At 56.9% G+C, this 113602-nt stretch carries 109 protein-coding genes, 4 tRNA genes, 1 pseudogene and 3 riboswitches (1 of these 117 running past the window's edge); of the genes and pseudogenes, 70 read left to right on the top strand and 44 right to left on the bottom strand.

Annotated features, from left to right (window positions below):
- The first annotated feature begins 65 nt into the window (after positions 1 to 65).
- The 7 genes from H9X81_RS00855 to H9X81_RS00825 all read left to right on the top strand — a co-directional run bounded on the left by H9X81_RS00855 (position 66) and on the right by H9X81_RS00825 (position 4671).
- Positions 66 to 575, top strand: coding sequence for a hypothetical protein (locus H9X81_RS00855; protein ID WP_204719243.1), 510 nt, complete (start codon positions 66 to 68; stop codon positions 573 to 575).
- Positions 562 to 1035, top strand: coding sequence for a sigma-70 family RNA polymerase sigma factor (locus tag H9X81_RS00850; RefSeq protein WP_204719242.1), 474 nt, complete (start codon positions 562 to 564; stop codon positions 1033 to 1035). Before H9X81_RS00855 ends, H9X81_RS00850 begins: the two co-directional genes overlap by 14 nt.
- Complete coding sequence (locus H9X81_RS00845; protein WP_204719241.1) at positions 1032 to 1700, top strand: zf-HC2 domain-containing protein; 669 nt, start codon at positions 1032 to 1034, stop codon at positions 1698 to 1700. Before H9X81_RS00850 ends, H9X81_RS00845 begins: the two co-directional genes overlap by 4 nt.
- 110 nt (positions 1701 to 1810) lie before the next feature.
- Positions 1811 to 2341, top strand: a complete 531-nt coding sequence (locus H9X81_RS00840) for an FtsX-like permease family protein (RefSeq protein WP_204719240.1) — start codon at positions 1811 to 1813, stop codon at positions 2339 to 2341.
- Positions 2342 to 3604 carry an ABC transporter permease gene (locus H9X81_RS00835; protein ID WP_204719239.1) on the top strand — a complete coding sequence of 421 codons (1263 nt, stop codon included), beginning with the start codon at positions 2342 to 2344 and terminating at the stop codon, positions 3602 to 3604.
- Entirely contained in the window at positions 3597 to 4271 is a 675-nt protein-coding gene (locus tag H9X81_RS00830; RefSeq protein WP_204719238.1) for an ATP-binding cassette domain-containing protein, read from the top strand. Before H9X81_RS00835 ends, H9X81_RS00830 begins: the two co-directional genes overlap by 8 nt.
- The gene (locus H9X81_RS00825; RefSeq protein WP_204719237.1) at positions 4255 to 4671 is read left to right on the top strand and encodes a hypothetical protein; all 417 of its coding nucleotides are present in this window, start codon (positions 4255 to 4257) and stop codon (positions 4669 to 4671) included. The genes H9X81_RS00830 and H9X81_RS00825 overlap by 17 nt, the downstream gene beginning before the upstream one ends.
- A gap of 95 nt (positions 4672 to 4766) precedes the next feature.
- Here the strand turns inward: H9X81_RS00825 and H9X81_RS00820 are convergent.
- Positions 4767 to 4841 (bottom strand) — tRNA-Arg (locus H9X81_RS00820).
- Between the two features lie 264 nt (positions 4842 to 5105).
- On the opposite strand from H9X81_RS00820, the gene H9X81_RS00815 reads away from it, so the two are divergent.
- On the top strand, positions 5106 to 5591 hold the full coding sequence (locus H9X81_RS00815) for a bis(5'-nucleosyl)-tetraphosphatase (RefSeq protein WP_345941510.1): 486 nt from the start codon (positions 5106 to 5108) through the stop codon (positions 5589 to 5591).
- 6 nt (positions 5592 to 5597) lie between these two features.
- Positions 5598 to 6980, top strand: a complete 1383-nt coding sequence (locus H9X81_RS00810) for a potassium transporter TrkG (protein ID WP_191391742.1) — start codon at positions 5598 to 5600, stop codon at positions 6978 to 6980.
- A gap of 72 nt (positions 6981 to 7052) precedes the next feature.
- Here the strand turns inward: H9X81_RS00810 and H9X81_RS00805 are convergent, their stop codons facing one another.
- Positions 7053 to 7304, bottom strand: a complete 252-nt coding sequence (locus tag H9X81_RS00805; RefSeq protein ID WP_224762400.1) for a hypothetical protein — start codon at positions 7302 to 7304, stop codon at positions 7053 to 7055.
- 311 nt (positions 7305 to 7615) lie between these two features.
- On the opposite strand from H9X81_RS00805, the gene H9X81_RS00800 reads away from it, so the two are divergent.
- From H9X81_RS00800 to H9X81_RS00790, 3 genes are read left to right on the top strand one after another with little or no spacing between them, the layout of a single operon-like run.
- Positions 7616 to 8476 (top strand): pyridoxamine kinase, encoded by an 861-nt coding sequence (locus H9X81_RS00800; RefSeq protein ID WP_177503647.1) that lies wholly within the window; start codon positions 7616 to 7618, stop codon positions 8474 to 8476.
- 27 nt (positions 8477 to 8503) lie between these two features.
- Entirely contained in the window at positions 8504 to 9100 is a 597-nt protein-coding gene (locus H9X81_RS00795) for an ECF transporter S component (RefSeq protein ID WP_204719236.1), read from the top strand.
- Positions 9101 to 9139: 39 nt separating this feature from the next.
- Positions 9140 to 9781, top strand: coding sequence for a sugar O-acetyltransferase (locus H9X81_RS00790; RefSeq protein ID WP_177503651.1), 642 nt, complete (start codon positions 9140 to 9142; stop codon positions 9779 to 9781).
- 57 nt (positions 9782 to 9838) lie between these two features.
- Here the strand turns inward: H9X81_RS00790 and H9X81_RS00785 are convergent, their stop codons facing one another.
- From H9X81_RS00785 to H9X81_RS00775, 4 genes are all read right to left on the bottom strand, one after another.
- Positions 9839 to 10174: a DUF6054 family protein gene (locus tag H9X81_RS00785; protein WP_204719235.1), complete on the bottom strand. Its 336-nt coding sequence runs from the start codon at positions 10172 to 10174 to the stop codon at positions 9839 to 9841.
- A 61-nt stretch (positions 10175 to 10235) separates the two neighbouring features.
- Positions 10236 to 10370: a hypothetical protein gene (locus H9X81_RS11930; protein WP_275951239.1), complete on the bottom strand. Its 135-nt coding sequence runs from the start codon at positions 10368 to 10370 to the stop codon at positions 10236 to 10238.
- Between the two features lie 138 nt (positions 10371 to 10508).
- On the bottom strand, positions 10509 to 10865 hold the full coding sequence (locus tag H9X81_RS00780; protein WP_177503655.1) for a sigma factor-like helix-turn-helix DNA-binding protein: 357 nt from the start codon (positions 10863 to 10865) through the stop codon (positions 10509 to 10511).
- Between the two features lie 14 nt (positions 10866 to 10879).
- On the bottom strand, positions 10880 to 11068 hold the full coding sequence (locus H9X81_RS00775; protein ID WP_177503657.1) for a hypothetical protein: 189 nt from the start codon (positions 11066 to 11068) through the stop codon (positions 10880 to 10882).
- Between the two features lie 285 nt (positions 11069 to 11353).
- Between H9X81_RS00775 and H9X81_RS00770 the strand changes: the two genes are divergently transcribed.
- From H9X81_RS00770 to H9X81_RS00760, 3 genes are all read left to right on the top strand, one after another.
- Positions 11354 to 12361, top strand: a complete 1008-nt coding sequence (locus H9X81_RS00770; protein ID WP_204719234.1) for a M15 family metallopeptidase — start codon at positions 11354 to 11356, stop codon at positions 12359 to 12361.
- Between the two features lie 71 nt (positions 12362 to 12432).
- Positions 12433 to 13791, top strand: a complete 1359-nt coding sequence (locus H9X81_RS00765; RefSeq protein ID WP_243423902.1) for a patatin-like phospholipase family protein — start codon at positions 12433 to 12435, stop codon at positions 13789 to 13791.
- Positions 13792 to 13806: 15 nt separating this feature from the next.
- Positions 13807 to 14271, top strand: coding sequence for a flavodoxin domain-containing protein (locus H9X81_RS00760; RefSeq protein ID WP_204719233.1), 465 nt, complete (start codon positions 13807 to 13809; stop codon positions 14269 to 14271).
- A 50-nt stretch (positions 14272 to 14321) separates the two neighbouring features.
- Here H9X81_RS00760 and H9X81_RS00755 read toward each other — a convergent pair whose 3' ends face one another.
- Positions 14322 to 15542 (bottom strand): GNAT family N-acetyltransferase, encoded by a 1221-nt coding sequence (locus tag H9X81_RS00755; RefSeq protein WP_191391735.1) that lies wholly within the window; start codon positions 15540 to 15542, stop codon positions 14322 to 14324.
- Between the two features lie 286 nt (positions 15543 to 15828).
- Between H9X81_RS00755 and H9X81_RS00750 the strand changes: the two genes are divergently transcribed.
- From H9X81_RS00750 to H9X81_RS00675, 16 genes are all read left to right on the top strand, one after another.
- The gene (locus H9X81_RS00750; protein ID WP_204719231.1) at positions 15829 to 16236 is read left to right on the top strand and encodes a pyridoxamine 5'-phosphate oxidase family protein; all 408 of its coding nucleotides are present in this window, start codon (positions 15829 to 15831) and stop codon (positions 16234 to 16236) included.
- Between the two features lie 60 nt (positions 16237 to 16296).
- Complete coding sequence (locus H9X81_RS00745; protein WP_243423877.1) at positions 16297 to 16905, top strand: TrkA C-terminal domain-containing protein; 609 nt, start codon at positions 16297 to 16299, stop codon at positions 16903 to 16905.
- A gap of 220 nt (positions 16906 to 17125) precedes the next feature.
- Positions 17126 to 17371 carry a DUF951 domain-containing protein gene (locus H9X81_RS00740; protein ID WP_177503671.1) on the top strand — a complete coding sequence of 82 codons (246 nt, stop codon included), beginning with the start codon at positions 17126 to 17128 and terminating at the stop codon, positions 17369 to 17371.
- Between the two features lie 3 nt (positions 17372 to 17374).
- On the top strand, positions 17375 to 18451 hold the full coding sequence (gene prfA / locus H9X81_RS00735; RefSeq protein WP_204719230.1) for a peptide chain release factor 1: 1077 nt from the start codon (positions 17375 to 17377) through the stop codon (positions 18449 to 18451).
- An 11-nt stretch (positions 18452 to 18462) separates the two neighbouring features.
- Positions 18463 to 19488: an L-threonylcarbamoyladenylate synthase gene (locus H9X81_RS00730; RefSeq protein ID WP_177502180.1), complete on the top strand. Its 1026-nt coding sequence runs from the start codon at positions 18463 to 18465 to the stop codon at positions 19486 to 19488.
- 18 nt (positions 19489 to 19506) lie between these two features.
- The gene (gene coaE / locus H9X81_RS00725) at positions 19507 to 20169 is read left to right on the top strand and encodes a dephospho-CoA kinase (RefSeq protein ID WP_191391732.1); all 663 of its coding nucleotides are present in this window, start codon (positions 19507 to 19509) and stop codon (positions 20167 to 20169) included.
- Positions 20170 to 20198: 29 nt separating this feature from the next.
- Entirely contained in the window at positions 20199 to 20771 is a 573-nt protein-coding gene (locus H9X81_RS00720) for a lytic transglycosylase domain-containing protein (RefSeq protein WP_204719229.1), read from the top strand.
- A gap of 122 nt (positions 20772 to 20893) precedes the next feature.
- Positions 20894 to 22297, top strand: a complete 1404-nt coding sequence (locus H9X81_RS00715; RefSeq protein WP_204719228.1) for an aminopeptidase — start codon at positions 20894 to 20896, stop codon at positions 22295 to 22297.
- Between the two features lie 59 nt (positions 22298 to 22356).
- Positions 22357 to 22650 (top strand): hypothetical protein, encoded by a 294-nt coding sequence (locus H9X81_RS00710; RefSeq protein WP_204719227.1) that lies wholly within the window; start codon positions 22357 to 22359, stop codon positions 22648 to 22650.
- 347 nt (positions 22651 to 22997) lie between these two features.
- The gene (gene rpoB / locus H9X81_RS00705; RefSeq protein WP_204719226.1) at positions 22998 to 26714 is read left to right on the top strand and encodes a DNA-directed RNA polymerase subunit beta; all 3717 of its coding nucleotides are present in this window, start codon (positions 22998 to 23000) and stop codon (positions 26712 to 26714) included.
- A gap of 12 nt (positions 26715 to 26726) precedes the next feature.
- The gene (gene rpoC, locus H9X81_RS00700; RefSeq protein WP_204719225.1) at positions 26727 to 30296 is read left to right on the top strand and encodes a DNA-directed RNA polymerase subunit beta'; all 3570 of its coding nucleotides are present in this window, start codon (positions 26727 to 26729) and stop codon (positions 30294 to 30296) included.
- Positions 30297 to 30575: 279 nt separating this feature from the next.
- The gene (rpsL, locus tag H9X81_RS00695; protein ID WP_191391726.1) at positions 30576 to 31004 is read left to right on the top strand and encodes a 30S ribosomal protein S12; all 429 of its coding nucleotides are present in this window, start codon (positions 30576 to 30578) and stop codon (positions 31002 to 31004) included.
- A 138-nt stretch (positions 31005 to 31142) separates the two neighbouring features.
- The gene (gene rpsG, locus H9X81_RS00690; RefSeq protein ID WP_191391725.1) at positions 31143 to 31613 is read left to right on the top strand and encodes a 30S ribosomal protein S7; all 471 of its coding nucleotides are present in this window, start codon (positions 31143 to 31145) and stop codon (positions 31611 to 31613) included.
- Positions 31614 to 31697: 84 nt separating this feature from the next.
- The gene (gene fusA / locus H9X81_RS00685) at positions 31698 to 33779 is read left to right on the top strand and encodes an elongation factor G (RefSeq protein WP_204719224.1); all 2082 of its coding nucleotides are present in this window, start codon (positions 31698 to 31700) and stop codon (positions 33777 to 33779) included.
- Between the two features lie 110 nt (positions 33780 to 33889).
- Positions 33890 to 35089, top strand: coding sequence for an elongation factor Tu (gene tuf, locus H9X81_RS00680; RefSeq protein ID WP_204719223.1), 1200 nt, complete (start codon positions 33890 to 33892; stop codon positions 35087 to 35089).
- A 90-nt stretch (positions 35090 to 35179) separates the two neighbouring features.
- Complete coding sequence (locus H9X81_RS00675; protein WP_204719222.1) at positions 35180 to 35557, top strand: hypothetical protein; 378 nt, start codon at positions 35180 to 35182, stop codon at positions 35555 to 35557.
- Between the two features lie 94 nt (positions 35558 to 35651).
- Here H9X81_RS00675 and metK read toward each other — a convergent pair whose 3' ends face one another.
- Both metK and H9X81_RS00665 read right to left on the bottom strand, forming a co-directional pair.
- On the bottom strand, positions 35652 to 36842 hold the full coding sequence (gene metK, locus H9X81_RS00670) for a methionine adenosyltransferase (protein ID WP_191391721.1): 1191 nt from the start codon (positions 36840 to 36842) through the stop codon (positions 35652 to 35654).
- A gap of 95 nt (positions 36843 to 36937) precedes the next feature.
- Positions 36938 to 37036: riboswitch (SAM riboswitch) on the bottom strand.
- Positions 37037 to 37199: 163 nt separating this feature from the next.
- Complete coding sequence (locus H9X81_RS00665) at positions 37200 to 37817, bottom strand: ECF transporter S component (RefSeq protein WP_177502543.1); 618 nt, start codon at positions 37815 to 37817, stop codon at positions 37200 to 37202.
- Positions 37818 to 37945: 128 nt separating this feature from the next.
- Positions 37946 to 38083, bottom strand: a riboswitch (FMN riboswitch).
- A 139-nt stretch (positions 38084 to 38222) separates the two neighbouring features.
- Here H9X81_RS00665 and H9X81_RS00660 point away from each other — a divergent pair.
- The 6 genes from H9X81_RS00660 to H9X81_RS00635 all read left to right on the top strand — a co-directional run bounded on the left by H9X81_RS00660 (position 38223) and on the right by H9X81_RS00635 (position 45513).
- Positions 38223 to 38525 carry a hypothetical protein gene (locus H9X81_RS00660; RefSeq protein ID WP_204719221.1) on the top strand — a complete coding sequence of 101 codons (303 nt, stop codon included), beginning with the start codon at positions 38223 to 38225 and terminating at the stop codon, positions 38523 to 38525.
- Between the two features lie 36 nt (positions 38526 to 38561).
- Positions 38562 to 40775, top strand: coding sequence for an SF1B family DNA helicase RecD2 (gene recD2, locus H9X81_RS00655; RefSeq protein WP_204719220.1), 2214 nt, complete (start codon positions 38562 to 38564; stop codon positions 40773 to 40775).
- The gene (locus tag H9X81_RS00650) at positions 40775 to 41446 is read left to right on the top strand and encodes a ComF family protein (protein WP_243423900.1); all 672 of its coding nucleotides are present in this window, start codon (positions 40775 to 40777) and stop codon (positions 41444 to 41446) included. The genes recD2 and H9X81_RS00650 overlap by 1 nt, the downstream gene beginning before the upstream one ends.
- A 125-nt stretch (positions 41447 to 41571) precedes the next feature.
- Positions 41572 to 42579, top strand: coding sequence for a rod shape-determining protein (locus H9X81_RS00645; RefSeq protein WP_177502547.1), 1008 nt, complete (start codon positions 41572 to 41574; stop codon positions 42577 to 42579).
- A gap of 245 nt (positions 42580 to 42824) precedes the next feature.
- Positions 42825 to 44687: an FAD-dependent oxidoreductase gene (locus H9X81_RS00640; RefSeq protein WP_191391716.1), complete on the top strand. Its 1863-nt coding sequence runs from the start codon at positions 42825 to 42827 to the stop codon at positions 44685 to 44687.
- Positions 44688 to 44844: 157 nt separating this feature from the next.
- Positions 44845 to 45513: an MBL fold metallo-hydrolase gene (locus H9X81_RS00635; RefSeq protein WP_204719218.1), complete on the top strand. Its 669-nt coding sequence runs from the start codon at positions 44845 to 44847 to the stop codon at positions 45511 to 45513.
- A gap of 59 nt (positions 45514 to 45572) precedes the next feature.
- On the opposite strand, the gene H9X81_RS00630 is transcribed toward H9X81_RS00635, so the two are convergent.
- Positions 45573 to 46382 (bottom strand): mechanosensitive ion channel family protein, encoded by an 810-nt coding sequence (locus H9X81_RS00630; RefSeq protein ID WP_177502550.1) that lies wholly within the window; start codon positions 46380 to 46382, stop codon positions 45573 to 45575.
- Between the two features lie 245 nt (positions 46383 to 46627).
- Between H9X81_RS00630 and H9X81_RS00625 the strand changes: the two genes are divergently transcribed.
- The 24 genes from H9X81_RS00625 to H9X81_RS00510 all read left to right on the top strand — a co-directional run bounded on the left by H9X81_RS00625 (position 46628) and on the right by H9X81_RS00510 (position 72957).
- A complete protein-coding gene (locus H9X81_RS00625; RefSeq protein WP_204719217.1) occupies positions 46628 to 48997 on the top strand; it encodes an ATP-dependent helicase in 2370 nt (789 codons plus the stop codon).
- A 24-nt stretch (positions 48998 to 49021) separates the two neighbouring features.
- Positions 49022 to 49207: a hypothetical protein gene (locus tag H9X81_RS00620; protein ID WP_191391714.1), complete on the top strand. Its 186-nt coding sequence runs from the start codon at positions 49022 to 49024 to the stop codon at positions 49205 to 49207.
- A gap of 160 nt (positions 49208 to 49367) precedes the next feature.
- A complete protein-coding gene (locus H9X81_RS00615; RefSeq protein WP_243423875.1) occupies positions 49368 to 50261 on the top strand; it encodes a hypothetical protein in 894 nt (297 codons plus the stop codon).
- A gap of 92 nt (positions 50262 to 50353) precedes the next feature.
- Positions 50354 to 51145 carry an FAD-dependent thymidylate synthase gene (gene thyX / locus H9X81_RS00610; RefSeq protein WP_177504052.1) on the top strand — a complete coding sequence of 264 codons (792 nt, stop codon included), beginning with the start codon at positions 50354 to 50356 and terminating at the stop codon, positions 51143 to 51145.
- The gene (locus tag H9X81_RS00605; protein WP_204719216.1) at positions 51129 to 51839 is read left to right on the top strand and encodes a dTMP kinase; all 711 of its coding nucleotides are present in this window, start codon (positions 51129 to 51131) and stop codon (positions 51837 to 51839) included. Before thyX ends, H9X81_RS00605 begins: the two co-directional genes overlap by 17 nt.
- Positions 51840 to 51934: 95 nt before the next feature.
- Positions 51935 to 52543, top strand: coding sequence for a 5-formyltetrahydrofolate cyclo-ligase (locus H9X81_RS00600; RefSeq protein WP_191391711.1), 609 nt, complete (start codon positions 51935 to 51937; stop codon positions 52541 to 52543).
- Positions 52544 to 52583: 40 nt separating this feature from the next.
- On the top strand, positions 52584 to 53669 hold the full coding sequence (gene mltG / locus H9X81_RS00595) for an endolytic transglycosylase MltG (protein ID WP_204719215.1): 1086 nt from the start codon (positions 52584 to 52586) through the stop codon (positions 53667 to 53669).
- Positions 53670 to 53695: 26 nt separating this feature from the next.
- A complete protein-coding gene (locus H9X81_RS00590; protein WP_204719214.1) occupies positions 53696 to 54922 on the top strand; it encodes a peptidase U32 family protein in 1227 nt (408 codons plus the stop codon).
- A gap of 351 nt (positions 54923 to 55273) precedes the next feature.
- Complete coding sequence (locus tag H9X81_RS00585) at positions 55274 to 56086, top strand: YitT family protein (protein WP_345941509.1); 813 nt, start codon at positions 55274 to 55276, stop codon at positions 56084 to 56086.
- Between the two features lie 468 nt (positions 56087 to 56554).
- Positions 56555 to 56974, top strand: coding sequence for a division/cell wall cluster transcriptional repressor MraZ (gene mraZ / locus H9X81_RS00580; RefSeq protein WP_191391707.1), 420 nt, complete (start codon positions 56555 to 56557; stop codon positions 56972 to 56974).
- Positions 56975 to 56992: 18 nt separating this feature from the next.
- Entirely contained in the window at positions 56993 to 57919 is a 927-nt protein-coding gene (gene rsmH / locus H9X81_RS00575; protein ID WP_204719213.1) for a 16S rRNA (cytosine(1402)-N(4))-methyltransferase RsmH, read from the top strand.
- Between the two features lie 53 nt (positions 57920 to 57972).
- Positions 57973 to 58473, top strand: a complete 501-nt coding sequence (locus tag H9X81_RS00570; protein ID WP_177504037.1) for a hypothetical protein — start codon at positions 57973 to 57975, stop codon at positions 58471 to 58473.
- A gap of 223 nt (positions 58474 to 58696) precedes the next feature.
- A complete protein-coding gene (locus H9X81_RS00565) occupies positions 58697 to 60820 on the top strand; it encodes a penicillin-binding transpeptidase domain-containing protein (RefSeq protein WP_204719212.1) in 2124 nt (707 codons plus the stop codon).
- A gap of 30 nt (positions 60821 to 60850) precedes the next feature.
- Positions 60851 to 62314: a UDP-N-acetylmuramoyl-L-alanyl-D-glutamate--2,6-diaminopimelate ligase gene (locus tag H9X81_RS00560; RefSeq protein WP_191391705.1), complete on the top strand. Its 1464-nt coding sequence runs from the start codon at positions 60851 to 60853 to the stop codon at positions 62312 to 62314.
- 7 nt (positions 62315 to 62321) lie between these two features.
- Entirely contained in the window at positions 62322 to 63695 is a 1374-nt protein-coding gene (locus H9X81_RS00555) for a UDP-N-acetylmuramoyl-tripeptide--D-alanyl-D-alanine ligase (protein ID WP_204719211.1), read from the top strand.
- Positions 63696 to 63740: 45 nt separating this feature from the next.
- Positions 63741 to 64748: a phospho-N-acetylmuramoyl-pentapeptide-transferase gene (gene mraY / locus H9X81_RS00550; RefSeq protein ID WP_204719210.1), complete on the top strand. Its 1008-nt coding sequence runs from the start codon at positions 63741 to 63743 to the stop codon at positions 64746 to 64748.
- Positions 64749 to 64835: 87 nt separating this feature from the next.
- Positions 64836 to 65924, top strand: coding sequence for an FtsW/RodA/SpoVE family cell cycle protein (locus H9X81_RS00545; RefSeq protein ID WP_243423872.1), 1089 nt, complete (start codon positions 64836 to 64838; stop codon positions 65922 to 65924).
- 3 nt (positions 65925 to 65927) lie between these two features.
- The gene (gene murG, locus H9X81_RS00540) at positions 65928 to 67061 is read left to right on the top strand and encodes an undecaprenyldiphospho-muramoylpentapeptide beta-N-acetylglucosaminyltransferase (RefSeq protein WP_204719209.1); all 1134 of its coding nucleotides are present in this window, start codon (positions 65928 to 65930) and stop codon (positions 67059 to 67061) included.
- A gap of 94 nt (positions 67062 to 67155) precedes the next feature.
- Positions 67156 to 68481: a UDP-N-acetylglucosamine 1-carboxyvinyltransferase gene (murA, locus tag H9X81_RS00535; protein ID WP_204719208.1), complete on the top strand. Its 1326-nt coding sequence runs from the start codon at positions 67156 to 67158 to the stop codon at positions 68479 to 68481.
- Entirely contained in the window at positions 68474 to 69427 is a 954-nt protein-coding gene (locus H9X81_RS00530) for an FtsQ-type POTRA domain-containing protein (RefSeq protein ID WP_204719207.1), read from the top strand. The genes murA and H9X81_RS00530 overlap by 8 nt, the downstream gene beginning before the upstream one ends.
- A gap of 274 nt (positions 69428 to 69701) precedes the next feature.
- Positions 69702 to 70856, top strand: coding sequence for a cell division protein FtsZ (gene ftsZ / locus H9X81_RS00525; RefSeq protein ID WP_177504055.1), 1155 nt, complete (start codon positions 69702 to 69704; stop codon positions 70854 to 70856).
- An 85-nt stretch (positions 70857 to 70941) separates the two neighbouring features.
- Positions 70942 to 71898, top strand: a complete 957-nt coding sequence (locus tag H9X81_RS00520) for a 1-phosphofructokinase family hexose kinase (RefSeq protein ID WP_204719206.1) — start codon at positions 70942 to 70944, stop codon at positions 71896 to 71898.
- Between the two features lie 74 nt (positions 71899 to 71972).
- Entirely contained in the window at positions 71973 to 72605 is a 633-nt protein-coding gene (locus H9X81_RS00515; protein ID WP_204719205.1) for a hypothetical protein, read from the top strand.
- A 70-nt stretch (positions 72606 to 72675) separates the two neighbouring features.
- On the top strand, positions 72676 to 72957 hold the full coding sequence (locus tag H9X81_RS00510; protein WP_204719204.1) for an ArsR/SmtB family transcription factor: 282 nt from the start codon (positions 72676 to 72678) through the stop codon (positions 72955 to 72957).
- A gap of 59 nt (positions 72958 to 73016) precedes the next feature.
- Here H9X81_RS00510 and H9X81_RS00505 read toward each other — a convergent pair whose 3' ends face one another.
- The 4 genes from H9X81_RS00505 to H9X81_RS00490 form a co-directional block, all read right to left on the bottom strand.
- Positions 73017 to 73619, bottom strand: coding sequence for an ATP-binding cassette domain-containing protein (locus tag H9X81_RS00505; RefSeq protein ID WP_204719203.1), 603 nt, complete (start codon positions 73617 to 73619; stop codon positions 73017 to 73019).
- Positions 73612 to 74286, bottom strand: coding sequence for an ABC transporter permease (locus H9X81_RS00500; protein WP_204719202.1), 675 nt, complete (start codon positions 74284 to 74286; stop codon positions 73612 to 73614). Before H9X81_RS00500 ends, H9X81_RS00505 begins: the two co-directional genes overlap by 8 nt.
- An 85-nt stretch (positions 74287 to 74371) precedes the next feature.
- Complete coding sequence (locus H9X81_RS00495; RefSeq protein ID WP_204719201.1) at positions 74372 to 75394, bottom strand: ABC transporter substrate-binding protein; 1023 nt, start codon at positions 75392 to 75394, stop codon at positions 74372 to 74374.
- An 80-nt stretch (positions 75395 to 75474) separates the two neighbouring features.
- Positions 75475 to 76149, bottom strand: coding sequence for a Crp/Fnr family transcriptional regulator (locus H9X81_RS00490; protein ID WP_204719200.1), 675 nt, complete (start codon positions 76147 to 76149; stop codon positions 75475 to 75477).
- A 127-nt stretch (positions 76150 to 76276) separates the two neighbouring features.
- On the opposite strand from H9X81_RS00490, the gene H9X81_RS00485 reads away from it, so the two are divergent.
- Both H9X81_RS00485 and H9X81_RS00480 read left to right on the top strand, forming a co-directional pair.
- Positions 76277 to 76543 carry a YdeI/OmpD-associated family protein gene (locus H9X81_RS00485; RefSeq protein WP_177504231.1) on the top strand — a complete coding sequence of 89 codons (267 nt, stop codon included), beginning with the start codon at positions 76277 to 76279 and terminating at the stop codon, positions 76541 to 76543.
- 211 nt (positions 76544 to 76754) lie between these two features.
- Positions 76755 to 78587 (top strand): DEAD/DEAH box helicase, encoded by a 1833-nt coding sequence (locus H9X81_RS00480; protein WP_204719199.1) that lies wholly within the window; start codon positions 76755 to 76757, stop codon positions 78585 to 78587.
- A gap of 46 nt (positions 78588 to 78633) precedes the next feature.
- Here the strand turns inward: H9X81_RS00480 and H9X81_RS00475 are convergent, their stop codons facing one another.
- The 8 genes from H9X81_RS00475 to H9X81_RS00440 all read right to left on the bottom strand — a co-directional run bounded on the left by H9X81_RS00475 (position 78634) and on the right by H9X81_RS00440 (position 85611).
- Positions 78634 to 79083 (bottom strand): hypothetical protein, encoded by a 450-nt coding sequence (locus H9X81_RS00475; RefSeq protein WP_204719198.1) that lies wholly within the window; start codon positions 79081 to 79083, stop codon positions 78634 to 78636.
- Positions 79035 to 79184, bottom strand: coding sequence for a helix-turn-helix domain-containing protein (locus H9X81_RS12060; RefSeq protein ID WP_204719197.1), 150 nt, complete (start codon positions 79182 to 79184; stop codon positions 79035 to 79037). Before H9X81_RS12060 ends, H9X81_RS00475 begins: the two co-directional genes overlap by 49 nt.
- A gap of 210 nt (positions 79185 to 79394) precedes the next feature.
- A complete protein-coding gene (locus H9X81_RS00465) occupies positions 79395 to 80999 on the bottom strand; it encodes an amidohydrolase (protein ID WP_177502662.1) in 1605 nt (534 codons plus the stop codon).
- A 54-nt stretch (positions 81000 to 81053) separates the two neighbouring features.
- Positions 81054 to 82427: an APC family permease gene (locus tag H9X81_RS00460; protein ID WP_204719196.1), complete on the bottom strand. Its 1374-nt coding sequence runs from the start codon at positions 82425 to 82427 to the stop codon at positions 81054 to 81056.
- Between the two features lie 78 nt (positions 82428 to 82505).
- Positions 82506 to 82679, bottom strand: a riboswitch (Lysine riboswitch).
- 93 nt (positions 82680 to 82772) lie between these two features.
- On the bottom strand, positions 82773 to 83513 hold the full coding sequence (locus tag H9X81_RS00455; RefSeq protein ID WP_204719195.1) for an ABC transporter ATP-binding protein: 741 nt from the start codon (positions 83511 to 83513) through the stop codon (positions 82773 to 82775).
- A 15-nt stretch (positions 83514 to 83528) separates the two neighbouring features.
- Positions 83529 to 84542, bottom strand: a complete 1014-nt coding sequence (locus tag H9X81_RS00450; RefSeq protein WP_177502665.1) for an ABC transporter substrate-binding protein — start codon at positions 84540 to 84542, stop codon at positions 83529 to 83531.
- 27 nt (positions 84543 to 84569) lie between these two features.
- Positions 84570 to 85346: an ABC transporter permease gene (locus H9X81_RS00445; RefSeq protein ID WP_204719194.1), complete on the bottom strand. Its 777-nt coding sequence runs from the start codon at positions 85344 to 85346 to the stop codon at positions 84570 to 84572.
- Positions 85315 to 85611 (bottom strand): thiamine-binding protein, encoded by a 297-nt coding sequence (locus tag H9X81_RS00440; RefSeq protein ID WP_177502667.1) that lies wholly within the window; start codon positions 85609 to 85611, stop codon positions 85315 to 85317. The genes H9X81_RS00445 and H9X81_RS00440 overlap by 32 nt, the downstream gene beginning before the upstream one ends.
- A gap of 469 nt (positions 85612 to 86080) precedes the next feature.
- Here H9X81_RS00440 and H9X81_RS00435 point away from each other — a divergent pair, with 469 nt between their 5' ends.
- Positions 86081 to 87778, top strand: coding sequence for a hypothetical protein (locus tag H9X81_RS00435; RefSeq protein WP_204719193.1), 1698 nt, complete (start codon positions 86081 to 86083; stop codon positions 87776 to 87778).
- A gap of 55 nt (positions 87779 to 87833) precedes the next feature.
- Here H9X81_RS00435 and H9X81_RS00430 read toward each other — a convergent pair whose 3' ends face one another.
- The 9 genes from H9X81_RS00430 to H9X81_RS00390 are packed head-to-tail and all read right to left on the bottom strand — an operon-like array spanning position 87834 to position 96808.
- On the bottom strand, positions 87834 to 88505 hold the full coding sequence (locus H9X81_RS00430) for a V-type ATP synthase subunit D (RefSeq protein WP_204719192.1): 672 nt from the start codon (positions 88503 to 88505) through the stop codon (positions 87834 to 87836).
- On the bottom strand, positions 88505 to 89920 hold the full coding sequence (locus tag H9X81_RS00425) for a V-type ATP synthase subunit B (protein WP_204719191.1): 1416 nt from the start codon (positions 89918 to 89920) through the stop codon (positions 88505 to 88507). The genes H9X81_RS00430 and H9X81_RS00425 overlap by 1 nt, the downstream gene beginning before the upstream one ends.
- A gap of 21 nt (positions 89921 to 89941) precedes the next feature.
- Positions 89942 to 91693: a V-type ATP synthase subunit A gene (locus H9X81_RS00420; protein WP_204719190.1), complete on the bottom strand. Its 1752-nt coding sequence runs from the start codon at positions 91691 to 91693 to the stop codon at positions 89942 to 89944.
- A 22-nt stretch (positions 91694 to 91715) separates the two neighbouring features.
- A complete protein-coding gene (locus H9X81_RS00415; RefSeq protein WP_204719189.1) occupies positions 91716 to 92321 on the bottom strand; it encodes a V-type ATP synthase subunit E in 606 nt (201 codons plus the stop codon).
- A 10-nt stretch (positions 92322 to 92331) separates the two neighbouring features.
- Entirely contained in the window at positions 92332 to 92637 is a 306-nt protein-coding gene (locus H9X81_RS00410; RefSeq protein ID WP_177504151.1) for a V-type ATP synthase subunit F, read from the bottom strand.
- A gap of 34 nt (positions 92638 to 92671) precedes the next feature.
- Positions 92672 to 93112 carry an ATP synthase subunit C gene (locus H9X81_RS00405; protein ID WP_177504149.1) on the bottom strand — a complete coding sequence of 147 codons (441 nt, stop codon included), beginning with the start codon at positions 93110 to 93112 and terminating at the stop codon, positions 92672 to 92674.
- Positions 93113 to 93171: 59 nt separating this feature from the next.
- Positions 93172 to 95364: a V-type ATP synthase subunit I gene (locus H9X81_RS00400; protein ID WP_204719188.1), complete on the bottom strand. Its 2193-nt coding sequence runs from the start codon at positions 95362 to 95364 to the stop codon at positions 93172 to 93174.
- A 33-nt stretch (positions 95365 to 95397) separates the two neighbouring features.
- Entirely contained in the window at positions 95398 to 96453 is a 1056-nt protein-coding gene (locus H9X81_RS00395; protein WP_204719187.1) for a V-type ATPase subunit, read from the bottom strand.
- Between the two features lie 40 nt (positions 96454 to 96493).
- The gene (locus tag H9X81_RS00390; RefSeq protein WP_177504143.1) at positions 96494 to 96808 is read right to left on the bottom strand and encodes a hypothetical protein; all 315 of its coding nucleotides are present in this window, start codon (positions 96806 to 96808) and stop codon (positions 96494 to 96496) included.
- A 191-nt stretch (positions 96809 to 96999) separates the two neighbouring features.
- Between H9X81_RS00390 and H9X81_RS00385 the strand changes: the two genes are divergently transcribed.
- The 4 genes and pseudogenes from H9X81_RS00385 to H9X81_RS00370 all read left to right on the top strand — a co-directional run bounded on the left by H9X81_RS00385 (position 97000) and on the right by H9X81_RS00370 (position 98532).
- Positions 97000 to 97194, top strand: a complete 195-nt coding sequence (locus H9X81_RS00385; RefSeq protein WP_204719186.1) for a hypothetical protein — start codon at positions 97000 to 97002, stop codon at positions 97192 to 97194.
- Positions 97195 to 97223: 29 nt separating this feature from the next.
- A tRNA-Ala gene (locus H9X81_RS00380) sits at positions 97224 to 97299 on the top strand.
- Positions 97300 to 97355: 56 nt separating this feature from the next.
- Positions 97356 to 97592, top strand: a pseudogene (locus H9X81_RS00375) (hypothetical protein); the annotation flags it as partial.
- Positions 97593 to 97824: 232 nt separating this feature from the next.
- On the top strand, positions 97825 to 98532 hold the full coding sequence (locus H9X81_RS00370; protein ID WP_204719185.1) for a hypothetical protein: 708 nt from the start codon (positions 97825 to 97827) through the stop codon (positions 98530 to 98532).
- Positions 98533 to 98594: 62 nt separating this feature from the next.
- Here H9X81_RS00370 and H9X81_RS00365 read toward each other — a convergent pair whose 3' ends face one another.
- Together H9X81_RS00365 and H9X81_RS00360 are read right to left on the bottom strand one after the other, a co-directional pair.
- Complete coding sequence (locus H9X81_RS00365; RefSeq protein ID WP_204719184.1) at positions 98595 to 99056, bottom strand: GNAT family N-acetyltransferase; 462 nt, start codon at positions 99054 to 99056, stop codon at positions 98595 to 98597.
- Between the two features lie 16 nt (positions 99057 to 99072).
- Positions 99073 to 100287 carry a M20/M25/M40 family metallo-hydrolase gene (locus H9X81_RS00360; RefSeq protein WP_204719183.1) on the bottom strand — a complete coding sequence of 405 codons (1215 nt, stop codon included), beginning with the start codon at positions 100285 to 100287 and terminating at the stop codon, positions 99073 to 99075.
- 218 nt (positions 100288 to 100505) lie between these two features.
- On the opposite strand from H9X81_RS00360, the gene H9X81_RS00355 reads away from it, so the two are divergent.
- A tRNA-Ala gene (locus tag H9X81_RS00355) sits at positions 100506 to 100581 on the top strand.
- A 39-nt stretch (positions 100582 to 100620) separates the two neighbouring features.
- Here the strand turns inward: H9X81_RS00355 and H9X81_RS11715 are convergent.
- The 11 genes from H9X81_RS11715 to H9X81_RS00300 all read right to left on the bottom strand — a co-directional run bounded on the left by H9X81_RS11715 (position 100621) and on the right by H9X81_RS00300 (position 113009).
- Positions 100621 to 101046, bottom strand: a complete 426-nt coding sequence (locus tag H9X81_RS11715) for a hypothetical protein (protein WP_243423870.1) — start codon at positions 101044 to 101046, stop codon at positions 100621 to 100623.
- Positions 101047 to 101795: 749 nt separating this feature from the next.
- Positions 101796 to 103154 (bottom strand): APC family permease, encoded by a 1359-nt coding sequence (locus H9X81_RS00345; protein WP_204719181.1) that lies wholly within the window; start codon positions 103152 to 103154, stop codon positions 101796 to 101798.
- Between the two features lie 350 nt (positions 103155 to 103504).
- Entirely contained in the window at positions 103505 to 104716 is a 1212-nt protein-coding gene (locus H9X81_RS00340; RefSeq protein WP_204719180.1) for a metal-dependent hydrolase family protein, read from the bottom strand.
- Between the two features lie 72 nt (positions 104717 to 104788).
- Positions 104789 to 105823: a hypothetical protein gene (locus tag H9X81_RS00335; RefSeq protein WP_177502456.1), complete on the bottom strand. Its 1035-nt coding sequence runs from the start codon at positions 105821 to 105823 to the stop codon at positions 104789 to 104791.
- A 622-nt stretch (positions 105824 to 106445) separates the two neighbouring features.
- Positions 106446 to 107399, bottom strand: a complete 954-nt coding sequence (locus tag H9X81_RS00330) for a hypothetical protein (RefSeq protein ID WP_204719179.1) — start codon at positions 107397 to 107399, stop codon at positions 106446 to 106448.
- Positions 107392 to 108789: a preprotein translocase subunit SecD gene (locus H9X81_RS00325; protein ID WP_204719178.1), complete on the bottom strand. Its 1398-nt coding sequence runs from the start codon at positions 108787 to 108789 to the stop codon at positions 107392 to 107394. The genes H9X81_RS00330 and H9X81_RS00325 overlap by 8 nt, the downstream gene beginning before the upstream one ends.
- A gap of 183 nt (positions 108790 to 108972) precedes the next feature.
- Positions 108973 to 109224, bottom strand: a complete 252-nt coding sequence (locus tag H9X81_RS00320; protein ID WP_177502459.1) for a kinase to dihydroxyacetone kinase — start codon at positions 109222 to 109224, stop codon at positions 108973 to 108975.
- A 127-nt stretch (positions 109225 to 109351) separates the two neighbouring features.
- Positions 109352 to 110299, bottom strand: a complete 948-nt coding sequence (locus H9X81_RS00315) for a 2-hydroxyacid dehydrogenase (RefSeq protein ID WP_204719177.1) — start codon at positions 110297 to 110299, stop codon at positions 109352 to 109354.
- Positions 110300 to 110425: 126 nt separating this feature from the next.
- On the bottom strand, positions 110426 to 111898 hold the full coding sequence (gene abc-f / locus H9X81_RS00310) for a ribosomal protection-like ABC-F family protein (protein WP_204719176.1): 1473 nt from the start codon (positions 111896 to 111898) through the stop codon (positions 110426 to 110428).
- Positions 111899 to 112163: 265 nt separating this feature from the next.
- Positions 112164 to 112379 carry a hypothetical protein gene (locus H9X81_RS00305; protein ID WP_177504326.1) on the bottom strand — a complete coding sequence of 72 codons (216 nt, stop codon included), beginning with the start codon at positions 112377 to 112379 and terminating at the stop codon, positions 112164 to 112166.
- Between the two features lie 543 nt (positions 112380 to 112922).
- Positions 112923 to 113009 (bottom strand) — tRNA-Leu (locus H9X81_RS00300).
- Between the two features lie 225 nt (positions 113010 to 113234).
- Between H9X81_RS00300 and H9X81_RS00295 the strand changes: the two genes are divergently transcribed.
- Positions 113235 to 113602 carry the beginning of an aminotransferase class I/II-fold pyridoxal phosphate-dependent enzyme gene (locus H9X81_RS00295; protein WP_204719175.1) on the top strand. 916 nt of this gene lie beyond the right edge of the window, so the window shows 368 of its 1284 coding nt (coding positions 1–368); the start codon lies at positions 113235 to 113237; its stop codon lies off the right edge, out of view.

Below are 113602 nucleotides of genomic sequence, written 5' to 3'. Positions count from 1 at the left end.
CCGGGAAGGAGGGGACAGGAATGGGCGCCGAAAGGACAGAAAAACCGGCTTTCCGGATCAGGGGCATGGTCAGGGCGGCTGTCATGCTCGGGGCCGGACTGGCTGTGGGGGTCATCATCCGGTTTTTCGATCTTTATACCACCAATCTGGGGAATATGTTCTCCGAACTGTCGGTCTGGGTCTTTCTCGGTACAGTCATTGCGGTTCGCAGCCGGACACCGTTCCAGGCTGCTGGAACAGTATTTGGCTTCTGCTTCGGAATGCTTGCCGCCTATTACACCACTGCCCGGCTGACCCATAGCGTCTATTCCCCTGTTATGGCGCGGGGGTGGTGGATATTCAGCCTCCTGACACCGCTGCTCGGGTACTGTGCCTGGCATGCGGGAGGCAGGGGACGCACCGCAAGGCTCCTGGCCATCGGGATTATTGCGGTCACACCGGCGGCAGCGGTTCTGCTCTTTGACCGGCTGCGGGGCCGGGATCTGCTGCTGATGGCGCTTACCGGCGCAGTGCTGTACCGGGAGCAGAGGCGCAGAATCAGAGGGAAAGCGAGGTGCTGGCGTGGAGGAGTTTGAAAAGATATATTCAGAATACTATGATTCTGTATACCGGTACCTGCTCGCTCTCTGCAGGGACGAAGCCTGGGCAGAGGAGATCACCCAGGAGGCATTCTTCAAGGCGCTGAAGAATATCGGCTCCTTCCGGGGGGAGTGCAAGCTGAGTGTATGGCTCTGCCAGATTGCCAAAAACTGCTTCTACACCGCAGGCAGGCGCCGGAACCGGCAGGCAGATGCTCCGCTGGAAATGATCCCGGACCCGGGGGACATGGAACAGAAGCTCCTGGACCGGGAAACGGCAATGGAACTGCACCGGCTATTGCACCAGCTGGACGAGCCCTATAAGGAGGTTTTCTGGATGCGCACATTCGGGGAGCTCTCCTTTGCGGAGATCGGGCGCTTCTGGGGAAAATCCGACAGCTGGGCGCGTGTGACCTACCATCGGGCCAAGCTGAAGATCAGGGAGGGAATGCAATGAAATATCCATGTGATTTAATCCGGGACTTGCTGCCGCTGTATCAGGACGGGGTCTGCAGTGAGGAGAGCAGGGCTGCTGTTGAGGAGCACCTGCGGGAGTGTCCCTCCTGCCGGGCATACCAGACGGCGCTGTGTGAGGCGGACGGGCTGTTCCCTGTGCCCGGTGAGGAGCCGGAACAGACAGCGGATCAGGAGTTCAGGAAGGCGGCTTCGCTTCGTGCCGTCCGGAAAACGCTGCTTCAAAGGCAGGTGCTGGCTGCGGTGCTGGCATTGGCGGTGCTGGCTGTTCTGGTGCTTTCCGCCATCGGATTCCTCAGGAGCGCCGAGCAGGTGATCCCCTATGAGGACAATATTTCTGTATCCATGGTGGACGGAAATCTGATGGGACGATTGCAGGGCAACGAGGCCACGCATCTGACTATCAAACGGGTGGAATCCGAAGAGGGGGAAACCTATCTGTTCTTCTGCCTGTCCGGCAACCGGTGGGACGACCTTGTGACAAGCGATGAGGTCTACTCGGAATACATGCTGTGCGCCGCTGAGAAGGACGCAGCAGGGATCGATGGTGTATACTACTACACCGGAGACTATACCGGAATCGAAACATTGGGGAGCGGGGAACTGGAACAGCTTATCGGCAGTTCCACACTGCTCTGGAACCCGTAACAGTGCCAGCTGAAAAAAGACCGACACACTATACCGGTGTGCCGGTCTTTTTTTGTAACAAAATCTCTGCTGCCCGGTCATAGGGAAAACAGAAAAGGAGTGATTTTTCCATGCTGCGGAAAGTAAAGCGGAGATGCCGCCCCACCACCCTGATGCTGATCCTGGGCTTTGCCATCTCCATGACAGCGGTACTGATCGGCATCAGCGTCATCCATGGTCTTCTGGAGTCCCTGTCGTCAGCCGGTCAGGAGGCCCCGATCCTGCAGACCATACAGAACAGCGGGCTTTCCCTGGCGCTCAGGATCTACCTGTTTTCCATGGTGAACTGTATGACAGCGGCGAATTTCTGGGTAATCACCCGGCGTCGGGATCTGGCGGTGTGCAAGGCATTCGGCTGGTCCGGTGCCCGGATCATCGGCGCTGTGGTCGGCGACCTGGCGGGAATCCTGTTGATCAGCCTGGGGCTGGGGCTTCTGCTCACCGCGGGGCTTTCCCGTCTCACCAGCGGGGTGCTGTCCATTCACATTACCCCCTTTTTCCTGGGAAGCACCCTGCTGCTCCTGCTCTTTACCCTGGCGGTCTCCGCGGCAGTCCCGGTTGTCCGTATTCTGGGAATCCATCCGGCGGAGGTGATCGGCTGAATGAATATTCTCCGGCTTGCCCTCACCGGGCTTTTCAGGAAGAGGTTTTACTCGCTGCTGCTCTTGGCTGTGTGTTTTTCCGCCATGCAGACCGTCCTGTCCGGCATCACAGGGGCAGCGGGATTCTTCTATCAGCAGAAGATTTTTGAAGCCAGCGTGAGCGTGGAACTGGACCGGGTATTGCATCTGGATTATCAGTATACCGAGGAGTCCCCGGAATTTGCCGGGGTGATCCGGCAGTACCTTGACTATATCGGGACACGCCCCGGCGTGGCGGCAGTGGGGCAGTTTGACGCCGAAGGGGTGTATTTTTCTGAGCTGAAAGACCTGGAGGCCTACAAATCGGTGAACGGGGCGCTGCTCAAAGGGCAGAAATATGAGGACTATCCCGGTATTTCCCGGCTGCTTCACGCGGACGCGGCAATGCTGCCATTTGTCGAGGGTGGGGTCACCGGGTACGCTGACCCGGGGAACGGTTCCCTGCCGCTCTATGTGAGTGAGGTGTTCCGGGAGATTCTTCCCATCGGACAGACTCTGACTGAGGAACGCACCGGGGAGCGGTATGAGGTCATGGGCTATATCCCAAAAGGGGCGGTCTGGGTGGAGGAAGACGACCTGATCCGTTTCCCGGTGGTTTCGCTGGATGGCTGGTTCCTGGCGCCCTTTTCGGGACAGAGCCGCAGTGACATCATGACCCAGCTCTCCTGCCTCCACAATACCTATGCCTTTCTGGCAGACGGGGCGGACACCGGTCTGATCCGGGAACAGATTGCCGCCTATCCCCGACAGCATGGCTTTGCGGCCTCTGCCCGGCTGCTGTCCGAGGAATACGGGGATTATCAGGCGGAAACCGGGGCTTTCACCACCCGCCAGGTACTGCTTGCTGGCTTCATTACGGTGATGGCGGGCAGCTCGGTGACAGCGGTGTTTGCCGTGAGCGCCCTGCTCAAAAGGCAGCAGTATGGCATCTGGATGGCCTGCGGATTTTCCCGCTCAGCGGTCGCCGCGGAGATTCTTCTGGAGCTGTTCATGGTGCTTCTGGGGGCAGGACTGCTTGCCTGGGGAGTCCAGTGGCTCGGTCTGATGCGCAGCACCGACCTGTTCCGGGGTGTGCTTCTGGGGGCCCATACCGGCTGCACGCTGCCGGCCTGTATTCTGCTGGCGGTGCTCATAACAGGAATGGGAGCCCTGATCCCGCTGAACAGGCTGTTCCGCACCAGTCCCGGGGAACTGATCAAAGGAGGTACAGATACCAGTGATTGAACTGAAAGGAATTGTCAGGGAATACCGCAATGGCGATGTTGTGACGCCGGCGCTGACCGGAATCGACCTATGCATCGGGAAAGGAGAGTTTGCGGCGGTGATGGGCGCTTCCGGTTCCGGCAAGACGACGCTGCTGCACATCATAGGCTGCATGGACGCCCCCACCAGCGGAATCTACCGGCTGGACGGGGAGCATCTGGAGCGGGCGTCAGAGAAGCGTCTCTCAGCAATCCGGGGACAGAAGATCTCCTTTGTCTTTCAGCATTTTGCGCTGCTGGAGGACTGCACCGCTGCCGAGAATGTGGCGCTGCCTCTGCTCCGGCAGCGGATGTCAGGGGCAGAACGCAGGGCGAAGGTTCTTGCGGCGCTGGAACAGGTGGGCATTGCAGGCCTGGCTCGCCGGAAGCCGTCCCAGCTCTCTGGCGGACAGAAGCAGCGCACCGCCATTGCCCGGGCGATAGTGTGCGGGGCGGATATTCTGCTGGCAGATGAGCCCACCGGCGCGCTGGACAGCCGGACCGGGGCGGAGATTATGGGTGTATTCCAGGAGCTGAACCGCATGGGGAAAACCATTGTAATCATCACCCATGACAGACAGGTGGCATCCTGTGCGAACCGGCTGATTGAAATGCAGGACGGGAGGATTATTCATGATGAAGCGATCTGAAAAAGCCATAGCCGGGCTGATTTCCCTGGGGCTGGTGCTGGGGCTTTCCGCATGTGGCAGAGCTCCGGAGGAGGCAGAGGAATTTGTTTCCCGACAGGCGTTTGAGTATCATTTTTATCCGGAGGAATATGAGGAGAAGTACAGCAGCGTCGGCAGGACGCTTCCGCTGGAGGGGGAGACTGACTACCAGTTCCGGATTGAGGCAGAGTGCGCAAGCGGCACTATGGAGATCCGGGTCACCTGCGGCACAGAGGAACAGATCTATGCGGTCAGCCCTTCTGAACCCTGCCGGGAAACGGTCTCTGTCGAGTCGGGAGCTGCCGAAGAGGCACAGTTTGATATTGAAATCCAGCCCGATACCGAAGGCGGGGTCAGGGTGGAAGTGCTGACCTGTCCCTGATGGAGGTGGCCCGGGACACCGGAGCGCTGGGGGCTGCAATAAAAAAAGCCCGGACAGTACCCGGGCTTTTTATATGGAACAGAGATGTTCCTGTATGGCACCCCCGACGAGAATCGAACTCATAACTAACCCTTAGGAGGGGTTTGTTATATCCATTTAACTACGGGGGCAGAATATAATATAGTGTACCGCAATTATGGCAAAAATGCAAGAGAGAAGCCGCAAACAGAAAGGCAGAGCAGGAAGGCTGGCCCGAAGTTGTACAATATTGCCAATGTGGTCCGCAGCGGTCAAAAAAATCTGATCAATCTGGAAATATCCTCGGAAAGTAACATATTCTTCTTTTAATATAGATGAAATAGTGATATATTAATGATAGATTGGCGCGAATAGCAGGGAATCGCCCTGCCCAAAAACAGTGCCGGAAAGATGGTGTGAATCCATTGCGCAAGGAGAAGTCCTGCGGCGCCCTGGTGTATCGGACAAAAAACGGCGAAGTGGAACTGCTGCTGCTCAAACATCGGTTTGGCGGGCATTGGTCATTTCCGAAAGGACATGTAGAAGAGGGAGAAACCGAGGTGGAAACCGCTTTGCGGGAAGTCCACGAGGAAACCGGATTGACCATTCAGCTGGAAGAGGGATTCCGTCAGAGCGTGGAATACTATCCCAGACCGAATATCCGCAAACAAGTGGTGTATTTTCTTGGATATGCCGATGATGACCGCACCCGGCGTCAGGAAGAAGAAATCAGTGAGATCCGATGGGTGCCGCTGAAAAGCGCACATCGGGAAGTTATCTTCCGGAATGATAAAAATCTGATCAATCATGCGAAAAAGTTTCTGCGGCGTAAGTTCTTCCGGCGCAATGAGCGGAAGAATCCGGCTCCCGCACAGACCGATTCGCGGACGATAGGAGAGTAAAAAGCTGTGAATCCTGAAATTATTATAAAAGGCAGTCGGGGAGAGAACCGTAAAAAACGCTCCTTCTTTTCCCAGCCGCTGCGTGTAATCTGTTTGAGTTTTGCCCTGGTGATCCTGGTGGGCACCATTCTTCTCTGCTTGCCCATCTCCTCCAAGTCCCGGGAGGTTACACCATTGGTGAACAGCTTGTTTACTGCTACTTCCGCTACCTGTGTAACCGGACTCATCACCTATGATACCTTTACGCACTGGAGCCGGTTTGGGCAGATCGTCATTATCCTGCTGATCCAGGTGGGCGGTCTGGGCCTGGTGACCTTCTCCACCTTCTTTACTGTCATCGCCGGCAAAAAGCTTGGCCTGCGGGAAATGCAGCTGGCACAGGAATCCATCAACTTCGGCTCCATGGCAAACATCAACAAGATGCTCATGGGCATTGTCGGAACAGTGCTGGCCTGTGAAGGCATCGGCGCTCTGCTCATGTCCACCGCCTTTATCCCCAGATACGGTGTCGGGGAGGGCATCTACATCTCCTGCTTCCTGGCAGTGTCCGCCTTCTGCAACGCCGGCTTCGATGTACTGGGCCGGGAGAGCGAATACATCTCCCTGTGCAACTACAACGGCGTCCCCATTGTGATGTATACCATCATGGCGCTCATCGTCGTGGGCGGTCTGGGATTTGTGGTGTGGAAGGACATCGCTTCGTACAAAAGCTCCAAAAAGCTGACCCTGCAGTCCCGGGTGGTACTGTCCATGACCGCTCTGCTGATCCTGTCCGGCGCCCTGTTCTTCTGGGCCTATGAGTGGAACAACACCATGTCTGGCCTGAGCTTCGGTGAGAAGATCACCGCTGGTTTCTTCCAGTCGGTAACCTGCCGTACAGCCGGCTTCAACTCCATTGACCAGGCTACCCTCAATCCCATCAGCAAGGGCATTTCCACTATGCTGATGTTCATCGGTGCGGCGCCTGGCTCCACCGGCGGCGGTGTGAAGATCACCACCTTCTCGGTTCTGATCATGACGGTGGCTTCGGTGCTCCGGGGCCGGGAGGAAGTTGTAATGTGGAACCGCCGGGTGGACAAGAGTGTTGTCTACAAGGCTGTGACCATTGTGGTCTGTGCCGCGGCTCTGGTTTTGGTGGCAAGCTTTATCATCTCCTTCCTGCTGCCCCAGTGCGCGTTCCTGGACATCATCTTTGAATGCACCTCCGCCTTCGCAACCGTTGGCCTCTCCTCGGGCGTGACCGGTGAGGCCGATACCATCAGCAAGCTGATCCTGACGCTGCTGATGTATCTGGGACGGGTAGGCCCGGTTTCCTTTGCGCTGTCCCTGGTAGCGGGAAGCAGCAGCCGCAAGGAGATCATGCCGGAAGGCAAGATCGTGGTGGGCTGAGTTCCCCAAAAGAATATGTTATAAAAAGAACTGTCCGATCCTGCGACCGGACAGTTCTTTTTTTGTGCAGTGCTAAGGCTTCATGATATAGGCCATATCACTGACAATGCCTTCCACATTCTTCATGGCACGGTTGGCGGCTTTCTTCATCTTGCGGCGCTGACGGGCTGTGGTCATGTTGGTTGCGGCATACATGGCAGTGCCGGCAGCCAGCCCCACAGCCAGTCCGGTCATAACGCCGGTGGCGGAACGGTTCATGCTTTTCACCTCGTTTTCCTGTGCCGCGGCAGATGACGGCACAACCATAGCATGGCTCTTTTTCATCAAAACTTGCATGGTTCCCTGCCAGATCGCCGCAGGAAAGTTTCTGATGTTTTTCCGGAAATTTCTTTCTACATATTGCACTTATTCTGTGATTATAGTATACTTTCATTTAGTTAATATTACCTTAATATTTCTGGACTTTCAAAAATGCGGATTTTTATATGTAATTATACACAAATACAGGATTTTTGATTTACTTATAATTGTGTTTATTGCATAAACCGATCTGAACGGATTCCTGCATTGGGAAACTTTGTCACCCGGGAAAAAGCCGCCTATAATGGAAGTACAGAGTGAACGGAGGAAAATGTATGAACAGACCCTTGCGTGTCGCAGCCATTCAGGATATGTCCGGATTTGGCCGCTGTTCTCTGACCGTGATTTTGCCGGTGCTGTCGGTGATGGGAGTACAGGTCAGCCCGATTCCAACGGCAATCCTGTCCACTCACACAGGCGGATTCGGCGATGTGGTAATGCGGGATCTCACCGATTATCTCGCCCCCTGCCTGGAGCATTACAAGAGTCAGGGAATCGAATTTGAATGCGTATACAGCGGATTCCTGGCATCGGAAAATCAGGTGGATCACTGCCTGGAGTTCTTCCGGAGCTATCCTGAGGCATTCAAAGTTGTCGATCCTGTCATGGGCGACCATGGCAAGCCCTACAAGACCTATACCAAGGCCATGCAGAAGCGGATGGCAGAACTGGTGCGTGTGGCAGATCTGATTACGCCCAATGTCACCGAAGCCTGCATCCTGCTCGGGGAGGAGTACGATCACAATCCCATCACCCGGCAGCAGGCCAAGAGTATGCTGGTCCGGCTCTCTGAAATGGGGCCGAGGTATGTGGTGATCACCGGCATGCAGCTGGCATCCGGCACCATGACCAATGTGGGCTATGACCGGGAACGCAACGCGTTCTGGATGGTACCCTGTGAGTATGTACCGGTAAGCTATCCCGGAACCGGCGATATGTATGCCAGCGTACTCATTGGCGGATTCCTGTCCGGCGACAGCCTTCCCATCGCCATGGACCGTGCAACCCGGTTCACCGAGCTTGCAATCCAGACCACCTTCAGCTATGGCACCGATACCCGGTGCGGCGTACAGCTGGAGCGTGTCCTGGGCTGGCTCACACAGCAGACTGTACTCAAAGGATATCAGATCCTCTGAAAATAATTGTTTGAAGGTGTGGTAATTATGGCAGCAAAGAAATCGAAGCTCAGCGTTTATACCCTGTCCGCCATCGGCGTTATGACAGCGGTATCCTTTATCAGCAACTTTATCTCCATCCCCATCGGCACCCTGACCCGGATTCACATGGGCAATGTGTTCTGTTCCCTGTCCGGTATCCTGCTCGGGCCGGTCTATGGCGGTGTGGCCGGCGGCCTTGGCGCGTTCTTCTATGACTTCACCAACCCGCTCTATGTTGCGGAAGCTCCCATTACGCTGTTCAATAAGTTCTTCATCGGCTTCTTTGCCGGCCTGATCTCGCACAAGGGCGGTCACTATGGAGAAAAGGCTTCGCTGAACTTTGTAGGCGCACTGGTGGGCAACCTGGCTTACACCCTGCTGTTCTACGGCAAGAACTTCATCAGCGAATACTTCCTGCTCCGCCTGGAGATGAACACCATTATCGCCAATATGCTGGTTCGCCTGAGCGCATCGGCCCTGCAGATCCCGCTGACCCTGATTGTCACCATGATCCTGGCGCCCTTCTTCCTCAAGGCAATCCAGAAGGCAGGCATTCACAGAAAACTGTTCCCGGAGCATACAGAGGGCCATTCCGCTGCATAAGGCTCCTTTGGGACTGAATGAAATCGAGGCGTTGGAATAATGACTGAAGAAGAAAAGATCTTTGCGGGAAAGATGTTTGACCCCCGCAGTGAAGAACTGCGGCAGATCAAGCACAAGGCCCATGAGGCCTGCCGCCGCTACAATACACTGGACGAATATGACCCGGAACGCCAGGAACTGATGCGCAGTATCCTGGGCAGCACAGGCAAAACCTTCTACTTCCAGGGGCCTGTCCAGATCAACTATGGCAGCCATACCTTTATCGGCGAGAACTTCTTTGCCAACTTCGGGCTCACCATCATGGATGACGCCCGGGTCTATATCGGCAACAATGTCTGCTTCGGGCCCAATGTATCGCTGATGGCAACCACCCATCCGCTCATTGCACAGGAGCGCATGGGCATGGATGCCGAAGGCCGTACCACCATGGCAGAATATGCGGATGAGATCCACATCGGAAACAATGTCTGGATCGCCTGCAACGCAGTGGTGCTGGGCGGCGTGCATATCGGCAACAATGTCGTGATCGGCGCCGGCAGCGTTGTCACCAAGGATATTCCCGATGGCTATCTGGCCTTCGGCAATCCCTGCAAGCCGGTGCGTCCCATTACCGAGGCGGATTCCAAGAAGGATCTGATTCTCCCTGAGGACCGCAAGCACTTTGAATACAACCTCATGTAACCCCATACCGACCTATTGTAAAAAGGAGCCTGCAGAAATGCAGGCTCCTTTTTGGCGTTATTGATACCGGGCGACGGCTTCGGAGATGGACTCCAGAAATGCCTCCTCGCCGAAGGTGTTGAGCTTGAGGAACATGGCCTGGCTGCCGCCGGAGGCAATGGCGGAAAGGCGCACGCCATGGGCCGTTTCCAAGAGCAGGACACTCAGGCTCACCCGGTTGCCGCCCAGGGCGCTGTACCGCTCATAGACCCGCAGTACGCACCGGCCCGAGCTGCTCTGGAAGTGGCTTTCGTCCTCCAGCGAGGCGGTGAAGCTGCCCTCCAGCACAGCGGTGTCAATGGCGTTCAGTATGGCGGAAAAGTTCCCGTGCAGGGTTGCTTCCAGTTTTGCCATGGTCTTTCCTCCTGAGTCAGACTATAAAAAGAGGAGAGGGAAAGTCCCCCCTTTTTGCGGATCAGTAATCGAAGTGCTCTCCCACCAGACGGCAGGCCTGCATGACCGCAGCCGTACTGAGGACTACTACCGCCGATACCGAAACCACGGCGAGCAGCAGGAGCTTGGATTTATTGTGAGTAAGCCAGCATTTCATGACAGAATCCTCCTTGGTTGTGGAATGGAAAACAGGCTCCGGAATAGTCTCACCGGTGCCGGGAGTGTTGGTACACCGGGGCATTTTGACGCTTTGGTGTGCTGATAGCTTCATTGTAGCACAGTACTCCGGGAAAACTCAACAGCATTTTGTAAACAAATTATCTCCATTTCCCACAGCCAGCATACAGCCCCGGGCAAATTGCTGCAATCGCAGCAGAGCCCTGTTGAGCCGGCGGTTGGCAGTGGAACGGTCAATGCCCAGCAGACGGGAGGCTTCCGCCGCCGGAATCCCCCTGCGGTAGCGCAGCTCGATGATCTGCTGTTCGGTGGGGGTGAGCTGGGTTTCGATCCCGGCTTCAATCACCCGGCGGTAAAAGGAAAGGCTGTCCTGGTTGTCCCCGAAGCCCTCCTCCCGGAACAGCCCGGTCAGACAGCGGTCCATATCCGCATAGAGCAGATTGCGGCGGTTATAGGTGGGATAGGGTTGACGCAAACGGCATTTCCTCCTTATGAATGGCGCAGCAGGTAGAGTCCCACTGCCCGGGTTTCGTAGTATTCCTGGCGGAGCAGATCGATCCGGCGCAGCGCATGGAGATATTCTTTTCCGTACAACTGATCCAGGCTGCCCCGGAGCTGCCGGATGCGCTGATCCAGAAGTTCCGCAGAATGAAGGTATTCTTCGGCAAGCTGTTGCATACAGGTTCCTCCTCAAAAAGAACAAATGTTCGTAATTTTGCACTGAAAAAAGCGGAGTGTTCTCCGCAGATTTTTTCTTCCGGGCCAGCCAGCCTGAGTGGTGTGCCGACGATACCCTACATGTTCTATTGTACTGTGGGAATTAGACTTTGTCAATAGAACATAATCTAATTTAGCCATACAGAACCCGGTCGAAAAAGTTTGGTAACCAAAAAAACATGGAAAACCGGGTCGGACTGTGTTACAATGGCTGATAGAAATTTCTACTGCGGGAGGAAGCCTCGAATGGGGAATGAACGACGCCGGAAAAAGAAAAAACGCCTGAACTGGCCGGCAGTTCTGGCCTTGATGATTCTGCTGGGCGGAGGCGGCCTGGCAGCGGTCTGGCAGCTGAAGCCGGAACTGCTGGAGGTGTTCAGCGCTGTGGGACAGAGCAACGCCCAGGAGCCGGGTTCCGCCGATGAGAACCCGGCGCCGGAGGAGGGCAGCGATGCCGCGCCCCAGAATCAGTACCCGGTGATCACCCTGGGGGCTGATACCGTCTGGGTGCAGGCGGGCAGTGACTTTGATCCCACCGCCAACCTGACTGTGGTCGATCCGGAGGATGGGGAGCTGAGCTATATGCAGGATTCCATCACACCGGTGCCGGGCACCTATACCATCATTTCCACAGTGGACCTCACCACACCGGGCGCCTATGTGGTGACCGTTTCGGCAAAGGATCTCTCCGGCGCCATGTCCGAGACCGGCTATTCGGTGCGGGTGCTGGCAGAGGGCGAACAGCCCGGCAGTGCTGACGCCACCTATATTGACGGAATTCTGCTGGTGAGCCGGGATTATCCGCTGCCCCGGAACCAGGGCGGTTCCAATGCCGAGGCCAATGCGGCACTGCAGCGGCTTCAGGCGGCTGCGGCGGCAGAGGGACATGACCTGCCGCTGCTGTCGGGGTACCGTTCCTTTGATGAGCAGGTGGTGCTTTTCAACCGCTATGTGCGCAAGGACGGCCTGGAGCTGGCGATCCGGTACTCGGCGCCTCCCGGACAGTCGGAGCACCAGACCGGACTGTGCTTTGATGTAGCCAGTCTGTACCGCACCTTTGCCACCACTGAGGCGGGCATCTGGCTGAATGAACACTGTGCGGAATACGGGTTCATTATCCGGTATCCGGAAAACAGCGAGGACATCACCGGCTATATGTATGAGCCCTGGCATATCCGGTATGTAGGGGAGGAAACAGCTCAGGCCATCATGTCCCAGGGGATCACGCTGGAGGAATACCTGGGCGTTGCCTGAGCCTTCGACGCATATTGACAGGGACAATCGTCTATACTCAAACAGTATCAAGGAAAGGAAAGGTGAGATCCATGCTGAACCGGGGTCTGGTGCTGGGCGGGGGAGGTTCCCGCGGCGCCTATGAGATCGGAGTCTGGCGGGCGGCCAGGGAACTGAAGATCGACTTTGATGTGGTAACCGGCACTTCCATCGGCGCGCTCAACGGAGCGCTGGTGGTGCAGGGGGACTACGACTTCGCAGTGGACATGTGGGAAAATATGAACTATGAAGCGGTGATGACCAATGTCAAGGCAGAGGATTTCACCACGCTGGACGGCACCCGGAAGGCGTTCCGGACTGCCCTGCGGGAGATCGTAGCGGATGGCGGCATGGAGATCGGCCCATTGGAGGAGCTGGTGCGCAGCCGTCTGGACGAGGAGAAGATCCGTCAGTCGCCCAAGGAATTCGGTATTGTCACGGTGGAGATCCCCAGCCTGAAGGCCTCTGAAATGGCCAAGGAAGATATTCCCCAGGGGCAGATGGCGGATTACCTGCTGGCATCGGCGGCCTGTTATCCCGCCTTCAAGCGCCGCACCATCGACAACAAGAGCTATGTGGACGGCGGCTACCGGGACAATCTGCCCATCGACCTTGCCATCGAGCTGGGCGCCAATGAGATCTGGGCCGTGGACCTGCAGGCACTGGGCCATGTGCCCCAGAAGCTGATGTATGATATTCCGGTGCGGTATATCCGCAGTTACTGGGATCTGGGTATGTTCATCACCTTTGATCCGGCACGCATCCGCCGCAATATGGAGCTGGGGTACCTGGATACCATGAAGACCCTGGGTCTGCTGGACGGCTTTGCCTACTCCTTCCGGGAGGGGCAGATGGCCCGGATCTGTGACCGGTTCCTGGAGGGCTCGGAACGGGCTATGAAGGCTCTCACCACAGCGGAAAACCCGCTGACTGCGCCGGCGGCGGCAGCTCTGGAACTGCGGCTGTCCGGGGCGCTCAAATGGGGTGCCCGGCGGCGCAATTCGGTGAAGGTCAACCTGATGCGTCAGGCGGAGCTGGCAGCTGAGCTGCTGGATCTCGACCCGGCCTGCATCTATACAGCCGAGCGGTTCAATGAGGAGCTGATCCGCCGGTTCTCGGAGGAGGACAGCCACCAGCCTGGGGAGATGGAACAGGCGCTGCGCCGGGTGCATGAGAACCCGTCCACCGCTTCGGAGATCTTCGGACGCTTCAAGTCGATGACTGGACGGGAGCGGCTGCACATCGTCACCCACCTGGTCTATGGAGCGCTGTCGGGCAGTGTACCCATGCCGGCAGCCCAGCTGGCAGGCGCTGCCTTCCCCCGGGAGATGTCGGCGGCGATCTATCTGTGGCTGCTGGGCTGCAGCACCGACACCGGAGAGGAGCCGCTGCTCCGTCCGGCCCAGGCATAGGAGGAAACCGGACCCATGAAACGGACCCTGATTCTGTACGCATCGACCCATCACGGCAATACCCGCCGGCTGGCAGAGGCCATGGCGGAGGCGGCAGGGGCAGAGCTCTGTGACCTGCTCCATGACCCATTGCCCGACCTGTCCGGCTATGACCTGATCGGGATGGCATCGGGGATCTATTACGGAAAACTGCACCCCCGGATTCCGGAACTGCTCCGGCAGCTGGAACCCCGCCCCGGACAGAGGGTGTTCCTGGCCTATACCTGCGGCATCCGGTACCGTGCCTATGAGAAGCCGGTTCTGGAACTGCTGCGGCAGAAGGGGATCGACTGTGCGGGCTGTTATGCCTGCCGGGGCTATGATACCTTCGGCCCGTTCGGGAAAATCGGCGGCATTGCCAGGGGCCGTCCCAGCGCGGAGGAACTGCGCCGGGGCGGGGAGTTCCTGCTCGGCCTCATCGGCGCCGGAGCCCGTGCATAAAAAGAAACAGGACGGCTGATGCAGCCGTCCTGTTTTGGCGTTCTGAGGGATCAGAAGTAGTCGGAGAAGTAGGGCTTTTCGATGGGGATCAACCGCTCCAGATAGGGGATCAGGTGATAGTCCACCTGGATGCGCTCGTTTTCGTAGAGATAGCTCGGGCGTTTGTAGCCCATCAGCATGGCGGTGAGGGTCTGGATATCCATCTCCACCATGGCGGCGTCCTCTTCGCAGTCGGCACAGGGCTCACAGGTCACTTCACCGTCCTTGACGCAGAGCAGGAAGTCCCCGTCATTCCACTCCGCCATGCGGTCGTGGATGCGCAGATGCAGCCGCAGATCCTCCCGGAAGTTCTCAAAGGGATAGCGGGAGAGGAATTCCCGCACATCAATGATCCGGCCCATCACATTGGGTTCGATGGTCTCCCGGATCTCGCTGTCCTCCAGCAGGAAGGCCAGCGGTTCGCCGGTGTAGTTGTAGCCCCGTACATCGGTGATCATCGAGAAGTGCGCCGAGATGTAGTTCCAAAGGCCGTGCCGGGCCTCCTGGTTGAGGTAGACCAGCTCCTTGATGTTGAAATGTTCGTTTTCAATGCTGTATGCCACATAGCCCAGCGGGCGGTGCTTTTCGTTGTAGTAGATGGCAGCGGTCATGTCCTCGGTTTCCCAGCGCCAGTATTCGTCCCAGGCCAGGTCGTCCCGGATCAGCGCCCCATGGTGCTGCAGCGCGAAGTACTCATAGACATTCTTGAGGTCCTCGCTCTCCAGCGGAACCCGTTCCACCATGCCCGGCACCGGTTTGCGCCGGGGCAGCTGGGTATCCTTGATGTGGAAGCTCAGCTTATCCGACACCACTTCCCAGCCCATCTTCCGGTAAAAGGGAATGGAATAGGGGCAGAGAATGGAGATATACTGCCGTTTTTCCCGCATGTGGCGCAGACATTCGCTCATCAGCGAGTGGATCAGGCCGCGTCCGGCATATTCCGGATAGGTGGCTACACCGGTGATACCGCCCATCTCGAACCGTTCGCCTTCGATGTTCATCTCCATGGGGTAGATCACAATCTGGGAGGCCAGGTTTTCCCCATGGAACCATCCCAGCACAAAGGCGTTTTTCAGCATGGGTGCCTTGGAATATTTCATTTCATCTTCCTGCCAGCCGGTTTTGAGCATTTCATCCGAAGTCACCTGGAAGGCATATTTGAGCAGGGAATTGAACTGCTCCAGATCCCGGTCGCCCAGTTCCCGCATGGTAAACAGATCGCGGTTCTCCATATTGTCCCTCATTTCCCGCAGCCGGCAGAATCAGTCCGGCCTTGCTTTGACTTCATTATAGTATAGCGCGGCAGGGAAAATCAAGGCGAACCCTGCGGGAAAATCGGCAGGGATCGGCTGGAAAATGCCCTGGATGCGGTCTGACACCCGGGAAACGCCTGTTCCCGGCATGACTCCGGGGAAAAATATATCCGGACATGGAAAAAGTGGGGAAAATTCACTATACAAGCGTCAAATCTATGGTATACTGAACTTGTGATACCAAATTGACAAGGGGGAAAACCGTATGCAGGAATCCATCCGCCATGCGGAACAGTTGCTGGAAAAAGCAGAAGTAGTCACACTGGCAGTCAACGGAGAGGACGGCTGTCCCCGGGCCTATGTGATGACCAAACTGCCCGGAGAGAGCATCCGGGTCTTTCCGTTCCTGGCCAAGGAGGGTTCGGAAAAGGTCCGGGCTCTGGAGAAGGACCCCCGGGCCTGTGTCAGTTATTTCGCGCCGGGCGGCAGTGTAAGCCTCACCGGTACAGTACAGCTGATCCGGGAGAGCGGTGCCCTGAGGGAGCTCTGGGTTCCGGAACTGGACCGGATCTTCCCGATGGGACTGGAGAGCGGAGAACTGGTGCTGATCCGGTTTGAATCCCGGGCAGCCACCTTCTGTTTTATGGGGAAAGTGGAGGAGCAGCCGCTGTAAAAAGACAGCATCAGCCCTCCGGAAATCGAGGATACTATGGACAGAAAATCAAAAGACGGCATGCCGCGCTATCAGCAGATCGCGCTGGATATTGCCACACAGATCGTCAAACAGCAGTATAAGGTCGGGGACCGCATCTACGCGCGTTCCTCGCTGGCAAGCAAGTACCATGTTTCGCCTGAAACCGCCCGCCGGGCCATCTGTCTTCTGGCGGATATGGACATCGTGGAGGCGGAAAAGGGCAGCGGCGTGGTGATCCTCTCGGTGGACAATGCTGCCCGGTACCTGCAGCAGCTCACCGGCGTGGAGACCATGACCAGCCTGCGCCAGAGCATCCGGCAGGACCTGGACAACCAGCTTCTGCTGGCCCAGCAGCTGCGGGAAAAGATGTCCGATCTTATGGACCGGGCAGAGCGCTTCCAGCATCTCAACCCGTTCAATCCCTTTGAGATCACCGTGGAGGTGGGCTCCATCTGCGAGGGCAAGACCCTGGCGGATGTGAACTTCTGGCAGAATACCATGGCGACGGTCATCGCCATTTCCCACAACGGGGAGCTGCTGATCTCGCCCGGGCCGCACAACCGGATGCAGGCCGGGGACATTGTCTACTTTGTGGGCGATGAGAATGCCCCCAGCCGGGTGGACCGGTTCCTGCGGGGCGGAAGATAGCGGGGCGGTCCCCCTTGCGGGAGGGCCGGGATTTGGGTTATAATATAATAACTGCGGTGCAGCTGTTATATCTTATAGCCGGACGATCCGCAGGCGCTGCCCGGGGGAGTGTCCGGATGGTCGATTATATCCTTTAGACGGCTCTGCTCTCGGGCAGGGCCGGGATTTTCCCGGGCGTTTTTTGAGCCGGGAACAGTGCGACAGAGCGGAGGAAACAACTATGGATGTCCGGGTCGGCGATATACTCACAATGAAAAAACCGCACCCCTGCGGTGCGAAGGAATTTCTGGTGCTGCGTTCGGGAATGGATTTCCGCATCCGCTGCACCGGCTGCGGACACGAGGTCATGGTGCCCCGGGTCAAGGCAGAAAAGAACATCCGGCAGATCACCCGGGAAGGCGTGATTGTCTATCCGCCGGAAAAGAATCCCGCTGGAAAACCGGCGGCAGACAAAGGAGAACAGTAAATTATGTTTGAAAAGCTCTCATCTGTGGAAGAGCGTTATGAGGACATCAGCACACGGCTGAGTGATCCGGCGGTCATCAGTGACAATGAGAAGTACCGTTCGCTGATGAAGGAATACAAGAACCTGACCCCCATTGTGGAGAAGTACCGGGAGTACCGCAAGGCCTGCGCCTCCCATGAGGAGGCAGCCGAGCTGCTGGAGGAGGGCGGTCTGGACCGGGATTTCCGGGAGATCGTCGAGGAGCAGTACCGGGAGAGCCAGGAGGAGATGGACCGCACCGGTGAGGAGCTGAAGATCCTCCTGCTGCCCAAGGACCCCAACGATGACAAGAACGTCATCATGGAGATCCGGGGCGGCGCCGGCGGCGAGGAGGCAGCGCTGTTTGCCCATTCGCTCATGCGTATGTATACCATGTATGCCGAGCGCAACCGCTGGAAGGTGGAGGTGCTCAACCTCAACGATACCGAGCTGGGCGGCGTCAAGGAAGCCAGCTTCTCCATCACCGGAGAGGGTGCCTATTCCCGCCTGAAGTTCGAAAGCGGCGTGCACCGGGTGCAGCGTGTGCCCGAAACCGAAACCCAGGGCCGAATCCACACCTCCACTGTTACAGTGGCAGTGCTGCCCGAGGCAGAGGAAGTGGAAGTGGAGATCAATCCCGGCGACCTGCAGGTGGATGTGTTCCGTGCCAGCGGCGCCGGCGGACAGCATGTCAACAAGACCGAGTCGGCGATCCGTATGACCCACCTGCCCACCGGCATCGTGGTGGAATGCCAGGACGAGCGCAGCCAGTTCAAGAACAGGGAAAAGGCGCTGAAGATCCTGCGCAGCCGCATTTATGAGAAGAAGCAGCGGGAAGCGGACGAGAAGATGGCAGCCCAGCGCAAGCTGCAGGTTGGCACCGGCGACCGTTCCGAGCGCATCCGCACCTATAACTATCCCCAGAGCCGGGTGAGTGATCACCGCATCGGCCTGACCCTTTATAAGCTGGACGCCATTCTGGACGGCGATCTGGACGAACTCATCGACGCCCTGCTCACCGCCTCGCAGACCGAAAAGCTCCAGCAGCAGGAGGAATTTTAATCGTGGAAACGATGGTATATAAAACCGATACCGAACCGGAGCTCCGCCAGGCAGTCAAAGCGGCGGGGGAACTGCTCCGGGAGGGAAAACTGGTGGCGATCCCCACCGAAACAGTCTATGGCCTGGCAGCCAATGCCCTGGACCCCCAGGCGGTGAACGCCATTTTCAAGGCCAAGGGCCGTCCCAATGACAACCCCCTCATCGTGCATATCGCCGATCTGTCGGCACTGCCCGATGTGGTTTCGGTGGTGCCGGAAAAGGCCCGGGTGCTCATGGAACGCTTCTGGCCCGGCCCGCTGACCATCGTTCTGCCCCGGAATCCCCAGATTCCCAATGAAACCACTGCCGGTCTGGATACGGTGGCAGTGCGTATGCCGTCCCATCCGGTGGCCCAGGCCATCATCCGGGAGAGCGGACTGCCCATTGCGGCGCCCTCTGCCAATCTGTCCGGCCTGCCCAGCCCCACCACAGCGGAACACTGTGTCCGGGATCTCACCGGCAAGGTGTCGGCTATTGTGGACGGCGGCCCCTGCAACTTCGGCGTGGAATCCACCGTCATCACCCTGGCCGGGGACCATCCCCGGCTGCTGCGTCCCGGCGCCGTGACCCTGGAACAGCTGGAAGCCGCCATTGGCGCGGTGGAAGTGGACCATGCTGTCACCGGTCAGCTGGAGGAGGGACAGGTGGCAGCCTCCCCGGGCATGAAATACAAGCACTATTCCCCCAGGGCACTGGTCTATCTGGTGCGGGGCAGTGCCGAGAGCTTCCGGAAGTATGTCAATGCCCTTCCGGGAGAGAATATCTATGCCATGGTCTTTGCCGGGGAAGGCGAGGGACTGCGCAAGCCGTTCCGGGAGTATGGCGCGGAAACCGACCATCTCATGCAGGCCCGGGAGCTGTTCTGGCTGCTCCGGGAGTTTGATGACCTGGGCGCGCAGGCCATCTATGTCCGCTGTCCGTCCACCGATGGTGTGGGACTGGCAGTCTACAACCGCCTGATCCGGGCGGCCGCTTTCAAGTTTATCGATCTGGACTGACCCTTGGGAGGGAGAAACATGAAGCAGAATACCGTGGTGATCGGCCTGACCGGTCAGACCGGAGCCGGAAAATCCACAGTGGGGGAATCACTGCTGCGCCGGGGTGCGGCCTGGGTGGATGCAGATCTCATTGCCCATGATGTGGCGGATAATGAGAAGGTCTGTCTGGCAGATCTGGCACTGGAGTTTACCATCGACATCCTCAATGTGGACGGTACACTCAACCGCAAGAAGCTGGCGGATATTGTCTTTCATGACAAAGCCAAGCTCCGCCGCCTGAATGAGATCATCTTCCCCTATATTATCCGGGCGATTGAAGCCGAGCTTGCCCGTCTGCGGGCAGAAGGGCACCACTATATTGTGCTGGATGCCCCGACCCTGTTCGAGAGCGGCTGCGACCGGTACTGTGATGTCATCATCTCGGTGGTGGCAGATGAACAGCTCCGGCTCCAGCGCATCCTGGGACGGGACGGCCTGACCCATGAGGAGGCCGAAGCCCGTATCCAGGCCCAGCACCGGGAGAGCTATTATGTGCGCCGGTCGGACTTTGTCATTGAAAACAATGATACCGTGGATACCCTCTGCCTGAAGGTGGCGGAAGTGATGAGCCGTATTGAAACCGGTGAGCGTCCCCGTCAGCAGCGGCAGGCTGAGGAGGCACAGCAGGAAGCCCGGCACTGAAATCAAACCATACAGTCAGGAGTGGCACGATGAAGCAAAGAAGAAGCCGGAGAGGGTTTGGCGTTCTTTTCTGGCTGCTTGCGGCAGCCGTGGTCGTGCTTGGGGTCCGTTTTGCCTCGGACCGCTATTACCGCATGGCATATCCGGTGGAGTATCAGGCACTGGTGGAGCAGTACTGTCAGGAATTTTCGGTGGAGCCGGCACTCTGTTATGCCGTGATCCGCACCGAGAGCAGCTTCAATCCGGAGGCGACCTCATCCATAGGCGCCCGGGGACTGATGCAGCTCACCGAGGAGACCTTCGACTGGGTGAAATCCCGTCTGGAGCCCCAGTCGGATACCACCTATGACGCCATGTATGAGCCGGAGAAGAATATTGAGTACGGAACCTATCTGCTCCATGCGCTGACCGAGCAGTTCGGCAGTGTGAACAATGCCCTGTGTGCCTATCACGCGGGGTGGGGAAGCGCCACCAGCTGGCTGGAAAATCCCGAGTATTCCACCGATGGAGAGATACACACAATTCCGTATGCGGATACAGCCCAGTATGTGGAAAAAGTGGGGCGTACCTGTCAAATTTATCGCGAGCTTTATGGTGAATAATCCCCCTTGTCAGTAGGAATTATTCGCGTTATAATGGAACTGGAAAGACGGGAAAACTAGGACCGGGATTTGAGGAAAGTCACGGTTTTTATAATGTGTAAAATGCAAAAGGAGGAGATCCCATGTGCAAGGAAAAAACACCGGGCGAGCTGCTGGCAGAGGAGCTTTTCTACCGCACCAAGAATGCGGGGGAGGAGCTGGATGCCGCTGAACTGGCCCGGGCAGATGCGTTCTGTGAGGAGTACAAGACCTTCCTCGACCATGCAAAAATCGAGCGGGAAGCAGTGCGCACCACCGTGGCAATGCTGGAGAAAGCCGGCTATACTGCCTTTGATCCGGACCGGAGCTATCAGCCCGGCGACCGGATCTACCGGAATGTACGGGGCAAGGCACTGATCCTGGCAACCATCGGTACTGAGGATCTGGAAAAGGGCGTGCGGATGGTGATCAGCCATATCGACTCCCCCCGGCTGGACCTCAAGCCCAATCCGCTCTATGAGGACGGCGGTCTGGCACTCTTCAAGACCCACTACTATGGCGGCGTCAAGAAGTATCAGTGGACTGCCCTGCCGCTGGCTCTGCACGGTACCGTGGTGCGTAAGGACGGCACCGTGCTGGATGTAGTCATCGGTGAGGACGCCGGCGATCCGGTGTTCTGTGTAACAGATCTGCTGCCCCATCTGGCAAAGGATCAGATGACCAAGACCCTCTCTGAGGGCATCAAGGGTGAGCAGCTCAATGTGGTAGTGGGTTCCCGTCCCTATCCGGACGAGAAGGTCAAGGAGAAGATCAAGCTCAATATCCTCAGCCTGCTGCATGAGAAGTATGGCCTGGTAGAGGGCGACTTCCTCTCGGCAGAACTCACCATGGTTCCGGCCGGCGCGGCACGGGATGTGGGCTTTGACCGCAGCATGATCGGTTCCTACGGTCATGACGACAAGGTATGTGCCTATACCTCTCTGCGGGCGGCAATGGATGTGGCTGCCCCTGCCTTCACTTCGGTGACAGTATTCGCTGACAAGGAGGAGATCGGTTCGGACGGCAATACCGGTCTCAACTCCGATTTCCTGAAGATCTTTGTGGAAGATCTGTGTGCGGCCCAGGGCGCGGAAAGCCGCCGGACCCTCACCAATTCCACCTGTATGTCGGCGGATGTGAATGCGGCCTTCGATCCTACCTTCCCGGAGGTAGCCGAAAAGCGCAATACCGCTTACCTCAACCATGGCGTAGTCATCACCAAGTACACCGGCGCCCGCGGCAAGAGCGGCACCAATGATGCGTCGGCAGAGTTCATGCACTATGTACGGGATCTGCTGGACCGCACCGGTGTGATCTGGCAGACCGGTGAGCTGGGTGCCGTGGACCAGGGCGGCGGCGGTACCGTAGCGATGTTTGTAGCCCACATGAATGTGGAGGTTGTGGATGTCGGCGTGCCGGTGCTGTCGATGCACGCACCGTTCGAGCTGGTTTCCAAGACCGACGTTTATATGACCTACCGGGCCTTTGTGGAATTCCTCAAGGCGTGACCCATCAGTCCCTTCTGGAAGATACAGTATATTGAATCGGAAAGGAAGAGTTGATTTTTATGCTGATTAAAGTTCTGCTTCTGCTATGCGGCGTGATGGCCATTACAGGCGTGATCCAGTACATTTATTACTCGGTGAATATGCAGGCCGGTGCCAACCGCTTCGCATTTACGCTGGGATTTACGGTTCTGCTGGCTGTACCTCTGATTTATCATCTGATGATGGGCGATGCCGCTCAGCTGACTCCCTTTAAGCTGATCCTGATGGCATATATCCCAGTCACCTTCTTCTGGATACGCTTGGAGTTCCTGCGCAGGTCTCAGGCGGTCCATGACGATGAGGAACTGCTCTGATTCCTGAATACCCGTTCTGACAACGCCCTTCTGCCCGGAGCACATGGACAGAGGGGCATTTTTCTGGAAAAGCGGCGTAAATCGCTGATGGATCAGGGAAAAATCAGACCGGATCTGTTTCAGGGCAAAAAAAGAGGCAATGTCAGGAAATTTTCAGCTTGACATTGCCTTTTTGGCGTTATATAATATTATACTGTATCAGAATGGACAGCTATGTCTTTTACGAGAAATAGTATACCACATAGCTTCCAAAAAATCAATATGTTATCGCAAAAACCACAGAAATTTCCCGAAAATTTTTGTGGTATTTGACCAACCGTAAATGGATGAATGGAGTGATTATGCCTATGGTGAATGTAAAACCTGTAAAACTGGGCAAAAATGTCCGGATGAGTTTTTCCAGGATAGGCGAAGTTCTCGAGATGCCCAATCTGATTGAAGTTCAGAAGAACTCCTATCAGTGGTTTCTTGACGAGGGCCTGAAGGAAGTATTCCACGATGTTTCTCCCATTACAGATTACCAGGGCAACCTTGTGCTGGATTTCATTGACTATCATCTCGATGATCAGCCCAAGTACAGCATTGCGGAATGCAAGGAACGCGATACCACTTATGCGGCTCCGCTGCGGGTGCGGGCCAGCCTGCTCAACCGGGAAACCGGCGAAGTAAAGGAGCAGGACATCTATATGGGCGATTTCCCGCTGATGACTGACAGCGGTACCTTTGTAATCAATGGTGCTGAGCGTGTCATTGTATCTCAGCTGGTTCGTTCGCCGGGTGTATACTATTCTTCTTCCCGTGACAAGACCGGTAAGGAACTGTTTGCCGCCACTGTTATCCCCAACCGTGGTGCATGGCTGGAATACGAAACCGACTCCAATGATGTGTTCTATGTCCGCATCGACAAGAACCGCAAGCTGCCCATCACCACCTTTATCCGTGCGCTGGGTATCGGTACCGATGAGGAGATCCTGGGTCTGTTCGGCAATGATCCCACCCTGCGTGCCACCATTGAGAAGGATACTGCCAAGAGCGTAGAGGACGGCCTGCTGGAAGTATACCGCAAGCTGCGTCCCGGTGAGCCGCCGACGGTGGAGAGTGCCCAGACCCATCTGGACAACCTGTTCTTCGACCCCAGACGGTACGATATGTCCCGGGTAGGCCGCTATAAGTATAATAAGAAGCTGGCAATCGGCCTGCGCCTGGCTGGTCAGACACTGGCTCAGCCGGTGATCGATCCCATGACCGGTGAGATCCTGGCAGAGGCAGGCGAGACCCTGACCCGTGAAAAGGCTGGTCAGATCGAGCGTGCCGGTGTAGCGGAAGCGTACATCACCATCCACGATGAGCCGGTGAAGATCATGTCCAACGGCATGGTGGACATCGCTGACTTCGTGAACTTTGACTGCGAGGAATACGGCATCAATGAGAAGGTCCGCTTCTCGGTGCTGCGTGAGATCCTCGAGCAGAATGAGGATGAGGAGAGCCTGCGGGAAGCTATCCGCACCCGTCGGGACGACCTGATCCCCAAGCACATCATCATTGACGATATCTTTGCCACTATCAACTATATGTGCGGCCTGCTCCAGGGCGTCGGCACCATGGACGATATCGACCACCTGGGCAACCGCCGTATCCGTTCGGTTGGTGAGCTGCTGCAGAACCAGTTCCGCATCGGCTTCTCCCGTATGGAGCGTGTGATCCGGGAGCGTATGGCTACCCAGACCCAGGATATGGATGTCATCACACCTCAGGCGCTGATCAACATCCGTCCGGTTGTGGCTTCCATCAAGGAGTTCTTCGGCTCCTCGCCGCTGTCCCAGTTCATGGACCAGACCAACCCCCTGGCAGAACTGACCCATAAGCGTCGTCTGTCTGCCCTGGGCCCCGGCGGTCTGTCCCGTGACCGTGCCGGATTCGAGGTTCGAGATGTACACTACACCCACTATGGACGCATGTGTCCCATTGAGACTCCTGAAGGCCCGAACATCGGTCTGATTTCCTACCTGGCATCCTTTGCCCGCATCAACCAGTATGGCTTCATCGAGGCTCCCTACCGCCGTGTGGACAAGGCCACCGGCAAGGTGCTGGACGAAGTTGTCTACATGACTGCTGATGTGGAAGATGAGTATGTGGTTGCGCAGGCCAACGAACCCCTCACCGAGGAAGGCACCTTCGCCAACGAGCGTGTTGCCTGCCGTTACCGTGATGTGGTTATGGAAGCGGACCGCAGCCGTGTGGACTTCATGGACGTATCGCCGAAGATGGTACTGTCGGTAGCGACCGCCATGATCCCCTTCCTGGAGAACGATGACGCGAACCGTGCGCTGATGGGCGCGAACATGCAGCGTCAGGCTGTGCCGCTGCTCAAGACCGAGGGCCCGATTGTCGGCACCGGTATGGAGTACAAGGCCGCTGTGGATTCCGGCGTTACTGTTCTGGCGAAGCATGACGGCGTAGTCAAGAGCGTCAGCGCCGATGAAGTGGTCATCGAGACCACCGAGGGCAAGACCGAGAACTATGAGCTGATCAAGTTCCTGCGTTCCAACGCCGGCACCTGCATCAACCAGCGCCCCATTGTCAATGTGGGTGAGACCGTGACCAAGGGTCAGGTTATCGCTGATGGTCCTGCCACCGCCAACGGTGAAATCGCCCTGGGCAAGAACATGCTCATCGGCTTCACCACCTGGGAAGGCTACAACTACGAGGACGCCGTTCTCATCAACGAGCGTCTGGTCAAGGAAGATATTTACACCTCGATCCACATCGAGGAATATGAGATCGAAGCCAGAGACACCAAGCTCGGACCGGAGGAGATCACCCGGGATATTCCCAACGTGGGTGAAGATGTCCTCAAGGAACTGGACGAGCGCGGTATTATCCGTGTGGGCGCCGAAGTGCGTGCCGGCGATATTCTGGTGGGCAAGGTAACCCCCAAGGGCGAAACCGAGCTCAATGCCGAGGAGCGTCTGCTCCGGGCCATCTTCGGTGAAAAGGCACGGGAAGTGCGTGATACCTCGCTGCGTGTTCCCCATGGTGAGTACGGCATCATCGTGGATGTCAAGGTATTCACCCGGGAAAACAGCGATGAACTGGCACCCGGCGTCAACATGGTGGTACGCTGCTACATCGCTCAGAAGCGTAAGCTGCAGGTGGGCGATAAGATGGCGGGCCGTCATGGTAACAAGGGTGTAGTATCCCGCATCATGCCGCAGGAGGATATGCCCTATCTGCCTGATGGACGTCCGCTGGACATCTGTCTGAACCCCCTGGGCGTACCGTCCCGAATGAACATCGGTCAGGTACTGGAAGTGCATCTGGGCCGTGCCGCTGCCGCTCTGGGCTGGAAGGTTATGACTCCGGTATTTGATGGCGCCAACGAGCAGGATATCCGTGATGCCCTTGCCGAGGCCGGTCTGGACCCGGATGGCAAGACCGTTCTGTATGACGGACGCACCGGTGAACCCTTCGATAACCGTGTAACCGTTGGTTATATGTATTACCTCAAGCTGCATCATCTGGTAGACGATAAGATCCATGCCCGTTCCACCGGTCCGTACTCGCTGGTTACCCAGCAGCCTCTGGGTGGTAAGGCACAGTTCGGCGGCCAGAGATTCGGTGAGATGGAAGTTTGGGCCCTGGAAGCCTATGGTGCTGCCTACACCCTGCAGGAGATCCTGACTGTGAAGTCGGACGATGTAGTGGGCCGTGTCAAGACCTTCGAGGCCATTGTAAAGGGCAAGAATGTGCCCAAGCCCGGTATTCCCGAGTCCTTCAAGGTGCTCATCAAGGAGCTGCAGTCGCTGGCTCTGGATGTGCGCGTGCTGGATAAGGAGGGCAACGAGATCGACCTCAAGCAGTCCTTCGACGACGATGACGATGTGGGTCTGACCATTGCAGACGACATCGATCTGGGTGAGAAGGGAGTCGAGGTGGAGAGCGAACTCAGCGATGGGTTTGACGTATCCACCCCCGATCTGGACGATGATGATACCGATGCAGGGGATCTGTTCGCCAGCTTCGGCATGGATCTGGATGATCTCTCCGACGACGACAACTTCTAAGGAGGCAGATATATGGAATTCAATGTATTCGATTCGATCAAGATTGGTCTTGCCTCTCCTGATCAGATCCGGGAATGGTCCTACGGCGAAGTAAAGAAGCCGGAGACCATCAACTACCGTACCCTCAAGCCGGAGCGGGACGGCCTGTTCTGTGAGCGGATCTTCGGACCCACCAAGGACTGGGAGTGCTACTGCGGCAAGTACAAGCGCATCCGTTACAAGGGCAAGGTCTGCGAACGCTGCGGCGTTGAAGTAACCCGTGCCAAGGTGCGCCGGGAACGTATGGGCCACATTGAGCTGGCTGCACCCGTATCCCATATCTGGTACTTCAAGGGTACTTCCTCCCGTATGGGCCTTCTGCTCAACATGTCCCCGAGACTGCTGGAAAAGGTGCTCTACTTTGCCTCCTATGTAGTCATTGATCCGGGCAATACCAATCTGAAGAAGTACGCGCTCCTCTCCGAGAAGGAGTATATGGATATGCGCGAGGCCTATGAAGATGAGTTCGACGCCGGTATGGGCGCCGAGGCCATCAAGAAGCTGCTGGCTGAGCTGGATCTGGATGCTCTCTCCAAGGAGATCAAGGACGAGCTCGCCACTGCCACCGGTCAGAAGCGTGCCAAGCTGCTCAAGCGTCTGGAAGTGGTAGAGGCCTTCCGCATTTCGGGCAACAAGCCCGAGTGGATGATCCTGGATGTGGTACCGGTTATCCCTCCGGATATCCGTCCCATGGTTCAGCTGGACGGCGGACGCTTCGCCACCAGTGACCTGAACGATCTGTACCGCCGGGTTATCAACCGCAACAACCGTCTGAAGAAGCTGCTGGAACTGGGCGCACCGGACATCATCGTCCGCAATGAGAAACGCATGCTCCAGGAAGCTGTGGACGCCCTGATCGACAACGGCCGCCGTGGTCGTCCGGTTACCGGCCCCAACAACCGTCCCCTCAAGAGCCTTTCGGATATGCTCAAGGGTAAGCAGGGCCGCTTCCGTCAGAACCTGCTGGGTAAGCGTGTTGACTACTCCGGTCGTTCGGTAATCGTAGTCGGCCCCGAGCTGAAGATGTATCAGTGCGGTCTGCCCAAGGAGATGGCTCTGGAGCTGTTCAAGCCCTTCGTTATGAAGCGCCTGGTAGACCAGAAGGTTGCCACCAACATCAAGAACGCCCGCAAGATGGTGGAGCGTGCCACCGTCAAGGAAGTATGGGACGCTCTGGAAGTTGTCATCAAGTCCCATCCCGTTATGCTCAACCGTGCGCCTACCCTGCACCGTCTGGGTATCCAGGCCTTCGAGCCCGTACTGGTTGAGGGTCGTGCCATCAAGCTGCATCCGCTGGTATGTACCGCATTCAACGCAGACTTCGATGGTGACCAGATGGCGGTGCATGTACCGCTGTCTGCCGAGGCTCAGGCAGAAGCCCGCTTCCTGATGCTGGCTGCCAATAACCTGCTCAAGCCTTCGGATGGCCGTCCTGTAACCGTTCCCACCCAGGACATGGTACTGGGTTCCTACTATCTGACCATGGTCCGTGAGAATGAGCCCGGCGCCGGCAAGGTATTCCGTGATACTGCCGAAGCCCTGATGGCTTACGATGCCAAGGTGGTGGGCCTGCATGCTCCCATCAAGGTGCGTGTCACCAAAGAGATCGGCGGCAAGAAGGTATCCCGGATCATCGACGCCACAGTGGGCCGTCTGATCTTCAACGATCCCATTCCGCAGGATCTGGGCTATGTGGACCGCAGCGATTCCGACAAGCAGTTTGATCTGGAAATCTCCTTCCTGGTCAAGAAGAAGCAGCTCGGAAACATCATCGACCGCTGCATCCGTGTGCATGGCACAGCCCGTACCGCCGAGGTGCTGGACCGCATCAAGGCACAGGGTCTCAAGTACTCCACCCGCAGCGGCCTGACCGTTGCCGTAGTGGATGCGGTTATCCCGCCTGAGAAGGCCGACATCATTGCCGAGGCCGACAAGAAGGTACTGGATATCCGCCGTCAGTATGACCGTGGTTTCATCTCGGACGATGTCCGTTATGAGCGTGTTGTAAAGACCTGGAACGAAGCCACCCAGAAGGTGCGTGACGCCCTCCAGGAGACCTTCAAGGGCGACAACCCCATCTATATGATGGCGGACTCCGGAGCCCGAGGCTCCATGGACCAGATCCGTCAGCTGGCTGGTATGCGTGGTCTGATCGCGAACACCTCCGGTCGTTCCATCGAAATCCCCATCAAGTCCAACTACCGTGAAGGTCTGAATATTCTGGAGTACTTCAACTCCTCCCGAGGCGCCCGTAAGGGTCTGGCGGATACCGCGCTGCGTACCGCTGACTCGGGTTATCTGACCCGTCGTCTGGTCGATGTATCGCAGGATGTTATCATCCGCATGAAGGACTGCGGCACCCATGAGGGTATCATGGTACAGTCCATCATGGATAACGGTCGTGTCATCGAGGATCTCAGCGAGCGTCTGTTCGGTCGTTACCTGGCAGATGACATCTATCATCCCGAGACCGGCGAACTGCTGGTATCCCGTGACAAGATGATGGACGAGAACGATGCCAAGAAGATTATTGACGCCGGTTACACCGAGGTCAAGATCCGTACCCCGCTGAACTGCGAGGCCAAGAACGGCGTCTGCATGAAGTGCTACGGCGCCAACCTGGCAAACGGTCAGCCGGTATCCATCGGTGAAGCCGTAGGTATCGTGGCAGCCCAGTCCATCGGTGAGCCCGGTACCCAGCTGACCATGAGAACCTTCCACACCGGCGGTGTTGTAACCGCAGCTGATATTACCCAGGGTCTTCCCCGAGTTGAAGAGCTGTTCGAAGCCCGCCGTCCCAAGAACGCTGCCATCATCTCCCATGAGGATGGTATCGTATCCTTCGAGAAGGACGCCAAGGGCGGCGACAATGTGGTTGTCACCAATCCCAAGACCGGCGAACGCTTCGAGAAGCTGGTGGTATACGGTTCGACCCTGAAGGTTTCCGAGGGCGACTACATCACCAAGGGTACCCCGATCACCGAAGGCTCGGTAGAGCCCGGCGAGATCCTGCAGGTGCTGGGCGGTCTGGCTGTACAGGAATACCTCATCAGCGAAGTGCAGAAGGTATACCGTACCCAGGGTGTTGATATCAACGATAAGCACATTGAGGTTATCGTGCGTCAGATGATGCGCAAGGTGAAGGTAGACGATCAGGGTGACACCGAGATGTTCACCGGCGAGATCGTGGATAAGAGCGAGTTCCTGGCTGCCAACGAAAAGATCGCTGAGCTCAATGCTCAGGACGGCGGCGACCGGAGAATGGCTACTTCCACACCGGTGCTGCTGGGTATTACCAAGGCATCGCTGGCTACTGAGTCGTTCATGTCGGCGGCTTCCTTCCAGGAAACCACCCGTGTCCTCACCGAAGCAGCCATCAAGGGCAAGGTCGATCCGCTGGTCGGCCTGAAGGAGAATGTCATCATCGGTAAGCTGATCCCGGCCGGTACCGGTCTGGTGGAGTACACCGAGATCTACGATGAAACTCCTCACACCCATGCTTCCGAAGAATCTGCCGAGCCTGTGGCTCCGGCTGGCGAATAATCGCCTGATTCTCCGGCAAAAATAACTGCATCACAGCCGGTCTGTATCAAACAGACCGGCTGTTTTGATGACAGTTGTCCGCCGGTTCGGGATCATAGGGAAGTGTGCTATGAAAAATCTCTATTTTACACAAATTTTAGGTGAATTTCCTGTTGACAAGCCTGTATCACACTTGATATAATTGGTATTCGGATGGTGCCTTCGGGCCCGTCTGTCTGTATGGGCAAAATTTGTTTGTACAGGAAGAAAAAAAGGAAATTTGAAGTAAGGAGGTGCAATATGCCAACCTTTAACCAGCTGGTTCACAAGGGCCGTCAGACTCTTGAGAAGAAGTCCACAGCGCCTGCTCTGCAGAGAGGATGGAACGCACAGAAGAGAATCGCTACAAACCAGAGCTCTCCTCAGAAGAGAGGCGTTTGTACAGCAATCCGTACTCAGACCCCCAAGAAGCCGAACTCGGCTCTCCGTAAGGTAGCAAGAGTGCGTCTCTCGAACGGTATGGAGGTTTCTTCCTACATTCCGGGCGAGGGCCACAACCTGCAGGAGCACAGCGTCGTGCTGATCCGCGGCGGTCGTGTTAAGGACCTTCCCGGTGTGCGTTACCACATCATCCGTGGTACCCTGGATACTCAGGGTGTTGCCAACCGTATGCAGGCCCGTTCCAAGTACGGTGCCAAGCGTCCCAAGAAGAACGCCGGCAAGAAGTAAGCATTAAAAACTAAAGGTTCGCTATTGTATCGTTCGATATAGATTCCAAAGGAAAAATATTTCGACCGATTCTTAGCTGACGGGAGTTTTTAGACTAACGAGTACCAATGATATCATTATGTGAAGGAGGGAAGCGAAGTGCCAAGAAGAGGTCAAGTTGCTAAGCGCGATGTACTGGTAGATCCCCTGTACAATTCCAAGCTCGTTACCCGTCTGGTAAACAGCGTTATGCTGGACGGTAAGAAGGGTGTCGCTCAGAAGATTGTTTACGGCGCATTCGACATTATCCGCGAAAAGACAGGTGAGGAGCCTCTGGATGTTTTCGAGAAGGCTCTGGAGAACATCATGCCCGTACTGGAAGTTAAGGCCCGCCGTGTAGGTGGTGCTACTTACCAGGTTCCCATGGAAGTACGTCCCGAGAGACGTCAGACCCTGGGTCTGCGCTGGCTGACAACTTATGCAAGAGCCCGCGGTGAGCGCACCATGCAGGAAAAGCTGGCTGGTGAGATCATCGATGCCACCAACAATATGGGCGGCGCTTGCAAGAAGCGTGAAGATACCCATAAGATGGCAGAAGCCAACAAGGCATTTGCTCATTACAGATGGTAAATCTTTAATGTTTGTGCCGCTGCTCTGTGCGGCGGCATGAATATCGTTTTTTATTCAGGGAAAGCAAAGAGTAAGGAGGACAGTATGCCGAGAGACGTTTCACTGGAAATGACCAGAAACATTGGCATCATGGCCCATATCGATGCTGGTAAGACCACCACAACCGAGCGTATCCTGTTCTATACAGGTATTAACCATAAGCTGGGTGAGGTTCACGATGGCGGCGCCACCATGGACTGGATGGTTCAGGAGCAGGAGAGAGGTATCACCATTACCTCCGCTGCCACCACAGCATACTGGAAGGGCCATCGTATCAACATTATTGATACCCCCGGACACGTTGACTTTACAGTAGAAGTAGAGCGCTCCCTGCGAGTGCTGGACGGCTCTGTAACAGTTCTCAGCGCCAAGGGCGGTGTTGAGCCTCAGACCGAAACTGTATGGCGTCAGGCCAACAAGTATATGGTCCCCAGAATGGCTTATGTTAATAAGATGGATATCATGGGTGCAGACTTCTACCATGTAATTGACATGATGAAGACCCGTCTGCACTGCAACCCGGTTGCCATTCAGCTGCCCATCGGTGCTGAACAGTTCTTCAAGGGTCTGGTGGATCTGGTTGAGATGAAGGCCTATATCTACAATGATGATCTGGGCAAGGATATTTCGGTAATCGAGATTCCGGATGATCTGAAGGAGAAGGCTGAGGAATATCATCAGAAGCTGATCGAGGCTGCTGCTGAGCAGGACGAGGAAATTATGATGAAGTACCTGGACGGCGAGGAGCTCTCCATTGAGGAGATCAAGGCTTGCCTGCGCAAGGGTACCATCAATAACAGCATCGTTCCCGTTACCTGCGGTACTTCTTACCGCAACAAGGGTATCCAGAAGCTGCTGGATGCCATTGTGGACTATATGCCCGCTCCTGTGGATGTACCCCACATCAAGGGCGTGAACCCCGAAACCGGCGAAGAGGAGGAGCGTCCCTCCACCGATAACGCCCCGTTCGCGGCTCTCGCTTTCAAGATTGCTACCGACCCCTATGTAGGTAAGCTCGGCTTCTTCCGTGTTTACTCCGGTAAGGTAGATGCCGGTACCACCGTTTACAACTCCAACAAGGATGACAACGAGCGTATCGGCCGTATTCTGCAGATGCACGCCAACCACCGTAAGGATATCGATACCTGCTATGCTGGTGATATCGCTGCGGCTGTCGGCCTGAAGAATACCACCACAGGTAACACCCTGTGTGATCCCAAGCATCCGATCATTCTCGAGTCGATGGAGTTCCCGGAGCCTGTAATCCGTGTAGCCATCGAGCCCAAGACCAAGGCTGGTCAGGAGAAGATGGCAATCGCTCTGGCGAAGCTCGCTGAAGAGGACCCCACCTTCAAGACCTACACCGATGAGGAAACCGGTCAGACCATTATCGCTGGTATGGGTGAGCTGCATCTGGAAATCATCGTTGACCGTCTGCTGCGTGAATTCAAGGTAGAGGCCAATGTTGGTAAGCCTCAGGTATCCTATAAGGAGACCATCCGCAAGATGGCTGATGTGGATAACAAGTACTCCCGTCAGTCCGGTGGTAAGGGCCAGTACGGTCACGTTAAGATCAAGGTTGAGCCCAACGAGAGCGGTAAGGGTTACGAATTCATCAATGCCATCGTCGGCGGTGCGATTCCCAAGGAATACATTCCCGCAGTTGACGACGGTATCAAGGGCGCTATGCAGGCCGGTGTACTGGCTGGTTATCCGGTAGTAGACTGCAAGGTTACCCTGTATGATGGTTCTTACCACGAAGTTGACTCCTCTGAAATGGCATTTAAGATCGCTGGTTCTATGGCTTTCAAGGAGGCTATGCGCAAGGCTGATCCGGTCATTCTGGAGCCCATCATGGAAGTAACTGTAAACACCCCCGAGGAGTACATGGGCGACGTTATCGGCGACCTGAACTCCCGTCGTGGTCAGATCAGAGGTATGGAGGCCGTATTCGGCGCTCAGGAGATCCGCGCTCTGGTTCCTCTGTCTGAGATGTTTGGTTACTCCACCGATCTGCGAAGCAAGACTCAGGGCCGCGGCAACTACACCATGGAGCCTCACAGCTATGTGGAAGTGCCCAAGAACATTGCGGACAAGATTATCAGCGAGCGTACAAAGAACAACTAAAAAATCTGCGTATCTGCTTGCTTTTTCCACGGTTTATTGCTACAATAAATCTGTGGCAGCAAACGATGTTTGTGATTTCATAATCCTATAATTTAAGGGAGGACATTTAAATGGCTAAGGCACATTTTGAAAGAACCAAGCCCCATGTTAACATTGGTACCATCGGTCACGTTGACCATGGTAAGACCACTCTGACCGCTGCAATCACCAAGACTCTGGGTCTGCAGGGCAAGGCTGAGTTCATGGATTACAACATGATCGATAAGGCTCCCGAGGAGAGAGAGCGTGGTATTACTATCAACACCGCTCACGTTGAGTACGAGACTGAGAAGCGTCACTATGCTCACGTTGACTGCCCCGGACATGCTGACTATGTAAAGAACATGATCACCGGTGCTGCTCAGATGGATGGCGCTATCCTGGTTGTATCTGCTGCTGACGGCCCCATGCCTCAGACCAGAGAGCACATCCTGCTGGCCCGTCAGGTAGGCGTTCCCTACATCGTTGTATTCCTGAACAAGGCTGACCAGGTTGACGATCCCGAGCTGATCGAGCTGGTAGAGATGGAAGTTCGCGACCTGCTGAGCTCCTATGACTTCCCCGGCGACGACACTCCGATCATCGTTGGTTCTGCTCTGGCTGCTCTGGAAGCTCCCAACGACATCACCGATCCCGCTTACAAGCCGATCCTGGATCTGATGGCTGCTGTTGACGAGTACATTCCTACTCCTGCCCGTAACGACGAGCTGCCCTTCCTGATGCCCGTTGAGGATATCTTCACCATTACTGGTCGTGGTACCGTTGCTACCGGTCGTGTAGAGCGTGGCCGTCTGAACACTGGCGATGAAGTAGAGCTGGTTGGTCTGAAGGAAGAGATTTCCAAGACCGTTGTAACCGGTATCGAAATGTTCCGTAAGATTCTGGACTACGCTGAGGCTGGTGATAACATCGGTGCTCTGCTGCGTGGTGTTCAGAGAACTGACATCGAGCGTGGTCAGGTTCTGTGTAAGCCCGGCTCCATCAAGCCCCACACCAAGTTCCGTGGTCAGGTTTACGTTCTGAAGCAGTCCGAGGGTGGTCGTCATACTCCCTTCTTCAACAACTATCGTCCACAGTTCTACTTCAGAACTACCGACGTTACCGGCGTTATCTCTCTGCCCGAGGGCGTAGAGATGTGCATGCCTGGCGATAACGTTGAGATGGATGTTGAGCTGATCTCCCCCATCGCTATCGAGACCGGTCTGCGTTTCGCTATTCGTGAAGGCGGCCGTACCGTTGGTTCTGGCGTAGTTATCGCTATCAACGAATAATCTCGGCTTATTGCCATTAAAAATCTGATCTGATTTTCTCCGGTACAGTTCTTCGGGACTGTACCGGTTTTTTATTCCGGAGGAATGCATATGCGTTTTCTGCTGCTGTCTGCTGTGGCAGTGCTCAAAACACTGCTCTGCAAAGGGATTTCCCTGGTTCTGCTCACCGGATGGTTTGTGCGTGAAAACCGGGCGCACAGCGCTGCGTCCGGGACAGTTCCTGCCCGGGTCATGCTTAGAAACATGCAGCGGGCCCTTGTGTGGATCTATGGCATCGCGGCCCTGTTGTCCTCTGTAGTGAGCTGTCTCCTGCTCCGGCGGCTCCGGTTCCGCCACAGCTTCTCCCTGAGCGCCGCGCTCTTTGCTGGCGGCGCTGCTGCCACCTTCTGGCGGTGGAGAAGGAGAGAGGCCAGCCGGAAGCTGATGCGTCTGCTGCACCGGGCCGAACAGGACCGCCGCACTGCATAGGCAGAGGGTTCAGAGATAACAAAAAACGGGAAGCCAGGATTGGCTTCCCGTTTTTTATTGCTTATGATTGATGTGGGTCAGTGTGCCGAAAGGCTCAGCGGCAGGATTCCACAGCCTTGAGCAGGGCATCGGTGCGGTCGGTCTTTTCCCAGGCTACACCCAGTTCCTCCCGTCCGAAGTGACCGTAGGCAGCCAGCTGACGGTAGATGGGACGGCGCAGGTCCAGCATGTGAATAATGGCCTCAGGACGCAGGTCGAAGACCTTTTCCACGGCCTTTGCCAGAACTTCGTCCTCCACCTTGCCGGTGCCGAAGGTATTCACATTGATGGATACCGGATGAGCCACACCAATGGCATAGGCCAGCTGGATCTCGCACTTGTCTGCCAGGCCGGCTGCCACAATGTTCTTGGCAACATACCGGGCTGCATAGGCAGCGGAGCGGTCCACCTTGGTCGGGTCCTTGCCCGAGAAGGCGCCGCCGCCATGACGGCCATAGCCGCCATAGGTGTCCACGATGATCTTGCGTCCGGTCAGACCGCTGTCACCCTGAGGGCCGCCTACAACAAAGCGTCCGGTGGGGTTTACAAAGTACTTGGTCTGGTCATCCAGCAGCTCAGCGGGAACGATGGGCTTGACCACATATTCCAGAATGTCGGCACGGATCTGCTCGGTGCTGACATCCGGCGAGTGCTGGTTGGAGATGACGATGGTGTCGATACGGCTGGGCTTGTCGTCCACATATTCCACAGTCACCTGGGTCTTGCCATCGGGACGCAGATAGGCGAGAGTGCCGTCCTTGCGCACCTGAGCCAGACGCTTGGCGAGCTTGTGGGCCAGGGAGATTGCCATGGGCATCAGTTCGGGGGTTTCATTGCAGGCGAAACCGAACATCATGCCCTGGTCGCCGGCACCGGTGACAAATTCATCGGTTTCCGCACCGGTCTTGGTCTCCAGGGAGTGATCCACACCCAGGGCAATATCGGCAGACTGCTCGTCGATGTTGGAGATAACGCCGCAGGTATCAGCATCGAAGCCGTACTTGGCACGGGTGTAGCCGATGTCCCGGATCACCTGACGGGCAATCTTGGGAATATCCACATAGCAGGTGGTGGAGATCTCACCCATAATGTAAACCATACCGGTGGTGCAGGTGGTCTCACAGGCGACACGGGCCTGGGGGTCCTTGGCGAGAATGGCATCCAGAACGGCATCCGAGATCTGGTCACAGATCTTATCGGGATGGCCTTCTGTTACCGATTCGGATGTAAACAGATACTTTCTCATAGAGTACTACTTCCTTTCTGTCAGATAAAATGGTGGTGATCCCCTTTGTTTCGGCAAAGAAAAATGCCCGGTATGGCAACCGAGCATTTATGAAAACCTCATCTGTCGGCTTACCCGCAGGATTTGGCACCTTGCACACAGTGCAGGTTGCCGGGCATCACAGGGCCTGTTCCCTCCGCCACTCTTGATAAGGGGATATTTAATTGTGCCAAAATAATATAGCACACCCAGTCATGGATGTCAAGACATGCATGTCAGGAAGTTTGCGGGAAAAGGGAGAACCCCCGGGGAATCTGTCGCAGTCTGACAGGTTCTCCAGGGGTTCGGAAATGGAAAGGGAAGGATTTTTACTTGGGATTACAGGAACTTCATCACATGGCCCAGCTTCTTGTAGGTGACCACAGTGACGATGGAAATGACAATGCCCTTGGCAACATTGAAGGGAATGGCGCCGAACAGAATGTAGGCAGCCAGGCTGTCAATGGCAGGGTTGACGGCATTGCAGGCGGAAATGATGGCGTCAATGGGCATGATGTTCGAGAAGAAGGGGATCAGCAGGTAGTAGTTTGCCAGGGCGCCCACAATGGCGATGGCAACGGTACCGGCAAAGCAGGCCAGGGCAGTCCCCTTGACCGAAGGCATCTTGCGGTGGATCAGTCCGGCTGTGACAGCAAAGGAGGACAGGATCAGGAAGTCTGCCAGTTCACCCACGCCGCCGGTGGTGGTGGAAAGGACATGGAACAGGTCCTTGATGAGGGTGACAATGATTGCCTGAACCGGTCCCATGATGAAAGCGGTGAGCAAAATGGGCAGACCGCTCAGGTCAAACTTGAGGAAAGGCGGGAAAGGCGGGAAGGTGAATTCAAAGAACATCACCACAGTGGAAATTGCCGCCATCAGAGCGGTGTAGGTGAGTACCCGGGTACGCTGATTGGTGTTGGCGCTGATGCGCGGGGTAGTGGTCTGATTTGTCATAGATAAGCTCCTCCAGTAATGCAACGGAGCCTGCGCGGGGTTATTTTACCAACAAAAAAGCCCTGCCAACCCAAGCGGTTGCAGGACTATGTGCAAAAGCACTGCCGCCAGCCAAACCATGCTGACAGCACTTGTTTCTTTCATCCGGACTGTACCGTCGGTTCGGGGTTCACACCCGATCATGCTGGTGAAAGCTCGCGGACTTGTGACGGAAAATTCCGTCCATCACCGCCGGTGAGGAATTGCGCCTCGCCCTGAAACAGACTTTGTTGTGTATTTTGATGTAAGACCGAAGTCTTTAACTTTATCTTAGCCATATCTGTGCAATTTGTCAAGAGTTTTTTCATGGACAATGTTCCAAATCCCGTCTGCCGGCATAGGATGGTGCAGGGAGGCGAAAGGCGGATGATCATTTGGCTGATGATGGCACTGACCGTTGGCGGACTGGTGTTTGCCGGGGTGATATTCTGGGCGCTGCGGGAACCGGCAGAGAGGGTTCTGTGTCTGCCGGTGCGGGAAAATACCATGGAATATGCGCTGTGGCAGGCGGAACTGCAGGTACAGCTGGGACTCTACGGCGCTGTGGAACTGACCGGCATTCCCCGTGACCCGGAAACGGCAAGGATCTGCTGTCTGTTCATGCGGGGTCGGCCCTGGGTGCGGTTCGCTCCGGAGGTTTGCAAAAGCGCTGCGGGTGTATTATACTAAGAACTACCACAGATTTTTTCATTTGGAGCGGAAGGAATGGACAGACAGCAGGCAGAGGTTCTGGAAGGAACGGTAGAGGACATTGTCTTTCACAATGAGGATACCGGCTTCACCGTCATGGAGGTGGCAGCCGGAGAGGCGCTGATCACCGTGGTGGGGGAGGCCATGGGCATCCAGCCCGGTGAGGAACTGCGCCTGACCGGACGGTATGTGAGCCATCCCACCTATGGTACCCAGTTCAAGGCGGCGGTGATCGAGCGCACCATCCCGGCTACCTCCGGGGCGATCCTCAAATATCTTTCCGGCGGGGCGGTCCGGGGGATCGGCCCTGCTTTGGCGCGCCGGATTGTGGATGCCTTCGGGGACGATACCCTCACCATCATGGAAAAGGAACCCCAGCGCCTGGCGGAAGTCCGGGGCATCACCCCGAAGAAGGCGGCGGAGATTGCCGAGGAATATGCCCGGATCTTTGGCATCCGGGCTGTGATGCTGTTTCTCTCCCGGTACGGGATCGATGCGGCAGTGTCCATCCGGGTGTGGAAAAAGTGGGGCGCCTATGCCCCCGGCGAGATCGAAAAGGACCCCTATATCCTCTGTGCCCGGGACATCGGCGTCCCCTTTGAGAAGGCGGACGAGATCGCCCGGCAGCTTGGATTTGCCCTGGACAGCCCCGAACGGCTCTGCGGGGGAATCCTGTATGTGCTGCGGCACAATACCGGCAACGGACACTGCTGTCTGCCCTATGAAAAGCTGGTGAAGGTGTCGGCCCGGATGCTCGAGGCGGAGCCGGAACAGATGGACGATCCCCTGACCATGCTGGCGGAGCGGGAGGACATCATCTCGGATACCGTGGACGGGACTGTCTTTATCTACCTGCCGGAGATGTACGAGGCCGAGACCTACTGTGCCGGACGGCTGATGACCGCCCTGGCTTCCAGCCCACCCGAAGCGGTGCGGGACTACTCCCGGGAGATTGACGCCCTGGAAAAGAAGCTGGGCATCCGGTACGCATCGCTGCAGCGCAAGGCCATCCAGGCGGCGCTGGGACAGAGCGTGGTGATCCTCACCGGCGGTCCCGGCACCGGCAAGACCACCGCCCTGTGCGGCATGATCGACCTGCTGGAGCAGGAGGGGCTCAAGGTGGGGCTGGCAGCGCCCACCGGACGGGCTGCCAAGCGGATGACCGAGCTCACCGGACGGGACGCCAAGACCATCCACCGGCTGCTGGAGGTGGACTTCGGCGAGGAAAACGGACGGGTCAAGTTCCGGCGCAACAGCCGCAATCCCCTGCCCTATGACGCTGTCATCGTGGACGAGATGTCCATGGTGGATATTGAGATCTTCGCCTCACTGATGCAGGCGCTGCGTCTGGGCAGCAAGCTCATCATGGTCGGGGACCCGGATCAGCTGCCGTCGGTGGGGCCGGGCAATGTGCTCCGGGACCTCATCGACAGCGATGTGATCCCGGTGATCCATCTCACTGAGGTGTTCCGTCAGGCGGCGGAGAGCCTCATCGTCACCAGCGCCCATGCCATTGTAGCGGGAGAGATGCCCGACCTCACTGTCCGGGACAACGACTTCTTCTTCCTGCAGAAGTCCTCCTCGGAGGCGGTGCTCCAGACGGTGGTGGATCTCTGTGCCCGGCGGCTTCCTGCCAGCTATGGCTATTCGCCGGTGCGGGATATACAGGTGATCTCGCCCACCCGGCTGGGGGCCTGCGGTACAGCGGAACTCTGCCGGAAGCTCCAGGAGGTACTCAATCCCCAGGACGGACGCAAGACCGAGCAGAAGTTCGGCCCGGGTGTGTTCCGGGAGGGGGACAAGGTGATGCAGATCCGCAATAACTACGACATCGTCTATACCAGGGACGATGGGGAGCAGGGAGTCGGCGTATACAACGGGGACATCGGCACCATCGAGATGATCGACCGTCCCAGCCGGAGCCTGCATGTGCGGTATGATGACCGGGTGGCAGAGTACACCTTCGATATGCTCGACCAGCTGGAGCTGGCCTATGCGGTCACTGTCCACAAGAGCCAGGGCAGTGAGTTTGACGCGGTGGTGATGCCGGTGAGCGGCAGCCGCAGCAAGCTGTTCTACCGGAACCTTCTCTATACAGCGGTGACCCGTGCGAAAAAGCTGCTCATTTTAGTGGGACAGGCTTCGGCTGTGGCAGAGATGGTCCACAACGACCGCAAAACCCTGCGGTACACCAACCTTGGCAAGTTCCTGCGGGAGGCGGTGCTGTGATGCTGCTGAAAAAGCTCGGCAGCCGGGTGCTGGATCTGATCTATCCGCCGGTCTGTGTGCTGTGCGGGGAATATTCTGCCGGGGAGCATCTCTGTCCCCGGTGCGCCGCAGGCCTGGACAGCCTTCGCAGTGATGGCAGTCAGGAGGCGGAGATCTGCCGGCTCAACCCCGGGCTGGAACTGCTGGTGACGCCCTTTCTCTATACCGGGGCGATGCGCAGTCTGCTGCTCCGGCTGAAAACCACACCCGATCACCGGGCGGTGGACTTTCTGGCGGACGAGCTGGCACAGAGCCTTGCCGATTCGGGGATTCCGGAGGTGACGGTCACCTGCATGCCCATGTCAAAGGAAAAACTCCGCCGCCGGGGCTACAACCATGCTGAGCTGTTGGCAAAGGCGGTGGCAGTCCGGCTGGGCTGCGGCTTTGACGGAAAGCTGCTGGAACACCATGGCGGGCTCACCGATCAGCATAGCCTTTCCCGGGAGAAGCGGGAAGAACATGCCCGCGCATCGCTGCGTCCGGGCCGGAGCGACCCGAAGGGGAAGACTGTGCTGCTGGTGGATGACATCTGCACCACCGGCAACAGTTTTGCGGCGGCGGTATCGGTGCTGCGGGAACAGGGCGCTCTGCGGGTGATCACAGCGGCAGCTGCCATTACCCCGGAGGACTGAGTGGAAACGCTTCACAGCTTGACCCCCGGCTCAAAAGCGGGTATACTGGACAGAGTAAGCAGAAATAGTCCGGCTGGACAAAGGTCCGGCCTTTTTGTGATAGACAGGCGGAGGAATGAAATACTATGGCAGACATCGGCATTGATCTTGGTACCGCAACGGTACTGGTATATGACAGCGTCAAGGGACTGCTCATCAAGGAGCCTTCGGTGGTGGCAGTGGATGCTTCCACCGGCGAGGTGCTCAAGGTGGGCGAGGAGGCCTTCAAGATGATCGGCCGCACCCCGGACCGCATCCGGGCGCTCTATCCCCTCAAGGATGGCGTCATCTCCGACTTTGACCAGACAGAGCAGATGCTCCGGCACTTCCTCAAGAAGGCCAGCGAGAGCACCCTCTCCAAGCCCCGGGTGTGCATCTGCGTACCGTCGGGCATCACCGGCGTGGAGAGCCGTGCCTGTGTGAATGCCGCCGTTTCTGCCGGTGCCCGGAAGGTCTACCTCATCGAGGAGCCGGTGGCAGCGGCACTGGGCGCCGGACTGGATCTCTCGGTGCCCCGGGGACGGTTTATCCTGGATATGGGCGGCGGTACCACGGATATTGCTGTGCTGTCCCTCAACGGCATCGTCTGCAAGAAGTCCATCAAGCTGGCAGGGCGCAAGCTGGACGAGGCCATTGTGCGCTGTGTCCGCACCGACCGGAATGTCCTCATCGGCGAGAAGATGGCAGAGCGCATCAAGATCGAGGTGGGCAGCGTCTTCTATACCGAGGATAAGGAGATGGAGGCCAAGGGACGCAACCTGCACACCGGCCTGCCGGAAAAGTTTGTGATCCGCACCAGCGATATCTATGACGCGCTGATGGAGCAGGTGATGCAGATCGTCACCGCCGTGCAGCAGATCCTGGAGATCACCCCGCCGGAACTCTCGGCGGATATCTGGGAGGACGGCCTCATTATGACCGGCGGCGGCGCGCTGCTCCATGGCCTGGGCGACCTCATCAGCCAGCATGCCAAGATCAAGGTGCGCCTGGCAGAGCATCCGGTGGAGTGTGTTGCCATCGGCACCGCCCTGAGCTTCTCCAAGCTGGACGAGCTGTATGACGGCTTTGTCACCCCTTCCACCCATACCCACTGAGTGATCCCCCTTTCCAAGAACAAACCGACGGCTGAACTGCTCAGCCGTCGGTTTTTATCATTTCAAAAAGCTGGAATTTCAAACGGTACTGGAACTTTCCCTAAAAGAATTCCCAGGGATTTGGAATTATTGACAAAGGTTTGTCGAAAAGATTGACTCTGTCAGGGAATGTGTTAAGATAGAATCAATCTGTTATGCCCATGTCTGGTTCATGGGCGTTGCAAGGAAAGGAAAGGGAGATAATTATGAAACACAACAAGCGGCTGACCGCTCTTCTGGCTGGTCTGCTGGCGGTGTCCATGCTGTTTTCCGGTTGTTCCGGAACCACTTCGGGCACCAGCGACACTGGCCTGATCGACGGCACCTATGAGGGTACCGGCGCAGGTTACGGCGGCAACATCAAGCTGGCTCTGACCGTAGAAGGCGGCAAGATTACCAAGGCTGAAGTCCTGGAGCACAGTGAAACCGAGGGCGTCAGCGATCCGGCCTTTGAACAGATCCCCGCAGCCATTGTGGAAAAGCAGGGCACTGAGGGAATTGAAACCGTAGCGGGCTGTACCCGTTCCAGCGAAGGTCTGCTGGCAGCAGCTGAGGCAGCACTGGTTCTCGCCAAGGGCGGCGAAGCTGCCAAGGTTCCCACCGCAACCATGACCGATCCGGATGTGATCGTAGTCGGCGGTGGTATGGCTGGTATGACCTCTGCCATCACCGCGGCTGAGGATGGCGCCAAGGTTCTGCTGGTGGAAAAGACCGGTACCCTGGGCGGCACCATGGGCGGCGGTACTCTGTCGGGTACCGGCACCAAGATGCAGATCGAATCGGGCATCACTGATGATACCCCCGAAAAGTTCTTTGATGACTTTGTACGGCTGAATGCCGGCTATCAGGAGCGGGAAGGCGTTTCCGCCGATGATTACTACTGGAACCAGAGCCTGGGTATGTACTATGCCCAGCACTCGGGCGAATGTGTGGACTGGATCGTTGAGGATCTGGGCGCTACTGTCAAGGACCGTACCCCCAGCCAGCCCACCCTGTACGAGCCTCTGAACACTCCCCGTGTATGGTCGGGCGACCGCTCTTCCTATGACAAGGTGCTCAAGGCAGAACTGCAGAAGTACATTGACAGCGGCATGGTAGAAGTGCTGCTCAACACCAAGGCAGACGAGCTCATTATGGACGGCGAGGCTGTGGTAGGCGTCAAGACCACCAACACCGATGGCGTTCAGATGGATTACAAGGCCAAGGCCACCATTCTCTGCACCGGCGGTTACGGCTATTCTGAGGAACTGGTGAAGAAGTACAACTTCCAGAACTTCACCACCACTGCTCCTTCCTTTGCAACCGGTGATGGCTTCTTCATGGCAGAGCAGGCCGGCGGCGTGCTCAAGAACATGGACTTCCTCACCGCTTATGCAGGCGGTCTGAAGGTGGACGATTCGCTCACCAAGAAGCTGTCTATCCGTGTCAAGGACTTCCCGTACATCATCTTTGTCAATGAGAACGGCGAACGCTTTGTAGATGAGCTGGGCAACGAGGACGGTTCCAGCTACGATGAGATCACCTCCTGGTGGAAGAAGGGCGACAACCGCGTTTGGATCATGCTGGACCAGGCAATGGTTGATGATCTGAAGGCTCAGAACAAGCCCATCATCTCGGGCGATACCGAGTGGAAGAACTTCGATGAGCAGCTGGCAAACGGCACTGTTCTGTGGAGCGGCAGCACCATTGCTGAGGTTGCTGAGAAGGCTGGCATCAACGGCGAAAACCTGGAAAAGACCATTGAAAAGTACAATGAGTACGCCAAGAATGGTTATGATGAGGAATTCGGTCGTACCCGTCTGATGAAGGAGTTCACCGGCGGTACCTACTACATCTTCGAGACCACTCCTTACATCATGATCACTGCCGGCGGCCCGGATATGAACGATAAGGGCCAGGTAGTCAACGCAAATGGCGAGGCAATTCCTGGTCTGTATCAGGCCGGTGAAATTGTCGGCATGGCAAATGCCTTCGGTCGCACCACCATCGGCGGCGTCGGCAATACCGGCTGTCTGGTATGGGGTCGTCTGGCTGGCGGCAGCGCCGCAGAGTATGCTCTCGAGGCATAACTGCCATATCTACGCTCTCTTGAACCCCGGGGATTCTCCCCAATGAAAAACACAGGCTCTGCTCTCAATGGGGCGGGCCTGTGTTTTTTTGTTTGAAGAATTCTTTGCCGCTGTGCTACAATAAAGAAAAAGACCGATTATGCGGAGGTGTTTGCAAATGCCGGAGATCCGGGAGTTTATGAAGCAGTTCTATATTCTGGACGATTGGGTGCGTCAGTTTCTGATTGTCGGGGAGGAGGAAGCCCTGCTCATCGATACCGGTGTGGAGGAGAGCCATGTGGCGGAGGCAGTGCGGCAGATCACCAGCCTGCCGGTGCGGGTGGTGCTCACCCATGGTGACCATGACCACGCCGGAGGCCTTGGGGCATTCGGTTCCTGTCTGGTCCATCCGGAGGACGCCGATATGCTCCCGCCGGAGATCCGTTGGCAGCCGCTCCGGGAGGGGGATACCCTGGAATGCGGCGGCTACCGGTTCGAGGTGCTGCACATTCCGGGCCATACGCCGGGAAGCATCGCCCTGCTGGACCGGGAACACGGCCTGCTGCTGCCCGGGGATTCCATTCAGAAGGAGGGCACGATCTATATGTTCGGCCCCAGACGGAACCTGGAGCGGTACCTGGAGAGCCTGCGGGAGCTGCAGCCTCTGGAGGGGGAGATCCGGCAGATTCTGCCAAGTCACGGGGAGTGTCCCATTGAGCCGGCCTATCTCAGCCGGGTGCTGGAGGACGCCCTCGCTCTGCGGGACGGAAAACTCTCCGGAGAGCCCCATCCCACCCTGCCCTGCCGGATCTGCATGGGAAAGTGGACCGGCTTCCTGGCAGAATAGCGAAAAAAATACCGGGGTCCCTGGGGACTCCGGTGTTTTTTATCTTTGGGGGGAGCGGATCAGTTCTGGGTGATATGTACATCCAGCTGGTTAAAGGGAATGGAGATGCCATTCTGATCGAAGATCTTCTTCACATCCTCATACATCCGGAACTGCAGCTCAAAGTAGTCGGAATTCTTGACCCAGACCCGGGTGGTGATCTCGATGGCGCTGGCGCCATGACCGGACATCCGTACCACCGGCGCCGGATCATCCAGAGCCAGCGGACAATCCCGGATCACCTTTTCGATGAGAGCCTTGGCCTTGTCGTAGTCATCGTTGTAGCCGATGGTGAACACCAGATCCAGCCGGCGGTTGGGCTCGGCGGAGTAGTTGACAACCTTGGCCTTGTACACCGAGTCATTGGGGAGGGAAATGCGCTTATTGTCCGGGGTGTTGAGGACAGTGTTGAACATGGTGATCTCCCGGACTGTACCGCCGAGACCATCGATCTCCACATAGTCGCCCAGGTTGAAGGGCTTGAGCACGAGGATCACAACGCCGCCTGCCAGGGTGGCAATGGAATCCTTGACTGCCAGGGAGATTGCCAGACCCACAGCACCCAGCGAAGTGATGATGGAAGTGGTGGGAATGCCCAGTTTATCCAGGACAGAGATTGCCAGCAGGACCAGCAGGGCGATCTTGGTGACCGACAGGATCACTGTATGGAGCAGCGGATCAATTTTGGTTTTCTTGAGGAATTTGGCGATGAAGCCCAGCAGGAACTTGATCAGTAACCAGCCCACAACGCCGACCAGCGCGGCATTTACCACTGTGAGCAGCAGGCTGGAAAGCCAGGTATAGGCGCCCAGTGAAACAAACGAACCCATAAAATCAGACCTCCAATCGGGTGGATTCCCTGTTATTGTACCATTCCCGACCAAAGTTGACAAGGCGTCTCTTGCCCTTGCCATGGGACGCTGTGCAATGGTATAATACTGTGGGTCCTTCTGTACAGTCTGTTTCCCAAGGAGTGGCAAAACAGGCTGTGCGGCGGGAAAAATCGTGATTTCAGAACGACCGGAGCGAAAGCTCAGTGCTTTTCCCGGTTTTATACAGAGAGGCAGCAGAGTATATGGACAGAGATTTCAACCAGTATTATGCCGGGCTCCGACGGAGAGCCATCGAGAAATATTTCTCCCGCATCAATCCCATGCAGCGGCAGGCAGTTTTCCAGACCCGGGGACCGGTGCTGATCCTTGCCGGAGCGGGCAGCGGAAAAACCACCGTGATCATCAACCGGATCGCCAATATGGTGGCCTTCGGACATGGGCATGACAGCGACTTTGTGCCGTCCTATCTCACTGAGGAGCACGCCGACTGTCTGGAGCGGTACCTGGCGGGGGAAGAGGTGGGCATTGACCTGCTCCGGGACTGCTGTGCCGTCGATCCGGTACAGCCCTGGCGGATTCTGGCCATCACCTTTACCAATAAGGCTGCCGGAGAGCTCAAGAGCCGTCTGGAAGCCACCCTCGGGGACGAGGCACAGGATATTCAGGCTGCAACCTTCCATTCGGCCTGTGTGCGCATTCTCCGCCGGGAGATCACCCGGGTGGGCTATGAATCCAACTTCACCATCTATGATACCGATGATTCCCTGCGGCTCATCAAGGAGGCCTGCAAGACCCTGCGGATCGATGAGAAGAACTTCACCCCCCGCAGTCTGCTCACCCAGATCAGCCGGGCCAAGGATAAGCTGATGAATCCCACCCAGATGCTGGCAGCCGAGCCGGGCAACTTCCGCAATGAAGTGGGTGCCCGGGTCTATGAGGAGTACCAGAAGCTGCTCAAAAGCGCCAATGCCGTGGACTTTGACGACATTATCGTGCTCACGGTGCGGCTCTTTGAGGAGAATCCCGATGTGCTGGAGAAGTACCAGAACCGGTTCTCCTATATCATGGTGGACGAGTACCAGGATACCAACCATGCCCAGTACCGTCTGGTGAGCCTGCTGGCGGAGAAGTACCGCAATATCTGCGTGGTGGGTGATGACGACCAGAGTATCTACAAGTTCCGCGGTGCCAATATCGAGAACATCATGAACTTTGAAAAGCAGTTCCCGGGCGCCATGGTGATCCGTCTGGAGCAGAACTACCGCTGCACCAAAAAGATCCTGGATGCCGCCAATGAGGTGATCGAGCACAATACCCAGCGCAAGGGCAAGACCCTGTGGACCGAAAATGACGAGGGCAGCCCGGTGCGGGTATTCCGGGCGGCGGACGAAAACGGCGAGGCCATGTTCATTGCCAATACCATTATGGAGAATGTGGCGAAGGGAGCGAAGTTCTCGGACCATGCCATCCTCTACCGTATGAACGCCCAGTCCAACTCCATTGAAAAGGCGCTGCTCCGGGCCAGTGTGCCCTACCGGGTCATCAGCGGCGTCAAGTTCTATGAGCGCAAGGAAATCAAGGATGTGATGTCCTATCTGAGCGTCCTGAACAATCCCAACGATGCCGTGCGCCTTGCTCGGATCATCAACGAGCCCAAGCGGGGCATCGGCGATGCCACCGTGGCTGCCTGCCGGGAGATCAGCGACGGGCTGGGCATCTCCATGCTGGAAGTGATGCGCACTGCCGATGAGTATGCCCCCCTCTCCAAGAAGTCCAAGCCGCTGATGGCCTTTGCCGAGATGATGGATTCCCTCAGCGAGCTGGCAGAGCAGAACGACCTGGATATTCTCTTTGACGAGGTACTGTCCCGGACCGGCTATATGCAGATGCTTGAAAGCCAGCTCCCCGAGAGCCAGCCCCGCATCGAGAATGTCCGGGAGCTCAAGTCCAACATCATGGCCTATGTGGACGCCGCCGAGGAACCGAGCCTTTCGGGATTCCTGGAGGAAGTGGCGCTCTACACCGACCTGGACAGCTACGATGAGCAGGACGACAGTGTTGTGATGATGACGCTGCATTCCGCCAAGGGCCTGGAATACCCCTATGTATTCATAGCGGGTATGGAGGAGGGCATCTTCCCGGGCAGCCAGGTGATGTACTACCCCGATGAGGTGGAAGAGGAGCGCCGGCTGTGCTATGTGGGCATCACCCGGGCCAAGAAGCAGCTCTATCTCACCAATGCCGCCACCCGTATGCTCTTCGGCAAGACCGGGCGCAATATGCCCAGCCGTTTCCTGAGCGAGATCCCCGGAGAGCTCACCGAGGTCACCGATGAGACGGTGAACCGCTTCCGGGACCAGGCGGTTTCCAAGGCCTATGCCGCTGCCAACGCCCGGAAAAAGACCACCGACCGCGGTTTCTCGGGCGCGCCGGGCGCCGATCTTCCCACCGAGAGCTTTGCTCCGGGCGACCGGGTGCGCCATAAGGTATTCGGCGAGGGAATGGTCATCAGCGTCACCCCCATGGGCAACGACCATCTGCTGGAGGTGGCCTTCGATTCGGTCGGCTCCAAGAAGATCATGTCCAACTTCGCCCGTCTCAAGAAACTCTGATCCCGGTCTGTCAGGAGGTCTGCCATGGAACAGAAGAACCGTTTTCTCAGTCTGGGCATTGCCCTTGGCCTCATCGCCGGGACTGCCGCCGGCGTGCTGGTCGATCTCTTCACCGGTTGGACCTTCTCCATCTCCATGGGCGCCGGACTGGGCATGCTCGGGGGCATTGTCCTCGGCGCCCTGCTGGACAGCCGGCACTCCGACTCCTGAACCGGGTATTTCCCACCGGGCAGTGGGCCCGGAAATTCCTCTGAAAAAGGTCAGGCTCTTTTCTGCACACATTTTGGTCCTCTCCATAGAATGATAATAAGCAAGGCGGAAAACAAAAAACGCTTTCCAAATTCATCATTTTGACAGGAGGATCTTTTGTATGGCTAATACATATCAGGGCGCCTGCGGCCGTGTTCCCAGCGTGCGTCCCGGTGCAAACTTCAAGGAAGCAGTCTGCATCGATACCAACCGTGTCTATGACAGCGTCAGCGACAAGAACTGCCTGGAGGACCTGCAGGTCACCTTTCCGGATGATGTACAGTCCATTGTGAATAACTGCTGCTCCCTCAAGCTCAAGGAAGTGGAAGTGGAGAATGTCTACATGGATGTGGAGCCCATCCCCTTCAACAAGGGCTTCTATACCGTGGACATCACCTTCTTCTTCCAGGCCACCTTCGAGGCCCAGATGCCGGGTATGTCCTGTGTGACCATCACCGGTGTCACCACCTTCACCCGCAAGATGATCCTGTACGGCAGTGAAGGCAATGTCAAGGTATTCTGCAGCGACCAGAACGGTACCAACCAGAACGGCGGTATGCCCAAGGTCTGCCTGCAGGTCAGCGCGCCGGTGGCTCTGGGCTGCCGGATCGTGGACTGCAATACCGGCTGTGGCAATAACTGCGGCTGCTGCAACCCGTGCAATTCCTGCAACTCCTGCAATCCCTGCGGCTGCAGTACTTCCTGCAACCCCTGTGACTGCCAGACCGACTGTGGCTGCAATACTTCGTGCGGCTGCAATAATTCCTGTAATTCCTGCGGTTCGCAGCGGCAGGTTCTGATCACCATCGGTATCTTCATCATTGTCCAGATGGAGCGCCGGGTACAGATGCTCATGCCGGCCTACGACTTCTGCATTCCCACCAAGGAACCGGAAGCTCCCACCACCGGCGATCCCTGCGAGCTGTTCAAGAAGATCAAGTTCCCCACCGATTCCTTCTTCCCGCCCAACGCATCGGAGATCAGTCAGGAGAAGTCCTGCGGCTGCGACCGGTAACGGGAAGGATTCCCAAATATCCATACACACCATCACTGGAAAACGGGGGCCCGGAAAGGGCTCCCTTTTCCTGGAACCCAAGGAGGACAAGCATGGCAAAGGTAACACTTCTCACTCACACACCCGATCCCGAGCGGTATATTGCCGCGGCAGCCAAGCTCTGTTACAGCGCGTCCGGCGTGGATACCCTGCTGGACAAGCTCACCGATGAAAAGGCGGCAGAGTTTGTGGAGATGCTCGCCTCGATGGGACACGAGAGCCCCATTGAGCACGTGAGCTTCACCTTCGGCATTGAAGGGGTTTCCCGGTCGCTGCTGGCACAGATCACCCGGCACCGTATCGCGTCCTTCAGTGTCCAGAGCCAGCGGTATGTCCGGGAGAAGCAGTTCTCCTTTGTCACACCGCCGGAGATCGAAAAGGACCCCGAGACCCTGGCAATCTACAACCAGGCCATGCAGAATGCCATCCAGTCCTATGACGCTCTGGCAGACCGGCTCAAGGAGCGGCACACTGCCGAGCTGATGGCAGAGGGCATGGAGGAGAAGGCTGCCCGGCGTCAGGCTGAGAAGATGGCCATTGAAGATGCCCGGTTCGTACTGCCCAATGCCGCCGACACCAACATGATCATGACCATGAATGCCCGGGAGCTGCTGCACTTCTTCCGGCACCGCTGCTGCAACCGTGCCCAGTGGGAGATCCGGGCGGTGGCAAAGGAAATGCTGCGGCAGGTATCGGAGGTGGCGCCCACCCTGTTTGTGAACGCCGGTCCGAGCTGTGTGAGCGGCCCCTGTCCCGAGGGAAAGATGAGCTGCGGCAAAATGGCAGATGTCCGGGAGGAATACCGTCAGCTGAGGGAGAGGATTCGCCATGCCGAAGAGCAGTAATACAAGCCGACTGATCGTCATCGAGGGGCTGGACGGCAGCGGCAAGGCCACCCAGGCCGGTCTGCTGGCGGAGAGCCTCACCGCCGCCGGAACGCCGGTGCGGCGCATCTCCTTCCCGGACTATGCCCACAAATCCTCCATTCCGGTGCAGATGTATCTGAACGGGGAAATCGGCAGCCTGGAGGAGGTCAATGTCTATGCGGCCTCCACCTTTTACAGCATCGACCGGTATATCTCCTACCAGACCGACTGGAGCCGGGACTGTAAGGAAGGCCGGCTGATTCTGGCGGACCGGTACACCACCTCCAATGCCTGCCATCAGATGGTCAAGCTCCCTCAGAAGGAGTGGGATGGCTATCTGGACTGGCTGGCGGATCTGGAATACACCCGCATGGGGCTGCCAGAACCGGGACTGGTGATCTATCTGGATATGGACCCGAACACCTCCCGGCGGCTGCTGGAAAAGCGGTATGGCGGGGACGAGAGCCGGAAGGATCTGCACGAGGCCAACCTGTTCTATCTGCTCTCCTGCCGGGGCGCGGCGCTCTATGCGGCGGAGCACTGGGGCTGGAAGGTGATCCGCTGCTGTGACGGCAGCGATCCCTATCCGCCGGAGCAGATTCACCAGGCCGTGCTGGCGGAAGCGGAGGCCTGGCTAAGCTGCCAGCATCCGGCAGAATCGGACGGATTTTGACCCATGGTGTAGACAAAAAAGCAGCCGGTATAGTATACTGGTAACAAAATCAAGGCAAACTGCCAGGAGAGAATGCAAAAAAAGGGGTGAAACCGATGCGCAAAGTGGATATCCGTGCTTATAAGAATTCGCTGCGGGACAAGGCCAAAGCCATGCGGCGGGGCATGGACCCGGAGGAGAAGGCACAGATGGACCGGCAGATCACCGACCGGATCTGTTCGCTGTACCAGTACCGGGAGGCGCAGACTCTGCTGTGCTATGTTTCCAAGCCCATCGAAGTGGATACCATTCCACTGATTCAGCGGGCTCTGGCAGATGGCAAACAGGTGGCCTGTCCCCGGTGTGTGGAAGGCACCCGGCAGATGGAATTCTATCGGATTCACAGTCTGGATGACCTGGAAAAGCGTACCTTCGGCGTATTGGAGCCCAAGGTGCCGGGGTGTGAGAAACTCACCGATTTTACCGGGAGCCTGTGCATTGTTCCGGCACTGATGTATGATCTCAAGGGCTACCGGCTGGGATATGGCGGCGGGTATTATGACCGTTTCCTGTCCGGCTATGACGGCTATAAGATCGGCATTACCTACCGGCGCAATATCCTGCGGTTCCTGCACTATGGACGGTATGATATTCCGGTGGATATGATCGTAACCGAGAGCTTTTTCCGGCTCACCGACCGCAGCCGGCTCCATGGCCGGGACTGAGTCCCGCCGGAAGAACTACCCATGATCCAAGGAGAATGAAATGAACGAAGAAAATCAGCGCCGCCGCACAAGACGGCGGGAGCGTCCGGTCAAAAAGAAGAAAGGCAGAATACTGGCGATTTGTCTGGCGGCACTGGTGCTGGCAGGCGCTGTCTATGGCGTCCATATCTGGGCGGATTACAGCGGCAGCTTCCAGAGCAGCGCAGAGGTGACAGTCAAGATCCCATCCGGCAGTTCCGGCAGACAGATCGCCGCTCAGCTGGCTGAAGACGGCATTATCAGCCATAAGACGGTATTCTATTATTATATGCGTATGACCGGTGCCGGAGTGGGGCTCAAGCCGGGCAGCTATGTGCTGCGTTCGGATATGAGCTATGCCGAGATCGTCGAGGCCCTGTCTGCCGGCAGCGAGCGGGAAGATGTGGCACGGGTCACCTTCCCGGAGGGTCTCTCCCTGCGGGAGATCGCGGATCTGCTGGAGGAAAAGGGTGTCTGCCCGGCAGATGAGTTCCTGGACTATCTGGATACTGCCGACCTGAGTCAGTACGACTTTGTGGCGGAACTGCCGGACGATGACCGCTATCACCGTCTGGAGGGCTATATCTTCCCGGATACCTATGATTTCTATCTCGGGGAAGCGCCTGCCAGTGTTGCGGCCCGGTTCCTGGACCGATTCGAGCAGATCGTGGATCAGGAGATCCGGGACCGTGCCGAGGAAATGGGCATGACCATCGATGAGGTGGTGACCCTGGCTTCGGTGATCCAGGCCGAGTGTTCCTATCCGTCTGAGATGGCGAATGTGTCGGGGGTATTCCATAACCGTCTGAATGACCCGGCAAACTATCCCAAGCTCCAGTCGGATGTGACAGTCTTTTATATCCGGGACGAGATCCTGCCCTATGCCGGCAGCGATACCGAGGACTTTTATGATCAGCTCTACAATACCTATGTCCACAACGGACTGCCAGTGGGGCCGATCTGCAGCCCGGGTGAAGACGCGCTGAAGGCAGCGCTCTACCCGGCAGAGCATGACTACTATTACTTCATTACCGATAAGGACGGCAATTTCCTGTATGCCCAGACACTGGCAGAGCATGAGGCCAATATCCGGGATGCGGGGATCTGACTGAAAACAGGAGGGAAAGCATCAGAATGAGCAATCGGATCAAACCGGAGGTGCTGGCGCCAGCCGGCGATTTTGAGCGGCTGCAGGCTGCGGTCAAATACGGTGCGGACGCGGTCTATCTGGGAGCGACCAGCTTCGGGATGCGTGCCAATGCCGGCAACTTCAACGAAGAGGAGCTCCGGGCCGGCGTCAAGTTTGCCCATGAGCATGGGGTGCGGGTGTACCTCACCTGCAATATCCTGCCCACCAATGAGGAGGCAGACCAGCTGGAGGAGTTCCTGCTACGGGCAGCGGATGCCGGAGTGGATGCGCTGATCGTGGCAGATGTGGGCATTCTGATGATGGCCCGCCGTCTGGTGCCGCAGATCGACATTCACATCTCCACCCAGACCGGTGTGGTGAACTACCTCACCGCCAATGAGCTCTACAAGCTCGGCGCCAAGCGGGTGGTACTGGCCCGGGAACTGCCGCTGGAGACCATCCGGGAGATCCGCCGGCGCACCCCTGCGGACCTGGAGATCGAATGCTTTGTGCATGGCGCCATGTGCATGTCCTTCTCGGGACGGTGCCTGCTCTCCAACTACCTCACCGGACGGGACGCCAACCGGGGCGAATGTGCCCAGCCCTGCCGCTGGAGCTACTATCTCATGGAGGAGAAGCGTCCGGGACAGTATTTCCCCATCTTTGAGGACGAGCATGGCTCCTATATTCTCAATGCCAAGGATATGTCGATGATCGACCATATCGATGACCTGGTGGATGCCGGCATCACCTCGCTGAAGATCGAGGGCCGGGCCAAGAGTGCCTACTATGTGTCGGTGGTGACCAATGCCTACCGGCAGGCAGTGGATCAGTATGTGGCTGATCCTGAGAATTACCACCTGGCGGGCTGGCTGGCAGAGGAAGTCTACAAGGTCAGCCACCGGGAGTACTGCACCGGCTTCTATTACGGACGCCCGGATCAGTGCTATCTGTCCGGCGGCTATGTACGGGAATGCGATATTGTGGCTGTGGTGGATCACTGTGCCGATGGCTGGCTCTATGGTACCCAGCGCAACCGGTTCGCTGTGGGGGACGAGGTGGAGATCCTCGAGCCCGGTCAGCCCCCTTACAAGCTGACAGTGGCGGAGATCCGCAATGGGGAAGGGGAGTCGGTTCCCGCGGCACCCCATGCCATGATGGCCTTCTCCATGCCCTGTCCCGAGGGCTCCTTCACCCAGGGAACCATCATCCGCAAGAAAAAAACTGATTGACCCAGGACAGGAGAGCGTTGGCTCTCCTGTTTTTCTGCTCTGAAATGACGGAAATCCTGCAATTACCGGAAATTGCCGGAAACCCGTATAGCTGTGACTTTATCAGGCTGCAAAGCTGATGCGCAGAACGGTGATTCCCCGGGGCGGGAAGGGGGATGTTTTATCTAAAATGACTGTTTTCCTGCAAAAATCGAAGAAGTGCTGCGAAAGTACTTGCAGTTGCCGGGGAAATGTGTATAATCATACTGTTTTCCAAAATAGCAAACAGCAAGTGAATCTTTGAGGTGTCACATGAAATCAATGCAGAAGCTTTTCAGCCGAGAAAATCTCAAAACATTTCTGATCTGGAATGTGGGAGCGTTCATCACTGCAGTGGGCGCTTACTTCTTCAAATACCCCAACCACTTCTCCTTTGGCGGCGTCAGCGGTATCACCGTTGTGCTGGGCCATTACTTCCCCGAGCTTTCGCTGGGCGGCATCAACTGGGTGCTCAACCTGGCCCTGCTTGTCCTGGGCGCTGTGATGCTCGGCAAGAGCTTCGGTGTCAGCACCGCCTATGTCACCGTGTCCATGTCCGCTTTCCTCAGCCTGTTTGAGGTCCTGTTCCCCATGAGCCAACCCCTGACCGATCAGCCCCTGCTGGAACTGATCTTCGGCGTGCTGCTGCCCTCGGTGGGTGCGGCAGTACTGTTCAATGTGGGCGCTTCCACCGGCGGCACCGACATCATCGCCATGATCCTCAAGAAGTACACCAGCGCCGACATCGGCAGCGCCCTGTTCCTGGCGGACTTCTTCATCGCCGCCGCTGCCTTCCCGGCCTTCGGCGCCACCACCGGACTGTTCTCCCTGCTGGGTCTGGGTACCAAGAGCCTGACCGTCAACTTCGTGATGGAGAACATGAACCTGAGCAAGTCCTTCACCATCATCACCGATAATCCCGATCCCATCTGCCGGTTCATTGTGGAAGATCTGAACCGTTCGGCCTCCACCTACCGGGCAGAGGGCATCTATACCCACCAGGACCACACCGTCATCATGACCACCATGGGCCGTCAGCAGGGCAGCCGGCTTCAGCGTGTGATCCGGGAAGCCGATCCCCATGCCTTTGTGGTTATTACCAACACCAGCCAGGTGATCGGCAAGGGCTTCCGGGGCGGAAACTGATCCCATCCGGCCCAATTCCGGCTGGAAATATTGCACCGGCCTTTATGGCATATCCATGAACCGGCTCTCCGTATGGAGGGCCGGTTTTTTGCGTCCTGTGACATATTTCATGCAGAAATCAGTCGAATGTGGTGGAAAGAGGTCTTTTTCGAGCCGGAAGAGGTTCATTGCGCCACTATATATTGTGGTTTGATATATTACATATTTTACCATAACTGGAAAAATAAAAACACCGCATCCAGGAAAGAGGGAATGCGAATATATGTTCTTTTTGGAATATATTACAAGGCAAAGTGTATTTTTCTGAGGTTTCGTCCGCTTTTTGCACATAATTTTCCATTCAAAAAACTTTCATGAATTGGTAAAAGAGTCTTGCAATTTAACCCAAGCATGAGTATAATTAACTTAAGTAAGTGGGTAAAAGTGGGGAGAAGTGGTGTTCTTCTCACCAAAAAGGGGGTGAAGGCGATGCTGATCGGGGAATACAATCCCAGTATAGACCTCAAGGGCCGCCTTCACTTTCCGGCGCGCCTGCGGGAAGATCTCGGGGACAAGTTCATTGTCACCAAGGGCCTGGACAACTGTCTGTTTGTCTATTCGCTCAGTGAATGGGCGGAACTGGAGGCCAAGATCAAGGCTCTGCCCATGAGCCGTTCCCGGACCCTGCAGCGGTTCTTCTTTGCCGGTGCGGTGGAAGTGGAACCGGATAAGCAGGGACGCATCCTCATTCCCGCCAACCTGCGGGAATATGCCCATCTGGACAAGGATGTCACCGTAGTAGGTGCCTCGGTGCGGGCGGAGATCTGGGATACAGCCCAGTATCAGGCCCTGTGCAGCGAGGTTTCGGCAGACGATGTGGCTGCTGCCATGGACGAACTGGGATTCTGACGCAGGAGGAACAAAGACATGGAATTTAGTCATTACTCAGTGCTGCTCAATGAGTGCGTTGAGGCGCTGAATATCGCTCCTGACGGCATCTATGTGGACGGCACAGCCGGCGGCGCCGGACATTCCCGGGAGATCGCCAAACGCCTGACCACCGGACGCCTCATCGCCATTGACAAGGACCCGGATGCCATCGCGGCTGCCACCGAGCGGCTGGCGCCCTATCCCTGTGCTCAGGTGGTGCAGGGGGACTTCGCCGATATGGATCGCATCCTGGCGGAGCTGGAGATCCCTCAGGTCAATGGAATCCTGTTGGATCTGGGAGTATCCTCCCATCAGCTGGACCGGGGCGAACGGGGATTTTCCTACAATGTGGACGCGCCGCTGGATATGCGCATGAGCCAGAGCGGACTTTCCGCCCGGGACATTGTGAACACTTACAGTGTGGACGAGCTGACCCGCATCCTTCGGGAATATGGGGAGGAGCGGTTTGCCTATAAGATAGCCCGGAACATTGAGAAGCACCGGGAACAGGCCCCCATCGAAACCACCTTCCAGCTGGTGGAGATCATCAAGGAGTCGATCCCGGCTCCGGCCCGGCGGGAGGGCGGTCATCCGGCAAAACGGACTTTCCAGGCCATCCGCATTGCGGTGAACAGCGAGCTGGATCATCTGTCCCAGTGTCTGGACCGTGCGTTTGACTGTCTGGCACCGGGCGGACGCTTTGCCATCATCACCTTCCATTCGCTGGAGGACCGCATGGTCAAGCAGAAATTTGCCGACTTGGCAAAGGGGTGCATCTGTCCGCCGGACTTTCCGGTGTGCGTATGCGGGCGTACCCCGCAGGCCAGACTGATTACCCGCAAGCCGATTCTTCCCTCGGAGGAGGAACTGGCAGAAAATAACCGGAGCCACAGCGCCAAGCTGCGGGTATGTGAACGAATATAGGACATCAAGGCCGGAGAAAAAACCGGTCTTACGATACAAGGGAGTGAGCCGCCATGCAGAGCGCAGCATACGATCTTTCAATATACGAGCCCAAGCCCAAACGACAGGCAGAACAGTCGCCGAAGGTACGGGTAGTAGCGCAGCACAGTCAGGAGGAACTGGCCCGGCCCAAGATGCTGGCAAAGGCAGTGGGTCTGGTGGTTCTGCTGACCGTATCCCTGTGTATGCTGCTGTACAGCAACGCAGTGCTGACCGAGCTCAGCGATCAGGTGGCAGAGGCCCAGGAAAAGCACCAGATGCTTCTGGCAGAGAATGAGCGTCTGCAGACCTCCATCGAAAGCCGGATGTCGCTGCGGAACATTGAGGACATTGCTAAAAACGAGCTGGGGCTCTCCGAGCTGGAGCCGTATCAGGTCACCTATGTCAACCGCTGCGGCGGCGATAAGATCGTGACCAACGAAAGCACACCGTCAGGAGCTTCGATCCTGGAGGAAATTACAGATACGATCGGTTCCGCTTTGGAATATCTGAGGATCAGTTTCAATAAAAATTAAGTTGAATTGAGAGTTAAGAACCGTGTCTGTCCTTAACTCTTGATTTCTTTTCACGGGAAATTTCGGATTTTATCACAATTTGCAGGGAGGCAGCGCATTGGAGCAGAAAGGCATGGGTTCAAGACTGTTCGGGTCGCGCACACGGCTGATTATCATGACGCTGGGCGCAGGCTTTGCCATTCTTATAATCCGTCTGTTTTATTTGCAGGTGGTCCAGGCGGATATGTGGAAGGAAAAAGCCAGCAGTCAGCAGATGTATTCCACATCCATTTCCGCCAACCGCGGCAATATCTATGACCGCAATATGAAAACACTTGCCAAGAGCGTCACCGTCTGGACGGTATTCATTTCGCCGGCGGAGATGGAGGAGGACCAGCGGGAGCTGGTGGCCTCGGGCCTTTCGGAGATCCTCGATGTGGATTACGACATGGTCTATGAAAAATCGCTCAAGACCTGGCGGTATAATGAGACCATCAAGAAGAAGGTGGACAATGACACCGCCGATGAAGTGACAGCCTTCATCAAGGAAAATGACATCAAGGGCATCTATCTCAGCGAAGATACCATGCGCTATTATCCCTATGGCAACCTGGCGTCCACTGTGCTGGGCTTTACCGGCAATGACGGCACCGGCGCCTATGGCCTGGAAGCCTATTACAACAAGACCCTGTCCGGTACCAACGGCGTCATCGCCTCGGTGCGCAACGCCAAGGGAACTGCCATGCCCTTCAGTGAGCAGCAGATCTACGATGCGGAGGACGGACAGAGCCTGGTGCTGACCATCGATGAAACAGTGCAGCACTATCTGGAAAAGCACCTGGAAAATGCCGTACAGGAGCATGAGGTGCAGAACCGTGCTGTGGGCATTGTGATGAATGTCAAGACCGGCGAGATTCTGGGCATGTCCACCAAGCCGGACTTTGACCCCAACAACCCCAGTGAGATTTACGATACCAATACCAAGGCGGAGCTGGACGAAATGAAAGAGGAAGCCGGCGACGACGAGGAGAAACTGGACGAATACTATACAGCCCTGGGTGAAGCCCAGATGGCCCAGTGGCGGAACAAGGCCATTTCCGACCCCTATGAACCGGGATCGGTATTCAAGCTGATCACCGCGTCGGCGGCGCTGGAGACCGGCACAGTCACCGGTTCCACCCCGTTCTACTGCCCGGGCTATATCGAGGTAGCGGGCAACCGGATCTCCTGCTGGAAGATCGGCGGTCACGGTGCCATCGACTTTGTAGGCGCTATCAAGGGTTCCTGCAACCCGGCCTTTATCATGACCGGTCAGGCCCTGGGCGCGGAACTGTTCATGGAGTACCTGGATAAGTTCGGCCTCTATGACATCACCGGCGTGGACCTCCCCGGCGAGGCCACCAGCATCATGCACAGCCGGGAGACCATGATGAATGAAAACATGGCGTCCCTTTCGTCGGCATCCTTCGGTCAGACCTTCAAGGTCACTGCCCTGCAGCTGATGACGGCGGTCAATGCCTCGGTCAACGGCGGCTACCTGATGCAGCCCTATATCGTTTCCCAGGTGCTGGACAGCGACGGCAATGTGGTTTCCAATACCGAGCCGGTGGTGGTGCGCCAGGTCATCTCCGAAGAGACCTCGGCTCTCATCGCCTCCTATGCGGAGCAGGTTGTCAGCGGCGAGGGCGGTTCGGGTGCCCGTGCTGCTGTGCCCGGCTACCGCATCGGTGGTAAGACCGGTACCTCCCAGAAGCTGGACCAGGAAGGCGATGACATCATCCTTTCCTTCTATGGCTTTGCCCCGGCAGACGATCCTGAGATCGCTGTGCTGGTCATGCTGGATGAGCCTCAGAAGAACAACCAGTACGGTTCGGTTATCGCCGCGCCGGTTGTGGGCAATATTCTGGCGGATATTCTGCCCTATCTGGGCTTCGAGCCCAACTACACCGAGGAGCAGCTCTCCTCGGCTGATATGGCAACACCCTATCTGATCAACTATGGCCTCCAGGAGGCCCAGACCAATCTGGTGCAGGCTGGTCTGCAGTACCGGGTAGTGGGCAACGGCACCACAGTTGTGGACCAGACCCCGGGTGCGGCAATGCCCATCCCCGGCGGCGGCACCGTTGTGCTCTACACGGAGGAAACCGAAAGACAGACGGCCGCGGTGCCCTATGTCATCGGCAAGTCGGGCAATGAGGCCAACCGTATGATCCTCAATGCCGGCTTCAATATCAAGATCGAGGGCGAGAGCATCGAGCACGAGGGCTGTGTGGCAGTGAGCCAGTCCATTGAGGCAGGCGAAAATGCCGAGATCGGCACCGTCATCACCGTCACCTTTGAAGTGCAGGGAAATGCCCTGCCGGATTAAAAAACGCTACAAGGACCGGGAGGGTCTATCATGCTTCTTACAAAACTGCTGGAGGGGATCACCTGGGAAGGGGAAGCCCCGGAATGTGAAATTGTCGGTCTGACTGCGGACTCCCGTCAGCTGGAACCGGGTTGGGTCTATGTCTGTCAGAAGGGACAGCGGTTCGACGGCCACGACTTTGCCGCAAAGGCACTGGAACTGGGTGCAGCCGCTGTGGTAGTGGACCGGGACCTGGGACTTCCACGGCAGATCCGGGTGGAGGATACCCATGCGGCCTATCCGCTGCTCTGTGCCAACTTCTTCGGACGCCCGGCAGATTCCATGAAGATGATCGGCGTCACCGGCACCAACGGCAAGACCACCAGCGTCTTTCTCATCAAGCACCTGCTCACTGCGGCGGGGCACCGCACCGGACTGATCGGCACGGTACAGAATGAGATCGGCGACCTGGTACTGCCGGCAAAGTTCACCACACCGGACCCCTATCAGCTCCAGTCGATGCTGGCGAAGATGCGGGCAGCCGGCTGTGAATATGTGGCGATGGAGGTATCCTCCCATGCGCTGGATCAGCACCGGGCGGATGGTATCCACTTTGATGTGGCGGTGTTCACCAACCTGACCCTGGACCATCTGGACTATCACCACACCATGGAGGAGTATTTCGCCGCCAAGCGCAAGCTCTTTGACCGGTGTGACACAGCCGTGCTGAATATCGATGACGAGCATGGACGCATCCTGGCAGAGGAGCTCTCCTGCCGCACTGTGACCATCTCGGACAAGGACGACACCGCCGACTATCTGGCGGGGAATATCCGCATCCGTTCGGACGGCAGCAGCTTTGTGGTGCTGCACGGCGGCGAGCTGGAGAAGGTAAATATCTCCACTCCGGGGGACTTCTCCATCCACAATGCACTGGGAGCCCTGGCGGCAGTGACCGAGGCAGGCGTCCCCATGGCGCAGGCGGCGGCAGACCTGGCGGACTGCGCCGGTGTGCCGGGACGGTTCGAGGTCGTGCCCAACGCCCTGGGCTTTACTGTGATCCGGGACTATGCCCACACCCCTGACGGCATTGACAATGTGCTGTCCACCGTCCGGGGCATCACCGATGACCGCATGGTGGTGCTGTTCGGCTGCCCGGGGCTCCGGGACAGCTCCAAGCGCCCTGCCATGGCGGCAGCAGTGGCAAAGTATGCCGACTTTGTGATCCTCACCTCGGATAACCCCCGGGAGGAGCCGGAGGAGAAAATCATCAATGATGCCCTTCCCGGTCTCACTGCCAGCGGCAAACCGTACAAAATTATCTCCGACCGGTACGAAGCCATCGAATATGCGCTTGAAACCTGCGGGGAAGGTGATATACTCTTATTGCTGGGCAAAGGCCATGAGGACTACCAGGTTCTGGCAAGCGGAGCGAACTATTTCAATGAAAAAGAAATTGTAGGGGAGCTTTCCCGTAAGATTGCCCGGCAGAGAACCGAAGGATCGGAGAAGTAATACAGTTATGGAACAGATGTCAGCCTATGAAATCGCAAAGGCACTGAATGCAGAATATCATGGGGAAGATGTGGCAATCGACCACATCTCCACCGATTCCCGGGATCTCTCGGGGAACTGTCTGTTTGTGGCACTGGAGGGCGAGCGCACCGATGGTCACCGTTATGTGGCGGCAGCACTGCGCGGCGGTGCCCGTCTGGCAGCGGTACAGAAGCCGGTGGAGGGCCTCGCTCCCGAGGAGGAGAGCCGTCTGCTGCGGGTGGAGAACACCTTCTATGCGCCGCTGGCGATTGCGGCAGCCTATCGCAGGCGCTATTCCCTGCTGACGGTGGGTGTCACCGGCAGCGTGGGCAAAACCACCACCAAGGACTTTATCGCGGCGGTGCTGTCTGCCCGGTACAAGACCCTCAAATCCCAGGGCAATCACAACAATGAGTTCGGCCTGCCGGTCACAGTCTTTGAGCTGGACCCCAGCTATCAGGCCGGTGTGTTTGAGATGGGTATGGACGCCCGTGGGGACATCAGCCGCCTGACTGCGGTGGTAAAACCGGACATCGGCGTCATCACCAATGTGGGTGTATCCCATCTGGAACGGCTGGGCACCCGGGAGAATATCCTGGCAGCCAAGCTGGAGATCACCGAGGGCATGGCAGACGGCAGCCCGCTGATCCTCTGCGGGGACAACGACCTGCTCTCCACTGTGGAGATCCCCCGGCTCCGGGTGCTGCGCTACGGCATAGAGGCACCGGAGCTGGATGCCCGGGCTGAGGAAATCGTCACCGGCGAAGGGGAGACCCGCTTTGTCATCGTCTGGAAGGACGGACGCTATCCTGCCCGGATTCCTGCCATGGGCCGGCACAATGCCATGAATGCCCTGGCTGGGTTCCTGGTGGGAATCGAAGCCGGCATGACTCCCGAGGAGGCCGCTGAGGCCCTGTCCGGGTATGCCATTTCGGGAATGCGCCAGCGGGTGCGGCTCTGGAACGGCATCAAGGTGGTGGAGGACTGCTACAACGCCGCCCCGGATTCGATGAATGCCGCTCTGGATACGCTGTCCGGCATGGAATGCGAAGGCCGGAAGATCTGTGTCTTTGCGGATATGCGGGAGCTGGGAAGCGCGTCGGATGAGTCCCATCGGGCCATCGGACAGCATGCGGCCCGGGTGGCGGACAAGCTGCTGGTCTATGGCCCCCAGTCCCATCTCTATGTGGAGGGAGCCAATGCCGCCGGTCTTTCGGATGCCCGGGAATACCCCGACCGTCCGGCTCTGACTCAGGCGGTGCGGGAAGCAGTCCGTCCCGGGGATATTGTCTGGTTCAAGGGCAGTCTGCTCATGAATCTGGAGGAGGTACTGCGGGCTGTCTTTCCCGATGCGGAATAGGCCCTGCAGCCAGGATAAAACCAAAATTACAGGAGAGTTTCTTCGATGAATACAACAGCAATACTGGCTGTGGCAGCCATTGGCTTTGCGGTGTCGGCAGTCAGCGGATATTTTCTGATTCCCTATCTGCACAAGCTGCACTTTGGACAGACCATTCTGGACATCGGCCCCAGCTGGCACAAGAATAAGCAGGGCACCCCCACCATGGGCGGCTTCATATTCATTTTTGCCATTCTCATCGCGTCGGTGGTGGGATACTTCATGCTGAGCCAGGGGGAAAATGACCTCTGGCATGGCACACAGGTGGAGATCGCCCGGTACTGGGGCACCATCCTGCTGGCGGTATCTTTTGGTATAATCGGCTTTGTTGACGACTATATTAAGGTAGTGAAAAAACGCAATCTCGGTCTGACTGCCATCCAGAAGCTCATTATGCAGTTTGTGGCGGCAGGACTGTATATGCTGATCCTCTACACCGCCGGGGATACTTCCACCGTGCTGATCATTCCCTTCCTGGGTCAGCTCGACCTGGGACTTGTCTACTTCCCGCTGTGTGTGGTGGGCATCGTCTATATCACCAACTCGGTCAACCTCACCGATGGCCTGGATGGTCTGTGCGGTTCGGTGACCTGTGTATCGGCACTGGGCTTCATGATGGTGTCCGCAGCCATGGGCTTCGGAGGCATCAACCTGCTGTCCACAGCGCTGGCTGCTGCCTGCCTGGGCTTCCTGGTCTGGAACTTCTATCCCGCCAAGGTGTTCATGGGCGATACCGGTTCCATGTTCCTGGGCGGTATGGTCACCGGTCTGGCCTTCGGTGTGGGCATGCCCCTGATCCTCGCCTTCCTGGGGATCATCTATATCTGTGAATCCATGTCGGTGGTGCTGCAGGTCGTCTCCTTCAAGACCACCGGCAAGCGGATCTTCAAAATGAGCCCTATCCATCATCACTTTGAGATGTGCGGGCTGAGTGAAGTGAAGATCGACTTTGCTTTTTCTGCTGTCACCGCGGTGGGCGCTGTCCTGGCTGTGCTGGCAGTGCGCTTTATCTGATTTTTGGAATGCAAACGGAGGGAAGCTGATTTGGCTAAAATGTCCGATTCCCCAAGACGGAAGCTGTTCCGGCCTGTGCCGGGACAGATGGATATGGTCTTTTTCCTGATCACCATACTGCTTTTGGTGATCGGGCTTATTATGCTGTTTTCTGCCAGTTATGCCAATGCCTATTATCTGCTGGGCAACAGCTTCCATTATATCAGCCGTCAGCTGCTCTTTGCTGTGCCGGGTGTGATTGCCATGTATGTGATCTCCCGGATCGATTACCATATCTTCCATCGGCTTGCCTATCCGCTGATGGCGGCCTCCCTGGTGATGCTGGTGATCGTATTCTTCATGCCGGCACTCAACAATGCCCACCGGTGGATCTTCATCGGTGACCTCATCAACTTCCAGCCCTCGGAGATCGCCAAGTTCTCCCTTGTAATCCTCTATGCCCACTGGATGTCCATCAATCCCGGTTCTGTCCGGCGGATCGAGGGACTCATTCCCTATGGCTGTGTACTGGGCGTGATCATCCTGCTGCTCATCGCCGAGCCGCATCTGTCCGCCATGGTAATTGTGGTGGGCATGGCGCTCATCATGCTGATCCTCGGCGGACTCAACCTGCGTCTGCTGGGAGCCACTGTGGTAGGCGGTGTGCCGCTGGGATTGCTGGCGATCTTTGTCATGGGTAAATGGGACCGTCTGATGGGACGGCTCCAGGTGTGGTGGAACCCCGAGGCAGATGCCCGGGGCGATGGCTGGCAGACACTGCAGTCGCTCTATTCCATCGGTTCCGGCGGCCTGATGGGCACCGGCATCGGCAATTCCCGGCAGAAGTATCTGTTCCTGCCGGAGCCTCAGAACGACTTTATCTTTGCCATTGTCTGTGAGGAGCTGGGCTTTATCGGCGCCACCCTGATCCTGCTGCTCTTTGCCTTGCTGATCTGGCGGGGCTTTGTCATCGGGGTCCGGGCCCGGGACCGGTTCGGCAGCTTCATTGCCCTGGGTCTGACTGCCCAGCTGGCACTGCAGGTGCTGCTCAACATCGCTGTGGCAACCAACAGTTTCCCGAATACCGGCATCGGTCTGCCGTTCTTCTCCTATGGAGGAACCTCGCTGATGATGCTGCTGGGACAGGTGGGCGTAATCCTTTCCGTGTCCCGTCAAACCAAGCCGGAGGACGAATGATCCATGAAAATTCTCTTTGCCTGCGGCGGTACAGCCGGACATATCAACCCGGCACTGGCAACCGCCAACTATATCCGAAGCCGTTATCCTGATACTCAGGTGCTGTTTATCGGCAGCCCCAAGGGAATGGAGGCCCGTCTGGTCCCGGAAGCCGGCTATGACTTTGCTCCGGTGGAGCTCAAGGGAATCCAGCGCCGGCTCTCCTGGCACAATTTCTGCTATAATCTCTCGTCCATGGAGCTGCTCTGCACCTGCTGGGGCAAGATCCGCCGCATTCTGCGTCAGTTCCAGCCCGATGTGGTGGTGGGAACCGGCGGCTATGTCAGCGGGCCGGTCCTGCGGCAGGCAGCCCGGATGGGATTTAAGACGGTCACCCATGAATCCAATGCCTATCCCGGCATGACCACCCGGCTCATTGCCAAAACCGCCGACAAGGTGCTCCTGGCAGTGCCGGAGGCCGCGGCTCATCTGGAGTGCCGCCGGGAACCCATTGTCACCGGCAGTCCGGTGCGGGAGGAGATCCTCTTTGCCGACCGTGCCGCTGCCCGGGAAAAGCTGGGCGTCGGGGACCGGGTGTGCATTCTCTCCTTTGGCGGCAGCCTGGGAGCCGAGCGCATCAACCGGGCCATGGCAGAGGTGGTGGCGCACTTTGCACCCACCGGGCGCACCCATCACATCCATGCCACCGGCGCCTATGGCACCGAGCTGTTCCCTGAGTGCCTGCGGGAGCTGGGGGCGGACATCACCGGTGATCCCCACATGGATATCCGGGAATATATCCGGGATATGGCGGACTGTCTGGCGGCGGCGGATCTGGTGATCTGCCGGTCGGGCGCCATGACCCTCACCGAGCTGGAGGCAGCCGGACGGGCATCCATCCTGATTCCCTCGCCCAATGTGGCGGAGAACCATCAGTACCACAATGCCATGGTGCTGGCGGAACACGGAGCGGCGGTGGTGATCGAAGAAAAGGATCTCACCGGCGAACGGCTCTGCCAGACCATTGAGGAGCTGCTTTCCGACCCGGCCCGTCTGACCGAGCTGGGGAAGAAGGCGGCCTCCCTGGCCCGACTGGACGCCAATGAGCGCATCAGCCGGGAGATTCTCGAGCTGGCACAGGAGCCGGCAAAGGCCTGAAGATGAAAAAACCTGCACCCTTTTGTATGGATTGCATAGGATAGACTAAAAGCGCTTTCCAAACCGCATCAAATCAGGAGGGTGGGACCATTTCATGGCAGTTTACATAATCGAGGGAAGTACGCCCCTGCACGGGAATATCCGGGTGCATGGCGCGAAAAACGCGGCTCTTCCGGTGCTGGCAGCAGCACTGCTCCCGCCGGAGAGCGAGATCGAAGGCTGTCCCCGGCTGAGCGATACCGCGGCGGCAATGAATATCCTGCGGTCGCTGGGCTGTCGGGTGGAGCAGCAGCCGGACGGTACTGTACAGGTGGATTCCCGCTCAGCCCAGGGCTGGGAAATTCCCGAAAGCTGTATGCGGGAGATGCGTTCTTCCATCATTTTTCTCGGGGCGATCCTGACCCGGTACGGACGGGCCAGGGTATCCTTCCCCGGCGGCTGTGAGCTGGGGCCCCGGCCCATTGATCTGCATCTGGCCGCGCTGGAGCGCATGGGTGCGGTGATCCGGGAGGACCATGGCGCCCTGGACTGCACTGTCCCCATGGGACGGCTGCACGGAGCTGAGATTGTGCTCAGTTTCCCGTCGGTGGGGGCGACCCAGAATGTCCTCATTGCGGCGGTGCTGGCAGAGGGACGCACCATTTTGCGGGGCGCGGCCCAGGAGCCGGAGATCGATGATCTGATCCGCTTTCTGAACGGAGCCGGCGCCAGAATCCGGCAGGACTTTGCCGGAACGCTGATCGTGGACGGGGTGGATTCGCTTCATGCGGTGCGTCACCGGGTGATCCCTGACCGCATTGCCGCAGCCACCTATCTGTGCTGTGCTGCGGCGGCAGGGGGCAGCATCACCGTGGAGGGCTGTGTGCCCGCCCATCTGGCAGCGGTGCTTCCGCCGCTGGAACAGGCCGGCTGCCGGGTGCGTACCTGGCGGGACGCGGTTGCCATCACTGTGCCGGAGCGTCTGGGGTCACTGGGCTGGGTGCGCACCATGCCGTACCCCGGTTTTCCCACCGATGCCCAGGCCCCATTGATGGCGGCGGCCCTGAAAGCAGACGGCACCACCGTTTTTACCGAAACGATTTTCCAGAACCGTTATCGCCATGTGAGCGAGATGGTCCGGATGGGCGCCCGTGTCCGCACCGAGGGCAAGGTGGCAATCGTCACCGGAGTGCCCCGGCTGCATGGGGCATCGGTGCGCTGTACCGATCTCCGGGGCGGAGCGGCGCTGTGTGCGGCGGCATTGGCCGCCGAAGGACAGAGTGTGATCGCCGAGATCCATCATATTGAACGCGGGTATGAACACCTGGACGAAAGCCTCCGTCAGCTGGGGGCGAATATCACAAGGAGCGACCATGAAACAGAAGCAGAGGAAACCCAAACCGAACAGCCGACCACCTCAGAAGAAGGTGCCGGTGCGTAAAAAACGCCGGCGTCGGGGGAGAAATCTGCTCTATTACATCATGTTCACCATGATTGCCGTGGCAGTGGGGCTGATCCTGTCACTGACGGTGTTTTTCAAGATCGAAACCATCGAAGCCGAAGGACTGACCCACTATACGCCGGAGGAGGTCATCCAGACCACCGGAATCCAGCTGGAGGATAATCTGTTCCGGGTGGATGACCGGAAAGTATCCCAGGCGCTCACCGATACATATCCCTATATCGAGTCGGTGCAGCTGCGCCGGAATCTCCCCTCCAAACTGACCCTCAAAATCACCGAAGCCCAGCCGCTGGGTACCTTCTTACAGGAGGATGGCAGCTATGTGGTGGTCAGTGACAAGGGGCGTGTGCTGGAGCTGGGCAGCGGGACACCGCCGTCCGGGATTCTGGTGGTGAACGGCGTCACCATCGAGGATGCGCAGCTCTGCAAGAATATCCCGGAGGAGAACAATGAATCCCTGGGAATGCTGCGGTATCTGGTGGAGGCGATCAATGCCACAGGATTTGAGAACATCACCAAGATCGACCTGTCCGACCGTCTGAATATGTATATTGTCTATGAGGACCGGGTGAAGATCGAGCTGGGCAGTGAGAACCAGCTGCCTGACAAGCTGGACTTTGCGAAATACGCCCTGGATAACAATGTCCGGGCCGATTTTGAAGGGATCATGGATGCCACCATGGTCAAGAAGATCAGCATTCTTCCGGCAGAGATCCACGAGCCGGGCTACCATGGAGAGCTGGTGGAGACCGATCCGGAAGAGGGAGAGGAAACCGACGGCGAGGAGACCGCGGACGGCGAGGAGACCGCGGACGGCGAGGAAACTGCGGACGGAGAGGAATCCGAGCAGACCGGAGCAGAGGCGGACGGCGGAGAGACAGCGTCTTCGGAGGAGGGAGCTTCCCAGCCGGAAGAAAACAGCTGACCGGCGGTATTTCGCCATCTTCCGCAGTCCCTGCGGATTATGATGAAAGAGTGAATCGAAGTTACGGAAAATCCTGTGGTTTTTATGGGACATCTACAATATTTGGGATAAAAACAGTTGCGAAAAGCGCTGTTTTCTGATAAACTAAGTTTGGTGTATTATCGAAAGCCCCCTGGAAATCAGTGGAGGATTCTGGTAATTCGGGCAGGACAGTTTCAGGCCTTGGCCTTAAAATATTCGAGAAGTATAAAAAGGGGTTACGAGCATTATGCAGATGAATTTCAACATCGACAACAATGACTTCGAGAAAGAAACCAATATCAAGGTCGTGGGTGTCGGCGGCGGCGGCGGAAACGCAGTGAACCGCATGGTCAGCGAAGGCGTGCAGAGTGCGGAATTCATCGCCATCAATACCGATAATCAGGCGCTCAAGCGCTCTCTGGCTTCCCAGAAGATCCATATCGGCGTAAAGCTCACCCGTGGTCAGGGTGCGGGCGGTATTCCCGAAAAGGGCCAGCGTGCTGCCGAGGAGAACCGTGACGAGATCGCCGCGGCACTCAAGGGCACCGATATGGTATTCATCACTGCCGGTATGGGCGGCGGTACCGGTACCGGTGCGGCTCCCGTCGTAGCGGAAGTGGCGCACGATATGGGCATTCTCACCGTGGGTATCGTCACCAAGCCGTTCCTGTTCGAGGGCGCCCGGCGTATGAGCCAGGCAGAACTGGGTATCGCGGCTCTCCGTGAGAATGTGGATGCCCTGCTGGTGATCCCCAACGAGCGTCTGAAGCTCATCTCCGAAGAGAAGATCACCCTGCTCAATGCCTTCTCCCAGGCTGACCTGGTGCTGAAGAAGGGTGTACAGAGCATCTCTGACCTGATCAATATCCCCGGCATCATCAACCTGGACTTTGCCGATGTTGTTTCCATTATGAAGGGCGCTGGCCTGGCTCACATGGGCACCGGCTCCGCCACCGGCAAGGATAAGGCAGAAGTGGCAGCCAAGATGGCGATTTCCTCGCCTTTACTGGAAACTTCCATTGACGGCGCCAAGGGCGTTATCATCAACATCACCGGTTCGGTGGATATGAGCCTGGAGGAAGTGGATCTGGCTTCCCAGATCGTCCATGACGCAGCCCATCCCGATGCGAACATCATCTGGGGTGTATCCTGCGACGAGAACCTGGAGGACGAGATCCACATCACCGTCATTGCCACCGGCTTTGAAAAGGACCCGGAGGACTTTGAGATCCCCAACTACAAGTTCAAGAGCGAGCCTTCCCAGAAGGTGACCGGCGCAGCTGCTGAAAACAATGCCTCTGCTGAGAATGCCGGCACTGCATCTGCCGAGGGAACCGCTGCTGGAGAAGATGACGAGGACGATGAGGACTTCTTCCAGATTCTCAACATCTTCAACACCAAGCGCTGACTTTTTACTGAGTAACTTCAAAAACGCCTCTGCCCAGGCATTGCCACTGGCAGGGGCGTTTTTTCAACCGTGGAGGTGATCGGACATGACCCGGCCCAGTGGAAAAATCTATACCCTGTCCCTGTTTCCCGCCATCGACACCACCCTGTATCTGGAGGGAATGGAACCGGTGCGGGAACTGCCGGCTCAGCGGGAGCACAGTGAAGCGGGCGGCAAGGGCGCCAACACAGCCGCTGCACTGACCGCTCTGGGGCTGGACTGTGCCTGCATCTGTCTGATGGGGGAGGAGAACGCAGGGCTGTTCCTGCGGCTGCTGGACGCCGCTGGAGTGCGCTGTATCCCCATCCCGCTGCCCGGGCGTATCCGGGAGAACCTCTCGCTGGAAACACCCCAGGGACAGTACCGGGTCATGCGGCAGGGGTTCCGGGCAGACCATCGGGCGCTGGGGCGGCTGGAAATGGTGCTACGGGAGCGGCTGTGCCCCGGCGATACAGTGCTGGTGGGCGGCAAGCTGCCCGAGGGCATCACAGCGGACGATCTGGCGGCGCTGTGTGAGCTGATCCACTCGCTGGGGGCGGAAGTCACTCTGGATACGGCGGCGGTGCGTCCGGCCCAGGTGGAGCGCATCCGTCCGCTGGTGATGAAGCCCAACCGCCTGGAGCTGGGAGAGATCACCGGTCTGCCGGTGGAGCGCCTGGAGGACTGTGTGGCAGCGGCCCGGCTGCTGCTCCGGCATGGAGCGGAGCGGGTGCTGGTGAGCCTGGACCGGGACGGCGCCTTCCTGCTGGACCGGGAGGGGCTGCTTCTGGCCCGTGCCCCGGAGGTGGAGGTGCGCAGCTCGGTGGGCGCCGGCGATGCCATGCTGGCGTGGTTCACAGCGGCACTGCTCACCGGCCTGCCCCGGGAGGAGGCTCTGCGCCGGGCTGTGGCGGCAGGGAGCGCGGCCTGTCTGCACTATGGCACCCATGCGCCGTCCCGGGAGGAGGTCGAAGCTCTGCTGTCCCGGGTGGGGATTGACCCTGCCGGGAACCTTCCGGACTGACCGGGCATACACTGTACCGTCGGGGGATTCGAACCCCGGTAAGCCTTTCGAAACCGGAGAGGACGGTGCAGGTCATGACCGAATCAAGAAAACAAACCGATCGCCTGCGGCAGCTTCAGGAGCTGCGGGCGTTTCTGGATACACAGATCGAGGAGCTCACAGCCCGGGAGAATCACCGGCAGCTGGAGCTCTGCTGCAGCGCTGACAAGACCCTGGCAGGCGCCGGGGAGCCGGTATTGCTCTGCGGCGTAATCCACAACAGCGGCTGTGAGCCGGTGGAGGATCTCCATCTGGAGTTCCGTCTGCCTGAGGGACTGCGGCTGCTCCCGGAAGGGAAGAACTGTCCCTGCTGCCGGCGGCTGCCGGTGCCGGTTCTGGATCTGGCACGGCTGGCTCCAGGCGAAACCCGGGCCCTTTCGGTGCGGGTGGTGGCAGATCAGCTTCCGGCAGAGAATCCGCTCCAGGTCTTTCTGGACTGCACAGCGGATGGGGAGCCCTGTCCCGGCGCATCCCTGAGCCTGTGGCTCACCGACCGGAGCTGCAGCCGCAAACAGGCTGGCTGCGGTATGGCAGATGCCCTGGCCCAGTGGAGCCTGGCACAGCTGTTCGGCCTGAGCGAGTGTGAGATCGCCCTGTTGCTGGAATATCTTCAGGAGCACCGGGAAACACTGCTGGAAGTGGCGGCAGGAAACCGCTGCGATGATTGACAAAGCCATGGACCGGGTCTTATAATAGTCCATGCGTGATTACAAACCCAAGGAGTTGTGAGAAGACAAGATGAGGTTCAGTTGTTCCGATTATGTATCGGTGTTCAAGGCTTTGTCCGATGAGACCCGTCTGCGTATTGTGATAAAGCTCTGTCAGAAGGAGATGTGTGCGGCAGCCCTGCTGAAGGATTTTGCCATTACACAGCCCACCCTTTCCTATCATATCCGCATTCTCACCGACTGCGGTCTGGTCCAGGCCCGGCGGGAGGGAAACTGGATCTTTTACAGCATCAATCCCCATCGGGGCGCTATGGTGCGCTGTTTCCTGGAGGACGCCGGTCTGGAACCGTGAATTTCCTCTTCTATAAAGCAAAAACCTCTCCTGTCCCTTTGCGGGGCAGGAGAGGTTTTTTAGTTCTGCTTTTCAGAGCCGGTTCGGGTGAGCTCGTCCAGACGGGTGATCCGGCAGCCCAGGCGTTCCGCCTCCTGAGGACTGTGGGTCACCAGCAGGAAGGTGCGGTCCCCCAGCCAGCGGTCCACACAGGCGAGGGTTGCTGCCAGGGTGGCTTCGTCCAGTCCCTTGAACGGCTCGTCCATGATGACCAGCGGGCTGTGGAATACCAGCGCCCGGGCAATGGCTGCCCGGCGGCGCATTCCGCCCGAGAGCTTTCCGGGGCGGGCATTTTCCCAGCCGGACAGTCCCAGTTCTCCCAGCAGGGCAGTGAGCTCTGTGTCCGGCCGCTCCGGAGCCACCAGCCGCAGGTTTTCCAGCACCGTGCAGGCGGGCAGCAGACGGTCCTCCTGGAATACCATGGCGATCCCCTCCGCCGGAAGCCCGGTGATGCTGCCGCCCTGGGGGGTGAGACTGCCGCAGAGCAGCCGGAGCAGGGTGGTTTTGCCGAAGCCCGAGGGCGCCAGCAGGGCGGTACGGCTGCCGTCCGGCAGCGAGAGACAGAGCCCGGAAAAGACCGGTGTCCCATCATAGGAGAAGGAAAGATTTTGGATCTCAGGCATCCAGGTCACCTCCCTTGGGGTCAGGCAGCAGGAACAGGACCACCTGTTCAATAGCTGCCGACAGCAGGATAATCACAATGGTCCAGGCAAACAGCCCGGGCATATCCAGATAGATCTTGGCGTTGTAGAGCTGGGTACCGATGGCCTGGGAGGGAATGGCGATCACTTCCCCGGCGATGCCCGATTTCCAGCTGAAGCCCAGTCCCACCCGCATGGCGGAGATGAGATAGGGCAGGGCCGCGGGCAGGTAGAGGTACCGCAGTTTCTTTCCCCGGGAGAACCGGTAGACCCGTGCCATTTCCAGCAGTTCCGGGTCGGCGCTTCCCAGGCCGGTGTGGACGCTCTGCCAGATCACCGGCAGCACCATCAGGAAGGCAATGAAGGTGGAGAGGTTCTCCCCTTTGATCCACACCAGCGCCAGGATCACAAAGGAGGCCACCGGTGTGGATTTGATGGCGTTCATGGGCAGGGCAAAGAACCGGTAGAGCAGCGGGGAAAAGGCAGTGAGTCCGCCCAGGATGCACCCTGCCGCTGTACCCAGCAGGAAGCCGCTGAAAATGCGCAGGAAGGTGTGACCGATGATAGAATAGAATGAGGGGTCGCCCAGCAGCTGCCGCAGGCGCAGGAAGGTTTCAGCCGGGGAGGGCAGCAGCAGACTGGTCCCCATTCCGGCATAAACCAGCATATGCGCCGCCTGCCACACAGAGAGCCAGACGGCGCATACAGCCAGCGATATGAAGATTCCCTTGCGGTTACGCACCGAGGTAGTAGAAGTCCTCAGCGGGCAGAGCGCCGCCTACCGAGCTGGGATTGGCCTCAGCCAGAATGGAGAGGAAGCCTTCTGCTGCGGTCTTCATCTCCTCACCGGTGATGCAGACGATGTTGCAGTAGGGAAGAGCCTGCTTTGCCACATTTGCAGCGATGATGCCGTACTTTTCAATCAGGGCAGCAGCATCGTCCAGGTTGGCCTCATCGGTTACATACTCGGTGGAAGCCTGGTACTCCTTGAGGAAGGCCTCCACAGCCTCAGGATTGGACTCAGCAAAGTCCTTGCGTACAACCAGCGCGCCCATGGTGAGCTTGCTGCCGTCCTCAGTTACCTTGTCCCATTCCTCGGTCAGATCCAGAGCGATGCGCACATCGGGGTTCTGGGTCAGTACGCTGGTAACAAAGGGCTGAGGCAGTACAGCGATGTCAGCCTGACCGGCAGCCAGCAGGGCAGCCAGCTCGCTGTGTTCACTCTTGTATTCCACAGTGACATCGGTGCCGACAGTCATGCCGTTCTCACTGAGAATATAGTTGAGGGCATATTCGGGAGTAGCACCCTGACCGGTGGAGTAAACGGTCTTGCCCCGGAGGTCTTCGATGGACTGGATGGAGTCACCGTTTTCTACAACATACAGTACGCCCAGGGTGTTGAGTGCCAGGATCTCCACCTGACCCTCGGTCTTGTTGTAGAGAACCGAAGCCACATTGGTGGGAACAGCAGCGATATCCAGTTCGCCCTTGATGAGCAGGGGATTGATCTCATCTGCCGAGCCAGCCAGAGTGAACTCATAGTCATTGGCGGTGGTGCCGGCGGCGTCATCTTCCATGAGCTTGACCATACCCATGGCGGTTGGGCCCTTCAGACCGCCCACCCGGATGGTAGCACGCTCCTCAGCCACCGAGGAGGACTGTTCCGGTACGGAAGAACTGTTGTCGGTACCGCTGGTGCAGGCTGTCAGGGACAGCGCCATCACAGCGGACATTGCAAGTGCAAGCAGACGCTTCATTGGTAAATTACTCCTTTGCAGACTTTTTGAATATATCTTTCACGGGATATACCCGTAAAATACAGGGATTGAAACGATGGTCAGCCGATGCGGCTCTGCAATAGCTCCGGACGCAGGATCTCGATCTCCCGCTCCTGGCGCCGCAGAGCGCCCTGGGCTTCCAGACCGTCCAGACACCGGTAGAGCGAAGCCCTGCCAATGCCCAGGGTACGGCTGAGATCGGAATAGCCCCGGGGGATCACCACCCGGGAATCGACCATATTTTCCAGCAGCCAGACCACAATGCGCCCCTCCGCGGAGGAGGAGGTAAAGGCGTCCAGCTTCTGGTTGAGGAAGCAGATGCGCCCGGACAAAAAACGGATATAGCCAAGGGCAGCGGCATTGTCTGCCGCAAAGAGCTGTTCCAGAGCCGGAGCGCTGAGCAGCAGCACCCGGCAGGGACGCACCGCCCGTATATCTGAAACATAGCGGTCATTTTCGGTGAAGAGCCCGGCAACGCCGAAGCTGTCCCCGGCGGACAGGGTGTTGAGCACCACGCCCCGGCCCTTGAGCACTTCCGCCTCCCCGGAGAGCAGCACTCCCACCGCCCGTTCAAAGCAGTCCCGGGAGTAGATCAGTTCTCCTTTCCGGTAGCTCCGGATGGGGCAGCGGTCCAGAATGGCCTCCGCTGCTTCGGTGAGCCCATGATCCGCAAACAGAAAGCAGCCGCTTACGGTCCTGCGGTCATCGGTGTGCATGGGCTGTTCCTCCTCCATAAATCGTTAATTTTTTATCGTTATGTCTTAGATGATACACATTATACCTCTTTTCCTGGGGTCTGTCAACGGAATGGACATAAATTCGTCCGAATCGGGCAGACTGAAACAGACAGGAGGTTACAACATGGACTATCAGCAGTTTTATGGAAAATATGGCCCGGAGAGCCGGGTCCATGACCGGATGGAGGGCTTTGGCATGCCCATGCCGCTGCTCAGCCGGATTCAGGCCACTCCCGGGAGCTGGGAGTTCTTTGCGCAGCTCAGCCCCCAGCTTCAGAACCGGATGGCAGGCTATGTGCGTGCTGCCCACAGCCCCGAGGAACAGCAGTGGCGGATCGAACAGGTCTGCGAAGCCCTCAAAGCCCGGGATGGGTCGGCTCAGTGGCAGTGATTTGTGCAGTCAGTATGAATGAATGGAAGAATATTTGACAGTTTATACAATCCATGGTACAATAGACATTCAGTACAAGGGTGCGATCAGGTGAGGAGTTCGACAAATTGACTCCTCACTTTTTTAGAGCCCGGAAATGATCCAAGTTTTCCGCCTGCGGGCAGGCTCTGTGGCAGAGGCCCCCGGTGCGGAACAGTCAGAAAGAGGTATTATGAGCATTACATTCCGTGATTTTCCGCTGTCCGAAGCCATCCAGCGTGCCGTAGCCGAAGTCGGCTACACCGAGCCCACCCCCATCCAGGCCCAGAGCATCCCGCTGATCCTGGAGGGGAAGGATGTGATCGGTCGTTCCCATACCGGTACCGGCAAGACCGCAGCCTTTGGCCTGCCCGCCATTGAGATGATCGATCCCGACCTCGAGGGCGTCCAGGTGCTGGCGCTCTGTCCCACCCGGGAGCTGGCCATGCAGGCCGCCGCTGAGGTGGAGAAGTTCGCCCGGTACAAGAAGGGCGTCAAGGTCGTGGCTGTCTATGGCGGCGCTTCCATGGAGAAGCAGATCTTCCAGCTCAAGAAGGGCGCCAACTTTGTCATCGGTACTCCGGGCCGGATTATGGACCATCTGCGCCGGCGCACCCTGCGTCTGGGCAGCCTGCGGATGGTGATCCTGGACGAGGCTGACGAGATGCTCAACATGGGCTTCCGGGAGGACATTGAAACCATCCTGGCCCAGGCGCCGGAGGAGCGGCAGACTGTGCTGTTCTCCGCCACCATGCCCCAGCCCATTCTGGACATCACCCGGGAGTATCAGAAGGACCCGGTGATGGTCGCCATTGGCAGCGAGCGCAGCCGCACCGCAGAGAACATCGAGCAGTTCTACTTCGACTGCCCCATGGGCCGGAAGATGGATGTGCTCAACCTGCTGCTGGCAAAGTATGATCCCAAGCTCTCGGTGGTGTTCTGCAACACCAAGAAGATGGTGGATGAGCTCTCGGAGTATCTCACCAATGCCGGCTATCAGGCCGTGGGCATTCACGGCGATATGCGCCAGTCGGCCCGTACCCAGGTGATGGCGAGCTTCAAGTCCCACCGCACCCGCATCCTCATCGCCACCGATGTGGCAGCCCGCGGCATCGATGTGGAGAATGTGGACGCAGTCTTTAACTTTGATATTCCCCAGGATATAGAGTTCTATGTCCATCGCATCGGACGGACCGCCCGGGCCGGCAAGGAGGGCAAGGCCTACACCCTCATCAGCGGACGCCGGCAGTTCTATCAGCTCCGGGACATCATGGCATCCACCGGTGCCAAGATCGTCCAGGCGGAGATCCCCTCTGCCAGCGAGATCTATGAGAGCCGTCTGAGCCAGTTTGCCGCCAGCCTGGCGGAGAGCCTGGCCCAGCCTCTGCCCGAGGGAGAGGCCATGCTCCATCGTCTGACCGGTATGGGCCTCACTGCCGAGCAGGTAGCGGAGGCTGCCCTGGAGCGTCTGCTGGCAGGCCAGCGCAAGGCTTTGCCCGAGGTGCAGGTGGTATCCCGCCGGGGCGAGAGCCGGGACGGCAAGCAGACCGGCGTAGTGCTGAGCATCGGACGCCGTCAGCGCATTGCCCCGAACTTCATTCTGGGGGCCATTGCTGATGCCACCGGTATTCCGGGCAAGCAGGTGGGCAAGATCGACATCTATGACGACTATACTGTGGTACAGCTCGGTGCGGAGGATGCCCGCCTGACCGCCGAGACCATGGCGACCTGCCGCATCAACGGACACAAGACCGAGGTACGTCTGCTCACTAAGGCAGATCTTGCGGGCAAGAATGCCGGAGGCCGCCGGGAGGAGCGCCGTCCGGACAAGCGGGGCGGCAAGCCCTATGGACGGGTGGACGGCAATGGACGCCGCACCGACACCTTCCAGAAGAACGGCAAGAAGAAGTCCGGCTGGGAGAACCGGGAAGGCCGCTCCCATGGCGACCACCGGGAGGGCAAGCCTTCTTCCCGCCGCGGCAAGAAGGACTTCCGCAAGGGCCAGGATTCCCGCAGAGAGCGGTAAATAAGCAGTAAAAAAGCTCTGCCGAGCAGATTCGGCAGAGCTTTTTTTATTCCTCCGCAGGGGGCTGGGAGGGCTGTCTGTGCGCAAGGCGATGGCGAAGCCGTCCGAACAGGGACTGAAGCCTGGGGCGGAACAGCGCCGCCAGACCGCCTGCCAGAGTAAGGCAGAGGAGCCAGAACAGCCAGCAGAGGTTGTTTGTCATCAGGAAGCCGGAGAGCCCGGAATAGGCCCGTACCCACTCCTTGTCCATGGGAGCCTCGATATAGACCGCCGGGAAGATGGAAGCACAGATCCCGAGGATCAGCAGGCCGGTGGCTGCCAGGGAGGAGGCCAGGCCGCCTCCGATGAGTTCCCAGCGGCGGCGGGAGCCGGCGGCCTGGACGGCAGAGGGCGGGAAGGGAGCATCGTCCAGCAGCAGGGTGTCGGTGGATACGCCGAAGAGCCGGCTCAGCCGCACCACATGCTCGGTATCGGGAGTGGCGGCGCCCAGCTCCATTTGGAGAGGGACTGCCGGGAGATCCCGATCTGATCGGCAAGCTGTTCCTGGGTCCAGTTCTGTTCTTTTCTGAGGTACTGAAGTTTTTCTCCGAATGTCATGGAGGCCTCCTGTTTCGGCATCAGAGCCGGTATTTTTCTGCGCCCTATTGTACCATCTCCCCGGGAGAAAGTCCACCAAGGCGGCTTTACATCGGCGCACCCGGACTTTCCATCGCCATTTTCACAGAAAAAAGGACGGATCGGCTGATCCGTCCTTTTTGTGGAGAATGGGTTAACCCGGAGAAAGCATTTCAGACGCGCAGATTTCTCTTAGGCGCGGTATACGATTTCGCCGCCGATCATTGTGGCAACCGGGCGTACATCCTTGATCTCCATGGAGGGAACTTCGAAGATGTTCCGGTCCAGGATCACCAGGTCAGCCAGATAGCCGGGCATCAGACGGCCCTTCTTGTTCTCATCAAAGGAAACAAAGGCGCTCTCCTTGGTGTAGTTGTCCACGGCGTCGTAGATGTCCACGCCCTGCTCCGGCAGATAGGGCTCACCCTCGCCGGTCAGCGACATACGGGTTACAGCGCAGTAGAGGTTGTTGTAGGGGTTCATATCCTCAACCGGCGAGTCAGTGCCGTAGGATACATGCACGCCCATGTCAGCCAGGGTCTTGAAGGCATAGGAGGTCTTTGCCAGCTCCTCGCCCACACGATCATAGACGATGTTCTTGTCGTAGTGGATGAAGATGGGCTGTACCTGAGCCAGAATGTTGTTCTTCTTGAACCGCTCCAGAGTTTCGGGAGTGGTGATCTGGCAGTGGATTACACCGTTGCGCAGCGGGTTGGTGCTGTCGGTCATGTTCTTTTCGTAAGCCTCGAGGATCATCTCAGCAGCCTTGTCGCCGATGGCGTGGGTGGCAACACTCATGCCGTTTGCAGCAGCGATGCCGCAGATCTCATCCAGGTAAGCCTGGTCCATAACAGTGATACCGGTGGTGGTGGGATCATCCGCATAGGGGGCATTCAGCTTGGCGGTACGGGCACCCAGAGAACCATCAACAAACAGCTTCAGCGGGCCGACCCGGTTCAGGTCATCACCGTGACCGGTCTTGTAGCCGTCTGCCAGGAAGGCACGGAAGTTGTCGATCTGGGTGAAGCAGCACTGATGATAAGCACGGACGCTGCGGCCTGCATGGGTTACATTCTCATAGGCCTGCCACATCTCAGCATAGTTCTTGTCCTTGATGTCGTTGGTCTGAACCGAGGTCACGCCCATGGACTCAGCATAGTCCATGGCAGTGCGGATGCTCTTCTCGTAGTCGGCAACAGTCTTCTGGGGAATGATGGACAGCACCATTGCCAGAGCGCCGCTCTCACGGACAATACCATTGGGATCGCCGTTGGCATCCAGGTCGATGGAAGCGCCGGCAGGCTGAGGAGTGTTGCGGTCGATGCCGGCCTTCTCCAGAGCCATCGAGTTGCACACAGCCACATGACCGCAGGCACGGGTGCAGATGATGGGATGCTCGGTGGAGATCTTGTCCAGATCCTCACGGGTGGGCATCCGGTCGGTATCGGTGAAGAAGTCCTGGTTCCAGCCGCGGCCCAGTACGATTTCACCGGGAGCCACATGGTTCTCCTCGATGAAGCGGCGGCCCCGCTCGATCATTTCAGCCAGGGAGGGAACCTCATGCAGCTTGATCATGCGCAGGCTCTCGCCCACATTGTAGAGGTGCTGGTGGGAATCGTTGAAGCCGGGGATAACAGTGCGGCCTTCGGCATCGATCTCCTCACAGCCGGCAGGAGCCATGGCACGGATTTCAGCATTGGTGCCCACAGCCTTGATGATGCCGTTTTCAATGAGCATGGCCTCCTGGAAGTTGCCGCGCTCTACATAGATATTGGCGTTTACGAGAATGGTTGACATATTGATACACTCCAATCTTTCTTTTTATGAAACCTGGATTTAATGCGCTTATGTTTATCGGGACGCCTTCTTTTTCCGGCGGAGCTGGAACTCATAGACCGCCAGACCGAACAGCGGAACGATCAGACCAATGAGGGAGGTACGGGGGTCCTCCAGCAGGGTATTCAGGCACAGGCCGATCATGATGAGGACGATGAGATATACCGAGAAGGGATAGAACCAGACCTTGTAGGGACGGTTCATATCGGGGTACTTCTTACGCAGGACGATTACCGAAGCAAAGGTCAGGGACTTGAAGATCATGCCGCTGAATACCACCAGGGAAGTGATCTGGTCCAGATTGTTGGCGAAGATCAGCAGGCAGGAAACGATCATCGAAGCGATGATGGCGCCGGTGGGGGTGTGGTACTTGGGGTGGAGCTTGGTGAAGGAGGGGAAGAACATTCCGTCCTTGGCCATTGCGTAGTAGGTGCGGGGGAATACCATTACCGAACCGTTGAGAGCGCCGAAGATGGCAACTGCCATGGCGATTGCCACGAAGATCTTGCCGTAGTGACCGAACAGGGTGTTGGCAGCAGCGGTGCCGAGGAAGTAGTCGCCGGCAGCGATGTGAGCCGAAATGTCCTCAAAGGACAGCACCCGGTAGATGGAGAAGTTGAAGAGCACATACAGGGCAGTAACTGCCAGAATGGAGATGATGATCGCCCGGGGGATATTCTTCCGGGGCTCCTGGATCTCCTCGCTGATGGTGTTGAGGTTGGTCCAGCCCTCAAAAGCCCAGAGGGTTGCTACCACGCCGAAGGCTACCATGGAGAGGATCTCGCCGATGGAAGCACCGCCGGCAGGCACCGGAGTGAGGTCGGGGGTCTGCTGACCCATTGCGATGCCGCAGATAATGATGAGCACCAGGGGGATCAGCTTGCCGATCATAAAGACATTCTGGATTGCCGCGCCGAACTTGACGCCGCGGTAGTTGACTGCGGTGAGCAGCACCACCATGAGAACGGCAAAGAGCTTGCACTGCAGTTCGGTCATGGGGAAGATGCTGGTGAGTGCCTGGGGCAGCGCGATAGCCAGACCGGCAATGGAACCGGAGGAGCCGATGATGAAGGTGGACATACCGGACATATAGGCGACCCGTTCGCCGAAGGCTTCCCGGAGGTAGACATAGCCGCCGCCGGCCTTGGGCATCATGGTACCGAGTTCCGCATAGCAGAGGCCGCTGAGCAGGGTGACCAGACCGCCGACGATCCAGACGATCAGGGCAAGGCCCATGCTCATGCCGCTGCGGATCAGGACATAGGAGCCGAGGTAAAAGACGCCAGAGCCGATCATGATGCCGGCGAGAATGCTGATGCCGCCGAAGAGGGTGACATCCCGGCTGAATTCAGTGGCATCGGAAGTGAGGCCAGTTGTCTGAGTTGCCATAAAAGTACATTTCTCCTTTGAGCTGCAAATAAAAAAAGGTTGCATCCTATCGATGCAACCTTCGAGCTCAAAAGAGTTACCACCGATAGCGCCTCCGCCCTGTATACCAGGACGGGAGTGTATGAAGTCTTTCTCCATACCCCAACATATCAGCTTACCGGCTGATACATTTCGGCGGCTCTGCCTTTCTCCGGGATCACAGAATGTCTTCTCCCCACGGATACTCATCGCGGCCGCGCCTCTATCAACTTTTTACGAAATCATATCATGAAAGTGAACTTTTGTCCAGTGCAAAATAAAATCTCGTGCAAAATTCTGATTCTGCACGAGATTTCGGGAGGATATTTAGCTTAAATGCATAGCTTCAATGATCTGGCGTTTGTACGCGAGAAATTCCGGTGTCAGGGTAAAATCACCGGCTCTGGGCTTGGGTACATTGATATGGATCTCATCGGTGATATGTCCCGGACGCCCGGACAGGATATAGATCCGGTCCGAGAGCAGGATCGCCTCATCAATATCATGGGTGATGAAGAGGGTCGAGAGATGGATCTGTTCCATCACATCCAGGTACCACCGGTGGATCGCCGATTTGGTAATGGTATCCAGGGCAGAGAAGGGCTCATCCAGCAGGGCGACGCTCTTGCCGAACAGATAGGTGCGCAGCAGGGCAGCCCGCTGCCGCATACCGCCCGAAAGCTGGGCCGGGTAGCGGTCCTCAGTCCCCTGAAGGCCGAACTGTTCAAAGTAGCGCATGGCTTCTGCCCGGGCTGTTTTGCGGTCGGTGCCGGCAAGCTCCAGCGGCAGGGCCACATTGTCCGCCACCTTGCGGAAGGGCAGCAGCAGATCCTTCTGGAGCATATAGCTCACATGACCGGGCTTTCCGGTGACATCCTCGTCGTCGATCAGCACCTGACCGCTGTCCGGTTTGGACAGGCCGGCAATGATGTTGAACAGGGTGGTTTTGCCGCCGCCGCTCACGCCCAGCAGACACACCAGCTCCCCTTCACCCAGGGTGATGCTGATGTCCTCAATGATGCGTGTGCCGTCAAAGCTCTTGGTGATCCCACGGGTTTCCAGTTTCATCCGAGTGTTCCGCCTTTATGCCAGATAGTCATTGGAGTAACCGGTGCCGGCAGGGAGTTCGCCATCCACCAGGTTGTTTTCGGTCAGCCAGGTATAGAAGCCATCCCAGCGGGCCGGATCGATATAGCCCCACTTTTCAGCGTCGGCAATGTACTGGTCTGCCAGCCACTCCTGGGAAGCCTTGACAATCTCAGGATCGAGCTCCGGAGCAGCTTCCAGCAGGATATCTGCGGCAGCGTCGGGGTTCTCGATGGCATACTCATAGCCCTTGGCTGTGGCAGCCAGGAATGCCTTGGCTGTGTCAGGGTTCTCAGCCAGGAAATCATTGTTGGCGATGATGATGGGGGTGTAGTAGTCAAAGGTGGTGTTGAGCTTGGCAAAGTCCATGAAGTTGGTGTCATAGCCCTTGAGCTCAGTGGCAACGCCATCCCACGCATAGAAGATCCACACGGTGTCAATGTTGGTGTTGAGTGCTGTGATGACATCCGAAACAGTGCTGGGAACCAGGTTCAGCTTGGAGAAGTCACCGCCGTCAGCCTCCATCAGGCTCTTGATGACAGCCTGTTCCACAGGGTTTTCCCAGGTGGCATAGGTCTTGCCTTCCAGATCCTTGGGGGACTGGATGTTGTCCGAAGCCAGCGAGATGATACCGGAGGTATTGTGCTGGATCAGGGCTGCAACCGCGGTTACAGGCAGGGCATCCTCTCCTACAAAGGCAGGAGCCAGGGTATCCTGTGCGTCGATGCCGAAGTCAGCGCCGCCAGCGGCAACCAGTGCCGAGGAACCGCCCTCGGGAGCCGGCAGGATCTCCACCTCCAGACCGGCTTCCTCATAGTAACCCATCTTCTGGGCCACATACAGGCCGGTGTGGTTGGTGTTGGGGGTCCAGTCCAGAACGATGGACACCTTGGTGAGTTCTTCACTGCCGCTGTTTTCAGCAGTGGAGGAATTATTCTCCTGACCCGAGCAGCCGGACAGCGACAGAGCTGCGGCAGCTGCCAGCATCAGGGCAAGCAGTCTTTTTTTCATGATAATCTATCTCCTTGATTGTGAGGATCAGTGTTCGCCGGAGTGGATCAGGTTCCAGGGCATGGACTTTTTCTTGAGCAGGTCCACCGCCTTGATGAGGATCAGGCTGATCACCGAGATCAGGAAGATCACAGCGAACATTTTGTCAAAGGCATAGGATTTTTTCACCCGCATCATATAGACGCCCAGGCCTTCAAAGCCGCCCAGCCATTCCGAGATGACAGCGCCCACCACCGAATAGGAGGCGGAGATGCGCAGTCCCGAGAAGAACTGTTCCGCGGAGGAGGGGAGCTTCACATAGCGGAAAATCTGCCAGTTCGAAGCGCCCATAGCCCGCATCATGTGGATAAAGTCGGGGTCAGCGGAGGCAAAGCCGCTGAGCAGACCGATGGTCATGGGGAAGAAGCAGGTGATGACAATGAGTACCACCTTGGGCAGGATTCCATAGCCCAGCCAGAGTACCAGCAGCGGCGCGATTGCCACAGTGGGGACAGTCTGGGTGAGGATCAGCAGGGGATAGACGGCTTCCCGTACCACCCGGAACTGATCCATGAGGAAGGCTACCACAAAGGAGAGGATCACAGCGGTGCCCAGACCCAGGAAGGCCTCAGAGAGCGAGACCCGGGCATGGGTCATAAGGGCAGGGAAATCCTCCACAAAGGCGGTTACTACATCCGTGGGAGAGGGCAGCATGAATTTGGGCACCACTCCCAGATCGGAACAGAGCTGCCAGACTGCCAGCAATACGGCAATGAGGACAGCCGGTGCCAGCTTACTGGTGATACTTGGATGTCTTCTTGTCAATGGTGAGAACCTCGCCTTCAGGACGGTAGCTGATCTTCAGATACGAGCTGACACTGGGAGCGCCGGCCTTGATAGCCACCAGATGGCACTGCTTGGCGATCTCCATAATGGTGTCGAAATCACCTTCCACAGCGGTTTCACAGGGGCCTACAAAGCAGTGCAGACCGGTGGACTGGATGTAAGCGATTACTTCATCCACAACACGGCATACTTCTTCATCGCCCTGTACCTTGGGGAGGATCTGGATTGCGAGACTTGCGTTCATTGTTAAAACAACTCCTTTGAAATTTTTGTCCGACAGACACGCATGGCCGTATTCCGCAGACAGTTCCGGGACAAATAAAAAATCCGCCGCGGACTGCCGCAGCGGAAAGAATTTTGTGTTTTGTCTCCCAAAGGAGCAAAAGCGCATACCTCCGCCGGCATTATCCGGATCAGGTTCAGGTGGTTTCCCACCAAGGGACATGGCGCTGCGTTTCGCGCCAATCACAGCCGGGAATGATCTCCCAGCGCCCCTGGCTATTGTGTTTTGTCGTTAACAGGAATATAATACAGCAATTTGATCGGAAAGTCAATCTGCAAATCAGGGCAGAAGCGTGCAGGTTGGCATAGAAATCTTGCAGAATACACATAGTTGACAAAATGCCGGGGGGGGGGTATAATCACATTAAATAAAGTATTTGCAGTTTGCGGCCTGCGGACTGCATTTATCAAAAATTGAAGGAGGAAAAAGTATGAACAAGAAAAAGTTACTCGCGCTTGTGTTGGCAGCACTGATGAGTGTTTCCGGACTGACAGTTGCTTTTGCGGATGGAACTGATGGAAGCGGCTCTGCAGCTGTTGTATTGGAAAACGGTGATACTGAGGTTGCTGTTACAAATGCAGACGGGCTGAAGTCTGCGCTGGAAGCTGGCGGTAAGGTCAAGCTTGGCGGCGATATTACCATGGATCGCAGATATGACATTGTCATCCGGGAAGATGTCGTGCTGGATCTGAATGGATGTACAATTACCAAGAGTTATGGAGGATTAAATCACTTTATATTTGTGATCAATGGGGGATCTCTGACCATAGAGGATTCCAAGGGCAATGGCAAAATTGATGTCACAGATGGCTCCTATGGATATGGAATTCAGCTCAAAGGTTCCGGCAGTTCTTTTGAACTGAAGAGCGGCACCATTCGTACCACCCTGGAGACAGTGGATATCTATGATTCAGCCACGAATTCCACCATCAAAATATCCGGAGGCTCTCTGATCAGTACTAAAGACAACGTTCTTGGCGTACGCGGAAGCGGCACAGTGGTTAAAATTACAGACGGTGATATGCGGAGTGATGGACGTACAGGTGTGTATATCTCCAACTATGGAGATCCGGACTCCATCCAGTTTACCATGACCGGTGGAACACTGACCCATACTGGCGGTGCGAGCGGTGCAATCCAGCTTTATAAGGGTGCTACCGTTACAATCGGAGGTACAGCAGAGATCGAATCCTCCAGCTATGCTGTGCAGGTTCAGGAAAATACAGTCCTCAATGTTGAAGGCGGTAAATTGTCCACCAGCGGAAGCTATGCGGTTTCCGGCGGTGAAACATCTTCAATCAATATCAGCGGAGGTACCATTTCCGGTAAATATGGCGTTCACGCAGAAGATACGGCTGCTGTCAACATTTCTGGCGGTACCTTTGATATCAGTGTCGGTACTATTAATGTCCCCAGCTATGGCAATCCCAATCCCAGCATCCAGATTACTGGCGGTAATTTTAATGGCGATGATGTCAGTGAGTATCTGCCTGCCGAAGGAATCGCTGTTCCTGAGGTAGAAATTACTGCTTCCGGCAATGTGCTTACAGCCAATGCTTCCCATCCGCTGGCAGAAGCTGTGTTTACTTATCAGTGGTACAAAAACGGCACAATGCTGGACGGTGAAACCAGTGCAACGCTGACTGCAGATGAATATACCACCTATTCTGTTGAAGTTGTTGCAAGCTATCAAACCGTAACATCGGAGAGTGCATCCGCAAGCTACAAATACAGCGAAGCTGTGCCGGAAACTCCGGACACCGGAGCAACCGAAAGCCAGGAGTATGGCGATTACTACGGCAACGAGAAGTGGGACGAAGTGAAGAAAGAGATCGCCAAACTGATCGAAGACGAAGAATTCGGTGAAACCATTGAGATGAGTGCCACCGGCCTGCCCTACTTCCCCGCGAGCGTAGCCCGTGAGCTGAAGGGAAGAGACATCACCCTCAAGATCCGCAAGAATGGCGTGACCTATAAGGTCAACGGCCTGGAGATTGGTTCCATCGACAAGATCTGGTATGAGTTTGAGGAGCTCGAGACCGAGCTGCTTACCGAAACTCCGGGCGATGAGGAGGATTCCTCCAAGCCTGCTGATGAAAATAAGACCAACCCCAATACCGGACGGTAAATAGATACAATAAAAAATCCCCTGTGAGTTTTCACAGGGGATTTTTTATATTGTGTTATTCTCCGACAGCTTCAGCTTTGGCAGCCTCAGCCTGGGCAGCAGCCAGACGCTTGGCCTTGGCTGTTTTCTGTGCCTTGATGACCTTCAGACGGGAGAACTCTTCCCGGTCCTTTTCATCCAGCGAGTCGGAAATGAACTTTACCGTACTCTCCAGATTGGGGATCACCACATTCTTCAGGGCGTTGGCCCGGCGCTGGGTCTTGACGATGGCGTCGGACAGTCCGGCAGCAGCATTTTCGATCTCCGACAGGGTGATGGAGATCTCCTTTACCCGCTGGAAGCACATGAAGGCATAGTCCAGCTGGGAGTTGCTGTCATAGAGGCCGTAGGAGAGGACCACCGGCTTCTTCTCATACTTGATGATGGGAATATCCACGCCCATAACACTGCGGTAACCAATGGTGATGCCGTCGTCCAGCGGAACGCTTTCGGCGATCTCGTTGATCATACCCAGGGTGATATTGGCGTTGCGCAGGGCAGCATAGGCCTGATCGAAGATCTCATCCACTTCGTTGCGGAGCTTCTGAGCCTGATCCACCAGACCCATCATCTCCCGGATGAGGATATTGCGCTTCTTATCCATGAGGTCATAGCCCATGGTGGAGAGCGCCAGGGTCTTTTTGGTGGCGATCAGATTACCTTTGGTGGGAAAGACCTGCTGTGCCATTATGCCTCACCCCGCATCTCTTTAAGCAGTGCGGCGCCCCGTTCCGGGTGATATTTCTCCTCCAGCAGTTTGTTGTCCACACGGTCCAGCTCGCTCTGGGGCAGGATAGAAAGCAGATCCCAGCCCAGATCCAGGGTTTCGTCGATGGTGCGGTCGGTATCAAAGCCCTGGTCGAGGAAGTAGTGCTCGAAGGCCTTGCCGAAGTCCATGTAGAGCTTATCCGAAGCGGACAGCTCCTCTTCACCGATAACCGAAGCCAGAGCCTTGGCATCCTGTACCTTGGCGTAGGAGGCAAAGAGCTGGTTGGATACTGCCGAGTGGTCGGCACGGGTATAGCCTTCACCGATGCCGTCCTTCATCAGACGGGACAGGGAGGGCAGTACCGAGATAGGCGGATAGATGCCGTTCTGATCCAGCGAGCGGTCCAGAACGATCTGACCCTCGGTGATATAACCGGTGAGGTCCGGAACCGGGTGGGTAATATCATCGTTGGGCATGGTCAGGATGGGGATCTGGGTAACCGAACCCTTGGCGGTATCGATGACACCGGCGCGCTCATAGAGCGAAGCCAGGTCGGAATACAGATAGCCCGGGTAGCCCTTACGACCGGGGATCTCGCCCTTGGAAGAGGAGAACTCACGCAGCGCTTCACAGTAGGAAGTGATGTCGGTCATGATTACCAGAATGTGCATATCCTTCTCAAAGGCCAGATATTCGGCAGTGGTCAGGGCACACTTGGGGGTGAGGATACGCTCGATGATGGGGTCATTGGACAGGTTGAGGAACATGACAACCCGGTCCATAACGCCGGTTTCCTCAAAGCTGCGGCGGAAGTAGTCGGCTACGTCGTTGGTAACGCCCATGGCGGCAAAGACGATACCGAATTCCTGCCCCTCTTCAGCAGCGATGTTGGCCTGCTTTACGATCTGGGCAGCCAGCTTGTTGTGCTGCATACCGGAACCGGAGAAGATGGGCAGCTTCTGACCGCGGATCAGGGTCATCAGACAGTCGATGGCGGAAATACCGGTGTTGATGTAGTTCCGGGGATAGGTACGGGAAACAGGATTCAGCGGCTTGCCGTTGATGTCCTCCTTCTTTTCCCAGTAGATCTCGCCCAGGCCATCGATGGGACGGCCGGAGCCGTTCAGAACACGGCCCAGCAGCTCCTTGGAGAGGCTCATCTCCACAGGATGTCCCAGAATGGTGGTAGTGGTGTTCTGCAGGGAGAGACCGCGGGTACCTTCGAATACCTGGATGATGCAGCGGTCACCGTCCATCTGCACGATACGACCGGTACGGGTGGTGCCGTCCTGGAGTTCCAGTTCCACCATTTCCTCATAACCGGCGCCATGGATGCCGTCCAGTGCTACAAGGGGGCCGTTGATCTCGCTAAGTCCCACAATTTTCAGACTCATACTTTACTCGCTCCTCCCTTGTTAAATGACGGCAGCCAGAGCCTGGTCGATCTTGGTGTAGTAATCGTCCAGCATTTCCAGCTTGCTGTTGGGTACATCGTACTTGATCTTGACCACTTCGCCGAAGATGCCGGTTTCCAGAATGGCGGAAATGGCATGACCCTTCTTGATCATAGCGGCGCACTGGTCGTAGAGATACAGGATTACCTTCATCATGCCCAGCTGCTTTTCCAGCGGTACATAGGTATCCTCGGCATGGTAGGCGTTCTGCTGCAGGAAGCCCACACGGATTACCTTGGCGGTTTCAATGACCAGCTTCTGGTCGTCAGGCAGTACATCGGAACCGATGAGCTTGACGATCTCCATCAGGTCATTTTCCTCATGGAGCAGGGTGGCGATCCGCTGACGGTCTGCCATGAATTCCCGGCCCACATTGGCGCTGTACCAGCGGTTGAGGGTGTCCACATATTCGCTGTAACTGGTGTTCCAGTTGATGGCGGGATAGTGACGGGCATAGGCCAGGCTCTTGTCCAGAGCCCAGAAGCAGCGTACAAAACGCTTGGTGTTCTGGGTAACCGGCTCGGAGAAGTCGGAACCCTGGGGAGATACCGCACCGATGATGGTGACAGAACCCTCAGCGCCGTTCAGGGACACAGTGTAGCCGGCACGCTCATAGAACTGGGAAATACGGGAGGGCAGATAAGCCGGGAAGCCCTCTTCAGCGGGCATTTCCTCCAGACGGCCGGAGATCTCACGCAGAGCCTCGGCCCAACGGGAGGTGGAGTCTGCCATGATGGCGACATGGTAACCCATATCGCGGTAGTATTCCGCCAGGGTGATGCCAGTGTAGATGGATGCCTCACGGGCAGCTACGGGCATATTGGATGTATTGGCGATGAGCACGGTACGGGCAGTGAGCTTCTGACCGCTCTTGGGGTCGATCAGCTCAGAGAACTCCTTCAGTACCTGGGTCATCTCGTTGCCGCGTTCGCCGCAGCCCACATAGACGATAATATCGGCATCGCACCACTTAGCCAGCTGGTGCTGGGTCATGGTCTTACCGGTACCGAAACCGCCGGGGATGGCAGCGGTGCCGCCCTTGGCGATGGGGAACATGGTGTCGATGACACGCTGACCGGTGATCAGAGGACGCTCAATGGGCATCCGCTTGAGGATCGGGCGCTCTACTCGGATCGGCCACTTCTGGCACAGGGTGAGCTCATGCTCGACGCCGTCCTTGTCCACCAGCTTCACAACACAGTCGTTGACGGTGTACTGACCGTTGGTCATAACAGCGGAAACCCGCCCGCTCAGGTTCGGGGGCACCATGCAGCGGTGCTCGATGAGCGGGGTTTCGGGGCAGGTGGCATAGATGTCGCCGCCCCTCAGTTCATCGCCCACCGATACCTTGATGGTGACATCCCACTTGCGCTCGGGGTCGAGGGAGGGGATGCTGCTGCCGGTGCCGATGAATGCGCCGTCGGTCTTTTCGATGTCCTCCAGAGGACGCTCGATACCGTCGAAAATATTGGAGATAATACCGGGGCCCAGGGTCGCGGACAGGGGAGCGCCGGTACCGATGATCTCCTCACCGACCCGCAGGCCGGTAGTAGTTTCATATACCTGGATGGTAGTGCGTTCCGCGCTGATGGAGATTACCTCACCGATCAGCTTCTTGGAGCCCACATAGACCATCTCCTGCATCGTCAGATCGGTGGGGCCCTTGATGGTCACAACCGGTCCGTTGATGGAATTGATCAGATTGCTGCTCAAACGATTTCACCTCCGTAAAGTTTTACAGTGTGATGTCCAGTTTGGAATTGCTGAAGAACCACTGCTTCTGTCCTTCCAGTGCGGCGTCCAGACTCAGGTCCAGACGGGTGCGTCCATCGGCGCTCACTGCGATCAGGCCGCCCAGATGGATCTCGGGCGAAGCAGCGGCAGTGCAGCCGGGCAGGGCCTTGGTCAGCGCATCGGCATAGGAGAGATCCTCCTGGCGCAGATAGAGAGTACCGCCGGCAAAATCACCCTGGGCGGCAGCTTCTGCGGCCTTGGCGTTCAGGAATGCTGCATAGTCACTGCCGGCAGTAAATTCCGAAAGGCGCTCAGCAGCCTGTGCAAATACATTGGACATATATTTCTCACGGATGGAAAACAGTTCTTTTCTCAGGCGATCCTTTTCACTGAAGGCTGCAGCCCGGGACTGTCCGTCGATTTCCCGGAGCTCTGCCTCGAAATACTTGGCGGCTTCGGCATCGGCAGCAGCTTTCAGGCCGGCCCGCTGTGTTTCCAGATCGCTCTGGGTCTCCTCTTCAATGGTGCTGCATTCGCTTCTGGCAATGTTCATGATCTCTTCTGCGAACTTTGCCAGCTTTTTCTGCAGGTTCTTGTCTTCTGCCATAGATTTCACCTCACAAGTTGATGCCCAGGGACTCATGGACATACCGTTCCAGTCCCTTGGTGGCACTTTCGCCGCTGCGGTCGGAAATTCGGGTCATGACCGGCAGGCGGTTATCCCGCCGGATGGCGGTGAGTTCCGGCTCACACTGGTCCATCAGTTCACCGGTGATGAGCAGGATTCCCACCTCTTTTGCGGCGACGATTTCCCGGATCTTGTCCAAAGCCTCGGTGCGGTTCTCGACCACAGCGCCGTCCATACCGGCCAGACGCATGCCCAGATACACATCAGGCTTATCGCTCAGAACAAAGAATTTCATCTCTGCACCTGCTTTTTTCAGGACAAAAGGGGGATTAAAGCTTGTTGATGATCAGGATGGAGATCAGCAGACCATAGATCGCGATACCTTCACCGAGTACAACGAAGATGATTGCCTTACCGAAGGCCTTGGGGTCCTCGGAAACAGCGCCGATGGCAGCGGGAGCAGCGGAAGCAACGGCAACACCGGCGCCGATGGCAGCCAGACCAGTTACCAGAGCGGCAGCCAGGAAGCCCATACCCTGGGCATTGGTGCCCATGATGGAGGCAACAGTGCCGGCAGTTTCAGCGAAGGCAACACCCGAAGCGGGAACTGCCACAGCGCAGATGCAGGCCAGAGCGAAGGCACCGAAGTGCAGGGCGAAACGGTTGCGGATAGCGGACTTGCCAGTTACCTTACCCTGAGCAACACTTACCAGGGGAGCAGCGATGAGCAGAACGGCGATAGCGGGAACGATCAGTGTGAGAATAGACATAAGTAATTCCTCCAAAAAGTAGATTCAAGAAAGATTGTATCTATGTTCAGGGCAGGGGGTTATTCGCCGGCTGCCTGAGCGTCCATGGAAACGGGGGCATAGGGAACGCCCTGACCGTCAAAGTAGCGGCTGAACAGTTCATAGAACTCCAGACGCAGCGACTGAATGCCTACGATGAAGCCTTCCAGTGCCATAACGAAGATGTTGCCGAAGATCAGCACGATGATGCTGCCGGCTCCGGTGAACATCTCAGTGAGGGTGAGCACAACCGACATCATACCGGCATGGCTGATGATGAAGCCGCCCACACGCATGAACGAAAGGGTGTTGGTGACGAAGCTCAGCACCACATCGAACAGCTCGAAGAAGCCCTCGATGATGAAGGAGCCGACGCCGCCTTCCAGTTCAAAATGTTCGCCCTTGGCAAGCCGGCCCAGGGGTTCCTTGAGGAAGATCACCAGGATCGGCAGTACCAGCAGGCCCAGGATATAGGGCAGGGTGAACAGGTTCGGGCCGCCGGTGAGCATGGAAACCATGCCAGCCAGCACAGCGCCGTAAAAGACCAGACCAGCCACACCGTTGTTGGAGAACAGCGCCTTTTCCCAGTCGCGGTTGCGCAGGCCGGTGAACACATTGATGAGCATTGCCATAACGATCATGGCAACACCCAGGGCAATGGCAGCCATCAGCAGGGTGTTGATGGTTTCACCGTCCATGACCTCCACCGGCTTGCCGGGCAGACCCAGCACATCGGTGTAGAAGGGATCAAGCACATGTTCCAGGCCGAATACCGAGCCATAGATGGTGCCGAAGATGGCAGCGGAGATACCGATGCGCTCGAGGATCTTGCCGAAGTTCATCTTCTTGACCCGATCCAGGAAGAGTCCCAGAGCGGCGATGACCAGACCCTGTCCCAGGTCGCCGAACATGATGCCGAACAGCAGGATATAAGTCCAGGCCAGGAAGGAGGTGGGGTCGGTTTCGTTGTAGCCCGGAGTGCCGTACATATCCACGAACATCTCGAAGGGCTTGACGATGAAGTTGTTCTTGAGCTTGGTGGGCGCCTGGAAGCGCTTGTCGCTGTCATGGGCAGTGATCTCAACGGTGAGGTTGGGGTCCAGCTCATGCAGCTTCTTCTCCAGGGCAGCAGTTTCCTTTTCCGGGACAAAGCCCACCAGGATAAAGCTGTCATCATGGATGCTCACATGGCGGCGCAGCTCGAACGAACGGCTCAGGTACTGAAGAGTGGCATAGAGAATGCTGCACATATCGAAGTTCTGATCGATGGTTTCATGGATCAGTTCATCGGTGGTAGCCAGTTCCCGGTCAGCCTCCTCAATGGCATTGCGCAGATGTTCGAAGGTCTGTCCCGGAACACCGTGCACATATTCGGGAATCCATACCCGCTCAAAGAACAGCGAGGAGAGGATCTCATCCACTTCAGCCACATGGATCTTGTCGGTGAAGCAGAAGCCCCAGACAAATTCCCCATCCTCACTCAGCGGCTGGAAGAAGAAGAGCCGGTCGTCATAATACTTGAGCTTCTGATAGCTGTCCGAGGGAATCCGTCCGAACCGTACCTGCAGGTATTTGCTGGCGAAGATGTCGTCCAGGCTGACACTGAGGTTTTCCATATGGGAAAGCTGTTCAATGGCGCTGGAACCGCGTTCCTTGGCAGCCAGCAGGAGCTGCTTCTGTTCGGTGAGCTGACGGATCTCTGCTTCGAAGGCGAAATCGGTAACGGTTCCGTCCTCCTCGGAGAAATTGGGTACCCAGGCTTTTTCAAACCCGGCTTCAGCAAAGAGGTGATCCACTTCCTCCATGCTCTGACGGCTGGCACTGTAAATACACCAGCAGTCGTTCACTTTTTCGATCAGGGGAACAAAGAAGAACTTGGAACCGCTCATCTCCTGGAAACGGTCCACCTGTGCAGTGGGCAGTTTACCGAACCGGGTTTCGAGGTATTTTCCCTCGATTCCCAGGAGCAGGGTAGCCGCAATCTCCATTTTCTCCCGGTCGATCTTCTGCTTGGGAGCAAAGTCAACCCCACAGTCTTTGGCGATCTGGTCAAGTTTGGACAGGATCGGCAGATAGGGATTTACAGCATCGAACGGATGATAACCATCGGCTCCTGCTTTTTCCGAAACATGTTCGGGGTGGAAGAATCCGCCCTCAAAGCAGGTGGTAAGAGCCGCGTTCATCTTGTTCAGATTGCCTGTGACTTTCACAAGCTTCATTTTTTCGATGGACATCTCTGAGTCAAAACCTCCTGACTATGTAAAATATTAAATAATGACAAGAAGCTGCATGATTTCGCTGGGGTCCATACCATAGCGTACCGCTTCAACGATACGCACAATGTTGTCGATCTCCATTTCGCTGTGGAACATATAGCAGACAAATGCCACAGCCGGCTGCTGGGTACGGCGCATATAGCGCTGACTGAGCAGACTGCGGATTGCCTGGGAACCAAGTCCGATGGACTGGATTTCCCCATCACCGATGCCGGCGATGTACCGGCCGTTTTTCAGTGTATTGAGGTAATCCTCCGCGGTTTTGGCACGCAGTGCGGTGTCCAGCAGCTTCATGGGAGGTTCCCGCCAGAAGTCGAGCATATAGCCCTTGATATCCTCCGGAGTCATATCCGGATAATACTTCTTCAGACGGTAACCGATGATGCCGTTTTCCAGGGCGATTTTGGTCGCCATGATGTCATCAATTTCCCGGCGGGTCTCACCGGAGAAGGTCCGGGAAACAATGGCTTTGAGATTCTCATAATAGCAGTTCATCAGAGCCATTTCACAGCCGGCATAGTTGATGATGGGGTTCTTTTTATCCGTACTGCGGTAGCGCAGCAGCGGATCATGGTATTCAGTGCCTTCCAGAGCCTCCAGGAGTTCATCATAGGTTTTCACCTTGGAGAGCTTGCCCAGACCAATGCGCAGATCGCTCTCAGCAAAGGCCGGATAGCTGACGATGAATTCACTGGTACGCCCGATGTTGATGAGCCGGATCATCTGCAGGATCAGCTGGATCTCCACCAGGTTCAGTACATAGCTGCGGTAGAATTCCCGGGTTTTGGGAGTGGCGTACTTGACCAGATCCAGGTACTTGTTGTACCGGCCCTTGTGCAGAATGCTTTCCAGCTGATCGCTGCGCACGGTAGCGGGCTGTACTGTATTCAGCACTTCGGTGAGATGGGTACGCTCCTTCAGATATGCAGCGATTTCGGAGGTGGTGTGCTTTCTGCACAGTTCTTCATACTGACTCCGGACGATCCGACGGCCATACAACGCATGGACTTTGGCGGAAATGGCATTTTCGGAAAAATCTGTCCTCATAATACCCTCCTTTACTTATTAAAATAGGGAAGCTGTATGGTCAGTTTACCCGAGTGCAGTTTTCCACGATGGCATCCACCCAGCTGCTGCAGCCGGCATTGTAGGTGCTCTCCAGAGCGGACCGGTTCTTTTCATACTCAGCGGCATAGGCGTTTTTGAGTTTTTCGGTATCAGCCTTGGCCTGTTTGCGGTATTCTTCCGCTTTGGCGCGGGCCTCATTCATAGCGGTCATGTCGATCTCTTTTTTGACGGCTGCCAGATTGGCAATCGACGATTCACGCTGCTTCGAGGCATTCTCTACCATCTCGCGGGCGCTGCGGTCGATTTCCAGCAGCTTGTCAATGATATTATCCATAGACGCACTTCCTCCTAACATCAATGGTATTTAACCAACATATTCTACTCCTTTAATATGGATTATTCAATCGGCAAATTGATGAAAAATCAGGGGTATGCTTAGAAAGTTTAAGCATATCATCAAACAGTCAAAATCTGCGGGAAGCGCCATGGAAAGCGGATTGACGCCGTGATATTCCAAATTGAATAATGATGGATTTCCTCTGTCAAAAAAAGGGGATTGGAGTGGCAGTATCGGGAAGCATGGCGGGATTTATGCATAAATCGGGTCACTTTTCTGTCACCAAGATCATATTCAATATTGCCGAAAAAATAACAACTCATTTGTGCATTTTGCCATTTGATAATTTTGGCAAAGAAGAAAAAACTGCTTGCAATTTGTAAAATCCTATGGTATACTATTAAAGTACCTTGGGGGTGTAGCTCACTTGGGAGAGCGCTTGAATGGCATTCAAGAGGTAGTCGGTTCGATCCCGATCATCTCCACCAGGAAAAAAAGCACGACGTCAGTCGTGCTTTTTTGTTTTATCCGCCAGGGGCGTTTTGGGCTTACTTTGCTGCCCCACTCGGGTGTGTCGCTGGTGTTTGCGGGGATCGCAGTGTCGGTTCTGGAGGGCTCGGCTCCCGAGTATGCGCCGCTGATTCAGGGCACCATCGCAGCCGCGGCGGTCATCAATGAGATCATTGCGGTGTTTATGGCAAAGAAGGGCTTTGAATGGGCCGGTGAACTGGGCCAGGCCGGGAAGTATACAGCATCAGCAGAGGCGGCGGATGCCCGGTAGCCCGTCCCCCGAGGAAACTCCTCCGGCACACAGGGAAAATCACAGGAAGGCATCCGGTTCCGGGTGCCTTTTCTGATATAGAAAGATCTTGGAACCCCGGATGTCCGCTGAGGCGTCCGTGGATTTTTGCCTTTTGTAATCTGCCTAACAGCCAGGGCCTCTGCTGCTATGGTAGAGTGAAAAGCAGAGCGGACAGCGACTGTCCGGATTTGTCTGAAAGGGGAAGATCGGTATGAAAATTCCATCAGGGCACAGTTTTTATGGACAGGAGGTAGGAGTGCTGGTGTTCCGGGGCAAGTCGCCGCGGATTCCGGGCGATGCCGGGCATGCGGGGTCCTTCGGGTATCCGGTCCGCTATCAGATTGTGGACTGCGGTTTTATGGATCTGGTGGAGGGCTCCGGTGAAACGCTGGAAAAGCTCCGCCAGGCCTGCAAACAGCTGCAGGAGGAGGGAATCCGGGGCGTTGTAGCGGATTGCGGCCTGGTTTCCCTCTATCAGCGGGAGCTGGGGGAGGAGCTTTTGTTTGTGGGCTCCTCACTCTGTCAGATCCCGGTGATCTGGCAGATGATCGGACACAGCGGCGTTATCGGGGTCATCACCGGGCATTCCGGGCTGCTGCGGGAGAGCCATCTCCGCCATTCCGGCTGGCGGGAGGAGATGGAGCTGGCGATCCAGGGCATGGAAAACCAGCCGCATTTTTCTGAGGTGGTGATCCGGGGCGAGGGCAATCTGGACCCTGCCCGTATGGAAGCGGAAGTGATTGCCGCTGCCCAGGAGCTGCAGGCACAGATCCCGGGACTTCGGGCAGTGGTGCTGGAGTGCAGCAACCTTGCCACCTATTCCAGGGCGGTGTCGGAGGCACTGGGTCTGCCGGTATTCGATACCATCTCGGCAGCGAACCTGATGGCCTATGGGCTCTGCCCGCCCCATTACTGCTGACGCATAGAAAATCACCCCGGCTCATTCGGGTACAGAGCCGGGGTGATTTTTATGCAGGGATATTATTCGGGGAGGGTATAGAGCATGGTCACATGGGGAACGCCTTCCTTGTCGAATACATCCGACTGGCGCACAAATTCCAGGTCAGTATAGAATTTCTCCAGATAGGCCATGGCGGAGATCCGCACAGCGGGGCAGTTTCCATGGGTAGTGAGCCAGGCACAGGCCCGGCGCACCAGTTCGCCGCCGACTCCCTGGTGCCGGGCAGAGGCCTTCACTGAAAGCCGCCCGAAGGAGTTCTCCTCATAGCCGTCATAATGCAGCTCGGCCGGGAGCAGGCGCACATAGCCCACCAGATTTCCCGCATCGTCCCAGGCGGTCATGTGCAGGGCTGTTTTGTCAAAGGGATCAAAATCGTGGTAGATGCAGCGCTGCTCCAGCACGAATACTTCGAACCGGTGGGACAGGATCTCATACAGCGTCTGGGTATCCAGTTCCTCAAATGAATTGATCTGATAGCGCATTTCTCATTCCTCCTGTTCAGCGCTGTACAAACTTTTCCAGGTCAAGCACCGCGCAGGTCAGCAGCTTGGCCCGGGTGTAGAGTGTTTCCACCAGGGCATATTCCTTGCTGGAGTGGTTGAACTGTCCACAGACTCCCATGGCACAGATGGTCGGCACCCCGGCAATGGTAAAGTAGCAGGCATCCGAGCCGCCGCCCAGATTGATTTTTCCCATGTCCCCCATGCCGAGTTCCCGGGAAACCTCTGCCACAAAGTCTGCCAGAGCAGTGCCGTCCGGTGTTTCGTCAAAGGGCACCTGGTACTCCTTGTAGATGCAGTCTGTGTGCGTGCCGTCAATGTGGCTGTGGGCGGCAATGCGCTCAAAGGCCTCCTTGACCCGCTGGGCCTCCTCGAACTTGCGGTAGCGCACATCAAAATAGAGGTGGCAGTGATCGGGAATGCCATTGGGAACCGTGCCGCCCTTGATGACAGTCGGGGTCACGGTGGTGCCCAGCTCCAGATCGTTGAGCTCTGCCAGCTCGATTTCCTTGTAGGCCATCTCCAGTACGGCGTTCCGTCCGCTGTGGAAGTCGTTTCCGGCATGCGCCGCGGTTCCCCGGACGGTCAGTTCGCCTTCGCCGCCGCCTTTGCGCCCGATGCAGATATCGTTGTTCACCCGTCCGGTCTCCATATTGAAGCAGCAGAGAGCACCTTTTGCCAGACGGATCAGCAGCTGCGGGGTATCGGCATCGAAATGGCCCTTGTCCTCATCGCCGGCGAGGATAAACTTCACCGGGCGTTCTGCCCAGCCCAATGCCTGGAGGGCCTTCACTACCCAGATGGCAATGACAATACCGCCCTTCATATCCAGACAGCCCAGACCATAGGCTTTTCCCTGGCTGTCCACCCGGAAATGCGGGGTGCCGTCCCATTCATTGTCGGCGCCGGGGACGGGATTTTCCACTGGGGAGGAATTGACCGTGTCATAATGTCCGCCGAACAGCACCGGCTGACCGGGACGATCCGCACCCCAGACGGCTTCCAGGGTACAGCTGTTGACCGGCCCGACATCATGGGCAGTTACAGTCATGCCGGTTTCCTCCAGGACAGCGGTGAGTTTTTCTGCCATCCGCATTGCAGCTTCCCGGTCCCGGGCCTGACTGGGCGTATTGACAAAATCCTCCCACATGGCAAGCATATCGGAGCGATGGGAGTCGATGAATTCAAATACCTGGGTATAGAGTGTTTTCATAATACGGCCTCCTTGATCGAAAACTATATGGATCATGCCATCAATCACCTTGAATTTAGCAAATTTTCATAGAAAAGTATGTTAACTGGTTAATATTTTGAGAAAATAGAGGAAAAAAGACCGCATTCTGTAAATCTCTCAAAAAAGCAGAAATGACCCTTGACAAACAGCGGGAGGTCTGGTATTATAATAAAGCACTTGATTCGTGTATCACCTGTGGGGGTGTAGCTCACTTGGGAGAGCGCTTGAATGGCATTCAAGAGGTAGTCGGTTCGATCCCGATCATCTCCACCACAATAATCCTGTTCTGACTTTGGTTGGAGCAGGATTTTTTCATTGTACAGAAAAAGAGGACTGTCCCCGGATGGGGAGAGTCCTCTTTTTTGCCGGGTCACAGCGGACGGCGGAGCCGGAGTAGTTCAGCGTAAGAATGGTGGAAGCCGGTGCGCGGATGATGAAATGGGACGATCCGCAGGCACTGGAACCATCGGCGTTGGTCGCGAAATACACCCCGGTTTCCAGGTGTGCCGTTCCGTTATAGCTGGGTGTGATCTGCATATAATTCGGCGTGGAGAACAGCCCGGATACCTTGTAGGAGATCAGGTAGTAGCCCGGCTCCAGCCCGATGTGCTCCGGGTCGGACAAGGTGATGTTGCCGGTGGTATCCGGAACCGACTGCACCAGCGGAATCAGCGAATTCTGCTGCAGGGAGTATTCGGCGTTGTGGAAGGACGCAAATACATTGTCCGGGACATCCACCGAGGGCCCGGTTGGCCCGGTGGGGCCCGGAGCCCCGGGTTCTCCTGAAGATCCTGCCGGACCGGTCGGGCCAGTGGCTCCCGGTGCCCCGGCAGGGCCGGTGGGTCCGGCTGCTCCGGTTGCACCCGTGGGACCAGTGGCCCCCGCAGCCCCGGTGGGACCGGTCGGCCCTGCCGCACCCGCAGGCCCGGCAGCTCCAGCAAGGCCGGTCGCTCCGGTCGGGCCGGTTGCCCCGGTCGGCCCGGGGAGCCCCAGCCGTCCGGCGGGTCCCGGAGGCCCGGTCACGCCGGTGGGACCGGTTGGGCCAGTGGGGCCTGCCATGCCTGTGGGCCCAATAGCTCCGGTGGGGCCGGTCGCTCCGATAGGGCCAGCCGGGCCGGTTACACCTGCTGCTCCTGTGGGACCAGTGGCGCCGGTAAGTCCGGCAGCTCCAGTCGGCCCGGTTGCGCCTGTGGGGCCAGGGAATCCGAGCCTGCCTGCAGGTCCCGGTGGACCAGTGGGGCCAGTGGGTCCGGTCGGGCCAGTCGGACCAGTGGGAGCGTTGTATGGCCCGGAGGGGTGCAGAGGGGCACAGTACGGGCAGTCAGGACAGTGCCTGTTGCAATAGAACATGATGGTTCCTCCTTTCCAGACAGTCACATTCCATTCTATTCCGGATGGGAGAAAGGCATTCATGCCGAAAAGCAGCTTATCACCCAAAATAAAAAAGCGCCGGTGCAGATACCGACGCTTTTTTGAGTAAGGGAGGATCAGGAGTTGGCAGCCTCGTCCATAACAGCCTGCTTTCTGTTTTCCAGAGCCTGCAGGTCGATGGCACCGGACTTCAGACGGATCAGAGCGATTACAACGCAGACAACGCACATGGCAACAACCAGCAGCATACCGGTCAGATCCATGGTAACGAACAGGTTGTAGGCAACGATCAGGTCGCAGATACCAGCGATGACGCAGAGCACATTGAAGATGGGAGTGGGCATATGGATGACACTTTCATTCCACTGCTTGGGGAACTTCTTGACGATCTTGATCAGCGAGATATTCTGTGCGAAGCACATGAGCATCGACGGGATCATGGTCAGCGAGACGATGGAATCCAGGCTGAATCCGAAGATGATCGGCAGAATGGAGAACAGATAGAAGGTGAGCTGAATCACCCAGGGATAGCCGCTCTTGGTGGTCATTTTGAAGAAGTCAGGCAGCCAGCCGTCCTGTGCAACCCGCATTGCCGGGTAACGCATCATGGCGATACCGCTGATCAGCGAGGTGGCGATGGTAAATACCGCGCCGCCGATGATGAAGATCACATAGAGCCAGTTGGGGAAGATGGCCTGGGCAACCAGAGCCAGGTTCTTGTTTGCGACCTGTTCGATGGGGAGAACACCGGCAGCAACCACAGCCATCAGACCGTAGATCAGAGCCAGGCAGACTGTGATGAGCAGTACGCCCAGCGGGATAGTGCGCTTGGAGTTCTTGGTGACCGACATCATGGCGATGGGGGACATGGTAGTACCCTGGCAGGCGAAGGCCATGATGGACAGGGATACGATGAAGCCGGAAGCACCGCCGGCGAACATGCCGTCCAGATCAAAGAAGCCGGGCTGAACCTTGGGCAGGCCCATGATAACGAACAGGGCGATGGATGCGATCAGAACGACTGTCATCACATTGTTGATCTTGGAAACGAAGCTGGAGCCCTTGATGGTGGCGGCAAAGAACAGGGTGATGATGCCGACACCGACCAGCTTGGTGTATTCGCCGATGACCGGGAATACCATGGAGGCGTAGTCCGAGATGGCGCCGCCGTACATGGCGAAGCCGATACCGCCCATCATGGTAAATATGGCGCTTACACCGGTAAGGGTGGGATTGAAGAGCATAGCCTTCATATCATAGTCGCCGCCCTCGAGGACGAACATGGAGCTCATAACCACATGGAAGAAATACGCCGTGAGCATGAACAGACAGCCGAAGGCGACAGAGATGAAGATGGAACGACCGGTAGCAGCAATACCGGAGCCCATCATGACGAAGGTACCAGAACCGATGGCACCTCCGAGGCCCAGACAGAAGATGTCAAACAGGCCAAGTTGTTTACCTTCCTTTTCCATACATAGAACCTTCTTCAGTATAAAACACAGCCCGAAAGCTGTATGAAGCAGCAAAATCACAGATTGTAAGAACAATACAGGAATAGAAGGATTTAGCATTTCTAACTATCTGACATCATAGAACTATTTATGAAAAATTCAATAAATATTCGCGAATTTTGGATATATATACGAAATAGGAATTGCAAATTTTGCTATGATACTACTTTACATTGCGGGAATTTTGTTTTCTGCCCGAAAAAAGATATGGAATCGTATAATACATAAATCACCCTTTTGCTTTGCAAAAGAAAAAGTCCCGCCGTGGAGCGGGACTTTTGTTTCTGGAATCCGGGTCAGCGGAATGGGGATCAGCCCTTGTAGACTACGCCACCCTTCATAACAAAGGAGCAGTTTGCCATCACCTTGATGTCGTCCATGGGAGAGGCATCAAAGGCAACAATATCAGCCAGCTTGCCGGCTTCGATGGTGCCGATCTGCTTATCCATCTTCATCATTTCAGCGTTGATGCGGGTGGCAGCCTGGAGAATGTATTCGGTGGTGAAGCCGGCCTTCTTCATCAGTTCGAATTCAAAGGCCTGTTCGCCGTGCCGGTTGAAGGGAGTACCGGTATCAGTACCGAAGCCGATCTTGACGCCCTTTGCCATGCACTTCTTCAGGTTCTCGTAGTGGTTTTCCAGGCAGCGCTCTGCCTTCTCCACAGCCCAGGCGGGGATACCGGAGGCAACGCCGTTGACTACGATGTTGTGGGCGGCAATAATGGTGGGGATCAGGTAGGTGCCATGCTCTGCCATCATATCCATGCACTCCTCGTCCATGAGCATGCCGTGCTCGATGGAGGTGATGCCGGCCCGGACAGCGATTTTGATGCCCTCAGCGCCATGGGCATGGGCAGAGGTGATCTTGCCCTTGGAGGCAGCCACATCAATGATAGCCTTCATCTCCTCATAGGTCAGCTCGGGAGCGCCGGGCTCGTCGCCGAAGGACATTACGCCGCCGGTTGCCATGATCTTGATCTGGTCAGCGCCATACTTGAAAGCGGTACGGGCAGCCTTGCGTCCGGCATCCGGGCCGTCGATGATCTGACCGAAGGCATGCTTGCCGGTTACGCAGGGCAGGAAGTGGGAGTCGGCATGACCGCCGGTGCCTCCGATGGCCTCACCGGAGCAGGAGATGCGGGGACCGACGATCTTGCCGGCATTGATGGCATCCCGGACAGCCACATCAGAATAGCCCTGGGCGCCTTCATCACGCAGGGTGGTGAAGCCAGCCATCAGGTCACGCTGGGCATAGATCATGGAGTTGATGGCTGCAGTAGCGTCGCTGGTGACAGCATACTGCATGGAAGCCTCGCCGTTCATGTTGATGTGCACATGGGCATCGATCAGGCCAGGCATTACAAACTTGCCCGAGAGATCGATCACTTCAGCGTCCTTGCAGCATACATCGGCAGCAGGAGCCACTTCTGTGATCTTGTTTCCGTCAATGACAACGGCAATGTCCTTGAGAACCTTACCAGTATTGGAATCGAAGAACTGACCGCATTTGATTACTTTTTTCATGATATGGATTCTCCTTTTCAAAACAGGGAAACCGCACAGCTGCAGTTTCCCTGAAATTTGTGGTATTGAATTTTAGAAGATAAGGGGAGTGATGATGCCGGCGAATATTACCGAAGCGATGGATACTGTTGTGAAGCCGCCAACCAGCATTCTGGGGAGCAGTACATTGGAAACAGCAGCCTTTTCCTCCGAAGAGGCACTCAGAGCATTGACTACATCATCGGTAACGATCTGGGTACCGGGATAGCCCATCAGAGCGCACATACCGATTGCGATCGACATGTAAACCGAGTAGCCCAGGAATTTACCGGCAATTACCGAGAAGATGGCAATACCGATGGCACCGAATACCAGGGTGCCTACCAGCGGGATCACCATGTCCAGCAGGGATTCGGGAGTAACCGAAGTGAAGCTGTTGGGGGTCAGCGAGTAGAGGCACAGCATGGTAAAGCCATACAGACCAGCCTTCTGGAGGCCGTTCTTAACCAGGAAGCCAACTTCACCAAAGACGATACCGAACAGCAGGTAAGCTACATTGGGGTTCAGGTAGTAGTTGGTGGGGTTGGAACCGGGGATAATGGTCAGGTTGGAGATGAAGTAAGCAATGATTGCAATGATTGCAACACGCATGCAGATGATAGCAGTGGTCTGGTACTGAACCGGACCATCACCCATCAGATGGATGCTGAACTTCTTTTTCTTTTCAGTGTCCATCATCACATCGGAAGGACCAATGGCAAGCAGGTGCTTGTTGTTGAGCAGACGCTCGGATTCCTTCTTGAGCATGAAGGACGAAACGGGCATACCAATGAACATCTGGAAGGATACAACCAGCATGGCGAAGGCGCCATATTCCGGCTTGCCGGCTGCGACAGCCGCTTCATTGGTGATGATCGCCGCGATGGTACCGCCGGCGATGGGAGAGGAGGCGCTAAGAGCGTACTCTCTTGTGAACAGCATGCTGCTCACTGTAAAGGAGATCAGTGCCAGACCAACGAGACCGATTAGAGCGATGGCCACTGTCTTCCATTCCGAGAGCAACTGGGAAATACTGATCGATGTACCGAGGTTAACCAGCAGCAGCGGAATCATAAATGCTGTCAGCATGGTCGGCATCCCGGTGGACGCGACCGAGTCTGTGGGAATGATGCCGGTCCAATATCCTGCGATGTACACGACAGCCGCGATAATAATTCCAGATATCAGACCTTTGGTTTTGTATGAGACTACGTCTCCCACTGCGAATACAATCAGAAACACAGTCAGGGAGAAAAGTGGTGTCCACAAGTTTTCCATCTCATAACCTCCTTCAAAAAAGATTTTCTTACACTATATCACTAAAGCGTGGGTTTGTCACTATCTTTTTTCATACTTTGGTAACATTTTGTACCTACGCACGATTTACATCGCTAAAGTTAAAAATGCTTGTGCAAAATGTAGAAAAAATGGCAGAACAAGCCAAATGTACCAAAAACTTTTATTTGCGAAAATCATTAAAACTTCAAATAAACATCTATTGAATGCGGTCTGATAAGATGTTTAAGGTATGCTGACCATCAATGGGTATCCATAAGTTTTATGAATGGCAGCCATTGTCAGAGGTGCGTTCCTGCATGAAATACGGGCCGGAAGGTGCTTTTTCAGGGAGATTCTGCATCATTTCCGGCAAACTGAACAAATCCAGGGCAATAAAAAACAGACCCCCAAAGGGAGGTCTGTTGCAGAAAGGCTATTCAGCGGAGTCCGGTTCTGTCCGGATTTCACGCCCGAAGCGGAACTCGTACCACAGCAGCGGCACCAGAGCCAGCCCGGCATAGAGGGCAAAGGCCAGCCCCGCTGTGAGCGGGAAGGAGAAGGCGGTCAGGGCGGTCATATCGCTGTGATAGGCGCCGACAGTGATGCTCAGCAGGACTGCGCTCACCATCAGGGTGTTGACCATCAGACCCCGGCCCCGTTCCTGCTGGGCGGCCCGCAGAGCCATGGCCCAGTCGGCGGCGGAATCAGCGGGATGCCGTTCCATGGCGGCAAAGATAGCGGTGATGTCATAGACCGCAAAGACCACCAGCGAGAGGGCTGCCAGAATGGTGCTGAAGTCGAATACCACACCCACCAGAGCAGAGAGCGCGCACATTCCCAGCAGGCTGAACAGGATGCCGAGCATTCCGGCAGCGGCGGCAGGGGAGCTCTGGAGCCGGCGGCAGCGCAGAAGCAGATACAGCGCCGAGATACCCAGCAGGACGATCAGGCAGAGCAGATAGTCCACTGTGGAGCGCACGGCGGTACCCAGGCTCTGGGAGATGCCGGCGGTGGTCTGGAAGGTCCAGCCGGGGAAGCTGTTGATCAGGGCATAGGTCAGATCCTGGAAGTCATCGTATGGGATCTCGTCGGTGGGGTCCAGCCGCAGCTGGAGCAGCCACAGGTTCTCCTGGGCCGAGGACGGGACCAGGGAACCCTCCACAGGGAGCCCCAGGGTGTCCGAAGCGGTCTGGATCAGTGAGGACTCGGCAAGCTGTTGCTCCTCCTCGTCGTTGAAAACGGCATGGATGCGGTATTCCAGCCCCACGCCGCCTCCCAGGGCCGGGGAGATCTCCGGCGGCAGGAGCAGCAGCACCGCAGCCAGGAGCAGGACGAACAGTCCGGTGAACGCAAAGATTTTCCGGCGATTCCGGGTCAGATCAATCATGGCGGACACCTCCATACAGCACCGGGTCACGCAGGGCCGGATATTTGGTCAGGGACCGCATCATGGAATGGGCGATCCAGTTGCAGGAAATATAGTTTGCGGCGATTCCAGCCAGCACAGCATATAAGAAGGAGTGCAGCGACTGGGCAGCCACAGTCTGCTGTCCCTGGAGCAGACCAGCCAGGGTCTGGGCAGGGGTCAGCCAGGTGAGATCGGTGACAAATCCGCTCACCGCAGTCAGGAGCAGGATCAGCAGAAAGACCAGGGTGGTATGTCCGTCGAACAGGGTGGAATAGGTGCGCTTGAATCCGTGATTGACTGCGTAGTCCAGATTCCTGCCGCCCAGGAGTTCCGCCTTGATGTGTTCGGCGGTGTTGACGCTGGTATTGACTCCGAAGCCCATGGTGAGCAGGATGCCGAGCAGTCCCGACACGGTGAGCTGAACCGGCTGCACCAGCGGCACAAGACCGGTGAAAGCAGCCAGGGTGAGTTCCAGCTGAATGACCAGAGCCGTCAAGCCCACAGCGCCGGGCAGACGGTAGAGTGCGAGCATGAGCACAGCCAGCAGGATCAGCCCCAGACCGGCAGAGCGGCAGAGGGTGGTGAGCATCTGGCTGCCCTGGGCCGGGGAGATGACCGAGAAGTCCTCAGCGGTGAGGGACAGGGGCAGGGAACGGGCATTGATTTCCGCAGCCAGACGGATGGCGGAATCAGCGGTGAATTCCCCGGTGATGACCGGCTCCACTGGTTCATTGCGGGTGTAGATCACCGAGATGAGCTGGTTGTCCATCCAGACGGAGATATTGCGTCCGGCCTCAGCCAGCCGGGCAGCGGCGGCATCAAATTTGCTCTGACCGTCCTCGGTCAGGGAGAGCCGCACGGAAATGGTGTTGGTATCCCGGTCGCCAGAGGCCTGGGCGGAGACAATATCCTTTTCCTCCAGCAGGATTTCACCGGTGGGACGGCCCTGTTCATCCGAGGCGATGCCATCCCGGACGGTCAGGGCATTGCGGGAGGTGAGAGCTGAAACAATCTCAGGGTAGTCGGACTGGGAAACGCCTGATTGATTGGGGAAGCGCACCAGCAGACGGCTCTCCTCCGAATCCACCGTGACTTCCGCATTCTGGATGCCGAGGTAGTCCAGCCGTTTCATCAGGACTTCCCGGGCATTGTCCAGGAGCTGCTGTTCCGCAGGCAGACCGGATTCGGGCTGCAGGGCCAGTTCCAGACCGCCGGTGAGATCACTGCCCAGATTGAGGTCATCCACGCCGCGGACAATGGTCCGGACTGTGTCGCCGTACTGGAAACGCAGTCCGTTCACAGTCAGAAGCCCGAACAGGAGCATTGCTCCGGCCCAGATGAAGATCCATGCTTTTTCCAGCTTTTTCATGCCTGCCTCCCAACTGCCGCAAAACCGGATCTGCCGGTATAAAAACAGGCAGGACCCGGTGCGGTGATTCTGTGAACATTATATTGTAACCATACCAAAAAGTCAATCGAACAGGCGGCTGCCATCCGGGCAGAAAAATGCGTCTGCCATACCGGCAGACGCAGGAATTTCCCCATAAAAGGATCAGCCATGCAGACCATCGGACTGCAGCTGCATATTTTCCAGAACGATGTCATGGATCTCACCCAGGGAAGCACAGTATTCCAGTACCAGCCAGGGCTCATTGGTATGATAGTGGATCTTGATGAGATCCTCATCGCCTACCACCAGCAGGCAGTCGCCCTTGAAATGCTCCACAAAATAATCGTAAATAGCATCTTCATCCAGACCGGTGCCTTCAATGAGCAGCTGGGTATCAAATTTGTATTCGATCATGGCAATACCTCCTTATTATAGAATGTACAGTACCTTCAGTATAGCATAACCGGGCATGGAAATCCATTCCCCCGGCATAAAAAACAGACGGCCCCCGGAAACCGGGAACCGTCTGGCTATGGAGATCTTACAGAATGATGTTGGTCTGGTGACCGTCCATCCACTGGGCAATGTTGTCAAAGACAATTTTACAGCGGGCTTCCATCGACTCAGCCGAAGCAAAGGCCACATGGGGAGTTACGATGGTGTTCTTGCTGTGCAGCAGCGGGTGAGCGGGGTCCAGCGGAGGCTCGGTCTCAAAGACGTCAATGCCTGCGCCGCCGAGATAGCCGCTGTTGAGAGCATCTGCCAGGGCCTGGGAATCCACCACAGGACCACGGGCTGCGTTGATAAGCAGAGCGCCGGGCTTCATCTTGGCGATGGTATCCTTGTTGATCATGCCGCGGGAGTCCTCATTGAGGGGGCAGTGCAGCGATACGATGTCCGAACGGGAGAGCAGTTCTTCCAGGGAGACGAACTCGATGTAATCGGGCTCATTGCCGCGGACATGGCGCTTGTTGCCGAGGATCTTGCAGCCGAAGGCATGGCAGAGCTCAGCGGTACGGGTACCGATGGCGCCGACACCGACAATGCCGACGGTCTTGCCCATGAGCTCCACACCCACCAGGCCGTCCTTGGTCTGACCGGCACGGCAGCGGGCTTCCACCTGGGGCACATTGCGCAGCAGAGCCAGCATCATGCAGAGGACGAGTTCCGACACAGCCTCATTGGAATAGCCGGCGGCATTGGAAACCTTGACGCCCTTGGCCTTGGCAGCTTCCAGGTCCACATGATCCACACCGGTGAAGGCCACATCAATATACTTGAGGTTGGGGCAGGCGGAGATCACTTCCCCGGACAGGGGCATATTGGCGATCATAATGACATCGGCGTCCTTGGCACGCTCGATCTGTACCTTGGGATCGGTGTCCTTGGGATAGGCCTTGAAGGTGTGACCAGCATCGATCAGCGGCTTGGCACAGGCGTTCAGGACTTCATCCGGCACGCTCAGCGATTCGAGAAGTACAATATTCATGGCGGTTTGACATCCTCCTTGGAAAAATTTTGAGGTTCTGAGCTAATTATAACACAGCCACCCCCGCCGTCAAGGGTGCAGCAGCCGGATCTGTGCCGTATCCGGACGGTTTTTTGTATTGCGGAATCAGGGCAGCAGCTCGATGCGGCTGGTGGCGATCCGTTCCTGGAATGCCCGGTCGTGTTCAATCAGGATCATGGTGGGGCAGCACTCCAGAATCAGGTTTTCGATCTGCATACGGGAATAGAGGTCGATATAGTTGAGCGGCTCGTCCCATAGATAGAGATGGGCGTGTTCGCAGAGGCTTCTGGCGAGAAGCACCTTCTTCTTCTGACCGGCAGAGAGGGACTCCAGCGGCTTATCAAACTGGACCCGTTCAAAGTCCAGTTTGCGCAGCAGGGTGAGGAACCGGGTCAGATCCAGCTGGTGCTGTCGGGCAAAGTCCGAAAGACTGCCGGAGAGGTGCCCGGTATCCTGGGGCAGGCAGGAGAGGATCAGGCCGGAGCGCAGGGTGACAGTGCCGGTGTGGGCCAGGGGTTCACCCGCAAGCAGCCGGAGCAGGCTGCTCTTTCCGCTGCCGTTGGGGCCGGTGAGCAGCAGACGGTCGCCCTGTTGGATCTCAAAGCGCACCGGTTCACACACTGGTCTGCCATCGTAGCAGACAGCGGCGTCCTGGACGGTGAGCAATGTGCGGCTGTGGTAGGTCAGGGGCTGGATCAGCAGTTTTTCGGCGGTCTCCCGGTCCCGGAGCAGGGCAGACTTTTCCTCAATGGCATCCTGACGCCGGGCTTCAATGGCTTTGGAGCGCTTCATCATCTTGGCAGCTTTATGCCCGATAAAGCCTCGGTCCACCGGCCCGCTGCCGAACTTGGCGGATTCCGCCCGGTCCGACCAGTCCGAGGCTCTGCGCGCGGAGTCCCGGAGCCGCCGGATCTCCTTCTGAAGCCGCTGGGACTGTTCCTCTTCGGACTGCTGGCGGCGCTGAAAGTTTTCCAGCCAGTCGGAAAAACGACCGGCCTGTACCTCCACGCCGGAACGGTTCAGAGAGAGAATATGGTCGGTGCAGCTATCCAGGAATGCACGGTCGTGTGAGATGAGGATATAGCCTTTCTGGCGCTGCAGCCAGCGGCTGAGAATTTCCCGTCCATGGGTGTCCAGATGGTTGGTGGGCTCATCGATCAGCGGGAAGCAGCCCTCCCGGAGGAAGAGTGCTGCCAGCAGAACCTTGGTCTGTTCGCCGCCCGAGAGAGTGCGGAAGGGCTGCCAGAGCAGGTCAGGGGAGAGCTCCAGCTGCGCAAATTCCCGCAGAAACTGCCACTGGGCTGCCTCTGGAGCAATCTCCTCCAGGACATCAGCGGTGAGCTGTTCCGGGTCTGGAACCGGACAGGGGAAGTATCCGAAGGACACCGAGGACTGGATTGATCCGGTATATTCATATTCTCCCTGCAGCAGACGGAGCAGGGTAGTCTTACCCCGGCCATTGCGTCCGGTGAAGCCCAGCTTCCAGTCGGTGTCAATCTGAAAGCTGCAGTTTTCAAAAATATTGTGATAGCTGCCCGGATAGGCAAAGGTCAGGTTTTCCACTTTGATCATGGACATAGAGGAATGGCACCTCCGATCATAAAGGGGCCAGCCGCGCAAAAAAGCCGCAGGAACAACGATTCCTGCGGCTCGGCAAAAGGCGCTTTGTCCCCGGTCAGGGCAGTACAAAGGCAGAAAGGTACGGATCGTTTTTCCAGCAGAGCGCGGCAGTGCCCGGGCATTGCCGCTTGTTTTCATTTATCTGAGGGAAAAACGCATGTCAGACGCACCTCTTTTTCTATTATAGTATGAATCTGTTTCCGGACTGATATGATCCGGAGTCTTACTCAGGTTTCTCGAGAATCACAAAGGATACAAGGGTTTCCTTGTGAAGGTAATTTTCCAGTTTGGGGTCTACATCCACAGTCTGTGTATTCATCTGGGAAACGACCCAACCCTCCTCCAGGAGCTTGTTGATTCGCTTGAGATATATGTTCTCATTGATGTCATTCTGCTCTGTAAGGTCACGGCTGTTGCTGATATAAACGACCTTCTGCATCGAGCGTCACCCTTTCGGTTCAGATTTACATTCATTGTATCACAGTACCCGGGCAATGGCAATCTTTACTTCTTCACAGCTCACTTCAGATCGGCTGGGACGCGGGCGCAAAAAAGATCTGGAGTGCAAGTTGGAGTTTGGCAATGAAATCAGACCGGCTATGGTCATCGCTCCCGATATAAAATCCGTGCTCCGCAGGGGCACACCTTACTTCTTCACGATTCACTATTACCTATTCACTTCCCAAAATCCCGGGCAGGCAGTACAAGTTAGTGAAAAGTGAAGAGTGAACAGTGAATAAGTAAAAATCCCGAACGCTGCTGCATTCGGGATTTTTGGGAGGGGTGGTCAGTTTAGATTGGAAAGGGCGTGCCTAACAACCCGCAAAAGGTTGGTAGCGCCGCGGAGGCGTCGCGAGGGCGCTTGCAACCGAGCAGCCGAAGCAAGCGTGACCTTTTGCGGAAGAGGAGGAATGACGAAGCGGTATGAGAAAAGCCCGGTCTTTGGCCGGGCTTTTTGAATGGAGCGCAGTCCATTCCGACGTGGTGCCGGTAGTGGGGGTCGAACCCACACGGTATTGCTACCACCGGATTTTGAGTCCGGCGCGTCTGCCAATTCCACCATACCGGCGCATAATGCTGTACTATATTATACAATAGCCATTGTCCCATTTCAAGTGAAATTTTCTCCCGCCCGCTGTCCGCCGCAGCCCCAAAGCAGCGTGAATCAGGGCGGTTTGGATGGAATAGACGAAAAAGCCGGATTCCCTGTAATCAAGATTTTGCAATTTTAGTCTTGCAAAAATTCAAAACTGCGTGTATAATAGGAAAAAATCACCGAAAGGCGGCGGAATAAATGAAAGAATACCGCGAAATGACTTCACAGGAGCTGACAGCCCTGCGGGAAGAACTGCGGCAGGAGTACAGTGAGATCCAGGCCCGGGGGCTCAGCCTCAATATGGCACGGGGCAAGCCGGACGCAGAACAGCTGGCGCTCTCCGATGCCATGTGGACCATTGCGGATGCCTCCACTCCCATGGTGGGAGAGGACGGCATGGATTACCGCAACTATGGCCTGCTGTTCGGCACCCGGGAAGCCCGCCGCCTGATGGGAGAGATCATGGGAGTGAGCAGGGAGAATGTCATTGTCGGCGGCAGTTCCAGCCTCACCATGATGTATGATACCCTGATGCGGGGAATGGTGTTCGGCATGCTGCACTCTCC

This window comes from Hydrogenoanaerobacterium saccharovorans, from assembly GCF_016901815.1.
Classification (GTDB): Bacteria; Bacillota; Clostridia; order Oscillospirales; family Ruminococcaceae; genus Avimicrobium; species Avimicrobium caecorum.
Note: the sequence above shows the minus strand (reverse complement) of the source record. Positions and strands in the feature narration are given on the sequence as shown.

Excerpts from the sequence above, each read along its gene's own strand:
- H9X81_RS00855 (WP_204719243.1), top strand. The coding sequence starts at position 66 with ATGGTCAGGGCGGCTGTCATGCTCGGGGCCGGACTGGCTGTGGGGGTC.
- H9X81_RS00845 (WP_204719241.1), top strand. The coding sequence starts at position 1,032 with ATGAAATATCCATGTGATTTAATCCGGGACTTGCTGCCGCTGTATCAG.
- H9X81_RS00840 (WP_204719240.1), top strand. The coding sequence starts at position 1,811 with ATGCTGCGGAAAGTAAAGCGGAGATGCCGCCCCACCACCCTGATGCTG.
- H9X81_RS00835 (WP_204719239.1), top strand. The coding sequence starts at position 2,342 with ATGAATATTCTCCGGCTTGCCCTCACCGGGCTTTTCAGGAAGAGGTTT.
- H9X81_RS00825 (WP_204719237.1), top strand. The coding sequence starts at position 4,255 with ATGATGAAGCGATCTGAAAAAGCCATAGCCGGGCTGATTTCCCTGGGG.
- H9X81_RS00805 (WP_224762400.1), bottom strand. The coding sequence starts at position 7,304 with ATGAAAAAGAGCCATGCTATGGTTGTGCCGTCATCTGCCGCGGCACAG.
- H9X81_RS00800 (WP_177503647.1), top strand. The coding sequence starts at position 7,616 with ATGAACAGACCCTTGCGTGTCGCAGCCATTCAGGATATGTCCGGATTT.
- H9X81_RS00795 (WP_204719236.1), top strand. The coding sequence starts at position 8,504 with ATGGCAGCAAAGAAATCGAAGCTCAGCGTTTATACCCTGTCCGCCATC.
- H9X81_RS00790 (WP_177503651.1), top strand. The coding sequence starts at position 9,140 with ATGACTGAAGAAGAAAAGATCTTTGCGGGAAAGATGTTTGACCCCCGC.
- H9X81_RS00785 (WP_204719235.1), bottom strand. The coding sequence starts at position 10,174 with ATGGCAAAACTGGAAGCAACCCTGCACGGGAACTTTTCCGCCATACTG.
- H9X81_RS11930 (WP_275951239.1), bottom strand. The coding sequence starts at position 10,370 with ATGAAATGCTGGCTTACTCACAATAAATCCAAGCTCCTGCTGCTCGCC.
- H9X81_RS00775 (WP_177503657.1), bottom strand. The coding sequence starts at position 11,068 with ATGCAACAGCTTGCCGAAGAATACCTTCATTCTGCGGAACTTCTGGAT.
- H9X81_RS00770 (WP_204719234.1), top strand. The coding sequence starts at position 11,354 with ATGGGGAATGAACGACGCCGGAAAAAGAAAAAACGCCTGAACTGGCCG.
- H9X81_RS00765 (WP_243423902.1), top strand. The coding sequence starts at position 12,433 with ATGCTGAACCGGGGTCTGGTGCTGGGCGGGGGAGGTTCCCGCGGCGCC.
- H9X81_RS00760 (WP_204719233.1), top strand. The coding sequence starts at position 13,807 with ATGAAACGGACCCTGATTCTGTACGCATCGACCCATCACGGCAATACC.
- H9X81_RS00755 (WP_191391735.1), bottom strand. The coding sequence starts at position 15,542 with ATGGAGAACCGCGATCTGTTTACCATGCGGGAACTGGGCGACCGGGAT.
- H9X81_RS00750 (WP_204719231.1), top strand. The coding sequence starts at position 15,829 with ATGCAGGAATCCATCCGCCATGCGGAACAGTTGCTGGAAAAAGCAGAA.
- H9X81_RS00745 (WP_243423877.1), top strand. The coding sequence starts at position 16,297 with ATGCCGCGCTATCAGCAGATCGCGCTGGATATTGCCACACAGATCGTC.
- H9X81_RS00740 (WP_177503671.1), top strand. The coding sequence starts at position 17,126 with ATGGATGTCCGGGTCGGCGATATACTCACAATGAAAAAACCGCACCCC.
- prfA (WP_204719230.1), top strand. The coding sequence starts at position 17,375 with ATGTTTGAAAAGCTCTCATCTGTGGAAGAGCGTTATGAGGACATCAGC.
- H9X81_RS00730 (WP_177502180.1), top strand. The coding sequence starts at position 18,463 with ATGGTATATAAAACCGATACCGAACCGGAGCTCCGCCAGGCAGTCAAA.
- coaE (WP_191391732.1), top strand. The coding sequence starts at position 19,507 with ATGAAGCAGAATACCGTGGTGATCGGCCTGACCGGTCAGACCGGAGCC.
- H9X81_RS00720 (WP_204719229.1), top strand. The coding sequence starts at position 20,199 with ATGAAGCAAAGAAGAAGCCGGAGAGGGTTTGGCGTTCTTTTCTGGCTG.
- H9X81_RS00715 (WP_204719228.1), top strand. The coding sequence starts at position 20,894 with ATGTGCAAGGAAAAAACACCGGGCGAGCTGCTGGCAGAGGAGCTTTTC.
- H9X81_RS00710 (WP_204719227.1), top strand. The coding sequence starts at position 22,357 with ATGCTGATTAAAGTTCTGCTTCTGCTATGCGGCGTGATGGCCATTACA.
- rpoB (WP_204719226.1), top strand. The coding sequence starts at position 22,998 with ATGGTGAATGTAAAACCTGTAAAACTGGGCAAAAATGTCCGGATGAGT.
- rpoC (WP_204719225.1), top strand. The coding sequence starts at position 26,727 with ATGGAATTCAATGTATTCGATTCGATCAAGATTGGTCTTGCCTCTCCT.
- rpsL (WP_191391726.1), top strand. The coding sequence starts at position 30,576 with ATGCCAACCTTTAACCAGCTGGTTCACAAGGGCCGTCAGACTCTTGAG.
- fusA (WP_204719224.1), top strand. The coding sequence starts at position 31,698 with ATGCCGAGAGACGTTTCACTGGAAATGACCAGAAACATTGGCATCATG.
- tuf (WP_204719223.1), top strand. The coding sequence starts at position 33,890 with ATGGCTAAGGCACATTTTGAAAGAACCAAGCCCCATGTTAACATTGGT.
- H9X81_RS00675 (WP_204719222.1), top strand. The coding sequence starts at position 35,180 with ATGCGTTTTCTGCTGCTGTCTGCTGTGGCAGTGCTCAAAACACTGCTC.
- metK (WP_191391721.1), bottom strand. The coding sequence starts at position 36,842 with ATGAGAAAGTATCTGTTTACATCCGAATCGGTAACAGAAGGCCATCCC.
- H9X81_RS00665 (WP_177502543.1), bottom strand. The coding sequence starts at position 37,817 with ATGACAAATCAGACCACTACCCCGCGCATCAGCGCCAACACCAATCAG.
- H9X81_RS00660 (WP_204719221.1), top strand. The coding sequence starts at position 38,223 with ATGATCATTTGGCTGATGATGGCACTGACCGTTGGCGGACTGGTGTTT.
- recD2 (WP_204719220.1), top strand. The coding sequence starts at position 38,562 with ATGGACAGACAGCAGGCAGAGGTTCTGGAAGGAACGGTAGAGGACATT.
- H9X81_RS00650 (WP_243423900.1), top strand. The coding sequence starts at position 40,775 with ATGCTGCTGAAAAAGCTCGGCAGCCGGGTGCTGGATCTGATCTATCCG.
- H9X81_RS00645 (WP_177502547.1), top strand. The coding sequence starts at position 41,572 with ATGGCAGACATCGGCATTGATCTTGGTACCGCAACGGTACTGGTATAT.
- H9X81_RS00640 (WP_191391716.1), top strand. The coding sequence starts at position 42,825 with ATGAAACACAACAAGCGGCTGACCGCTCTTCTGGCTGGTCTGCTGGCG.
- H9X81_RS00635 (WP_204719218.1), top strand. The coding sequence starts at position 44,845 with ATGCCGGAGATCCGGGAGTTTATGAAGCAGTTCTATATTCTGGACGAT.
- H9X81_RS00630 (WP_177502550.1), bottom strand. The coding sequence starts at position 46,382 with ATGGGTTCGTTTGTTTCACTGGGCGCCTATACCTGGCTTTCCAGCCTG.
- H9X81_RS00625 (WP_204719217.1), top strand. The coding sequence starts at position 46,628 with ATGGACAGAGATTTCAACCAGTATTATGCCGGGCTCCGACGGAGAGCC.
- H9X81_RS00620 (WP_191391714.1), top strand. The coding sequence starts at position 49,022 with ATGGAACAGAAGAACCGTTTTCTCAGTCTGGGCATTGCCCTTGGCCTC.
- H9X81_RS00615 (WP_243423875.1), top strand. The coding sequence starts at position 49,368 with ATGGCTAATACATATCAGGGCGCCTGCGGCCGTGTTCCCAGCGTGCGT.
- thyX (WP_177504052.1), top strand. The coding sequence starts at position 50,354 with ATGGCAAAGGTAACACTTCTCACTCACACACCCGATCCCGAGCGGTAT.
- H9X81_RS00605 (WP_204719216.1), top strand. The coding sequence starts at position 51,129 with ATGCCGAAGAGCAGTAATACAAGCCGACTGATCGTCATCGAGGGGCTG.
- H9X81_RS00600 (WP_191391711.1), top strand. The coding sequence starts at position 51,935 with ATGCGCAAAGTGGATATCCGTGCTTATAAGAATTCGCTGCGGGACAAG.
- mltG (WP_204719215.1), top strand. The coding sequence starts at position 52,584 with ATGAACGAAGAAAATCAGCGCCGCCGCACAAGACGGCGGGAGCGTCCG.
- H9X81_RS00590 (WP_204719214.1), top strand. The coding sequence starts at position 53,696 with ATGAGCAATCGGATCAAACCGGAGGTGCTGGCGCCAGCCGGCGATTTT.
- mraZ (WP_191391707.1), top strand. The coding sequence starts at position 56,555 with ATGCTGATCGGGGAATACAATCCCAGTATAGACCTCAAGGGCCGCCTT.
- rsmH (WP_204719213.1), top strand. The coding sequence starts at position 56,993 with ATGGAATTTAGTCATTACTCAGTGCTGCTCAATGAGTGCGTTGAGGCG.
- H9X81_RS00570 (WP_177504037.1), top strand. The coding sequence starts at position 57,973 with ATGCAGAGCGCAGCATACGATCTTTCAATATACGAGCCCAAGCCCAAA.
- H9X81_RS00565 (WP_204719212.1), top strand. The coding sequence starts at position 58,697 with ATGTGGAAGGAAAAAGCCAGCAGTCAGCAGATGTATTCCACATCCATT.
- H9X81_RS00560 (WP_191391705.1), top strand. The coding sequence starts at position 60,851 with ATGCTTCTTACAAAACTGCTGGAGGGGATCACCTGGGAAGGGGAAGCC.
- H9X81_RS00555 (WP_204719211.1), top strand. The coding sequence starts at position 62,322 with ATGGAACAGATGTCAGCCTATGAAATCGCAAAGGCACTGAATGCAGAA.
- mraY (WP_204719210.1), top strand. The coding sequence starts at position 63,741 with ATGAATACAACAGCAATACTGGCTGTGGCAGCCATTGGCTTTGCGGTG.
- H9X81_RS00545 (WP_243423872.1), top strand. The coding sequence starts at position 64,836 with ATGGATATGGTCTTTTTCCTGATCACCATACTGCTTTTGGTGATCGGG.
- murG (WP_204719209.1), top strand. The coding sequence starts at position 65,928 with ATGAAAATTCTCTTTGCCTGCGGCGGTACAGCCGGACATATCAACCCG.
- murA (WP_204719208.1), top strand. The coding sequence starts at position 67,156 with ATGGCAGTTTACATAATCGAGGGAAGTACGCCCCTGCACGGGAATATC.
- ftsZ (WP_177504055.1), top strand. The coding sequence starts at position 69,702 with ATGAATTTCAACATCGACAACAATGACTTCGAGAAAGAAACCAATATC.
- H9X81_RS00520 (WP_204719206.1), top strand. The coding sequence starts at position 70,942 with ATGACCCGGCCCAGTGGAAAAATCTATACCCTGTCCCTGTTTCCCGCC.
- H9X81_RS00515 (WP_204719205.1), top strand. The coding sequence starts at position 71,973 with ATGACCGAATCAAGAAAACAAACCGATCGCCTGCGGCAGCTTCAGGAG.
- H9X81_RS00510 (WP_204719204.1), top strand. The coding sequence starts at position 72,676 with ATGAGGTTCAGTTGTTCCGATTATGTATCGGTGTTCAAGGCTTTGTCC.
- H9X81_RS00505 (WP_204719203.1), bottom strand. The coding sequence starts at position 73,619 with ATGCCTGAGATCCAAAATCTTTCCTTCTCCTATGATGGGACACCGGTC.
- H9X81_RS00500 (WP_204719202.1), bottom strand. The coding sequence starts at position 74,286 with ATGGGGACCAGTCTGCTGCTGCCCTCCCCGGCTGAAACCTTCCTGCGC.
- H9X81_RS00495 (WP_204719201.1), bottom strand. The coding sequence starts at position 75,394 with ATGAAGCGTCTGCTTGCACTTGCAATGTCCGCTGTGATGGCGCTGTCC.
- H9X81_RS00490 (WP_204719200.1), bottom strand. The coding sequence starts at position 76,149 with ATGGAGGAGGAACAGCCCATGCACACCGATGACCGCAGGACCGTAAGC.
- H9X81_RS00485 (WP_177504231.1), top strand. The coding sequence starts at position 76,277 with ATGGACTATCAGCAGTTTTATGGAAAATATGGCCCGGAGAGCCGGGTC.
- H9X81_RS00480 (WP_204719199.1), top strand. The coding sequence starts at position 76,755 with ATGAGCATTACATTCCGTGATTTTCCGCTGTCCGAAGCCATCCAGCGT.
- H9X81_RS00475 (WP_204719198.1), bottom strand. The coding sequence starts at position 79,083 with ATGGAGCTGGGCGCCGCCACTCCCGATACCGAGCATGTGGTGCGGCTG.
- H9X81_RS12060 (WP_204719197.1), bottom strand. The coding sequence starts at position 79,184 with ATGACATTCGGAGAAAAACTTCAGTACCTCAGAAAAGAACAGAACTGG.
- H9X81_RS00465 (WP_177502662.1), bottom strand. The coding sequence starts at position 80,999 with ATGTCAACCATTCTCGTAAACGCCAATATCTATGTAGAGCGCGGCAAC.
- H9X81_RS00460 (WP_204719196.1), bottom strand. The coding sequence starts at position 82,427 with ATGGCAACTCAGACAACTGGCCTCACTTCCGATGCCACTGAATTCAGC.
- H9X81_RS00455 (WP_204719195.1), bottom strand. The coding sequence starts at position 83,513 with ATGAAACTGGAAACCCGTGGGATCACCAAGAGCTTTGACGGCACACGC.
- H9X81_RS00450 (WP_177502665.1), bottom strand. The coding sequence starts at position 84,542 with ATGAAAAAAAGACTGCTTGCCCTGATGCTGGCAGCTGCCGCAGCTCTG.
- H9X81_RS00440 (WP_177502667.1), bottom strand. The coding sequence starts at position 85,611 with ATGAACGCAAGTCTCGCAATCCAGATCCTCCCCAAGGTACAGGGCGAT.
- H9X81_RS00435 (WP_204719193.1), top strand. The coding sequence starts at position 86,081 with ATGAACAAGAAAAAGTTACTCGCGCTTGTGTTGGCAGCACTGATGAGT.
- H9X81_RS00430 (WP_204719192.1), bottom strand. The coding sequence starts at position 88,505 with ATGGCACAGCAGGTCTTTCCCACCAAAGGTAATCTGATCGCCACCAAA.
- H9X81_RS00425 (WP_204719191.1), bottom strand. The coding sequence starts at position 89,920 with ATGAGTCTGAAAATTGTGGGACTTAGCGAGATCAACGGCCCCCTTGTA.
- H9X81_RS00415 (WP_204719189.1), bottom strand. The coding sequence starts at position 92,321 with ATGGCAGAAGACAAGAACCTGCAGAAAAAGCTGGCAAAGTTCGCAGAA.
- H9X81_RS00410 (WP_177504151.1), bottom strand. The coding sequence starts at position 92,637 with ATGAAATTCTTTGTTCTGAGCGATAAGCCTGATGTGTATCTGGGCATG.
- H9X81_RS00405 (WP_177504149.1), bottom strand. The coding sequence starts at position 93,112 with ATGTCTATTCTCACACTGATCGTTCCCGCTATCGCCGTTCTGCTCATC.
- H9X81_RS00400 (WP_204719188.1), bottom strand. The coding sequence starts at position 95,364 with ATGTCCATCGAAAAAATGAAGCTTGTGAAAGTCACAGGCAATCTGAAC.
- H9X81_RS00395 (WP_204719187.1), bottom strand. The coding sequence starts at position 96,453 with ATGAGGACAGATTTTTCCGAAAATGCCATTTCCGCCAAAGTCCATGCG.
- H9X81_RS00390 (WP_177504143.1), bottom strand. The coding sequence starts at position 96,808 with ATGGATAATATCATTGACAAGCTGCTGGAAATCGACCGCAGCGCCCGC.
- H9X81_RS00385 (WP_204719186.1), top strand. The coding sequence starts at position 97,000 with ATGATGGATTTCCTCTGTCAAAAAAAGGGGATTGGAGTGGCAGTATCG.
- H9X81_RS00370 (WP_204719185.1), top strand. The coding sequence starts at position 97,825 with ATGAAAATTCCATCAGGGCACAGTTTTTATGGACAGGAGGTAGGAGTG.
- H9X81_RS00365 (WP_204719184.1), bottom strand. The coding sequence starts at position 99,056 with ATGCGCTATCAGATCAATTCATTTGAGGAACTGGATACCCAGACGCTG.
- H9X81_RS00360 (WP_204719183.1), bottom strand. The coding sequence starts at position 100,287 with ATGAAAACACTCTATACCCAGGTATTTGAATTCATCGACTCCCATCGC.
- H9X81_RS00345 (WP_204719181.1), bottom strand. The coding sequence starts at position 103,154 with ATGGAAAAGGAAGGTAAACAACTTGGCCTGTTTGACATCTTCTGTCTG.
- H9X81_RS00340 (WP_204719180.1), bottom strand. The coding sequence starts at position 104,716 with ATGAAAAAAGTAATCAAATGCGGTCAGTTCTTCGATTCCAATACTGGT.
- H9X81_RS00335 (WP_177502456.1), bottom strand. The coding sequence starts at position 105,823 with ATGCTGACAGCATTTATGATTCCGCTGCTGCTGGTTAACCTCGGTACA.
- H9X81_RS00330 (WP_204719179.1), bottom strand. The coding sequence starts at position 107,399 with ATGATTGATCTGACCCGGAATCGCCGGAAAATCTTTGCGTTCACCGGA.
- H9X81_RS00325 (WP_204719178.1), bottom strand. The coding sequence starts at position 108,789 with ATGAAAAAGCTGGAAAAAGCATGGATCTTCATCTGGGCCGGAGCAATG.
- H9X81_RS00320 (WP_177502459.1), bottom strand. The coding sequence starts at position 109,224 with ATGATCGAATACAAATTTGATACCCAGCTGCTCATTGAAGGCACCGGT.
- H9X81_RS00315 (WP_204719177.1), bottom strand. The coding sequence starts at position 110,299 with ATGAATATTGTACTTCTCGAATCGCTGAGCGTGCCGGATGAAGTCCTG.
- abc-f (WP_204719176.1), bottom strand. The coding sequence starts at position 111,898 with ATGTCCATGATCAAAGTGGAAAACCTGACCTTTGCCTATCCGGGCAGC.
- H9X81_RS00305 (WP_177504326.1), bottom strand. The coding sequence starts at position 112,379 with ATGCAGAAGGTCGTTTATATCAGCAACAGCCGTGACCTTACAGAGCAG.